This is a genomic window from Bradyrhizobium sp. 164 (assembly GCF_023073715.1).
Lineage (GTDB): Bacteria > Pseudomonadota > Alphaproteobacteria > Rhizobiales > Xanthobacteraceae > Bradyrhizobium.
Genome location: NZ_JADPKA010000110.1, coordinates 112,500 through 222,479, shown reverse-complemented (window position 1 = coordinate 222,479; position 109,980 = coordinate 112,500). Strand labels below are relative to the sequence as shown.

Sequence of the window (109,980 nt, the reverse complement as noted above, 5' to 3'; positions counted from 1 at the left end):
GCCGTGATGGTCCGGTTCACGGCGCCCGCCGAGGCGAACGGGCCGAAATAGCGCCCCGGCCGGGTCTGCGCGCCGCGGTGCTTCAGGATCTGCGGCGCCCAATGGTCGCCGGTGATCAGGATGTAGGGAAACGACTTGTCGTCGCGCAGCTGCACGTTGAAGCGCGGCCGCAGCTGCTTGATGAGGTTGGCTTCCAGCAGCAGTGCTTCCGTCTCGGTGGTGGTTGAGACGATCTCCACGGTCACCGTGGCCGCGATCATGCGCAGGATGCGCGCCGGCTGCGGCGCACTCTGGCGCGCGTAGTTGGACAGGCGCTTTTTGACGTTCTTGGCCTTGCCGACATAGAGCACGTCCGCGTTCGCATTGAGCATGCGATAGACCCCGGGCGAGGTGGGGGCGAGCCGGACCGCGCGCTCGATCGCCTCATGACCGGTCGCCAGCGGGCCCTCGCCGACCGCGCCGCTCTCTTCCAGGATATCCGGCAGCCGCGCATCGTCCTCGTCGTCGCCGCTCGCTGTTGCGGGATCGAGGTCCGGCGGCGCCATGTCCGTTTCCGGAGGCGGGGCGTCCGGTGCGGTGACGCGCACGGGTTTGCGCGTACGTGCATCGTCCGGATTGTCGGGGGAATCGTGAACCATGGTGCGAATTTAGGCGCTGGGGGTGCCGATTTGAAGTTCCGGCCGTGGCGCACGCACAGGATGGCGGGCGCAGTTCCCGGTAACGCTTGGTTAAGCCTGTCAATAGCGCGGTAACCCGGCTTAACAGCCCTTTAACTTAAAGCTCTCGATAAATCTTACGCGAAAAAGTGGTGGTTCCGTAACCATGCGGTCTGGCTTCGCGCGGCGGCGCAGGCATCGCGGGGGGCGGCAGTTGCGTTGGAGTGTGTGATGAAGGGGCTCGTTGTGGGCGCAGCCGCGTTGGTTGCTGCCGGCTGGACAGCTTCGGCAGGGGCCGCCGATCTCAGTTACGGGCAGCGTGCCCCCTATACCGTCAATCAGCCGCTCAATGCGTACAGCTGGGCCGGTCCTTATCTAGGCGGCAACGTCGGCTATGAATGGGGTTCGGTCGACAACAATCCCTCAAAGCCTTCCGGCTTCGTCGGCGGCGTGCAGGCCGGCTATAATTTCCAGAATGGCCCTTGGGTGTTTGGCGTCGAGGGCGACATTCAGGCCGCCGGTGCCGACGATACCTTCGCGCCGTGGAAGTTCTCCAATCCGTGGTTTGGCACCCTGCGCGGCCGCGCCGGCTATGCCTTCAGCAATGTGCTGTTCTACGGCACCGCTGGCCTCGCTTTCGGCGAACTGCGCGCGCAGACCTTCGGCTGGACGGAATCGCACACCACGGCCGGCTGGACCATCGGTGCCGGCGCGGAAGTCGGCCTTGCGCCGAACTGGAGTGCCAAGCTCGAATATCTCTACATCGATCTGTCGACGAGTCAGTTCGCAATTACGGGCGTGTCAAACGGCTATAGCGCCAGCGTTGTCCGCGCAGGCGTGAACTATCACTTCTGATAGCTGAAGAAGAAAATACCGGACCAACCTCCCGGCCGCTCGCGGCCGGGATTTTTTAAGCCAGGCTCGCTAGGAGAGGATGACCAAATTGACCGCCTTCGGTCCCTTCCCCTTCTTGTCCGGTTCGACTTCGAAAGTAATACGCTGTCCTTCGGCAAGGTCCTTCAGTCCCGCCCGCTCTACGGCGGTGATGTGAACGAAGACATCGCGGCCGCCGTCGTCCGGCTTGATGAAGCCGTAGCCGCGCTCGCCGTTGAAGAACTTGACCGTTCCCGTCATGGCCATCGGGAAACTCCCCCTCATTGCTCCTCCGCCGCGACGCAGACTCGCGTCACGACATGACCGGACCTTACGAAGCCCGGGAGCTGGCCATCCTTGGGCGGACCTCATAGGTCCGGCCGGATCTTTCTTGGGCCTTCACTCCGCCGCAACCATTCGCGGAAGCGGAACGTAAAGCCAGTCACGGAAACAGCATAATACGGTTCGTCGCAGATTGACTACCGTTCCTGCATATTTTTCCCAAGAATGCCGGAGTGTTACGGCCTCGGCACCTCCAATCGGAATCTGGCAGCGCCGCCCTGGCCGAGCGGCATTTCGAGCTCGGGCAGGATGGTCTTGAGCTCGCCGTGCAGCGTGTAGGGCGGGTTGACGATCAGAAGACCCGTGGAGGTGAGGGCCGCGCCATCGAGCTGCGGCGCCACACTGAATTCGAGGCGCAGGCATTTTCCTGATGGCTTTGCTGCGGCTGCGAGCCGCGCCACCGTTTGCGCCAGCGTGTCGGTGGCGCGCCGGTTCTTAGCCGGATACCAGACGACGTAGATACCGGTCGGCCATTTCGCGAACGCCGCCGAGAAGGCATCGCCAAGCCGCTCGAACTCATCCTTGGCCTCGAACGGCGGGTCGATCAGCACGAGGCCGCGCCGCTCCTTCGGCGGCACGAAGGCGGGCAGTGCCATCCAGCCGTCGAGATCGACCACGCGAGCCTGCTCGTCGCGGCGCAGCACGTCGATCAGCGCTTTCCGCGCCTTCGGCTCGAGCTCGCAGGCGATGAGGCGGTCCTGCGGCCTGAGCAGGCCGCGCGCGATCAGTGGCGAGCCCGGATAGGCCTTGAGCTCGCCCTTCGGATTGAAGGCGCGGACGATGTCGAGATACGGCTTGGTCAGCGCCGCGGTCTCGTTCGACAGCCGCGCCTGCATCAGCCGCGCAATGCCGGTCAGCCACTCGCCGCCACGGCGCGCCTCGTTGCTGTCGAGGTCGTAGAGGCCGGCGCCGGCATGGGTGTCGATGACGCGGAACGCCGCCGGCTTGTCCTGCAAATAAGTGAGGATGCGCGCCAGTACGATGTGCTTGATGACGTCGGCGAAGCTGCCGGCATGGAAGGCGTGACGGTAGTTCATGGCGGAGAGTTACGACATCGCGAGGCGAAAGTAACGGCCGTCATTTCGGGACGGTGCGCCAGCACCGAACCCGAAATCCATTTCTTTGAGAATGCGGACAGATGGATTCCAGCCCCGCGCTTCCGCCTTCGCTCTTCGGGCTGCGGCGGACAAGCCGCGCGCTCCGGAATGGCGATCCGAGGGCTCCCTCTACCCACCCCTGATCGGCGGCATCGTCACCTGCTCGCGGCGGCAGGTGCGGCGCTCGAGCTCGTCGCAGGCGCGGAATTGCAGATCCTTGCTGAGGCAGATGCGGACCTCAGACAGCCGTGTCCGGTTACAGGTGACCGAGATGGCGGCATTGCTGAGGCCGGGATTGGCCTTGATAAAGGCGTCCTCGACCTCCGCCGGCGCCACGGTCTTGGCCTGCGACAGATCGAGATATTCGGCCGGGATCTTGATCGCGGCGCGCGCTTTGCGGATCGTTTCGAAATAGCTGCGGCTCTCGAGCCCGGAGCAGGTGCCGTGCTTGTCCCATTCGTTGAAGATCAGGCCCGGCGCCGGCATCAAATCCAGCATCGAGGAGACGATGCCGCGGTTCAGCCGCGGTGCCGGCCGCTGGCAATATTCGGGGAAGCCGTTTTCATATTGCGGCCACAGCCCGTGCACCACGAAGGCGTAGGGCCGTCCGCTGCACTGCATGTGTGAGCGGCCGTTGCGCTCGGCCGCTTCCTCGCAGAAGGAGGGCGACCATGACAGCGACAGCACATAGAAATCGAACTCGCCCGGCGCGTTTTGCCGCTTGTCCTGGGCCTTTGCGCCGCCGGCGAACGAGGCCAGGCCTGCGGCAAGGATCAGGGGAAGGGTCAGCGAGATCACCAGGCGGGAAAACGAATGCAATCTGGAATGAAACATGGCGATGCCCCTCAACTAGACTGTGCAATGAAGCCTAGTAGGCGATAAGAACATTTCAAGAACAAAATGCAGCCACCGCCGCTCAGTCGCCAGATCGGCCCGACTCGGGACTCTTCAAATCAGGGCTTGGCGGCGCGGCAGGCTGGATTGTAGGCCCAGTTGCGGTCGACTCCGACGACGCACCATTCGACGCCATTGCCGTAGCCGGCGAAGCCGCCATCCTCGATAATCGAGAAATGCACCTTGCGCACCTTGCCGTCATTGAGCATGGCGTCGCCGGTGCAATACCGGCGCGGAATGTTGTCGGACTGCCAGGGCCGGAAAGCGGTCTCGCGAACGGCGGAGAAGCCGGTGATCTTCAACGAGGAATTCCAGAACGAGCTTTCCTTCTCCCAGAACTGGGTGGCGATCGTCGGCAGCGCCTTGTCGCAATCGGCGACGGCGCCATCGTAGCGCGGCCCGCTCAGCCAGAAATTCGTCTCGAGCGGATTGGCGGCCCTGGCCTCACCGAGCGATAGCGCCCCGAACATGAGGCCGAGCACGGCGGCAAAGCGGAGCGATTTCAGGGAGGGGGCGCGCATGGGCAATCCGGACTGCTGGGTCTTGCGAAGGTGGGACCGTGCCGCGAAGGCTGGGCGGGGTCAAGTGCAGCGCGGCAACACTTCGCCAGGAGTTGACCACAACGTCGCGCTCGGCATGGCTTCCGTTCTTTCCACTTCCATCCCGGCACCGTAAACTGGCGCCAACCAATTGGAGTGACGGGAATGCGAATCATTGCGGCCGCGGGTCTTCTCGCCAGCCTGGTTGTCTCGGGTATGATGGCGAGCCAGTCGGTGCGGGCCGATATTCTTCCAGTGCCGCCGTTCAAGGGCAACGACACCGGCGGCATCATCGCCTATTCGATGGCGACCCAGGTCGATGCGCGGCAGGTCGCGGTCGATCACTGCGCGCGCTACGGCAAAGTCGCCAAATTTCTCGCGGTGCAGGCCTACGAGGGCGGCTACATCTCGTTCTCCTGCCGCTGGGTGCCCTACGGCGCCGCCGAGCAGCCGATCCGCACGCTGTACTGAACCGCGGTCGTAACGCCGCAATCTCTCAGCCGGGAGCCCCCCCGATGACGCGCAAACTCGCTTTGCTCGGCTCGGCCGCCTGTCTCGTGTTGTTCGCAGGCAGCGCCAGCGCCGACGATCTGCCGCTGCGCAAGGCCGGCCTTTGGGAAATGAAGCTGGTCACGACCGGCTCGCCCGTGCCCGAGATGACCATGCAGCACTGCACTGACGAGACCGTCGACAAGGAGATGAGCAACAACGTCTCCCCGATGGCCAGGCAGATCTGCGCCAAGCAGGAGATCAAGAAGACCGCGACCGGCTATGTCAGCGATTCCGAGTGCAACGTCGCTGGCGTCAGCACGACCTCGCATGCCGAGATATCAGGCGATTTCAACTCGGCCTACACGGTGAGGACCTCCTCGCATGCGCAAGGCGGCGTCGCCGGCACGGCCGGGCGCGATAGCACCATGACGCTTGAAGCGAAATGGCTCGGGGCCTGCAAGCCGGACCAGAAGCCCGGCGACATCGTGATGCCAGGCGGCTTCAAGATGAACGTGCGCGACGTGGATAAGCTGAAGGGACTGCTGCCGAAGTAGCGAGATCGTAGCCGGAAAATCGGTGGGCTCCCTCGCCCCGTTCTAACGGGGAGAGGCAAGAGCAGTTACACGGGTATCCTCACGCTCGCCCTCAATCCTCCCATCGGGCTGTCGCCGAGCGTGATGTCGCCGCCGTGGGAGCGGGCGATGTCGCGGGCGATCGCGAGGCCAAGGCCCGTGCCGCCTTCGTCCTGGTTGCGGGCGTTGTCCAGCCGCAGGAACGGCTTGAACACCTCTTCGCGCAAATGCGCGGGAATGCCCGGCCCGTCGTCGTCGATCGTGACCGTGAGATAGCGGTGATCGCGCTGGCCGGTGATGGCGATGGCCTTGCCGTAGCGTGCGGCGTTGGTGACGAGGTTGGCAAGGCAGCGCTTGAACGAGGCCGGCTTCACCGTCACCACTGGCAGGCCGTGGAACGCCACGGTCGCGGTGTGGCCGTGCCGTTCGGCATCGCTGCGCAGCTCTTCCAGGGCCTGGGCCATATCGGTCGGCTGCGATTGCTCGCCGGAATCGCCGCGGGCAAAGGCGAGGTAATCCTCCAGCATCATCGACATCTCGTCGACGTCCTTGCGCATGCCCTCGAGCTCGGGACTATCGCCGATCAGCGCCAGCTCGAGCTTGAAGCGGGTCAGGATGGTGCGCAGGTCATGGCTGACGCCGGCCAGCATTGCGGTGCGCTGCTCCATCGTGCGCTCGATGCGCGATTTCATCTCGAGGAAGGCGACGGAGGCGCGCCGCACCTCGCGCGCGCCTCTGGGGCGGAAATTCGGCGCCTCGCGGCCTTTGCCGAAGCTCTCGGCGGCATCGGCGAGCCGCAGGATCGGCTTGATCTGGTTGCGCAGGAACAGCACCGCGACGATCAGCAGGATCGAGGACGTGCCGACCATCCAGAAAAGGAAGATTTCCGAGTTGGAGGCGTAGGCGGCGCTGCGCTGGGCGAACACGCGCATCACGGCATCGTCGAGCTGGATGCGGATCTCGACGAGGTTGGAGCGGCCGACCGTGTCGATCCAGAACGAACGCCCGATCTGGCGGCCGAGCTGCACCGACAGGGTCTGGTCGAGCAGCGAGAAGAACGGCTTTGGTCCCGGTGGCGGCATGTCACCGGCAGGCAGGAAATCGACGACGAGGCCGAGCCGCTGCTGGGCGATGCGGCGGATCTGGTCGCGATCCTTGTCCTGCGGATAGCCCTTGTAGACGTCGATCAGCGCGGCGATGTCCTGCACCACCGCGGCGGACAGGCGCCGAGTCACCGTGTTCCAGTGCCTTTCCATGAACACGAAGGCGACGACCGATTGCAGGATCACCATCGGCACGATCATGATCAGCAGCGCGCGCGCATAGAGGCCGGTCGGCATCCAGCCCTTGAATGCGTTGCCCATCCAGCCATTGGCGGCGGAGACGCGGCCAGCGGCGCTCTTCAGAAGCGTCAGGCCCGTATCGATCGTGCTCATCGGTGGCGCTTCACTGCTCTATGGGCTTTAAGGCGAGGCCACCAGCCGGTAGCCGATGCCGCGCACCGCCTGGAGGAATAGCGGATTGGCGGGATCGGTCTCGATCTTGCGCCTGAGGCGGTTGATCTGAACGTCCACGGCGCGCTCGTTGACGCTGCCGTTGCCGGTCAGCGCGCTGCGCGGCACGGTTTCGCCCGGCGTCTCCGAGAGGATGCGCAGCATCTCGCGCTCACGGTCAGTGAGGTGAATGACCTCATCGCCCTGGCGCAGCTCGCCGCGTTCGAGATGGTAGACGTAGGGTCCGAAAGCGATCTTCTCCACGGTCGCCGCCTGCGGCGGCGGCGCGGCGCGCTTGAGGATGTTGTTGATGCGCAGCGCGAGCTCGCGCGGCTCGAACGGTTTTGCGACATAGTCGTCGGCGCCGATCTGCAGGCCCTCGATGCGCGCTTCTGCCTCGTGCCGCGCCGTCAGCATCACGATCGGCACCGAGGACGAGGTGCGGATGAAACGGGCGAGGTCGAAGCCGGTCTCGCCGGGCATCATGACGTCGAGGATCAAGAGATCGAAATGCAAGCCCATGAGCTTGGCGCGCGCATCGCTGGCACTGGCGGCGGTCGAGACCCGATAGCCTTCGCTGGCGAGGAAGCGCGACAGCAGATCGCGAATGCGGCGGTCGTCGTCGACCAGCAGCAGATGCGGGGCATCGTCGGCGGGTTGCACCGGCGGGCGGGCGAGCGTGGCAGCGAGCGGCACGGTCACTCCTTGGCGTCGTGGTTGACGGAAGCGAAGATCGTCTCGAGCACCTTGTCCGGATCGTCGCGATCGATCATCGCGCGCAGGAAGCGCTTGACGGTCTCGGCATCCTGCGGACCTATCTCGGCAAGCGCCTTGGTGATCCGCGTGGTCTGGAGCCCGGCAAGCTTCTGCACCAGCGCTTCGCCTTTCGGCGTCGCATAGAGCAGGCGCTGACGACGGTCATTGTCGCCGGTCTTCTGCACGATATAGCCTTCGTCGAGAAGCTGCTTGAGCACGCGGCCGAGCGATTGTTTTGTGATGCGCAGGACGTCGAGGAGATCGGCGACCTTGAGGCCGGGATAGCGATAGACGAAGTGCATGACCCGGTGATGGGCCCGGCCGAAGCCGAAGGCCTCCAGCTCCTGGTCTGGATCGCCCACGAAATCGCGATAAGCGAAGAACAGCAGCTCGATGATATCCCAGCGCAAATTGCCTCCATCGCCTGCGGCCGGCCGAGGCTCGGCGGCGTCTTGAGACGGACTCGCGAAATTTATGTCAGGCATATTGACGTATCTTGGGTTCAATGTTACAAAACGATTGGCCCGTACGAAATTTTAGATCGTATCGCGACGGGCGGCGTCGAAGCAGGGACGGCGGAAACAGCCGGACAGGCGACGACGGCCGGAGCAGATCTACCGTGCGATTGTCGAGCGGCATTTCGACAAAACATACTGGACTTCCGCCTTCCGCAAAAGCATGTCCTCGGCGACATGCTGGCCACGGGAAACCGGCCGTAACAAGGCTGGCGGCGGTCCAGCCAGACACCTAATGAAGCCAGCCGGCCCCGAACAGGGGCGGGCCGGTGCCAGAACAGCGCCGATACCGGCAGCGGGAGCCAAGGACATGAGCATGACATTCGACATCCAGCCCGCATCCAATCCGACTCCTGAGAAGGACCGCGTCGCCAAGCTGGTGGACCCAGGGTTCGGGCGAGTTTTCACCGATCACATGGCGATCGTCCGCTACAATCAGGCCAAGGGCGGCTGGTACGAGGCCAAAATCGAGGCGCGCGCCAACTTTCAGCTCGATCCGGCCGGCGCGGTTCTCCATTACGCTCAGGAAATTTTCGAGGGCCTCAAGGCCTACAAGCGCGACGACGGCGGCGTGAACCTGTTTCGCCCCGACGCCAATGCGCGGCGATTCAAGGACTCGGCCGACCGCATGGCAATGGCGCAATTGCCCGAGGATGTCTTCATCGAGGCGGTCGAGCAGGTCGTGCGCATCGATCGCGCCTGGATGCCGGGCGGCGAGGGCAGTCTTTACCTACGGCCCTTCATGATCGCGAGCGAGACCTTCCTCGGCGTCAAGCCGTCATCCGAATACATCTTCGCGGTCATCGCCTCGCCGGTGGGCTCTTATTTCAAGGGCGGCCCTGCACCGGTGTCGATCTGGGTGTCCGAGAACTACACGCGCGCCGCGATCGGCGGCACCGGCGCCGTCAAATGCGGCGGCAATTATGCCGCGAGCCTGCGCGCCCAGGCGGAAGCGATCCAGCATGGCTGCGATCAGGTCGTGTTCCTCGATGCGCTCGAGCGCCGTTACATCGAGGAGCTCGGCGGCATGAATGTGTTCTTCGTGTTCGACGACGGCTCGCTGTCAACGCCGCCGCTCGGCACCATCCTGCCGGGCATCACACGCGACTCCATCATCACGCTCGCCCGCGATGCCGGAAAGACGGTGCGCGAGGAGCCCTACTCGCTCGACCAGTGGCGCAAGGACGCCGCCAGCGGCAGGCTGAAAGAAGCCTTCGCCTGCGGCACTGCCGCCGTGATCTCGCCGATCGGCAAGGTGCGCTCGGTGAGCGGCGATTTCGACATCAGTGGCGGCGCGGCCGGCCCGGTCGCCATGGGCCTGCGCAAGCAGCTCGTCGACATCCAGTACGGCCGCACCAACGATCCGCACAACTGGATCCGCAAAGTGTTTTGAGGCTTTTACCTATACCTTCTCCCCTTGTAGGAGAAGGTGGCGCGAAGCGCCGGCTGAGGGGTTGTCTTCGCGAGTTCAAGCGCGAGAGGTTTGTTCGCGGAGAGAAACCCCTCACCCGTCTCGCCGCTACCGCGAGCCACCCTCTCCCACAAGGGGAGAGGGCAAGAACGGTTGCCGCACCGCGCGTCGGCTGGTAAACGCCGCGCATGGCCGAGAAACCCAAAAAACCCCAGAAATTGAAGGCGCGCCTGCCGCGCGGGCTCGAGGATCGCGATCCCGCCGCGATCCGGGCGACGCGCGAGATGGTCGAGAAGATCCGCGCTGTTTACGAGCTCTATGGCTTCGAGCCGGTGGAGACGCCGGCGATGGAATTCACCGATGCGCTCGGCAAATTCCTGCCCGACCAGGACCGTCCGAACGAGGGCGTGTTCTCGTTCCAGGACGACGACGAGCAATGGATCAGCCTGCGTTACGATCTGACCGCGCCGCTCGCCCGCTACGTCGCTGAAAACTTCGACACGCTGCCAAAGCCCTATCGCAGCTACCGCGCCGGTTACGTGTTCCGCAACGAAAAGCCCGGTCCCGGACGCTTCCGCCAGTTCATGCAGTTCGATGCCGACACGGTCGGCTCGGCGACGCCGGCGGCGGATGCGGAGATCTGCATGATGGCGGCTGATACGATGGAGGCGCTCGGGATTGCACGCGGCTCTTACGTCGTGAAGGTGAACAATCGAAAAGTGCTCGACGGTGTTCTGGAAGCCATCGGGCTCGGCGGCGACGACAACGCGGCACGCAGGCTGACCGTGCTCCGCGCGATCGACAAGCTCGACAAGTTTTCCGCCGACGAAGTGCGCAAATTGCTCGGTCCCGGACGATGGGACGGCGGCGAAGAGGGCAAGGGCGACTTCACGAAAGGCGCCAATCTGAGTGCGGCGGAGGCTGACGTTGTTCTCGCCATCACCAAGCAGCGCGATGATTGGAAAGAAGCTATCGCCGCCGCAGAAACGTACCTCGCCAAGAGCGAAGTCGGTCAGGCCGGCGTGAGCGAGCTGGAAGAAATTGCCAAGCTGGTCATGGCTTCGGGTTACGGCGCGGACCGCATTCGCATCGATCCCTCCGTTGTGCGCGGCCTCGAATATTACACCGGCCCTGTCTACGAGCTCGAACTCCTGCTCGACACCAAGGACGAGAAGGGCCGCCCGGTGCGCTTCGGCTCGGTCGGCGGCGGCGGACGTTATGACGGCCTCGTCTCGCGCTTTCGCGGCGAGCCGGTGCCGGCGACTGGCTTCTCCATCGGCGTGTCTCGCTTGCAGGCCGCACTGACGCTGCTCGGCAAGCTCGACACGCGGCCGGAATTCGGGCCCGTCGTCGTCACCGTGTTCGACCGCGACCGCGTCGCCGACTATCAGAAGATGGTCGCTTCCTTGCGCACCGCCGGCATCCGCGCCGAGCTCTATCTCGGCAATCCCAAGAACATGGGCAATCAGCTCAAATATGCCGATCGCCGCAACGCGCCCTGCGTCGTCATCCAGGGCTCCGACGAGAAGGCGCGCGGCGAGGTTCAGATCAAGGATCTGATAGAAGGTGCCAAGGCCGCCGCTGCGATCGCCTCCAACCAGGAATGGCGCGAGAGCCGCCCGGCGCAATTCTCGTGCAGCGAGGCCGATCTCGTCGCCAAGGTGCGCGAGGTCCTGGCGCGCCATGACGTGAGCTGGGGCTAGCCATTCGCTCCATTCGTCATGCGCGGGCTTGACCCGCGCATCCATCTTCCAAATGATGGATTGCCGGATCGAGCCCGGCAATGACGAATAGATGATGAACGACGAGCAGGGAGAAGACGATGCCTGAGATCACAATCAGCATGGCCGAAGGCCGCACCGACGAGCAGAAGGCCGGCATGATGCGCGACATCACCCAGGCGCTCGTGAAGAATCTCGGCGTCGACGCCGATGCCGTCGTTATCCAGATCAACGAGGCCCCGCTGCGCCACAAGATGAAGGGCGGCAAGACCTTTGTTGAGCGCGCGGCGGCTGCGAAGAAGTGACGCGTTAGCATCATTCCGGGGCAGCCCGTCAGGGCTAATCTCTGGCTTCCGCGTTCGCGCTTTGCGCCTGGAATGACGAGAAAGAATATGGACGCACGCGACTTCATCACGATCGGCATGAGCGCAGAGCGCACGCTGGTGGTGCCGGTGGAGCGCACGGTCGGGCATTTCGTGCCCGGCATGCCGTTTGTTTATGCGACGCCGATGATGATCCTCGAGATGGAGATGACCGCAAGCGATGCGATCCGCTCCGCGCTTCAGCCCGGGTGGGTCACCGTCGGCACCGAGGTCGACATCCGCCATCTGGCGGCAGCTCGCGTCGGTGCGACGGTGCGGACCACAGCGAAAGTCGTCACGGTCGAGCGCCGCGTCATCCGGTTCGAGGTCGAGGCGTTCGAGAGCACCCGCAAACTCGGCGAGGGCCGCCACGCGCGCGGTCTCGTCAATGTCGAGATGTTCAACAAGCGACTAGGAGCGTAGTTGCGAGTCCGTTAGCTACTTCGCCAATTCCTTCGACCGCTTCGTCGCGGCCGCAATTGCGCGGATCATCAACTCGCGCAGTCCGGGCTCGCCCATCAGCACGTCGAGGGCGGCAGCGGTGGTGCCACCGGGAGAGGTGACGTTCTGGCGCAGCGTGCTTGAAGCAAGCTCGGACTGGTGCAGCAGCTCGCCGGAGCCGGCGACGGTCTCGCGCGCAAGCCTGGTCGCCAGCGCCTCGGGCAATCCCGCTTCCACACCGGCGCGCGCGAGCTCCTCGGCGAGCAGGAAGACATACGCGGGCCCTGAGCCGGAGACTGCGGTGACCGCGTCCATGAGGCCTTCATCCTCGACCCATTCCACCGAGCCGGTGGCGCGCAGCAGCGCATCGGCCACCGCGCGCTGAGCCGAGCTGACGTGTTGTGCGGCGACGGCGACGGTGATGCCGCGGCCGATCGCGGCCGGTGTGTTCGGCATCGCGCGCATCACGGCGCCGCCGCAGACCTCTTCAAGCGAGGCGATGGTGGTGCCTGCCATGATCGAGACCACCGACGTCTTGTCCGAAACGAATGGTTTCAGCTTGGCGCCGGCCTCGCGGAACATCTGAGGCTTCACCGCGACGACCAGCGTCTCGACCGTGCCCGCCGCTTTCATGTCAGGATTGAGCGCAACGCCCTTGGCGGCAAGCGCGGTGATCTCGGGCGAGAGGTGCGGATCGATCACCGCAACGCGGCGCGGATCGAGCCCGCCCGCCAGCCATCCGCTCAGCATCGCGCCGCCCATCTTGCCGGCGCCAGCGAGGAGGATGGTGCCGGTGATGTTTTGGAGGGTGTTGTTCGCCATCGCTGCTGCCAAATCCGTCGTCCAGGCCAAGCCAGGACCCATGACCCCAAGTGGTTCTAGTGGATGGAGGGCAGAGCAACAAGCATCGCGAGATACGGAGAGTCCCCGCGGTATGGATCCTGGATCTGCGCGACGACAGCGCTTCGCGCCGTCATCGCTTGTCCAGGACGACGAAGGATGGGCGATGCCCTCCTCACGCGCTGGGGAGCGAGGCGCCCTACGCCTCGCCCACCGTGTCGAACATCGCCGCGTCCATGGCTTGCGCGGTGGTCTTGCCGGCCCACACCACGAACTGGAACGCCGGAAAGTAGCGCTCGCAGGCGTGGATGGCGCCTGCGAGCATGGCTTCGCATTGCGCGGTGGAGGCAGTGAGGCCGCCCGGCAGCACCAGCGCTTGGCGGTGCATGATCATGCCGGTGTTGGTCCACAGGTCGAAATGGCCGACCCACAATTGCTCGTTGACCGCGGCGACGAGCCGCTGCACCTCGCCCCGGCGCTGCAGTGGGATCTTCATGTCGAAGGCGCAGGCCAGATGCAGCGCCTCGATTTCGCCCATCCAGGTGAAGGAGAGCTGGTAATCGGTCCATTGTCCCTTCGAGACAATCGTGAGTTCGTCTTCGCCGGAGCGTTCGAACGGCCAGTTGTTGCTGGCAGCGATATCCTCGACCACCGCGAGCGGATGGCTCTTGGAATCGATAGTGCCTTCGAGCAGGGACATGCCGTCTCGACCTCTTGCCTTCTTGTTGTTTTGATACGCACGCGGTTGGCCCGGCGCGCGCTCCCTAAACGTCGCTACGGCGATCCCTAGGGTCGCTCTTGCGATCCCTTCGGATCAGCGCGGGCCTGTCGCGGATCAAGTGATGTGATTTGCGGAATCTGCGCAACCGCGTCCCGAGTCCGTCCACAAGCCAGGACTCGTTCGTCCACAGCTCATCTCCGCCACAATTGTTAACGGGGAGAGGCAAAACCGGACGAGGGAGAACAAACCGGAATCGCATTCGGGCGGCCGGCGCCAATTGCTAATTCCGTCCCGCGAGGGCCGCTCCCACCGCGACGGCATGGGACCATGCGCTTTGCCCATGCGGAACGCGCTTGCCGCAACGGCTCGCCGGCGGCATATTTGCTGGCAGGCCGTTCATCCCGAACGGCCGATGTTCTCAGGGCGGGGTGAAAGTCCCCACCGGCGGTAAGGGCCGAAAGGCCCAAGCCCGCGAGCGCCTTCCCCGAGGTTCTTTCCTGAAAAGGATTTTGCCGAAGGGAAGGGTCAGCAGATTCGGTGCAACTCCGAAGCCGACGGTCAAAGTCCGGATGAAAGAGAACGGTCGGTGGCAGACGCATCGCAAGATGCGGCTGTTTGTCGTTCCGTGTGCCCTGATTCTGGTCCTTAAACCGAGGAAAGCCATGAATCAGATGTTGCAAGATCCCCAAGTCCAAACCTCCACAGTCGAAACTGAAGTCGCCGAACCGCCGGTTCCGCAAGGACCCGCGCCCGAACACCCGCGCTTCGCAAAGCCGCAGCGGGTGGCCTTCGTGCAGGCCTGCTGGCACCGCGACGTGGTCGAGGAGGCCCGCCTCGCCTTCCTGAAGGAGGCAGAAGCGCGGCACCTCACCCATGTCGACGTGTTCGAAGTGCCCGGCTCGTTCGAGATCCCGCTGCATGCGCAGGTCCTCGCCAAGACGCGCCGCTACACCGCGATCGTTGCGGCCGGACTCGTCGTCGATGGCGGCATCTACCGCCATGAATTCGTCGCCGACACCGTGATCAAGGCGCTAATGGACGTGCAGCTCCGCACCGAGGTGCCGGTGTTCTCGGCCGTGCTGACGCCGCAGCAATTCCACGAGACCGAGGTGCACTACGACTTCTTCCGCAAGCATTTTGCGATCAAGGGCACGGAGGTCGCGGCCGCCTGTGCGGAGACATTGCTCGGCCTGGAACGTCTGCGCGGCCAGGTCGCGGCGGGGATCGTGGGGTAGGCAGACTGCCGTAGGGTGGGCGAAGCGCAAGCGTGCCCACCAGCTTCATCGAAAGAGAAAGGTGGGCACGGCGCTTTGCGCCTTTGCCCACCCTACGAGACTGAAGTCATTCCGGGGGCTCGCGTAGCGAGAACTACGGTGCGCAGTTGCGCACCTAAGAATCTCGAGATTCCGGGTTCGGCGCTGACGCGCCGCCTCGGAATGACAATAAAGAAATCAGTCGAACAGGCTCGACACCGACTCTTCGGCGGCCGTGCGCGCGATCGCGTCGGAGATCAGGCTGGCGATCGGCAGCGTGCGGATGTTCGGCGCCTTGGTCACCGCCTCGGTCGGCAGGATCGAGTCGGTGATCACCAGCTCCTTCAGCCTGGAGCCGGAGATGCGGGCCGCCGCGCCGCCGGAGAGCACGCCGTGAGTGATGTAGGCGTAGACGTCCTTGGCGCCCTTGGCGATCAGCGCGTCGGCCGCGTTCACCAGGGTGCCGCCGGAATCGACGATGTCGTCGACCAAGATACAGGTGTAGCCGGCGACGTCGCCGATCACGTTCATGACCTCGGACTCGCCCGGACGCTCGCGGCGCTTGTCGACGATCGCGAGCGGGGTGTTGATGCGCTTGGCGAGGCCGCGCGCGCGGGCCACGCCGCCGACGTCGGGCGAGATCACCATCACCTTGGAGAGATCGAACTTCTCCTTGATGTCGCGCACCATCAGCGGCGCCGCGTAAAGGTTGTCTGTCGGGATGTCGAAGAAGCCCTGAATCTGGCCGGCATGCAGGTCGAGCGTCATGACGCGGTCGACGCCCGCCTGCGTGATCAGATTGGCCACGAGCTTGGCCGAGATCGGCGTGCGCGAACCCGATTTGCGGTCCTGCCGGGCGTAGCCGAAATAGGGCAGCACCGCGGTGATGCGGCGCGCCGAGGAGCGGCGCAGCGCGTCGGTGATGATCAGGAGCTCCATCAGATGGTCGTTCGCTGGGAACGAGGTCGACTGGATGACGAAGGCATCCGAGCCGCGGACGTTCTCCTGGATCTCGACGAAGATCTCCATGTCGGCGAAGCGCCGCACCACCGCCTTGGTCAGCGGCAGGTCGAGGCCCTGCGCAATGGCCTGCGCCAGAGCCGGATTGGAGTTGCCGGCGACGAGCTTGATGGAGCCGTTTTTGGCCGACATGGACGCTTCCTCCCGCGCTTTGCTGGATACGACCTTCAACATCCTACGAATACCCATTGGAAGCACGGTTACGACGGGCGAGGAAATATCAGGCCGGGGGCTCGAATGGCAACCCGGGACGCTACGTTTTCCCTTCGAAAATCCTGAGTCGGGCCAACGGTTTGGCCGTAACTTGGGCCCGTGGTTTAGCGGGGGTTATGGCTCGGCGTAGCCGAGCGCCGTGGCCGGCATGTCCGGCGCGGGCGCGACCGGAATGATGGTCGCCACGGCCGGTCCCCGCAGGCCTGGAGCTACGCCTGAGGCATCCGGCGTTCCGTTGATCATGTTGGAAAGTCCGCTGAATCCGGCCTGGGCGATCTTTCGCAGCACCAGGTCGTCGGCAGCGCCCCAGGGGTCGCGGCCGCCCTTGGCGGACGTGGGTTCCTCGCCGGAGAGGCGCAGCGCCCGCTGCTGGTTGGCGTCGTAGACGTCCCAGACCCATGCAATCATGGTCTTGCCGCGCACGATTTGAGCCGAGAGGTAGCTGCGCACGCGATAGGCCGCCGTGCCCTCGCGGGAGACGACGGACAGACTGCGCAGCTTGGATTCGCTGTCGAGCACACCGACCATGCGGTCGAACACCTGCGGCGGCGGGCCGTCGATCGATTCGAAGGCGACCGTTGCGCCCGAGCCACCGTTCGGCGCCATCGCATAGGAATTGCTCGGCGCGTTGCCGCCGGCGCAGCCGGCAAGCATGGTCGCAGCCGCCAGCAGCATGACCGCCAGCACGCGTGCGCCCGCGCGACGCGGAAAAGATGACGCTTCCCTCATTATGGAGGGCAGCGATATCGTTAAAATCGATTAAGGTCTAGGGCAGGCTAGCCACAAACAGCACCGTCATCCCGGGACAACAGCGTGTTGCTCTTGTGTTCACGCTTCGAGCGCGATGGCATGAATGTGGCGACCGTAGTCCGGCTCCTTGCGATGCACCGAGCGGCGATAGCTGAAGAAGCGCTCATCGGCATAGGTGTCGAGACCGAGATCGTCGACCATCAGGATGCCGGAGGCTTCCAGCCGCGTCCGGATGAAGCCGGCGAGATCGAACATCGCGTGGCTCTCGCGTACCGACGGGATGAAGAACATCGCGTTGTCCGCATCCGCCTCGATGAAACGCGCCACGAACTCGTTGCCGACTTCGTAGCTCTCCTGCCGGATCAAGGGGCCGATCGCCGCGATGATGCCGTCGCGCGTGGCGCCGAGCTTCTCCATCGCCGAGATCGTTGCTTCCAGCACGCCTGATAGCGCGCCCTTCCAGCCGGCATGCGCACCGCCGATCACGCGCGCATTGGGGTCGACGAATAGCACCGGCCCGCAATCGGCGGTGGAGATGCCGAGCGCAATCCCGGATGTCCTGGTGACAAGCGCATCGCCCTTCGGCCGCGGCCCGTTCGGCCACGCGCGATCTACGACGAGCACGTCGGGCGAATGGATCTGGTGCAGGCTGAGAAAACGCTCCGGTGCGACGCCGACATGCTCGGCCATGCGACGGCGGTTTTCGGCGACGTGGGCCTGATCGTCGTTGGAGCCGAGCCCGCCGTTCAGCGCGGAATAGATGCCGCTGGAGACGCCGCCCTCGCGGGTGAAGAAGGCATGACGCAGGCCGGGCACGGCCGACAGCAGCGACGAGGCAAGCGTCATGAGGCTTCTCCGGCGCGTTCGAGATCGCTGAGACCGGCAAGACCGGTCAAACCTGGCTCGGAGATGCCGAGCACCTTGAACATCGAGCCCATGCCGCCGCGCCCCGTATCGGTCAGGCGCTTGAGCGCCACCGAAATGTCGGTTGCGACTTCGGGCGTAGCCTTCTGCATCAGCGCCGCCGCGCGGGTCTCAATGCCGATGCGCTTGAGGAAGTCGCCCTGCGTCACCGGCCCGTGCACGCGGGCCCCGACATCCTCGGCCGCACGCGCCAGCGCCTGGAAGTCGACATGGGCGGTGACGTCGGCTTGGCCCGGGGCCTTCAGGGGATCGGTGAAGCTGTGGCGCGCGATCGCCTGAAACGTATCGCCGGCATCGCTGCGCAAATGGCCGTAGTCGATGATCAGCGCCGCGCCGTCCTGGTCGCGCACGCGCGTGGCGAGCTTCATGATCTCGCTGTCGGGCCGCCATTCGAACACGGCACCGACCGGCGCGGCGCGCACCAAGGGCGGCAGCAGCACGTCGAAGCGTGGCGTCGGCTCGGGCGCGGCGCCGAACTGAAGTTTTCCGTTGGGATCGATCTCGATCACGCGCTCGTGCCAGCCGTTCTCGTAGCGGATCATCTGATGGATCGGCAGCACGTCGAAATATTCGTTGGCGAGGATGATACTGGGACCTTCCGGCACCTCGTCGATGCTGTCGTGCCAGGCGATGTTGCGCACGTTCGCCAGCGTCGCACTCTGCCGCTCGCGCAACACCGGATTGACCTCGACCATGTGGATGTGGAGTGCCTGGTAGAGCGGCGGCAGCACGCGCAATGCGCGCAGCGCGTCCGCCATCATGGTGCCGCGGCCGGGGCCGAGCTCGATCAGCCGCAAAAAGTGCGGCGAGCCCATCTGCTTCCACACCGAGGCGGCCCACAGTCCCAAGAGCTCGCCGAACATCTGGCTGACCTCGGGCGCGGTGGTGAAATCGCCCTCACGCCCGAGCGGATCGCGCGAGACGTAATAGCCGTAGCGCGGGTGCATCAGGCACAATTCCATGTAGCGCCAGACCGGCATCGGGCCTGAGGATTTGATCAGCGCCTTGATCTCGTTGAGTAGCGGCGAGTCGGTCACGATCTATGTTCTCGGAATGAATTAACGAATGGCCTCGATGGGCTTCGGCGCGCCGCGCCTGACTGCCCATACAATAAGTATGGTGCCGACGATAAGCATCGGGATCGACAACAGCATGCCCATGGTTAACCCGCCCCACAGGAAGCCGAGCTGGGCGTCCGGCTCGCGAAAATGTTCGCCGGCGATCCGGGTCAGACCATAGATCAGGATGAAGGCGCCGAGGATCATGCCGGGCCGCTTCAGGGCACCGAAGCGGATCATGATCGCGAGCACCGCGAACAACAGGATGCCTTCCATGCCGGCCTCATAGAGCTGGCTCGGATGGCGCGGCAGCTGTGTGGGATCGTTCGGGAAGATCATCGCCCAAGGCAGGCTCGCATCGGTAGCGCGGCCCCACAATTCGCCATTGATGAAATTGGCGATGCGTCCGAGCAGCAGCCCGACCGGGGCGACCGCGGTGGTGATGTCGCCGAGCGACAGGATCGAGATGCCGTTGCGATGAGCAAACAACATTACCGCGACGACGCAGCCGAGGAAGCCGCCATGGAAGGACATGCCGCCCTCCCACAATTTGAAGATCGCGGCGGGATGGTCGATGAAGAACGGCAGATTGTAGAACAGCACGTAGCCGGTGCGGCCGCCCAGGATGATGCCGAGCGTGACCCAGAGGATGAAATCGTCGATCTGGAGCAGCGAGATCGGTGCGGGTCCGCCCCACAGACGCTGGTTCTTGAGGAGCGATCTCGCATAGAGCCAGCCGAACACGATGCCGCAGATATAGGCCAGCGCATACCAGCGGATCGCGAACGGACCGATCTCGAGGGCGATCGGCTTGAAGGCGGGAAAGTCGATGAGCAGAAAGGGCATCGCGCCTTCTATGGCTGAACGAGATTGCGGCGATCGAGCGCCAGCAGACGCCCAGTGATTCTTGTTATGCAGGGACGTTGAATACGATTGCAAGGAAACCGGGGCATGACAAGGATGCCCCCGCTCGGCCCTTGAACCGGCCCAGTCGGATTGCCATTGTGTTTCGGAGAATTCGCGCAAAGTTTATCGGAGGCAGCCATGACCCAGACCAGCAACCGGTTTTTCGACGAGATCGGCCGCCTGATGAATGACGCTGCCGGTGCCGCCCAGGGCGTCAAGCGCGAGTTCGACACGGTGATGCGCACCCAGGCGGAAAAATTCCTGCGCGACATGGATCTGGTCAAGCGCGAGGAGTTCGAGGCGGTCAAGGACATGGCCCGCCTCGCCCGCGAGGAGAACGAGGCGCTGAAGGCTAGGATCGCGGCGCTGGAGGCCAAGTTCGGCGGAACGCCGACGTAAGGCACGCGCTCTTACCTCCCTAGAGGGGGAGGGTCGCAGCGCATGCAGCGAAGCGGAATGCGGTGAGGGGTGGGGTGATCCCTCCCCACGGGCATCGCCTCGATGGCGAGACTGTCACCCCACCCCGGCGCTACGCGCCGACCCTCCTCCTCCAGGGGAGGATGGCACCCCATTCTCCTTGTCATTTCCGCATCTTCCGGGTAAAAGCCCGCCACGTCTGCAGCCCCCGCACCCCTGGAGGCTTGCTGCGGATGCTGCCATGGGCCGCGCTGCGGCCCATTAACTTTTGCAAAAACAAGGACTTAACGACATGGCGACGACCGTCAAGGAATTGAAGGCGACCGCACGTCCGAAGAGCGGCAAGGGGGCCGCCCGGGCTGAGCGTCGCGCCGGCAGAGTGCCCGGAGTGATCTACGGCAACAACCAGCCCCCGGTGACGATCTCGATTGAAGATCGCGAATTGCGTCAGCGCATCCTCGCGGGCCGGTTCCTGACCACGCTCGTCGACATCGACCTCGAGGGCAAGAAGCACCGCGTGATTCCGCGCGACTATCACCTCGACCCGGTCAAGGACTTCCCGATCCATGTCGATTTCATGCGGCTGGGCGAAGGCGCCACCATCCGCATCAGCGTTCCGCTGCACGTGGTGAAGGCGGAAGGCTCGCCCGGCGTGAAGCGCGGCGGCACCGTCAACATCGTCGCGCATGCGATCGAGCTGGAATGCGGTGTCGAGAGCATCCCGCAATACATCGAGGCTGACGTCGGTTCGCTTGAAATCGGTCACTCGCTGCATCTGTCCGACGTCAAGCTGCCGGCCGGCGTGAAGGCGCTGACCCGCGAGGACGCGACCCTCGTCACCATCGTGCCGCCGTCGGGCTACGCCGAAGAGCAGAAGGCGGCAGCTGCGGCTGCGGCGGGTGGTGCGGCTCCGGTCGCGGGTGCTGCTGCTCCGGCGGCGGCTGCGCCGGCTGCGGGTGCTGCTGCTCCGGCAGCGGCTGCCAAGGCTCCGGCCGGCGGCGACAAGAAGAAGTAATCTCTCAAAGCTGGCGCGCGGTCCCCAGGATCGCGCGCCGAGCGAGGGGCGCGCCGCGTCATGCGACTCTTTGTTGGGCTCGGCAATCCCGGCGCGAAATACGCACGTAACCGGCACAATATCGGCTTCATGGCCGTGGACGAGATCGCGCGGCGTCATGGCTTTGCGCCATGGCGCCGCCGCTTTCAGGGCGAGACCTCGGAAGGCATGCTCGGACCAGAGCGCGTGATCCTGCTCAAGCCCACGACCTACATGAACGATTCCGGTCGCAGCGTGCAGGAGGCGGCCGGCTTCTTCAAGATCGCGCTGGGCGACGTCAGCGTGTTCCATGACGAGCTCGAACTGCCGCCGGGCAAGGTGCGGGTGAAGATCGGGGGCGGCATTGCCGGGCACAACGGCCTGCGTTCGATCTCGGCCCATATCGGCAACGACTATCGCAGGGTGCGGCTCGGCATCGGACATCCCGGCGTCAAGGAGCTGGTGCACGGCCACGTGCTGTCGGACTTCGCCAAGAGCGACAACGAATGGGTGGCGACGCTCTGCGAAGCGGTCGCCGAGCACGCCCCGCTGCTTGCCAAGGGCACCGACGCGACCTTCGCCAACAGGGTGCACCTTGCTATGCAGGCAAAGGGATTTTTGATCAAGGACGACAACGGCAAGGAATAACGCTCGTGGGATTCAAATGCGGGATCGTCGGATTGCCGAATGTCGGCAAGTCGACCTTGTTCAATGCGCTGACCGAGACGGCCGCGGCGCAGGCTGCGAACTATCCGTTCTGCACCATCGAGCCGAATGTCGGCGAGGTTGCCGTGCCCGATCCGCGGCTTGAGAAGCTCGCCGCCATCGCCAAATCGGGTCAGATCATTCCGACCCGGCTGACCTTCGTCGACATCGCGGGCCTCGTGCGCGGCGCGTCCAAGGGCGAGGGCCTTGGCAACCAGTTCCTCGCCAACATCCGCGAGGTCGACGCCATCGCGCATGTGGTGCGCTGCTTTGAGGATTCCGACATCACCCACGTCGAGGGCAAGATCGCCCCGCTCGCCGACATCGAGACCATCGAGACCGAGCTGATGCTCGCCGACCTCGACAGCCTTGAGAAGCGTGTCGACAACCTCTCGAAGAAAGCCAAGGGCAACGACAAGGACGCCAAGGAGCAGCTCGACCTCGTCAACCGCACCCTGGTGCTGCTGCGCGACGGCAAGCCCGCCCGCCTCGTCGAGCGCAAGGCCGAGGAGGAGCGCGCCTTCTCCATGCTGGGGCTGCTCTCATCAAAGCCTGTGCTCTACGTTTGCAACGTCGAGGAAGGCTCGGCCGCAACGGGCAATTCGTTCTCCAAGGCAGTCGAGGAGCAGGCCGCCAAGGAGGGCGCCGTCGCCGTCGTCATTTCCGCCAAGATCGAGTCGGAGATCGCGACCATCTCGCGGGACGAACGCGCCGACTTCCTGGAGACATTGGGTCTCGAAGAAGCCGGTCTCGACCGTCTGATCCGCGCCGGCTACCGGCTTCTCGACCTCATCACCTATTTCACCGTGGGGCCGAAGGAAGCGCGCGCCTGGACCATCCATCGCGGCACCAAGGCGCCGGCGGCGGCCGGCGTGATCCACACCGATTTCGAAAAGGGTTTCATTCGCGCCGAAACCATCGCGTATGAGGATTACGTCGTCCTCGGCGGCGAAGCCGGCGCGCGCGATGCCGGCAAGCTTCGGCTCGAAGGCAAGGAATACGTCGTCGCCGACGGCGACGTGATGCATTTCAGGTTTAATACGTAATTTGAAGCGATCATTCCGGGCGCGCGTCTTGCGCGAGCCCGGAATGACAAGGCTCACCGCACCCCGCCGCCCTGGTCCCTGATCGCGCCGAGATGCTCGTTGATGCGGAAGACGATCAGGATCAGCTCGGCGAGGATGCGCGAGAACACCACGCCGACGACGACGCTCGCGATCGACGACAGCAGCACCAGGAAGCCGCCGAACGGACTGATCGCCATCGCAGCCAAGCCGGAGAAGACGCCGGAGAGGCCGAACAGGCAGATCAGCGCGATTACCAGCCAGTAGAAGGTCTTGATGATCGTCGGTGTGATGAAGCGGTCCCACTGAAACAGGTCGCTGAATGAAAACATCGTTCTCCCCAGGGCAAAGCGGCTTTTGCCAGATCCGGCTTTGCTAAATGATCCTGACTTTCGGCTGATCCGACTCAAGACCAACCCCGCTGCATCGAATGTAGCACGAGCCATGCGGGCCCGCGGGTTGAGATTGCCACAAAGTGCGGCCACAATCTGTCATTTCCGCGAACCAATCCCAAGATGACCCTGACCTTCGAAGATTTCCCGCCCGGGCGGTTCGGAACGTTCGGCCCGCGCCATGTCACTCGCGACGAGATTTTGGCCTTTGCTGCCGAGTTCGACCCGCAGCCGATGCACCTCGATGAGGAGGCGGCGGCTAGAAGCATGCTGCGCGGCCTGTCCGGTTCGGGGTGGCACCTCTGTTCGCTGATGACGCGGATGATGGCCGATGGTTTTATTACGCGCGCGGCTTCGCTCGGCTCGCCCGGCGTCGACGAGGTGCGCTGGTTGTCTCCGCTCCGGCCCGGCGACGACCTCATGCTCGACGTCGACGTCGTGGAGGCGCGCACTTCGAAAAGTCGCCCGGAGCTCGGCATCGTCAAGTTCAAATGCACCGTGCGCAACGCTGCGGGGCAGGCGCTCGCCGAGATGACCTCGCCGATCCTGATCAAGCGGCGCGAGGGGACGGCCTGATGCGGTTCTTCGAGGATATCGAGATCGGCCAGCGCCGCGAGATCGGCACCTATACGTTCACAGCGGAGTCCATCAAGAGCTTCGCCGCCAAGTTCGACCCGCAGCGCTTCCACCTCGACGAGGAGGAAGGCAAGAACTCGCTGTTCGGCGGGCTCGCCGCCTCCGGTTGGCATGTCGGCTCGGCCTGCATGAGCCTGCTTGTCGCCGACGGCCAGCGCTTGGCGCGGGAAGCCGCCTCGCGCGAGGAGGAAGTTGCGGTGTGGGGTCCGTCGCCGGGCTTTCGCGATCTGCGCTGGATCAGGCCGGTGCTTGCCGGCGACACGGTCGCCTACGTCAACGTCGTCATCGACAAGCGCACCTCCGCCTCGCGTCCCGGCTGGGGCATTCTGACGGCTCGCACCACCGGCACTAACCAGCGCGGCGAGGAGGTCTATTCCATCACCGCCTCAGCCTTTGTGCCGATGCGCACGAACGGTGGTTAGATCTGTTCCAGGATGAACGGTCCAATTGAGTGCGCGAGTGTTGCCCGCGCGCTATGGACGCGATTCGGCGTGGCTGTCATAAGCCTGCGCGATATGGTTACCGCGAAGCAGTTTGGCGGAACCAGTGAGGTGCTAACTAATTATGAACCTGTCGCTGTCTATTTGAAACGAATGGGCAGAGGACAGGGGACGAGGACCATGGCAGATCGCGGCGCACTCAAGTTTGTCGGATTCATCTTCGCGACCGCGACGCTGGCCGTGATGCTGGTTGCCGGCATGGTGGTGAAGGGCTATGCCGATGGCGCCTACACCCTGGAAGCCTCGACCGTGGAAGCCGCTCGGTAAGAGTTCGTTACTTGTCGGGGCCGCCGCGCGTCAGCGGCTGTAGACGAACGCCAGCACCGCGACCGCAACCACCAGCAATCCGACAAAGCGCAGCATGATCGTGCCGAGCTGATTCGGTGCCGGCCGCAGCGATATAGGGTCCGTGTTATCGGGCCGAATGCTTTCCATGACATGTCCCCCCGCCAGGCCGTAAGACGGCCATCGACGCTTGGCATTGGTCGCTGGGGAAGGATGGAGGGTTCAAACACCCTACGCTGTCACGCCCGTGCTGCCACATCCTCCGCTGTCGTGCCCCGCGAAGGCATCCAGTACGCCGCAGCCCCTCCGTATCCTGGCACTGTCTCGGAGTACTGGATCGCCCGCCTGCGCGGGCGACGACACCTATCATGTCGGCGCGTGTGCGCACCTATCACATGCCCCATGAATCAAAACCGCCGCGCTCCCCTTCCGGGAACGCGGCGGCCGATGATGCGGTGCTTCGCGGTCAGCTGTTGCGCAGGCCGTCGGCGGCGCGCTTCCACTGCGCGACGTTGTCGGCGATCATGCGGGTCGACTTCATCGCGGCCTGGCTGAGCTGGGCGTAGCCGGAGATCTCGCGCTGGACGCGCTGGCCTTCGGCATGGAGCAGGTCGCGCAGGCTCTCGAGCTCGGAGATCAAGTTCTCGATCTCGGCCAGCGAGGTGCCGGCGACGCGCTGGATCAGCGAGTTGACGTTGTTGACGGTGGCTTCGGCGCTCGGGTCGAGCGGCGGCGCGTCGGTGGTCGTCGATGCCGGACGGCGCAGATAGGCGATGTCGTTGCGGACGAAATCGCGGATGCCGGCCTCGACCTCGGTCACGGCGGCGAGGTTGGTGTCGACCGTCTCGGTCTCGGTGGTTTCGGTCTTTTCCGGACGCATGGCGTTCATCGTTATTCCCCTGTTCGCGTTGAGCGCGGCGCGAGTGTCCCCCGCACGACGACGTCTATTTTGGCGACTAGGGCGTCCGATTTTGACCGCAAATGGGCCGAGATGCGGCAAGGGCGGACCATTCGGGGGTTTTGCCGTGGCGTATGGTTAGGAGAATGTGAATAGGGAACCGCGACGGCAAGCCATCCCCTCATGGTGAGGAGCGCGCCCTTCGCGCGGGTCTCGAACCATGCAGGCCCCGCTGTAGCAGCGAGCCCTCGATCCTTCGAGACGCGCTCCTTCGGAGCGCCCTCAGGATGAGGGGAAGTGGCGGCTCGCCCTACCAGCTCTTCTTGAAACCGGCCGTCAGGCTCTTGTTGATCGCGCCTTGCGAGGTCTCGCCGACCGAGCCTGAGACGGTGACATTGTCGAACAGCTTTTGCTCGGCACCGAACTTGCGCAGCCATTTGTCGTCGGTGGTCGACAGCGTCTGGCCGGCGGTAATGCTGGTGCCGGTGTCGGTGAGGGTGATCTTGGCGGTCTGATCGGTCTCGTAATTTCGCATGACGTGGCCGCCGATGCCGGGGACGGCGGTCGTGCCCTGCTGGTTGACGCTGTAGCCGTTCTGGAGCGTCAGCGAGGTGTCGCCCGACAGCGGCACCGACTTGGTCAACGAGGCGCCGATCTTGCTGTGTTCGGTGCCGGGATCGACCCGGGCTTCCACCGCGGTCTTGTCCCAGATCGAGCCCGCGCCCGGCGCTGTCGCCGCCGCCCAGGCGCTGCCGGAGGATTGCGGTAGGCTGCCGCCATTGGCGGCCTTCTGCGCCAGCAACTCGGACATCGTCCGCGGCTCGCTCGTCACCGTCATGTCGGCGCCGATCCGCGTGTCCCAGAACGAGAACACCGATTGCTTCACCGTCACCGCCGAGGAGCCGTTTGCATTTGGATTCGACGACCAGGCCAGGCCGTCCTTGGCCGCGGTCTGGGCGCGCTTCTTGGCGGCCATGGGGTCAATGCCGGTGCCGGCATCGACCGCGAGCTGGCTCCAGTCGAGCTTGTCGACGTCGATGCCTTTGAGCACGTCGGGGTCATTGACGTCGGGGGCCTGCGCCGCCTCGGTCTCGGCCTCATCGTCAGGCGCGATCGTCGCGGATGGAATGATCTGTGCCGAGACCGTCAGCACGGAGCCCAGAATGAATGCGGCCGCCAGCAACGGCAGCCTGGTCCGGCCAAACCCTGTCGAGAATTCCATCGTCCTGCCCGCGAACCCCAGCGCACGCTTTCCAACAATATATATCGGCCTTCGGCCGTGCGCCATTCCGCGCGACAGATGCTGATCCATCGTCACGAAATTGTGGCGGCTCGCCTCGCATAACGAACCAACGGGCCGCGCGAAAGGCGCGCGCCCGACGACGAGCTGTGACACGACCGCATCCGGCGGGGCTGGAAGCCAGGGCGTCATGTGAGCGTCGTCATCGGTCCCGAACAGCGGGACCCGTTGGCGTCCCCCTCAGCCGGCGCGGCTCATCTTCGGCAGATGAATGGCGCGGCCGAGTGCCTGCTCGACCAGGTCGAACGTATCGATCAGTACCCGCATGCTGGTGAGCTTTCCCGCCCTGAACTGGGCGAACTGCTTGTTGGAATCGAGCGCCGTCAGCGAATAGCGCAGCATCGAGGCGGCTGAATCAACGCCGAGCATGATGCTCTCGCGGTCGAAGCGGCGAACGTGGAAATTGTCGGCGAGCTGGCGGATGACGTCGAGCACGGCGTCCTTGCCCTGGCGCGCGCCAAGGAACGGAAACATGTCGATCGGGCCGTACAGGGCCCACTCGACGTCCTCGTCGATCAGGGCCTCGATATCCCTGAACTGCCGGTCGTTGATCGCGCCATGCAACGCGCGCGAGAAACGCCAGAGGCTGTGCTCTGTCATTTGGGCTGTCCTGAAGCTGGCTGCAAAAAAAACGGAAAACAACCCCATGCACAGTAAGGTGCCGGGGCTCAGCTCGTTCGTGTACAAATAACTACGGGATTTCGGCCAAAACGCAATTCACGTTTTCGCAATGCACCATTGAATGCGATTTGTGAGATTTGCAATAGAGTCCCGCAATTTCCCGGTGCTTGCCGGTTAGATTCCTCGGATCGCGGACGCCCCCTTCAGCGGACAACAGCGGGGAAGGGCCGCGTGACCCGTCTCACATCACCTCTCCACCATCGCGCCTAACGTCATCCCATGTCATCAGGGAGACGTGTCATGGCCGCCATCGCCACCGTCAGAAAGTCCCGCCTGCACAACGCGGTCGAAGGGCTCGCGCTGACCGCGACGCTGCAGAGCTTCCCGACCTTCGCCGCCGCCGCTTTCCTGCTCAAACTCGTCGGCGACCACGACCTCGTCGGCGACCCCGGCGTCGCCATCTTCGTCGCTGTCGCCTCGCTCGCCCACGCGCTGCTCGCGGTGACCTTCGGCCCGAGCTTCCCGGCCTTTTTCAAGACCGTCTACGAGCCAAAATTCTTCGAGGCCCATCTGACGCTCGCCGGCAAGATCACGGCATGGCGCACCCAGCCGGTCGCCTCGCTCCAGCTCGTGACCATCGTGCTGCTGCTGTCGGTAATGGCGGTGGTGACGGCGAGCGTCGGGTGAGGAGCGGGCTATCCCTCTCGTCATTCCGGGGCCCGCAAACCGGCGAGCCCGGAATCCACTGCGATCAGCGGCGCGGATGCGCCGCCTACCTCTTCTTCCACCCGCCCCGTCGCCCCGGCATCCCGCCTGTCGATTTCGGCGCCGGCCCGAACTCCGGTCCCGACTGCCGCGAGTCGGTTGGCTGGATGATCCGGCTGGTGCTGCCGAACGGCTTTGACGGCAGGCTCGGGCTTTCGCGATAGGGCAGCGATTCCGGGCCGTGCATCTCGTCGAGATGCGGCTTGTGCACGCGGGAGCCTTTGCCGCTGCCGGCCTTGAGCGCCGTTACGGCGCTCTTGTTCTTCATGGCACTGACCGGCAAGTTCGCAGCATCGCCGTACTTCTTCGTGCCCGCATAAGCGCCGGCCTTGCCCTGCACGGTGCGCTGCTTCGCGGTAGGGTCGTCGACCACGGCGAGCTCGGTGGCGCGCAGGCGCTTGACTTCGTCGCGCAGACGCGCGGCTTCCTCGAAGTTCAAATCGGCGGCGGCCTCGCGCATCCTTGTTTCGAGATCGGCAAGCACGGCTTCGAAGTTGTGGCCGATCGAGATGACGTCATCGGTCATGTCGTGGCCGCCAACCTCGACCAGCACGTGGTCGCGCTCGTAGACGGAGTTGAGGATGTCGCCGATCTGCTTCTTCACGCTCTCCGGCGTGATGCCGTTGGCAGTATTGTACTCGACCTGTTTTTCGCGGCGGCGGTTGGTCTCGGCGATGGCACGCTCCATCGAACCGGTCATCTGGTCGGCGTAGAGGATCACCTTGCCGTCGACATTGCGCGCGGCGCGGCCGATGGTCTGGATCAGCGAGGTCTCGCTGCGCAGAAAACCTTCCTTGTCGGCGTCGAGAATCGCGACCAGCGCGCATTCGGGGATGTCGAGGCCTTCGCGCAAGAGGTTGATGCCGACCAGCGCGTCGAACGCACCGAGGCGGAGATCCCGGATGATCTCGATGCGCTCGATGGTGTCGATGTCGGAATGCATGTAGCGGACTCGGATGCCCTGCTCGTGCAGATATTCGGTGAGGTCCTCCGCCATGCGCTTGGTCAGCACGGTGATCAGCGAGCGATAGCCGGCCTGCGCGGTGGCGCGGACCTCGCCGACGAGATCGTCCACTTGCGTGCGGGCGGGGCGGATGTCGACGGGAGGATCGATCAGACCTGTGGGGCGGATCACCTGCTCGACGAACACGCCGCCGCTCTCGTTCAGCTCCCAGCCGCCCGGCGTCGCCGACACCGCGATGGTCTGCGGCCGCATCATGTCCCACTCCTCGAAGCGCAAGGGGCGGTTGTCCATGCAGGAGGGCAGGCGGAAGCCGTATTCGGCCAGCGTCGCCTTGCGACGGAAGTCGCCGCGGAACATGGCGCCGATCTGCGGGATGGTGACGTGGCTCTCGTCGGCGAAGATCAGCGCGTTGTCGGGCACGTATTCGAACAGCGTCGGCGGCGGCTCGCCGGGGCGGCGCCCAGTGAGATAGCGCGAATAGTTCTCGATGCCGGCGCAGCTTCCGGTCGCCTCCATCATCTCGAGGTCGAAGGTGGTGCGCTGCTCCAGCCGCTGCGCTTCGAGCAGGCGGCCCTGATCGTGGAGCTGGTCGAGCCGTTGCTTCAATTCTGATTTGATCGACTTGATCGCCTGCACCAGCGTCGGCCGCGGCGTCACATAGTGCGAGTTGGCATACATCTTGATGAACTCGAGCTCGTCCTGCTTGTGGCCGGTGAGCGGATCGAACTCCTCGATGCTCTCGATGGTGTCGCCGAACAGGTTCACGCGCCAGGCGCGGTCCTCATAGTGCGCGGGGAAGATGTCGATGACGTCGCCGCGGACACGGAAGGTGCCGCGGGTGAAATCGGCCTGGGTGCGCTTGTACTGGAGCGCGACGAGATCGGCGATGAGCTGGCGCTGGTCGATGCGCTCGCCCTTCTTCAGCGCGAAGGTCATCGCGGTGTAGGTCTCGACCGACCCGATACCGTAGATGCAGGACACCGAGGCGACGATGATGACGTCGTCGCGTTCGAGCAGCGCGCGCGTCGCTGAGTGGCGCATGCGGTCGATCTGCTCGTTGATCGAGGAATCCTTCTCGATATAGGTGTCGGTGCGTGGGACGTAGGCTTCCGGCTGGTAATAGTCGTAGTAGCTGACGAAGTACTCGACCGCGTTGTCAGGGAAGAAATTCTTGAACTCGCCATAGAGCTGGGCGGCGAGGGTCTTGTTCGGGGCCAGGATCAGGGCGGGGCGCTGCGTCGCCTCGATCACTTTGGCCATGGTGTAGGTCTTGCCCGAGCCGGTGACGCCCAGCAGCACCTGCGAACGGTCGTTGCGATTGATGCCCTCGACCAGCTCGGCGATCGCAGTCGGCTGGTCGCCCTTGGGCTCATAGGCCGACTTGATCTCGAAGCGCACGCCGCCCTCGGACTTTTCCGGGCGCGGTGGCCGGTGCGGCGTCCAAATCCGCATCGAGCCGTCGTCCTTGCGGAATTCCGGGCGGCCCTCGCGGATCAGCGATTCCAACGCATCCGCGGTGGCCTTGACGCCCAGCGCCTCCATTTTTGAGCGCGGCGGCCGCGCCAGCGCCTCGGCATCGTCTTCTTCTGTTGGCAGCCCGAGCTGCCGCGCCAGTTCCGGATCGAGTGTCGGGATCGTGGCCGAGGTTCCGTAATTGGCCTGCGGCGCCTCGTCGAAGCCTTCGGTGGGTGCGCGCGCTCCAGCCGGCTGCGGATTGGTACGCAGCGGCATCGGCTTTGTAATGTTCTTGGCCGTATCCTGCGGAAACTCCTTCGGCGTCGAGGCGCGCGCGCGATGCGCGGCGGCCTCGCCCCCGGCACGGCGATCGCGCGAATTGTCCGGCGGCGGCTGGAGCCCGGTGCCCGATCCCAGGCCCGCATCGCCGCGATTGATCGCAGGATTGAGCAGTTCGGCCAGCGCCGGCCCGATCGGCTGCACATCGGGGCGATGCGCCTTCGAGTTCGGAGCCTTGGTCTTCGGGGATTTGCCAGATTTTTCGGAGGATGCAGGTTTCTTCGCCATAGGGCGAATATGGGACGAGTCCGCCTCTCAGGAAAGAGCGAATGCCCGCCGCTATGCAGCCTGCTGACAGCAGGTTGGCAGCAGGCTTGGCGTCACCCCGCCGGCAGCGGCCCCTCGTCATCCTCAGCCGCGATATTCGGCTCAAGGATGTCTAGATGGATGCCGCCGCAATCGGTGCAGCGCATGGTCCAGTACTCGCATCCAGCGCGACCGCCGATCACACGGAGCACCATGAGATCGCCGTCGCATTCCGGGTAGTTGGACAGCACGGCGCGCGCATAGATCCGCGGCCGCACTGAGCCGATTTCGGTGATAGACATGACCGGTTCCCCCTTGCGGCGCCCCGCCGCTGGTCCGCCCGCGGACGCTATTCGTCGTCGCTGTCGGCCCGGCGGCGGAAGCGATCGATGTGTTGCTTGGCATCGGCAATCGCGGCGTCGCGGTCGGGCCAGGCGAGGCCGACTTCCATGGCGGGAAACAGCACGCCGTCGATTGCAAGCGGGCTGAAATCGGAGCGCCGGATGCGGGCGTGCCACAGTCCTTTTCCAGCTTCGAAGGATTCGATGTCAAAGCCGTCGTAGAGGGTCGTCATTCTTGTCGGTCCCACGTTTTTTTGTCAGAGGGTCAGGGGACCACATTTGCGAATCCCGGGATGTGAAGCCGTTCACAAGCCGCGAGGCTTTTTTGCCGAGCGCGTCAGTTCCGCGCCGCAGCACGACCGAGTCGCCGCGCCGGACGCGCCGGTTCCGACGCCGCGCGCATGATCCAGCGGCGAAACGCGGCGAAGTCGCGTTGCTCGGTCTGGAAGCTGCGATAGAGCAGGTACCAGCGCATGCCTTTGGGCACCGAGAGATCGAACGGCGCCACCAGCCGTCCGGCGGCGAGATCGTCGTCAATATAGGGTCGAATGCCCATGGCAACGCCGAGTCCGTCCGCGGCGGCCTGCAGCGCCTGACCGTAGAACTGGAACTCGGGCCCGCGCGCGTTGATGCGCGCCAGGTTCGCGGCCTTGAGCCAGAGCGGCCAGTCCTCCGGCGAATGCGCGACGCGGATCAGGCTCGGTCCCCTGAGATCCGCCGGCCGCTTCAGGCCGCTCGCAAGGCGCGGCACGCAGACCGGCGTGAGGTCGCCCGCGAACAGCGGCTCGGCGACGAGGCCGGGCCAGTCGCCGGTGCCGAGCTTGATGCCGCAGCTCCAGTCCTCGCCGAACGGCACCGAGGCGCCGCCGGTGGTGAAGCGCACCTCGATGTCGGGCTCCTCGCTGCGAAACTCCGACAGGCGCGGGATCAGCCAGCGCATCGCAAAGGTGTGGCCGACGCCGATGGTGAGCACGCGCACGCTGGAGGGCGCCGTCACCTGCGCGGTGAGGCGCGCCAGCGCATCGAAGATCGGCGTCAGCCCGCTTTGATAGGCGCGGCCGGCCTGCGTCAGCACGAGCTTGTTGGCCTTGCGCTCGAACAGCGCGAGGCCGAGGCGCTCCTCCAGCAGATGCACCATGCGGCTGACGGCAGCGGCCGACACGTTCAGCTCGAGCCCGGCCGCGGCAAAGCTGCCGGTCCGCGCCGCCGCCTCGAATGCCTTGATGCCGTTGAGAAACAGCAGCCGCCGCAAATGCCCGACCCTCAGGAAAGCTGATGCCAGGCCAAGATAACTCAGTTTGCACGTGGGGGGCAAGCGAGGCACAAGAACGAGTGTAATTCTAAGTTGATTTCGGGCAGCCGCAGCGCTCTTCGCTTCTCGCCGCAAGCGAGGCGAGGCAGCGCCAGCAGCCTGCGTCCCTTACCTATGTTGAGGAGAATCCTTTCGTGGCGCCCATCGTGATCGCTGCCCTTGGCATGCTGATGGTCGCCACCGCGTTCCTGTCCGGGCTGTTCGGCATGGCGGGCGGGCTGATCCTGATCGGCGTGTTGCTGGCATTGATGCCGCTGCCGGCGGCCATGGTGCTGCATGCGATCACGCAGATGGCCTCGAACGGCTGGCGTGCGTTTTTGTGGCGCGCGCATATCCGCTGGCGCCCGGTCGCGAACTATCTCGCCGGCTGCGCGGTCGCGCTCGCGGCCTGGTCGCTCACGCGCTACGTTCCGGACAAGCCGGTCGCGCTGCTGCTGCTCGGTATCACGCCGTTCATGGCGCGGCTGCTGCCGTCAAACATCAAGCCCAACCCCGACAGCGTCTGGCAGGGCTCGGTCTACGGCTCGATCTGCATGGGCTTGATGCTGATGACCGGCGTCTCCGGCCCGCTGCTCGACACCTTCTTCCTCGGCGGCGATTTCGGCCGGCGCGAGAAGGTGGCGACCAAGGCGATGTGCCAGCTGGTCAGCCATTTCACCAAGCTGGTCTATTTCGGCGGCATCATCGACCAGGCGGCGAGCCTCGATCCCGTCCTCGCCGGCGTCGCGATCGCAGCATCGATGCTCGGCACCACACTGGCGCGCCGCATCCTTGAAGCCATGACCGACCAGCAATTCGTAGCCTGGTCGAACAAGCTGATCACCACCATCGCCTGCTACTACATCGCCTATGGCGGCTGGCTCCTGCTGCGTACGGAGGTCGCGGTCGCCTTCGACAAGGGAGGTTTGCGATGAGCGAGACCGCCGATCCGCTGGTGCTGGATTTCGTCGAATGGGTCGCACGCGAGCCGCGCGCCTATGCCGAGGTGATCGCGACCTGGAAGACCTCGTGCCCGCGCCTTACCATCTGGGAAGACGCCACTGAGCGCGGCTATGTCGCGCGGAAGATGGTGCCGGGAATCGGGCTGATCATCGCAGTGACGGAAGGCGGCGAGAAGCTGCTGCGGACGAACCGGCGGTGATGCGCACTTCCGTCTCGACATCGCCATTGCGAGCGTAAGCGAAGCAATTCAGAATGTCTCTGCCGCGCAGCCTGGATTGCTTCGCGGAGCCTGTCATCGGGTCGCGCTTCGCGCGGCACCGTTGGCTCGCCATGACGGAGCAAGCGGAGGCCTCTCATGTCACTCAAACTCTACGAACTCGTCGGCACCGACGCAGCGCGCCCGTTCAGCCCGTATTGCTGGCGCACGCGGATGGCGCTCGCGCATAAGGAGCTGACGGCGGAATCGCTGCCCTGGCGCTTCACCGAGAAGAGCGCGCTTGCGCCGCATGGCTCCGAGAAAGTCCCGGTGCTGCTGCATCACGGCAAGCCCGTGGTCGATTCGTGGACCATCGCGAATTATCTCGAAGACAGTTTTCCGGATCGTGCATCGTTGTTCGGCGGCGAGGGCGGTCGCGCGATGGCGCGCATGATCAATACCTTCGGCGACATCGCCATCGTCGGCGGCATCTTTCCGTTGATCGTCGCCGACATCCCGAAGAACCTCGCCGAGGTCGACGCCGCCTATTTCCGCCAGTCGCGCGAGGCACGCTTCGGCGGCAAGTCGCTGGAACAGGTCATAGCCAGCCGCGACACCGGCGTGATCGCGTTCCGCAAGTCGCTGGAGGTGATGCGGCAGACATTGAAGAAGCAGCCCTATCTGGGCGGCGCCGCTCCCAACTACGCCGACTATATCGTGTTCGGCGGTTTTCAATGGGCGCGGGTGGTGAGCCCGTTCAAGCTTCTGGAAGCCGATGATCCGGTTTATGCGTGGCGGGAAAAATTGCTCGACGCGTTCGACGGCATGGCGCGCAGGTCGCCGGGATTCGCGGTGTAGGGTAGGCTCCCTCCATCGTCGTCCTGGCGACGCCAGGGCCCATCTCGCGTGATCTATCGATCGTTTGCGGTACGGTACCGAACGGGGAATTTTCGTGGCGTGCTCGCCGGGGTAATGGGTCCTCCCGGCTCACGACACGGAAAACGTGGTCGGCTCTCGTGCCTAACGAGCAGCACTCGCCGCCGCCTGCCGCAAACATGCCCGGCACAAACAATCCTCGCCCTCGACTGGCATTGGCAGTCTTGCCGTCTCCTCCGCGCACCAGCAGCTGCCCGAGAGGTCGCAGCCAAACTCGGCGCCGCAGCGGGAGCAGGCGAGGCGCCGGGATTCTGGCAACGCAGATTCTTGCTGATTTGTCATGATTTACGTCGAAGCTAGGCCGTCATTTTCATGTCGGGTTCATTGGCCGCTGCGGTATATTATGCCTTGCGCACGGACTCGGAAAGCGGCTCCCGGCGCGCGAAGGACAGACCGATGGCCCGTGATTCGCAAGCCGCCCTCGTTGCGCTCAACCGCTTCGGCTTCGGCGCCCGCGGCGGCGCGTCCGGCGATCTCATCGATGCCGCCTCCGACCCGCGCGGTTTCGTCAAGGCAGAGCTCGCGCGTCCCAATGGCGTGCTGCTGGAAGCGCCGGGTCTGCAATCGACGCCGCAGCTCGGGCAGGCGGTGTTCGCCTATCAGGACGAGGTCAAGCAGGCGCGCGAGGCCGCCAAGGCCACGGCGGCCGCTGAAACGCCGACACAAGCGTCTGCCGATCAGAAGCCCGCCCTGCGCCGCAATCTCTCGCTGAACGCAGCCGCAAGCGAGGTCGCCGGCCAGATGGCGGATGCGAGACCAGCGGACAACGCGGCGAAGCCGGAGGCCATGCAGCCCAGCCCCGGCGCGCCGCCCGCCGCAAAGCCCGCGCCGCAGCCGCTCAACGTCATCCAGAAGACATTTCGCGCCGAGGCGCTGGCGCGGTTGCAGCGGGCCACCCTCGTCGAGTGCGGCTTCACCGAGCGACTCGTCGTGTTCTGGTCCAACCATTTCTGCATCTCCGCGAGCAAGGGCGAGCTGGCGCGGATCTGGGCCGGCGCGTTCGAGCGCGAGGCGATCAGGCCGCACGTACTCGGGCGTTTCGCCGACATGCTCAAGGCGGTCGAGCAGCATCCGGCGATGCTGTTCTTTCTCGATAACCAGCAATCGCTCGGACCGGATTCGCGTGCGGGGCAAAACCGCAAGCGCGGGCTGAACGAGAATCTGGCGCGCGAGATCATGGAGCTGCATACGCTCAGCGTCGGCGGCGGCTACACGCAGGACGATGTCACCTCGCTCGCGCGCATCATCACGGGCTGGACCTTCGCCGGCCGCCAGGGGCAGCTGGGGGCGCCCGGCTCCTTCGTGTTCAACGTCAATGCGCATCAGCCGGGGCCGCAGATCCTGCTCGGCAAGACCTACGGCCAGGCGGGCCTCGCGCAAGGCGAGGCCGCGCTCGCCGACCTCGCGCGCCATCCCTCGACCGCGAATTTCATCGCCACCAAGTTCGTCCGCCACTTCGTTGCCGATGATCCGCCGCCGTCTCTCGTTGCGCGGTTGCGCGACATCTTCGTCAAGACCGATGGCGACCTCAAGGCGCTTGCCATGGCGCTGGTCGATTCCGACGAAGCGTGGAAAGCGCCGCTGACCAAGATGCGCTCGCCTTACGATTTCCTGGTCGCGAGCGGCCGGCTGCTCGCGCGCGTGCCGGAAGATCCGAGCCGTTATCTCAATGGCCTCAACCTGCTCGGGCAACCGCTATGGTCGCCGGCCGGGCCCAACGGCTTTCCCGACACCAATGCAGCCTGGGCCGCACCCGAGGGCATGAAGCTCAGGCTCGATATCGCGGCGCAAATCGGCTCGCGGCTCGGCAACACCATCGATCCGCTCGACCTGCTGGAATTCGCCGCAGCCGATGCGGCCTCCATCGAGACGCGACGAACCATCGAGCGCGCGGAGTCGCGGCAGCAGGCGCTGGCGCTGCTGCTGATGTCGCCGGAAATGCAGCGGAGATGACGATGATCGACTGCGTCGAGAACCGGCTCCTCGCCTCGCGCCGCGGGCTCCTGCTCGGCGGCGCCTCTTTCGCGGCCTGGGCCTACCTGCCGAAATTCGCACGCGGCGCCGACGGGCACGATCCGCGCCTGGTCGTGGTGATCCTGCGCGGCGCGCTCGACGGGCTTTCGACCGTTGCCCCGATCGGCGACCCCGATTACGCCGGCCTGCACGGCTCGATCGCGCTCACGGCTGACGGCGCACACCCCGCGACCATGCTCGATAGCTTCTTTGCGCTGCATCCCGCCATGCCGGAGTTCGCACGCATGTACCGCGACAAGCACGCCGCGGTGATCCACGCCGTTGCAACACCGTATCGCGATCGCTCGCATTTCGACGGCCAGGACGTGCTCGAAAGCGGCTATGCCGGCCCGGGCCGGGTGCAGTCCGGTTGGCTCAATCGCGCGCTGGAAGTGCTACCGCGCGGCGAGCGGGTATCGAGCGGCCTCGCTGTCGGCCCGACCACGCCGCTGGTGCTGCGCGGCAATGCGCCGACCGTCGGCTGGGCGCCGGTCGCGCTGCCGCAGGCCGACGACGACACTGCAATGCGCCTCGTCGAGCTCTACCGCCATCGCGATCCCGTGCTGGCGACGGCCTTGGCGCAAGGCCTTCAGCTCGACAAGGCCGCAAGCGGCGACGACATGAAGCCGAAGGGCGGCAACGCAGCCGCGCAGATGCGCCAGGTGGCGCACGGCGCGGCAAGATTGATGGCGGCCGACGATGGTCCGCGCATCGCGGCGCTCGCCTTCGACGGCTGGGACACACACGCCAATGAAGGCGGGCCTGTGGGGCGTCTCGCCTTCCTGCTCGGCGGCCTCGACGGCGCGCTCGCCGAATTCGAAAGCGGGCTCGGCGAACGCTGGCGCGACGCGGTGGTCGTCGTCGCCACCGAGTTCGGCCGCACCGCGCGCATCAACGGCACTGACGGCACCGATCACGGCACGGGAACGATGGCGCTGCTCGCCGGCGGCGCGGTGAAGGCCGGCCGCGTCATCGCCGATTGGCCCGGCCTCAAGCTTGCCAACCTCCACGAAGGGCGCGACCTCAAGCCGACTACCGATCTGCGCTCCGTGATCAAGGGCGTGCTGCAAGGACAATTTGGCCTGTCCGATCGCGTGCTGGCGGAGACGGTGTTTCCAGACAGCGCCGCCGCAAAGCCGATGAAGGGGCTGGTGGCGTAATAACAGCCCGTCATTTCCGGGGCGCGTAGCGCGAACCCGGAATCGCAAAATGGATACCGGGCCCGCGCCTTGCCGCGCGCCCCGCAATGACGCGATAATGATGCGACATCAGGAGATCACCGCAATGTACATCGCCATGAACCGGTTCCGCGTCGCCAAGGGCTCCGAGGCCGCTTTCGAGCAGGTCTGGCTCACGCGCGACACTCATCTGGACACGGTGCCGGGCTTCGTCGAATTCCATCTGTTGAAGGGCCCCGAGCTCGAAGACCATACGCTCTACGCCTCGCACACGGTGTGGGCGAATTACGCGGCGTTCGAGGCGTGGACCAAGTCGGAGGCATTTCGCGCGGCGCATCACCGGGCTGGCGACAACAAGCCGCTCTATCTCGGCCATCCCCAGTTCGAAGGTTTTGAGGTGATGCAGACGGTCGGGCGCGGCGCGAAGTGACTGCCATAAAAAATGCGGCCCCTGTCAGACGCGGCGACTGACGGGGACCGCTTGGGGCGCTTGATCGGTGACGGGGGGCCTGACCAGACGCAGGTGCAGCGTAGTTCCGCTGTGTTACGCGCGGGTGACAGGCAGGAATTATCCACAGGCGCTGCCTGCGAAGATTAGAATATCTTGCGATAGACGATGAAGCCGGACCGCTCCGCGACCTTGTCGTACAGTCGCTGCGCGGTGACATTGGTCTCGTGCGTTTGCCAATAGACGCGCGGCGACCTCGCCAGTTTCGCCCGCTCATACACACCATAGATCAGCGCCGAGGCAACCCCCTTGCCGCGCGCGGCCTCGCGCGTGAACAAATCCTGCAAATAGCAGGACGGCTCGATCGCGGTGGTGCTGCGATGGAAGAGATAATGCGTCAGTCCGAGCAATTGGCCGTCGCTCTCGGCGACCAGCGCATGCACCGGCTCATAGGCGTCGAAGAAACGTTGCCACGTCATGCGCGTGATCTCTGGCGCGAGCGCGGTCGGGCCCGAACGGCCGTAGAAGGTGTTGTAGCCGTCCCACAGCGGCAGCCATTGTTCGTAATCCTGCTTCGTGACGGAGCGAATGGTGAGGGACATCTGAAATTCCTGGGCTCGGAGGATGCCAACGGCCGGTGAGGCATCCTTGATACGAGATTATCGCGCTGCCGATCAATCCTGCTGTCGCATCACTCTGCAAGGCGCAAAGAGCGGATCAGCCTTCGGTTCGCCGGATCGCGCAGCGAGCGGTAGTAGTCGGCACGCGCGGGCGCGTCGGTGTGGCGCACGAGATCGGTCACCGGCGTGTAGCTCAGCATGCGGCCGCCGTCGGGCAGCGCGGTGCAGACGAAACGCAGCACCTCGCCATTGCGCAAGGCGATGTTGATCGGCCTGGCATCGCCGATCCGCACCATCTCCATGCGCTGCGCGATGAAGGTGCCGAGCTCGTCCTCGGGCAGCTCGAACGCGCCGGTATCGCGGCCGTGATACATCAGCGCGATGAAGGGCGGCTTGCGGTCGGCGATCTGGTCGGGCACCGCAAAATAATCGCGGAACGCGCGGTTGATGAATTCGGCTCGGGTCTCGGCATCGAGCAGCACGACGCCGATATCGATCTGGTCGAGCGCGGCCGACAAGCGCGCGGCGGTAGCGTGGCTCTGGCGCTCGCCCGCGAACGTGCCGAGCAGCCGCTCGCGCATCAGGCCGGTGACGGCTGCGGTGCCGGCGGCCATGATTGCCAGCAGGCCGAGCCGGACCAGGTCTGCGATGCCGTATCCGGAGACGCCATGCTGGTTAAGGAAGAGCAGCGCAGCGCCGGCGACCGCGATGGCTGCGCTGGTCATGGCGGAGGCGAGACCCGACAGCGCACCGGCCAGCGCCACGATGCAGACCAACAGCGGCGCAGGGGAGGGAGTGGGGATGAAGTGATCGAACAGCATCGCCAGCAGCAGCGTCGCTGCCGTCAGCACCGGACCGGAGATCGCACGCCACCCGAGCCGCATGGGCCAGTCTCGCTCCTCCTGAACGAGGCAACGCAGCAACACTGGCTCATCGTTGCGCTGATGCGATGCGATTTCGCGCGGCGCGCTTAAGAGACCCTTGCCGCGGAGCGCAAATCTTTCGGATGATTTTAGACCAAGTGCGAGTGCCTGAGGCGCTGTTGCAGCGACGGTGCATTCAGCGTCGAGGTGCCCGAGCTCTTGCGCATGCCGGTGAAAATCAACAGCGACGCCGCGACCAGGATGGCCGCAGTCAGCGTGATTGCAACGACTACCACAGGTGACTTCATCGAGGTCCTGTCGCAATGCCGGTCGGCAAGGGCCACACGGCGGCTTGAAGGCTGGTCCAGGATGAAACGGGAATCAGATCGGCAGGCCCATTGCCATGGTCGCCTTGGTCGACATGACCGTCAGCGTGACGATCAGGCACAGCGAGAGCGCGGCGACGGCGAGCGAGGCCGCGACCGCATTGGTCAGCCGGGAAGACGCGACGGTGGCGGATCGGCCCTGGAAGCCTGCCGTGCCGGACGCCCGAGTCATGGGTCTAAATCCTTCAACACGCGAGCGAATCACCCGCGACGCGGGACAATTTCACCGTTTCAACGGGCAACATTGCGGCGGCCGTCGCGCCGAAAACGGCGAGATTGCGGCAAAGACGACCCTTGTGCCCGCTATTCGCCAGCGGGGACTAGCCTGTCAGGCGCCCACGGCGATGCTGGCGGGGTCGTCGACGTCGGCCGGGCGCCAGTCCATCGTGACGAAGCCGGGCGCAGATTCGACGCGCTTCAGCCAGTCCCGGATCGCCGGGAAGGTCGAAAGGTCGAAATCGCAGCGGTCGGCGAGGTGGGTGTAGCCGTAGAGCGCGATGTCGGCGACCGTCAGCTGGCGCGCGGCGAAATAGGCGTTGGTCTTGAGATGGTTCTCCATGACCTGGAGCGCGCCATAGCCGCGCTCCATCCAGTCCTCGAGCGAATGGGTCTGGAGATCGCGGCCGCCCTTGACCAGCGACAGCCAGAAATAGGCCGCGCCGATGTTGGGCTCGAGCGCGTGCTGCTCGAAGAACATCCATTGCAGCGCCTCGGCGCGGTCGATGCGGTTCTCTGGCGCGAGCGGCGTGCCGACGGCGACGTACCAGAGGATGGCGTTGGACTCGGCGAGATAGCGGTCGCCGCCGACCTCGAGCAGCGGCACCTGGCCCGACGGGTTCTTCGCCAGAAAGTCCGGCGTGCGGCTCTCGCCGCGCAGAATGTCGACCTCGATGGCTTCGTAAGGCACGTTGAGCAGCGCCAGCGCAAGGCGGACCTTGTAGCTGTTGCCGGAGCGCTGCATCGAATAGAGTTTGTACATTCTGGGAGTTCGTTTCCGAGGACGGGAAGGCGCGGCGCTGGCTGCCCTGCAGCGCGGCTAAACAATGATGCCGATGCGAATCCGCTGCAAGAGCCAGCCAATAGAAAAACTCGAAATCCCTACCGCACTGCAACGCCACGAAAGATCATTTCCGCGCGACCGCGCAAACGAGATCACGCTTGCGTTAGAGCACGGGCGCGTTGCGTCGGGCATTCGTGAGGTCGGCGACGATCGCATGCGATTTGGATGCAGCGCGCCGTCATGCCCGGGCTTGTCCGAGGCATCCACGTTCTTCGTGCGCGCGGCCAGGTGTAGATGGCTGGGACGCGGCTACGCCAAGGCTTCGCCATTTGGGCCGGCGAAACTTCAGACGACGGCAAGCGCGCCATGAGAAAACTTCGGCCGGAAGCGACAAATTGCTCCGAGGACAAGCCTTGCCGGATATGAGGGATTTGGCTGGCAAAGTTGCGGAACATTGCGGTAATCGCGCCTCGAAGCGCGGGAAATCCGTAAACTTCTTCGAGATCGGGCCGAAGTTTCTTGCGGTGCAGCGGCTCCCGTTTTAGGGTGGCTCATTCCCACAATCGGAGTCGTGAGGCGAAGGGCTTCACGACGCTTGTCAGGAGATGACGATGTCCTTCCTTGCCGCTGCGCTCGACCGTGTGAAGCCGTCCGCGACCATCGCGGTCACGGATAAAGCACGCGCGCTGAAAGCGGCGGGCCGCAACGTCATCGGCCTCGGCGCCGGCGAGCCCGATTTCGACACGCCCGCCAACATCAAACTGGCGGCGATCCGCGCTATCGAAGCCGGCAAGACCAAGTACACTGCGGTCGACGGCATTCCCGAGTTGAAGGAAGCCATCATCGCCAAGTTTCAGCGCGAGAACGGCGTCGTCTACAAGCCGAACCAGATCATCGTCGGCACAGGCGGCAAGCAGGTGCTCTACAACGCGCTGATGGCGACCATCAATCCGGGCGACGAGGTGATCATTCCCGCGCCCTATTGGGTCAGCTATCCCGAGATGGTGGCGCTCGCCGGTGGCGAGCCGGTACCGGTGGTCTGCACCGCTGCGACAGGCTTCAAGCTTCAGGCGGAGGCGCTGGAGCGCGCGATCACGCCGAAGACCAAATGGGTGATCCTGTGCTCGCCGTCGAACCCGACGGGAGCTGCCTACACCAAGTCCGAGCTGAAGGCGCTCACCGACGTGCTGCTCAGGCATCCCCACGTCTGGGTGATGACCGACGACATGTACGAGCATCTCGTCTATGACGACTTCCAGTTCACCACGGTCGCGCAGGTCGAGCCGAAACTCTACGACCGCACACTCACCGTGAACGGCGTGTCGAAGGCCTATTGCATGACCGGCTGGCGCATCGGCTATGCCGGCGGCCCGGCGCAGCTGATCAAGGCGATGTCGACGATCCAGTCGCAGTCGACCTCGAACCCGTCGTCCATTGCGCAATGGGCTGCGGTCGAAGCGCTGAACGGTCCGCAGGACTTCATCCCAGCCAACAACAAGGTGTTCAAGGAGCGCCGCGATCTCGTCGTCTCCATGCTCAATCAGGCCAAAGGCATCGAGTGCCCGCGGCCGGAAGGGGCGTTCTACGTCTATCCGTCCTGCGCCGGCACGATCGGCAAGACCGCGCCGTCGGGCAAGGTGATCGACAATGACGAGACGTTCGTCACCGAGCTGCTGGAAACCGAAGGCGTCGCCGTGGTGCAGGGGTCGGCTTTCGGCCTGGGACCGGCGTTCCGCATCTCCTATGCGACCAAGACTTCGGACCTCGAAGACGCCTGCAAGCGCATCCAGCGCTTCTGCGGCAATCTGCGGTAAGCGCGCAGCAACGACGTGAAATCAAAGGGCCCGCGGTTAGTGGGCCCTTTTTCTGTCGCGTCCGCGCGAGCTGGCCCCACCACAACTATTGTGGCATAGACCATCATGCGGCGTGTGCCGCGCCTTCCTGCTCGCACCCCATCATCGCCGGAGACGTTTCATGCGCCGTTCGTTCCTCCTCTCCGGGCTCGCAGCGGCAAGCCTCGTTGTCTCCGTCGCTGCCGCCGGCGCGCAGCAGCGGATGGCACGGGTCGGCGTGCTCGAGTGCCGCGGCGGCGCCAGCGTCGGCTTCATCGTGGGATCGGTGACCCATCTCGGCTGCGTGCTGCGCGCCGATGGTCTACCCGACGACCGCTACGTCGCGACCATCCGCAAAGTTGGTCTCGACATCGGCATCACCCAGGAGACGGCGCTCGCCTGGGGCGTGTTCGCGCCGGTCGACCGGCTCGGCCCCGGCGATCTCTCCGGCAATTACGCCGGCGCGCAGGGCAGCGCCTCGGTCGGCGTCGGCCTTGGGGGCAACGTGCTGGTCGGCGGCTCCAACAATTCGATCGCCCTTCAGCCGCTCAGCGTGCAGGGCCAGGTCGGCCTCAACGTCGCCGCCGGTCTGGAGAGTCTGGAACTCCGTCCGGGCCGCTGATTGCCGTCAATTCTAACTGCACCGGCGGCGGCTCGCCTCCCCCGTCGCGGAGAGGTGGAACGCTCGGGCCGATAGTCGTACCAATCGTCAAGAGTTGAAGTCTTGATCGAGCCGACGACGCACCGCAGCGACGTTTGATGCTTGCCAAATCTCGGGGACGGGCAGAGCATCTGCGCTTGCCGACCCAATCATGGGCCGAGCTCCACAAAAAAGGAGGCGGCGAATGGGACAGGACGTCAGAAGTCCCCGAGGTCCACGGTGCATTGCGCTAGTGGGCCCATTCCAAAGCGGTAAAACCACGCTTCTCGAAGCAATCCTAGCGCGAACGGGCGCAATCCCCCGCGCCGGCAGCGTCGATGCCGGAACTTCTGTCGGTGACGCCACGCCCGAGGCCCGTCATCACAAGATGACCGTCGGCCTGACTGCCGCCACCACGACCTTCATGGGCGACAGCTACACCTTCCTCGACTGTCCCGGTTCCGTTGAATTCGCCTATGACATGCGCGCCGTGCTGCCTGCGGTCGACGCCGCGGTCGTGGTTTGCGAGGCCGACGAGAAGAAGCTGCCGCAGCTTCAGATCATCCTGCGCGAACTGGAAGAGCTGAAGATCCCGCGTTTCCTGTTCCTCAACAAGATCGATCGCGCCACCGAGCGCGTCCGCGAGAGCCTCGCAACGCTACAGCCCGCCTCACGCGTGCCGCTGGTACTGCGCCAGATCCCGATCTGGAAAAGCGAGCTGATCGAGGGCTTCGTCGATCTCGCGCTCGAGCGCGCCTTCATCTATCGCGAACACAAGGCCTCCGAGGTGATCGCGCTCGAAGGCGGCAATCTCGACCGCGAGAAAGAGGCCCGCTTCTCGATGCTGGAGAAGCTCGCCGATCACGACGATGCGCTGATGGAGCAGCTTCTCGAGGACATCCAGCCGCCGCGCGATGCCGTGTTCGACGATCTCGCCCGTGAATTGCGCGAAGGGCTGATCTGTCCGGTACTGCTGGGCGCCGCCGCGCGCGAAAACGGCGTGCTGCGCCTGATGAAGGCGCTGCGCCATGAGGCGCCGGGCGTCGCGGAGACCGCAAAACGTCTCGGCGTTCCCGAGACCAAGGATGCGCTCGGCTACGTCTTCAAGACGTTGCATTCGCAGCATGGCGGAAAATTGTCGCTGACGCGGCTGCTCGCCGGCCATCTCGACGACGGCGCCACGCTGCAATCCTCTTCCGGCGGCGCGGGGCGCATCTCCGGCATCCTCGCCGTCAATGGCGCCTACGACACCAAGCGTGCCTCGGCCGAAGCCGGCGACACCGTCGCGCTCGCCAAGCTCGATCCCGTGAAGACCGGCGACACTGTCTCGAGCGGCAAGACCCCGCCGGCTGCGCTCGTCACCGTGGAGCCGACGCCGCCGGTGCTCGCGATCTCGATCGCGGCGACCGATCGCAAGGACGACGTGAAGCTCGGCCAGGCGATGGCCCGCCTGCACGAGGAGGATCCATCGCTGGTGGTCGTGCAGAACGCCCGGACCCACGACACCGTGCTGTGGGGCCAGGGCGAAATGCATCTGCGGGTCGCCGGCGAGCGGCTGCGCGACCGCTTCGGCGTCAAGGTCACCTCGCACCCGCCCGCGATCGGTTATCAGGAGACCATCCGCAAGCCGATCGTCCAGCGTGGCCGCCACAAGAAGCAGTCCGGCGGTCACGGCCAGTTCGGCGACGTCGTGCTCGAAATCAGGCCGCTGCCGCGCGGCGATGGCTTCAAGTTCGCCGAAAAAGTGGTGGGCGGCGCGGTGCCGCGCAATTACATCCCCGCGGTGGAGGAAGGCGTCGTCGACGGATTGGCGCGCGGCCCGCTCGGCTTCCCTGTCACCGACGTGCAGGTGACGCTGACCGACGGCTCCTATCACAGCGTCGATTCCTCCGACCTCGCCTTCCGCACGGCGGCACGGATCGGGCTCAACGAGGGCCTGCCGCAATGCCAGCCGGTCTTGCTCGAGCCGATCCACATGGTCGAGATCGTCTGCCCGACCGATGCCACCGCCAAGATCAACGCGATCCTGTCGGCGCGGCGTGGCCAGATCCTCGGCTTCGACACCCGAGACGGCTGGAGCGGCTGGGACTGCGTCCGCGCCATGATGCCGGAAGCCGAGATCGGTGAGCTGATCGTCGAGCTGCGCTCGGCCACCGCCGGCGCCGGCAGCTTCACCCGCCAGTTCGACCACATGGCCGAAGTGACCGGCCGCGCCGCCGACCAGATCATCGCCGCTCATCAGCACGCGGCGTGATCTATTGGGGAAGCACAGTCCCCTTACCCTCTCCCCGCCCTTGCGCGGAGAGGGCGAGGGGAGACGCTGGCTTGTCAACCTTTATTGATTGCAGAGAGACAGACATGGGCAGCCCATGAAACCCTTGCGGTTGGCCCCGAATGATGTATTTTGCATCATTGTATATGCTCCAGATATCATTTATAGATTCTGATACGTGAGGCCACGGTGATCACGTCGTTCCAGATGCGGGCAGCGCGCGCGCTGCTCGGCATTGACCAGAAAACCCTGGCCGAACTCGCCGGCGTTTCGCTGCCGACCATTCAGCGGATGGAAGCCAGCACCGGCAATGTTCGCGGCGTGGTCGAGACCCTGATCAAGGTGGTCGAGGCGTTCGATCGGGCGGGCGTCGAGCTGATCGGCGAGCAGGCCCGCAGCGACAGCGGCGGGCGCGGCGTTCGCCTCAAGCAGCCGGGGCCGCCGCGGCGGGTGGGGGCATGATCGGGCGTTGATCATGCTCGGGATCAGGATGGGCTAGCGCATCGTCGCACCTCGGCAACACGGGACGCACGATGCTTCGGAGCATCGTGGGGCATGAGCATCACAAGCGATCACGCGGGCAGACTGCATCAGCTTCGCCGGCCGACTTTTGCCGAATTATACTTGCCAAAGCTCGTCACCGTCTGGCGTGAGGGATACGGCGCCGCGGACTTTCGCGCCGACGTCTTCGCCGGCCTCACGGTCGCGATCGTGGCGTTGCCGCTGTCGATGGCGATCGCGATCGCATCGGGCGTGACACCGGATCGCGGCCTCTACACCGCCGTTATCGGCGGCTTCATCGTGTCGCTGCTCGGCGGCAGCCGTTTCCAGATCGGCGGACCCGCGGGCGCTTTCATCGTCCTGGTTGCGGTGACGGCCGAGCGGCACGGCGTCGAGGGCGTCATCCTCGCCACCCTGATGGCGGGGCTGTTCCTGGTCACGGCGGGCCTGTTGCGGGTCGGCACCTACATCAAGTTCATTCCCTATCCCGTAACCGTCGGCTTCACTGCCGGCATCGCCGTCATCATCTTTGCGAGCCAGCTCCGCGATCTCGGCGGCATCACGCTTGCGGGAAAAGAGCCCAGCGAATTCGTCCCGAAACTCGTTGCGCTCGCCGGCGGCCTCAACACCGTCAATCCAGCCGCCGTCGCGGTCGCGATCGTCAGCATCGTCATCATTGGCGTGTTGCGTCGCTGGCGGCCGTCCTGGCCCGGCATCCTGATCGCGGTCGTGTTTGCGGCGGTCGCAACTGCCGTATTGTCGCTGCCGGTCGAGACCATCGGCTCGCGCTTCGGCGGCATTCCGCGCGAGCTGCCGTCGCCAGCGCTGCCCGCCTTCTCGCTTGAGAAGGCAAGGGCCGTGCTGCCGGATGCGATTGCGTTCGCGCTGCTGGCGGCGATCGAATCGCTGCTATCGGCAGTGGTGGCCGACGGCATGACCGGACGCCGCCACCGTTCCAATTGCGAGCTGGTGGCGCAAGGCGCCGCCAATATCGGCTCGGCGCTGTTCGGCGGCATCTGCGTCACCGGCCTGATCGCGCGCACCGCGACCAATATCCGCGCTGGCGCGCGCGGGCCGCTCGCGGGGATGCTGCACGCGTTCTTCCTGCTGTTGTTCATGCTGATCGCGGCGCCGCTCGCAAGCTACATTCCGCTGGCTGCGCTCGCCTCCGTGCTCGTGGTCGTGGCCTGGACCATGGCGGAGAAGCACGAATTCGCGACGCTGCTGCGCTCGTCATGGGGCGATGCCGTCGTGCTGCTCGCGACCTTCCTGCTCACGATCTTTCGCGATCTCACCGAAGGCATTCTGGTCGGCTTCGCGCTCGGCGCGGTGCTGTTCATCCACCGCATGGCGGAGACGACGGGCATCGAGGAGCGCACGCCGCTCGTGGCCGCCGATCGTCCCGACGACGGCAACGGTTCGCGCATTCCCTACGACCCCGCGCTTGCGGTGGACCGCGACGTGCTGGTCTATCGCATCACCGGCGCGTTCTTCTTCGGCGCCGCCTCTGCGATCGGAAGCGTGCTCGACGGCATCGCCGACCGGCGCAAGGCCTTCGTGGTCGATTTCGCCGCGGTGCCGTTCCTGGACTCCACCGCGGCGAACGTGCTCGGGCGCGTCGCCGCGAGGGCTCATCGCCAGGGCATCAGGCTGTTCATCACGGGCGCCTCGCCAGCGGTTCGCCGCGCGCTGCTCACCCATGGCGTGACGCCGCCCCGCGCGCGCTATCGCCAGAGCCTCGAGCGCGCCATTGCTGACATCAAGAGCTCTGCAGCCGATGAGGCTGCTGCGAGCTGACGGCGCCGTGGCGATGCGGCGCTCGTGCGCTTGACAGAGCCGTCGGGACGCGAAATGGATCGCCTTCCATATCGCTTGAGGGAAGGACGACCGTGACCAGGGCTCCCGCCGCTTGTCTGATCGGATGGCCGGCGGCGCATTCGCGATCGCCGCTGATTCATCATTACTGGCTGCGCACGCTCGGGATCGAGGGCGGCTACGTCATCGAGGCTGTCCCGCCCGAGGATTTGCGTGACTTCGTGCTGCGGCTGTCGCTGCGCGGCTTCGTTGGCGCCAACGTCACCATCCCGCACAAGGAGGACGTGCTGGCGCTGTCGAAACCCGATGCGCGCGCAACGGCTGTGGGTGCCGCCAATACGCTGTGGTTCGAAGACGGCGAGCTGCACGCGACCAATACCGACGTCGAAGGCTTCATCGGCAATCTCGACGCCAGCGCGCCCGGCTGGAATGCGGCTGAGGAGGCGCTGGTCCTCGGGGCTGGCGGCTCCTCGCGCGCGGTCGTGTTCGGCCTGCGTGAGCAAGGCATCAAGCGCATCCATCTCGCCAATCGCACCATCGCGCGGGCGGAGACGCTGGCAAGTCTCTTTGGGCCAAAGGTGCATCCTGTGACATGGGACAGCATCAACGACGTGCTGCCGCGTGCAAAACTTCTCGTGAACACGACCTCGCTCGGCATGCACGGCCAGCCTCCGCTCGATATCGATGTGGCGCGCCTGCCGGAGGCGGCGGTGGTCGCCGATCTCGTTTATGTCCCGCTGGTGACGCCGCTGCTTGCGGCAGCCAAAGCGCACGGGCTGAAGACCGCCGACGGGCTCGGCATGTTGCTGCACCAGGCGGTGCGCGGCTTCGAGCTGTGGTTCGGCCGGCGTCCTGAAGTCACCACCGAGCTGCGCGCGCTGGTCGAGGCCGATCTCACAAAGACTTGAGAGAATGGCGCGGCTGTTCCGGAGTTCTATCTCCGTGGGGACAACCGGAGACCGCCATGTCTGTTCAACGCGCAACTTTCACACGTCCACTTCTCGCCATCGCGATGGTGACCCTCTCGACCTACTGCGCCACCGCCCAAAAAGCGCCGGTGCCGACGCGTGTGCGCGGCACGATCGAGAACGTCAATGGCGACACCATGCAGGTCAAGTCGCGCAGCGGCGAAGATTTCAAGCTTCACATCGCCGCTGATGTGAACGTCTCGGGCATCACCAAGATCTCACTCGCCGACATCAAGCCCGGTTCGTTCATCGGCGCCACCACCGTGCCGGGGCCGGATGGCGGCCAGAACGCGGTCGAGGTCCACGTGTTTCCGGAGAGCATGCGCGGCACCGGCGAGGGCTCGCGGCCCTGGGACCTCAAGCCCAACTCCAGCATGACCAATGCGACGGTCGCCGAGAGCGTGGTCGGCAATGACGGCCACACGCTGCTGGTCAAGTACAAGGACGGCGAGAAGAAGGTGTTCGTTCCCGACAACACCCCGGTGGTGACCTTGGTGCCCGGCGACAAATCCGATCTGAAGACCGGTGCCAAGGTCATCGCCTTCATGAAGCAATTGCCGGACGGCTCTTTCGAGACCAACCGCGTCAGCGTCGGCCGCGACGGCCTCACGCCGCCAATGTGAGGGGAGAGCGGTCGCCTCCGCCGGGACGAGGCTGTTAGTGTTGCTGCATCTCGCCGAGCAAGGGGCAAAGGCGCGCTCGCGCCGTGCCCACGTCTTCTCTCAACTTGGAACGAAGGTCGCCACGCTTCCGCCTTCGCTCGTCGAGCTACGGTGGACAAGCGCCCTGCCCACCCAAGACGCTACGGTGCTGCCGCAATGATATGATCGTCGATCTCGTCGATCCGGTTGACGCCGCACAGGCCCATGGTGGTGAGCAGCTCCTTCTGGATGATGTCGATCGCCTTGGCGACGCCGGCCTGGCCGCCAGCCCCCAGGCCATAGGCATAGGCGCGGCCGATCATGCAGGACTTGGCGCCGAGCGCGAGCGCGCGCATCACGTCCTGGCCGGAGCGGATGCCGCCGTCGAACATGATCTCCATCTTCTCGCCGACCGCGTCCGCAATCTCGGGCAGCACCTCGATCGATGACGGCGCGCCGTCGAGCTGCCGGCCGCCATGGTTGGAGACGACCAGGGCCTGCGCGCCGGTCTTGGCGGCTTCCTCGGCATCCTCGACGTCCAAAATGCCCTTAAGGATGAGCTTGCCAGGCCAGATGCTGCGGACCCACTCGACGTCCTTCCAGTTCAGCGAGGTGTCGAACTGCGACGCGGTCCATTCGGCGAGGCGGTTGAGATCCTCGGTGTTCTTCACGTGGCCGGCGATGTTGCCGAACGTGCGGCGCTTGCCTTGCAGCACGCCGGAAACCCAGGCCGGCTTGCTGGCGAAATCCAGCAATTTCGATAGCGACCATTCCGGCGGTACCGTCATGCCGTTCTTGATGTCGGCGTGGCGCTGGCCGATCACCTGAAGATCGACGGTCAGCACCAGCGCGCTGCACTTCGCTGCGATGGCGCGCTGGATCAAGTCCTTGATGAAGCCGCGGTCCTTCATGACATAGAGCTGGAACCAGAACGGCTTCTCGACATTGGCGGCGATGTCCTCGATCGAGCAGATCGACATCGTCGATTGCGTGAACGGGATACCGGCGGCCTGCGCGGCGCGGCAGGCATGGATCTCGCCGTCGCCATGCTGCATGCCGAGCAGGCCGACGGGCGCGAGGATCAGCGGCATGGTCGAGGGCTCGCCGAGGATTGTGGTCGAGGTGTCGCGTTTGGAGACGTCGACCAGGATGCGCTGGCGGAACTTGATCGCCTGCATGTCCTCGCGGTTGGCGCGCAGCGTCTCCTCGGCATAGGAGCCGCGGTCGCAATAATCGAAGAACGCCTTCGGCACGCGGCGCTTATGCAGCGCACGGAGATCGTCGATACAGGTGATGTGCTTCATGATCGTTTCCCCGGCCCGTCTTGCATCGGATGATTTCGGGGTCATCTAGCATGGTTGGATGCACAGCCAAATCGTTTGCCAGACCGTTTTGCAGGAGGGCGCCATGACGAGGCCGCACGCCGGACCTTCGCCGGAAGAGACCAAGGAGAAGCGCGCCCTCGAGGAAGCGCTGGAAGAAGGTCTGGAAGAGACCTTTCCCGCCTCCGATCCCGTCAATGTCACCCAGCCGCCGCCGAGCCGCGGGGACGGGCATGTGAAGCGCACCGGCTAGGGACAGGTTCCGTTCCCGTTCCGGCTTCCCAGTTCGGAAATATAATGTTAACAATACGTTATCAGGGCAGCGGCGTGCCCGGTTCCGTAATGATTTATCATATTTTTTGAAGCCAACTTAGCCGCGATGGCTTTATAAGTGCTCGGCAAATCAGGGATGCGGGGCCCTTTCGGGCAGCCCGTGGTTGTAGAGGGGTCCCTGGTTGTTGCCTGGGGGACGATATGAGCCGCAAATATTTCGGGACGGACGGGATTCGGGGCCGCGCCAACGGACTGATCACGCCGGAGCTCGCGCTCAAGGTCGGCCAAGCCGCAGGGCTTGCGTTTCAGCGCGGTGACCATCGCCATCGAGTCGTGATCGGCAAGGACACCCGCCTGTCCGGCTACATGATCGAATACGCGATGGTCGCGGGCTTCACTTCGGTCGGCATGGACGTGCTGCTAGTCGGCCCGATGCCGACACCGGCGGTCGCGATGCTGACCAAATCCATGCGGGCCGATCTCGGCGTCATGATTTCGGCTTCGCACAATCTGTTCGAGGACAACGGCATCAAGCTGTTCGGCCCGCAGGGCTTCAAGCTCTCCGACGACGTCGAGAGGCAGATCGAGCAGCTGCTCGATGAATCCCTCGACAAGCGTCTCGCACAGAGCGCGAGCCTGGGGCGCGCCCGCCGCATCGACGGCGTGCATGACCGCTACATCGAATTCGCCAAGCGCACGCTGCCGCGCGATCTGTCGCTCGACGGCCTGCGCGTTGTGATCGATTGCGCCAATGGCGCCGCCTACAAGGTGGTGCCGGAAGCGCTATGGGAATTGGGTGCGGATGTGGTGCCGATCGGCGTCGAGCCCGACGGCTTCAACATCAACAAGGAATGCGGCTCCACCTCGCCGGAAGCCTTGTCGAAGAAAGTGCGCGAGATGCGCGCCGACATCGGCATTGCGCTCGACGGTGACGCCGATCGCGTCATCCTGGTCGACGAGCGCGGCCATCTGGTCGACGGCGACCAGCTGCTCGCGGTGATCGCGCAAAGCTGGAAGGAGGACGGCCGGCTGTCGCGGCCGGGCATCGTCGCCACCGTGATGTCCAATCTCGGCCTCGAGCGCTTCCTCAACGGGCAGGGGCTCGATCTCGTCCGCACGCCGGTCGGCGACCGCTACGTGCTCGAGCAGATGCTGAACGGCGGCTACAATCTCGGCGGGGAGCAGTCCGGCCACATCATCCTGTCCGACTACGCGACCACCGGCGACGGCTTCGTTGCGGCCCTGCAGGTGCTGGCGGTGGTGCAGAAGCTGCGCCGCCCCGTCTCCGAAGTCTGCCACCGCTTCGATCCGCTGCCGCAGATCCTGAAGAACGTCCGCCACAAGGGCGGCAAGCCGCTCGACGATTCCGACGTCAAGTCGGCGATCTCCGACGGCGAGAAGCGCCTCAACGGCCACGGCCGCCTCCTGATCCGCTCCTCCGGCACCGAGCCCGTGATCCGCGTCATGGGCGAGGGCGAGGACCGCATCCTGGTCGAGGACGTCGTCGACACTATCGTCTCCGCGCTGGGCCAGGCGGCGGCGTAAGGGCTCTTCCTTCTCCCCTTGTGGGAGAAGGTGGCGCGAAGCGCCGGATGATGGGTTCTATCCTCGCCCCCAACTGCTAGAGAGACTCGCGGAGGCAGACCCCTCACCCGTCTCGCCGCTGACGCGGCGATCCACCCTCTCCCACAAGGGGAGAGGGTAAGACCCGCGCATCCCAGCTATTTGCCGTTGACGCTGGTTCTACTGCCGCTTGCATCGTACCTAAGAGGTCGCGGCAATCTGCCGCGCCGGGATTGCTGCATTGAACAAGCCTGTCGTCGTCTCAGAGGAAACACTGACCGAGCCCGTCGTCGTCAACGACGTGGCGCCCGCCAAAGCGCCAGGGCCGGTCTACGTGGTGCTCGCCGGCATCAGCGTCTCGCACTTCCTCAACGACACCATGCAGTCGCTGATCGCCTCGGTGTATCCGATCCTGAAGGACACCTATGCGCTCGATTTCGCGCAGATCGGCATGATCACGCTGGCCTTCCAGTTCACGGCCTCGCTGCTCCAGCCGGTGGTCGGGCACTACACCGACAAGAAGGCGCAGCCCTATTCGCTGGCGATCGGCATGGCCTCGACCTTCTTCGGCCTCTTGCTGCTCAGCGCCGCGCATCAATACCTCGTCATTCTCGTCGCCGCCGCGCTGGTCGGTCTCGGCTCGGCGGTGTTTCACCCGGAGTCGGCGCGCATCGCGCGGCTCGCCTCCGGCGGCCGCTACGGCTTTGCGCAATCCGTGTTCCAGCTCGGCGGCAGTTTCGGCACCTCGATGGGACCGGTGCTGGCCGCGCTCATCGTCGTGCCGTTCGGGCAGGGCAGCATCGCCTGGTTCTCTTCGATCGCCTTCCTCGCGATCCTCATCCTGTGGCGCATCGGCCGCTGGTACGCGCCGCAGATCACGGCGAAGAAGGCAGCCCCCGTTCACAGCCAGCCGGGTGGTCCGAGCTCGCGCCGCGTCGCGGTCGCGCTGCTCGTGCTGGTCGCGCTCTTGTTCTCCAAGCAGCTCTACGTATCGAGCCTGTCGAGCTATTACATCTTCTACCTGATCGACCGCTTCGGCGTGTCGACGCAGGCTGCGCAGATCTATCTCTTCATCTTCCTGGCGGCGAACGCCGTGGGTGCGTTTCTCGGCGGTCCCTTGGGCGACCGCTTCGGCCGCAAGATCGTGATCTGGATCTCGATCCTCGGCGCGCTGCCGTTCACGCTGGCGCTGCCCTATGCCGGCCTCTATGCGAGCGCGGTGCTCAGCGTCGTCATCGGCCTGATCATCTCCTCGACGACGTCATCGATCATCGTGTTCGCGCAGGAACTGGTGCCGCATCGCTTCGGCATGATCTCCGGCGTGTTCTTCGGTGTCGCCTTCGGCATCGGTGGGCTGGGCGCGGCCGTGCTCGGCAAGCTCGCCGACCACACCTCGATCGCTTTCGTCTATCAGGTCTGCGCTTTTCTGCCGGCGATCGGCCTGCTTGCAGTGTTCCTACCCAGGCTGCCGCGGCACGCGCGTTAACACATCCTCTCTTGCCGCCTTGCGGTTTCACACATCGTTAGGGAATGCGGCGAAGGAAGTCGCATTTGGCGCTGCTTTTTTGCAACGCTGGCGCGGCGCGCGCGTGTACTGTCAGAAAAAATCAACCTTAAAAATTAGGGTTAAGCGGCGCTTAAACATTTGGTGCCATCGTCCTCCCGTGAGTTTCCAGAACGTGGGGCGGCTGCATTTTGCCTCACCGGCCATAAGGACGAAGCCAATGCGTAGCGTTAAGTCTCTCCTCGCCGCGGGTGCGGCAACCCTGATCTCGTCGATGGCATTCGCCGCCGATATGCCGATCGCGGCGCCCCCTCCGATGTACGCGCCGCCGGCCCCGCCCGCCGATTTCGGCGGCTGGTATCTGCGCGGTGATATTGGCATGACCAACCAGAGTGCCAAGCGCATCGATAGCGCGCTGCCGGCTGGGTATCAGAAGTCGACTGAGGGACTCGGCTTCGACTCTTCGCCACTGTTCGATCTCGGCGTCGGCTATCGCTTCAACAATTGGTTCCGTGCGGACGTGATCGGCCAGTACCGGGGCAAGGCTAACCTGCACGGTGCGGACAACGTCATTGGACCCGGCTTCGTCGGCACAAACAATTACAGCGGGAGCAAGTCCGAGTGGGTCGTCATGGCGAATGCCTATGTCGATCTCGGCACCTGGTGGTGCATCACCCCGTTCATTGGCGCCGGTGTTGGCGGCTCCTACAACAAGATCAGTGGCTTCCGTGACGACGGCGTTTCTTATAGCGCCGCGCTGACCCCGACTCCGAGCAACAGCGTCGCCTACTTCGCAGACAGCGGAAAGTGGAACTTCGCCTGGGCCGCTCACGCCGGTCTCGCCTACAAGGTCAATCCCGGGTTCACCGTCGAACTGGCCTACAGCTACATGAACCTCGGCGACGCGGCGCCTGGCAACTACCGCTTGTTCGACAACAGTGCCTCCGGTCCGACCTCTATCAAGATCAGGGAGCTCACCTCGCACGACGTCAAGCTCGGCGTGCGCTGGGATCTCAACAGCCCGCCGGTCTACGCGCCGCCGCTGGTCACCAAGGGCTGATCGGCAGCCTCATCGGTTAAAGTCTCTTAACGGCGCGGGGTCAGCCCGCGCCGTTTTGCTTTGCGGATTTTTCATGGCGCAGCAGCGACGAACGTGGCGGACGCAACCATTGGTTAAGGTTAACAGGGGATGATCATCGCAACTGTTCGAGTCCATGGAGCGTTGCGATGCGTAGGCTGATGGTGGCGGCGGCGATGTTGGGGACGGTGTCCGCCGCAAATGCGGCCGACATGCCGGACCTGCCGATCCTGCGCGGCAGCTTCACCGACGGCCTGACGAGATCCGGCGTCAACTGGCAGGGCTTCTATGTCGGAGGCCAGGGCGGCTATGGCTCGTCCGACGAAAATTTCAACGGGTCGACCAGCAATATGATGGCCGCGCTGCTCGCGGACACCCTGATCGAACAGGAGATGCAGGTCTCGCAATGGAATCTCGGCCTCGGAAAGGCCTCTCAGCGCAGCAGTGGATACGGTGCTTTCGCGGGCTACAATGGGCAGTGGGACGATGTCGTGATCGGCCTGGAAGCCAGTTACCTGCACGGTAAGTTCGGAGGATCGACCACCGCCAGCGAAGCACGTAGCCTCCAGCTGTCCGACGGCAACGTGCACAGCGTGACTGCGAGTTCGACGGCCTCGATCGCGATCAAGGACATGGCAACGTTTCGCGGCAGGGCCGGTTACGCGTGGGGCTGCTTCCTGCCCTACGTGTTCGGCGGGCTCGCGCTCGGCAACGCGGATATCGTTCGCACGGTGAGTGCTCAGGATTACGTGACGCCCGCCGGCGTTCTGCTGGGGCCGGTCTCCGCGAGCGAAGCGCAGCACAATCATCTGATCTACGGCTACAGCGGCGGCCTCGGTGTAGACGTCAACCTCGTCGGCGGTCTCTTCATGCGCGCCGAGTGGGAATACATTCGCTTCACGTCCCAGGTCGACACCAGCATCAACACCGTCCGCGCCGGCCTCGGCTACAAGTTCTGACGCGGCGACACGCCGCGGTTGACAGCCTCCTTCCGTCCTGATGCTCTGTCGCCCAAAAGCGGGACGGCGGCGATGCAGATCTACGGCGATAGCAATTCCGGCAATTGTCTGAAGGTGAAGTGGGTCTGCGACAAGCTCGCATTGCCCTATCAGTGGGTTGAGATCGACACGAGCAAGGGCGAGACGCGCACGCCGCAATTCCTGAAGATGAACGGCGCCGGCCAAGTGCCGACCGTCGCGTTCGACGACGGCCGCACGCTGGCGCAATCCAATGCCATCATCCGCTATCTCGCACGCGACAGCGCCCTCGTTCCGCGCGACGCCTTCATCGCTGCCAAGATGGACGAATGGCTGTTCTGGGAGCAGTACAGCCACGAGCCCTATATCGCGGTGTGCCGCTTCCTCCTGGTCTATCTCGGCAAGCAGGCCTCCGAGCTCGATCCTGAGAAGGTCAAGCGCGGTTATGCGGCGCTCGAGCGCATGGAGCAGCATCTTGCGGCCAGCCGCTTCCTCGCCGGTGAGGCGGTTTCGCTCGCGGATGTCTCGCTGCTCGCCTATACCCGCGTTGCGCATGAGGGCGGCTTCGATCTCGGCCGCTTTGCGGCCATCCGCCGCTGGATCGACCAGACCGAGGCCTTTCTCGGCCTTGCGCCGGCGCGCTGAGTCTGGAGCATCGCGCATGAACGCCGAAGCCGTCTCCATTCGCCGCGCGCGCCGCGACGACATCGCCGCGATCGTTGCAATGCTCGCCGATGATCATCTCGGACGCGCACGCGAGCGCGTGGAGGATCCGCTGCCCGCCGCCTATTACGAGGCATTTGCGCGGGTCGAGCGCGATCCGAATCTGACGCTTGTGGTCGCCGAGAGCGAGGGCAGGGTGGTCGGCTGCCTGCAACTCGCGATCCTGCCCGGCATCAGCTCGCAAGGCGGCGTGCGCGGTTTGCTCGAAGACGTCCGCGTTGCTTCCGATTGTCGCAGCCGCGGCATCGGCGAGCGGTTGGTGCAATGGGCGGTTGCGGAAGCGAAAGCACGCGGCTGCAATCTCGTCGAACTGCTGACGCATCAGACGCGTGTCGATGCGCAGCGCTTCTACAAGCGGCTCGGCTTCACGGCGAGTCATGTCGGTATGACTGTCCGCTTTTGACGCAGCGTGACGCAGGCGTTGCGCGATCAGCGGAATCGGATCGCGCATTCGTTCGTGTTAAGAGCCGGTAAACTACCCGTCCGTCGTTCACATTGATGAAGGAACGAACGGTGCTACGGCAGCGTCAGACACCGAGCTCGGTCGGTTCGGGGATTTCGATGACAAGCTATTCGATGATCAAGGTCGGCAACGACTACGTCGTGCAGGCCAATGACAAATGCATTTTGAAGGTCGGCAGCCGCCGCAGAGCCGCGCAATTGATCAGCGAAGCCACGGACTTGCTGAATGCGCTCGCTGCCGTCGACTCGCCTGATCTCGCGCCGGAGGCGCCTTCACTCCGCCGTGAGACGCCGGAACTTCCTTGACTGGTCTGCCCGATTCCCGTATCAGCCGCGGCGGGACACCTCCCCCCAACGGGAGGCTTACTATCTGGAAGGGTAGATCATGACTGTAGCGAAGCCCGCTTCGCGGCCGAACGTGCCGCATTTCTCCTCCGGCCCCTGCGCCAAGCGCCCCGGATGGAACGCCCAAAATCTCAAGGACGCAGCCCTCGGCCGCTCGCATCGCGCGAAGGTGGGCAAGGCCAAGCTCAAGCTCGCGATCGATCTGACGCGCGAAGTGCTCGAGGTCCCCGCCGATTACCGCATCGGCATCGTGCCGGCCTCGGATACCGGCGCGGTCGAGATGGCGCTGTGGTCGCTGCTTGGTGCGCGGCCCGTCACCACGCTTGCCTGGGAATCCTTCGGCGAAGGCTGGGTCAGCGATATCGTCAAGGAATTGAAGCTCAAGGACGTCACCAAGCTGAACGCAGCCTATGGTGAGATCCCCGATCTCTCCAAGGTGGATCCCAAGAGCGACGTCGTCTTCACCTGGAATGGGACCACGTCTGGCGTGCGCGTGCCGAACGCGAACTGGATCAGCGCGACCCGCGAAGGACTCACGATCTGCGACGCGACCTCGGCCGCATTCGCGCAGCCGCTCGATTTCGCAAAACTCGACGTCGTCACCTTCTCCTGGCAGAAGGCGCTCGGCGGCGAAGCCGCCCACGGCATGCTGATCCTGTCGCCGCGTGCGGTGGAGCGGCTCGAAACCTACAAGCCGGCCTGGCCGCTGCCGAAGATCTTTCGCATGACCAAGGGCGGCAAGATCAACGAAGGTATTTTCGTCGGCGAGACCATCAACACGCCCTCGATGCTCTGCGTCGAGGATTATCTCGACGCGCTGAACTGGGCCAAGTCGATCGGCGGCCTCAAGGCGCTGATCGCGCGTGCCGACGCCAATACCAAGGTGCTCGCCGACTGGAAGGCGAAGACGCCCTGGATCGACTTCCTGGCGAAGGATCCTTCGATCCGCTCCAACACTTCGGTGTGCATGAAGTTCACCGATCCCGCGATCACCTCGCTCTCCGAGGATGCGCAGGCCGAGTTCTCCAAGAAGCTGGTCGCGCTGGTCGAGAAGGAAGGCGCAGGCTACGACTTCGCCTATTACCGCGATGCGCCGGCCGGCCTGCGAATCTGGTGCGGCGCCACCGTCGAGGCTAGAGACGTCGAGCTGCTGACGCAGTGGATCGACTGGGCCTTTGCCGAGACCAAGGCCGCTCTGCCCAAGGCGGCGTGAGCAGGTTTCACTCGTCGCGTTATCTCAACTCGTCATGGCCGGGCTTGACCCGGCCATCCATCAATCAAGAGAGATGGTTCCGCGGGTCAAGCCCGCGGATGACGTTCCGTAAATGCAGCCCGCACCCACGGATCACACCCATGACCAAACCCAAAGTTCTCATTTCCGACGCGCTCTCGCCCGCCGCCGTGCAGATCTTCAAGGACCGCGGCGTCGAAGTCGACTTCCAGCCCAATCTCGGCAAGGACAAGGACAAGCTCGCCGAGATCATCGGCAATTACGACGGCCTTGCGATCCGCTCCGCGACCAAGGCGACCGCCAAGATCATCGAGAAGGCGACGAGGCTGAAAGTGATCGGCCGCGCCGGCATCGGCGTCGACAATGTCGAGATTCCCGCCGCCACGGCCAAGGGCATCATCGTGATGAACACGCCGTTCGGCAATTCGATCACGACCGCCGAGCACGCCATCACCCTGATGCTGGCGCTCGCTCGCGAGATCCCGCAGGCCGACGCCTCGACCCAGGCCGGCAAGTGGGAGAAGAACCGCTTCATGGGCGTCGAGATCACCGGCAAGGTGTTAGGCGTCGTCGGCTGTGGCAATATCGGCTCGATCGTGGCCGATCGCGCGCTCGGCCTGCGCATGAAGGTGATCGCCTTCGATCCGTTCCTGTCGCCGGAGCGCGCCAAGGACATCGGCGTCGAGAAGGTCGAGCTCGACGATCTCCTCAAGCGCGCCGACTTCATCACCTTGCACACCCCCCTCACCGAGAAGACCAGGAACATCATCGACGCGGCCGCGATCGCCAAGATGAAGAAGGGCGTGCGCCTGATCAACTGCGCCCGCGGCGGCCTCGTCGACGAGCAGGCGGTGGTCGATGCGCTCAATTCCAAGCACATCGCCGGCGCCGCCTTCGATGTCTTCGTCGAGGAGCCCGCAACCAAGAACGTGCTGTTCGGCCATCCTAACGTGATCTGCACGCCGCATCTCGGCGCCTCCACCACGGAAGCGCAGGAGAACGTCGCGCTCCAGGTCGCCGAGCAGATGTCGGACTATCTGCTCACCGGTGCGATCTCGAACGCGGTCAACTTCCCCTCGATCACCGCGGAAGAGGCGCCGAAGCTGAAGCCGTTCATCGCGCTCGCCGAGAAGCTCGGCTCGTTCGCGGGCCAGCTCACCGAGAGTGGCATCCTCAAGGTCGAGATCACCTATGAAGGCCACGTCGCCGAGATGAAGATCAAGGCGATCACCTCCGCGGTGCTGTCGGGTCTGCTGCGCCCGATGCTGGGCGAGGTCAACGTGGTGTCCGCGCCGGTCGTCGCCAAGGAGCGCGGCATGGTGGTGGACGAGATCGTGCGCGCGGCGCAGAGCGACTATGAGAGCCTGATCACCGTCACCGTCATCACCGAGCGGCAGGAGCGGTCGGTTTCGGGCACCGTCTATGCCGACGGCAAGCCGCGCCTCGTCGACATCAAGGGCATCCGCGTCGATGCCGAGTTCGGCAAGTCGATGATCTACGTCACCAACGAGGACAAGCCGGGCTTCATCGGCAAATTCGCGAGCCTGCTCGGCGACGCCAAGATCAACATCGCCACCTTCCATCTCGGCCGCGTCGCGCCCGGCAGCGATGCCATTGCCCTGGTCGAGGTCGACGGCGCCGTGCCGGCCGATTTGCTCGCCAAGGTGCAGGCGCTGCCGCAGGTAAAGCAGGCCAAGGCGCTGACGTTCTGATCCTTCACCTCTCCCGTAGGGAGAGGTCGGATCGCATCGCAAGATGCGATCCGGGTGAGGGGTTAGGCTCTCACCGAATGCTGCGGCCCCTCACCCGGATGGCTCAGGCGCGCAATTGCGCGCCATGGCAATCCGACCTCTCCCCGCTGGGGAGAGGTGACTCGCACCAGCCATTTGAGTCTGATGAGTCTGATCCTTCGTCCCGGCGCAGATATATTCCGACCCGCGGAACAACGCCGCCTCCGTCACCGGAGGCGGCGTTTTTATTTCTCCCGCCTCGGCCAAACTTTGTGTACCAATGGCGGTAAGGACGCTCCGTTCAAAATCGTTCGACAAGGGAGAAACACATGCGTGAAGCCGTCATCGTTTCCTATGCGCGCACGGGCCTGGCCAAGTCCGGCCGCGGCGGGTTCAACATCACGCCGCCGATGTCGCTCGCCGCCCACGCCATCCAGCACGCGGTGAAGCGCGCCGGCGTCGACAAGGACTATGTCGAGGACTGTTATCTCGGCAACTGCGCTCATGGCGCGCCGAACATCGGCCGTCAGGCCGCGCTGCTCGCAGGCCTGCCGAAGTCTACCGCCGGCGTTTCTGTGAACCGCTTCTGCTCCTCGGGGCTTCAGACCATCGCGATGGCTGCCAACTCGATCCGCTCCGACGGCGCCGACTGCATCGTCGCCGGCGGCGTCGAGAGCATCTCGATTCCCGGCGGCGGCTCGCCGAAGGAATCGATCGATCCGGAACTGCTCAAGGTCGCCCCTGACATCTTCATGGCGATGATCGACACCGCCGATATCGTCGCCGAACGCTACAAGCTCAGCCGCGAATACCAGGACGAGTTCTCGCTGGAATCGCAGCGCCGCATGGCCGCGGCGCAGCAGGCCGGCAAGTTCAAGGACGAGATCGTCCCGATGAAGACCAAGATGAAGGTCGTCGACAAGCAGACCAAGGCGGAGTCGATCGTCGATTACGTCGTCGATCGCGACGAGTGCAACCGGCCCGATACCACGATGGAGGGCCTTGCCAAGCTCGAGCCGGTGAAGGGCCCCGGCAAATACGTCACCGCCGGCAATGCCAGCCAGCTCTCCGACGGCGCCGCCGCCGTGGTGCTGATGGAAGCCAGGGACGCCGAGAAGCGCGGCCTCAAGCCGCTCGGGCGCTTCGTCGCCTGGGCGACCGCGGGCTGCGAGCCCGACGAGATGGGCATCGGCCCCGTGTTCGCGATTCCGAAGCTCTTGAAGCGCACCGGGCTCAAGATCGACGACATCGATCTATGGGAGCTCAACGAGGCCTTCGCCAGCCAGTGCCTGTATTGCCGCGACAAGCTCGGCATCGATCCCGCCAAGTACAACGTCAACGGCGGCTCGATCGCGATCGGGCATCCCTTTGGCATGACCGGCGCGCGGCTCACCGGCCATCTGCTCCAGGAAGGCGCACGCCGCAAGGCCAAGTGGGGCGTGGTGACGATGTGCATCGGCGGCGGCCAGGGCGGCGCCGGCCTGTTCGAGATCTATCACTGAGACCACCGCAAGGATTGTGTAGGGCACGGCGCGACAAGCGCCGTGCCCTTTCGTTTGAGCGACAGCACGGCAGACCTGGTTCCTGCAACCGAAGGCTTTATTCCGGCTGGTTTGGAAATCTTCGCGGTGTCGGGCGTTTACGCGCGAAGGGGCAAGCGGAGGAGAAACGCTCATGCGAACGACAATGGCAGCCATCCTTATCGCGGCCCCGCTGATGGCGGGGCCCGCAATCGCGCAGCAGGCAACACCTAACCAGAACGTGCAGAGCGAAGCGGACAAAGGCCTCAAGACGCAGAATTCCGGCGCCTCGGGCTACGTTGGAGCGCAGGACAAGCCGGGCTCGGCCGCGACCGCGCCGGGAGATCACACGCGCACGGACAGCAGCAGCGGTGTCGCCAACGTCCCCAGCGCGCAGAACTCGGGGACGGGTATCGCTGGGGCTCCCGGCAACAAGAACGGTCCTCCCGCTCGCACCGGAACGGTTGGCTCGAACTCGCAAAACCCGACCGTCCAGCAGCAGGATACCTCGAACATTAAGGGCTTGCCGGGCAACAAGAGCGGCCCGCCGGCCAAGCGTTGAGAGCGGCGTGAAGGAGGGCCGGTCCGTTGGGACCGACCCTCCGCAAAATGCTCACTCACGCCTTCGCCAGCGCCGGTGCGAACACCACCTCGATCAGCGTGCCGGAATTGCCCGCGTTCTTGATGTTGAACTGGGCGCGGTTGGCTTCGACCAGCGCCTTGGTCAGCGATAGGCTGAGCGCGGAGCTGTCCGCGGCGTCGCCTGGCGGCGGGGTGCGGAACGGCTCCATCGCGGCGGCGACTTCGCGTTCGCTGAGGCCATGGCCGGTGTCGCGGATGCGCAGCGCGATCTCGCCGCGATCGGTCAGCGCGGTCGAGACGATGACCTGGCCGCCGGCGCTCGCAAGCCGGATCGAGTTCGAGATCAGGTTTACGGTGATCTGCCGCATCGCGCGCGCATCCACCGTGACCTGCGGCAGCGCATGCGCCAGCGAGGTGCGGATGATGATGCGCTCGCGATTGGCCTGCGGCTGCATCACCACGACGCAGGCCTCGACGAGGTCGTTGAGATTGAGGTTGGCGAAGTTGAGGTCGAGCTTGCCGGTCTCGATCCGCGACAGCTCCAAGAGATCGTCGATGATCGCGATGACGCGCTCGCCGGAGGCGCGGATGTCCTTCATGTATTCGCCGTAGCGCTCGTTGCCGAGTGCGCCGAAACGCTCGGAGATCATCACCTCGGCGAAGCCGATGATGGCGTTGAGCGGGGTGCGGATCTCGTGGCTGATCCGCGCCAGCATGTCGGCTTTGGCCGTCGCTGCGCCGTCGGCGAGACGGCGGGCCCGCGTCAGCTCGCTCTCGCCCTTCTTGCTCTGGGAGAGATCGCGGAACACGGCGAAGAAGTTCGGGCCGTCCGGCCGTGTGCGGCCCATGATCATCGCGAGCGGAATGACGCCGCCCTTCTTCTCGCGGCCCAGCACCTCGCGGCCGTGGTCGAGCAGGCTCGCAATGTTCTGGCTCTTCAGGCTTTCGAGATAGTCGGCGACGATCTGCTGGCTCTCAGGGGCGAACAGCGTCGCCAGATTCTGCTCGAGCAGGGCTTCGCCGTCATAGCCGAACAGCGCCTCGGCGCTGCGGTTGCAGGCGTGGATGTTGCCCTCGGCATCGAACATCACGATGCCCTCGGCCGTGGTGTCCAGGATCGCGGCGAGATCCTCGGCGTCGGCATCGCCGGCCGCGGGCTCGAGCTCGGGCGCAAAGGGCAAGGATTCGGAGACAATCGTCTCGGCGATATCGGGCGCGGCGACCATTGGCGCGGCCTGCGGCAGCGCGCAGATCAGCGCATGCGCGCTCTCGCCGTCCCAGTCGATCGTGTGCAGATGCGCTTCCGTGGTCGCAAGCGGCTCTTCGCCGTTCGCGATGGCCGCGCTGATCGTCACCGGCGTGCCTGCTTGCGACGTGCTGCTGGCCGTGGAGACGCCCGGCTCGACATAGAGCGCGTCCAGCCCGCCGGCATCCTCCAGCGCGCTCAGGTTTGCGTAGCCCATGCGCGCGAGGAAGGCGGGGTTGGCGTAGAGCAGGCGGTCGAGGCGATAGATCAGGATGCCGGTCGGCAATAGGTCGAGCAGCGCGCGGTCGCGCACGGGCTCGCCGCGTGCCGGCGGCGCCGGCTCGGTCAGCCATTCGGCCGCAGCCTGCGGCGCCTCGGGCTCCGGCGCGGGTGGTTCGGGCGCGAATTCGGCGGCCGGCGGCTCAGACGTGTCGGCGGCAATCGTCTCGCGGTCGCGCTCGAGCCGCTCGGACAATTGCCGGGCGAGCTCGTTGAACGCGCTGTTCTCGACCGGCGTCAGCGTCGGCGAGCGTGCATCGCCATGCGGGCGGAACGGCACGACGTTTGGAGGCGGCGTTTCCACTGGCGTTTCCGGATCGGTTGGATGTGAATTCGCGTCGGGTGTGGGGTCCGGCAGTTCGGCTTCAGGCTCGGGCGCAGGCGGCGCGATCGGCGGAGGCGGCGTCGCTGCCTCGGCCTCCGGCTCGACGCTTTCGGCGGACAGGCCGTGCTGCGCCGGCGCTTCGGCCAGCAGCTCGAAGCGGCGGAGCGCCTCGAGCCGGTTGAGGCCATCGAGATCGCGGCAGACGCCAAAGCCCTTGAAGCCGGCGAAGTTGCGCTCCCGATCGTAGATCGGCAGGCCCGCGAGCTCGACCGGAAGATGCTCGCCGCCATCGGCGGGCCAGTTCACGGTGATGCCGGCCCAGGTGTCGTGGCTCTCGAGCGCCTCTGCGATGCGCCCGTCGGGATCGAGCGCAAATTCCGCGGCGATCTCGCGCCAGCGGCGGCCGAAGCGGGCGGCGGTGTGCGGACCGATGAGACGGATGAATTCGTCGGAGCGAAGCACAAAGCGTCCCTCGGCATCCATCTGCCAGAGGAAGCGCAGCGGATGCTGACGCGGTGCGGGCGTCTTCTCGTGGCCCGGCGGCGGCTCGACCATGCCGATAGTGATCGGCGCCGGCCGCGGCGACACAATGGCCTGGGCGCAGTTTTCAACCGGAGTTTTGGCCGCGGCCTCCGCGGTCTGCTCGGGCGCCGGTTCTTGCACGGCGTCCACGGCCGCTTCGCTCACGGCCGGTTCGGGCGCGGGCGTCGTCGTCGCGGCTATGTCGGATGTTTCGATCGGCTCAGCGAAGGCGTCGAACAATGCGATCCCGGCCTCCGCATCCAGCGATGACGGCTCGTTCGTCATCTCGGCGTCCTGCTGCGCCGCTTCGACCGGGGCTTCGGCTGTGGCTTCCGTCGTATTCTCCGGCGCCCATGCTGCGGGCGCCTGTTGCGCGGCGGTGGGCTCGATCAGCGCGATAAGGCCGATATCGGCGCCCGTGCCGACCCGTTGCAGCACCATCTGGCCGATTCCGATCGGCGTCGCGGCGCGGCCGCAGGTCAGCGCTTCGCTGCGGGCCCGGTCGAGGCCCGCTTCGCCGAGATCGCGAAAGCCGAGCAGAGAACGGGCGGCCTCGCTGGCGCCGACGAACAGGCCGTCAGGCGCGAACGCGGCCATCGGCACCTTGGCGCCGTCGACGAGACGAAGCAGCCGCTCGAGCAGCGGCATGCTGCTCAGCGACGGGTCCATCGCGGCGACAAGCACGCCATGGCTGCCATCGGCGAAGTGGAGGCGGGCGCAGGCGCAGGTCATCAGCATGCCGAGCCGGGCGCCGAAGCCGCGCAGCCGTTCGAGCCGCACAGTGCCGGTCGGCGGCAGGCTGCGGGCGAGCCGGGCGACCTGGCGGCGGTGGCTGTCCGCCGGGCCGAACGTCCTGTCCGCGAGGGCTGTGGCATGGGCCGCGCCGAACAGTTTTGCGCCGACCGGATTGGCCCAGAGCACGCGCGTGCCGTCGATCGACCAGAGCCAGGCGGGCAGCGGAGAGGTCGCGTGCACGGCCAGCCGGGGATCGCCCACGCCTCGCAACTGGAAATCCGAACTCTTCATCCGACCGGCTTTAAGTCTCGCTTGTCAGCATCGCGTTAAGGCGGCTGCCGCGAATGACAGCCTTAAGAAGGGGTTAGTATCGCCTGCGCCCGCGGGCAGGTCCACGGCTGCGGCCCTTCGCACACGGCCCAAAGCCGCGATAACCTTAATCCAGCCGACCCCGCAAGCCGCAACGCCGTTGCATCCAAGGGATTCGCGGCACGACCCTCATCATCCCGGTTGGCGGAAGAGACTCCTCGTTGCTACGACGAAGTCCCGTTCCCTCCCCCCTTGTGGGGAGGGCTAGGGAGGGGGGTAGCCCAGGAAAAGGTGCCAACTGTTGATGCTGCACCCAAGCCGATGCCCTCCGGAAAAGTCCCCGAATGGGACTCCTCCTGCCCCTCCAGGGCGAGGGAACGAGAGAGTGGATCTCTCTGGCTAACCAACAACGCACCCAGCTACTCAACCACCGGTTTCCCAATCGGGAACTTCATCCTGCGGGATTAAATTCTCGCAACGCACCCTCCTGGCACAGTGCAATGCACAATGTTGACACGATGGGCTGCCATAGTCCTAGGCGCTGGGCGAGCCATCTCATTTGTTTCGCGTTTCCAGTCTTCGTACCCGCTGAATGCGAGGGCCCAAATTGGGGCCGGCGGGCGCGCCAGAAGGCTCACTCCATTTTTTCATTTAGCGTGAGGGACAACATGACAGGTGCGACTGATCCGTTTTCTGCCTCGATCATTCCGTTCGAGGTTCCCGAGCAGATGCGTGCGTTCGCCGAAAAGGGCGTGTCGCAGGTCCGCGAGAACTACGCCAAGTTCAAGGACGCCGCCGAAACCCACAACGGCACCGTGGAAGCCGTGTTCACCTCCGCCAGCAAGGGCGCGAGCGAGTACACCGCCAAGCTGGTGGAGTTCATGAAGGCCAACACCAGCGCCCAGCTGGACTTTGCCCAGCAGCTGTTCGGCCTCAAGTCGCCGGCCGAAGTGCTGGAGCTGTGGACCGGCCATACCCGCAAGCAGTTCGAGACCTTGCAGTCGCAGGCCAAGGAGTTGATCGAGCTCAGCCAGCGCGTCGCCGCCGAGACCGCCGAGCCGATCAAGGCCAGCGCCGAGAAGTTCTACAAGCCCGCCGCCTGAGGCGGACCGGACTTGAAGTGATTGAGAAACCCGGGCCGAAAGTCCCGGGTTTTTCTTTGGAAACGACGCTGCGGGTGATGCGGCCTGGGTTTAATCGACCTGCGCCAAGAATTCGGACCACCTCTCCCAAAGGGAGAGGTCGGATCGCATCGAAGTTGCGATCCGGGCGAGGGGATCAGGTCTCACTGCGGGACGCGGCCCCTCACCCGGATTGCTCAGGGCGCGCACTTGCGCGCCAAAGCAATCCGACCTCTCCCCGCTGGGGAGCGGTGAGGGACGCCCAGCCGATCTCGCCTCGGAGAGGGCCAAATATCGGGTTTTGCGGCCTTGCCAAAAACGCCGGTTGCACCTAGTTTCCGCCCCGTCCAGCCCCCCTCGGCACCGGCCCTTACCTGAGGGCGTCCCAAGGCGCGGCTCGCCAGGATGCAGTTGTAGCTCAGTTGGTTAGAGCGCCTGTCTGTGGAACAGGAGGTCGGTGGTTCGAGCCCACCCAACTGTACCAATGATCTCAAAGAGTCGAGCCCCTGCGCCCACGGTCTATTCGCTTGGTCTATTAAAGGCGCTGAGCGGAACGTGCGCACGACCAGCATGCTGCCGGCCTTTGGACCCGAAGCCGTCATTCCAAAAGTGGTTCGATGACTCTCTTTACTCGCCTCTCTCACGATCCAGGAGAAGTCAGACCGCGCCGTAGAAGTGCCTGTATTGCCATGCGGCTTGCTCCTCCAATTGAGCTTCAGACCACAATTGGTCTTTGAAGCGCATGACAGACATAGGCGATAGATCGATGGGAGGCCTGCCATCGACAATCCAAGTTGCAAGTGCCTCTCCGACGGCTGGCGAGATTGAAAGCCCGGCGACATTGCATCCGCTTGCAAAATAGAAGCCCGCCGCTCCAGGAGCCGGGCCAAGGATATGATGGCCGTCAGCGGTCATGGTCGGAATGCCACCGCGAAATTCCCGCACCTTGGCAGTATGCAGGATCGGGAGTTGATCCTTCACTTCAATAGCGGCTGAACAAAGCACCTCAATGTCGAGGGGCATGTCCTTGATGTCGAAATTGGCCCCGAGCGATTGCATATCGAAAAAACGCGGCGTTTCCTCGTAGACACCCCAAAGGAAGCCGCCCTGGTAGGGACGCGTATACACGGCGGCATCCATGATCCGAACCATCGGCAGGTCGGCGCGCGCGCCATCCAGAGGTTCCGTGACGATCAGTTGCTGCCGGGTGGGTTTCAACGGTACACGAATTCCGCTTGCCTCCGCTACCTGTCGCGTCCATGCACCGGCTGCATCGACGACGACCAGGCCTTCAATGATGCCTTTCGCGGTCGTTACGCCCGTCACCTTGCCAGCGCTGATGTTTACGGTGAGCACGTCCGTCTTCGGCAGCACGGTTGCACCCACAGCCGCTGCTGCTCTGGCGAAGCCGACTGCAACCTGCGCTGGGTCGAAATACCTGTCGTCAGCGATCCTCATCGCCGCTACGACGCCTGTTGGCTTCAAAAATGGATTGAGGCCGCTTGCCTGCTCCGGAGAGATCAGCTCGACATCAAGGCCCATACGGCGCCCGCGTTCAAAATCGGTCTTGAGAACCTCCGCGTCTTGCGGCCGACGCGCGATCTTCAGGCTGCCCGAATGCACCCAATCGAGAGGCTGCCCGGTTTCTTCCGTGAACGCTTCAATCTTGCGGCAAGCGTCCTTGATGAGGCTAATCATCAATTCGCTTTTGCGAACGCAGCTCACCATGCCTGCAGCGCGCGGCGAGGTCTGCGATCCAATGTCATGCTTGTCGACAAGCGCGACCCTGAGACCTTTTTGCTTGCTTAGGTAATATGCTGTGGCAGCGCCGAGGCCGCCGGAACCAATGACGATAACATCGGCCTTGCTTATCATGACAATGCCTCCTGAAATCCATCAGCAGCGGAACCTACCACGCGGTGGAGGTCGGTGACCATTCCCCGCTCTCGACGATAGCGCAGCAAGGGCTGCTTATAGCCCGCGACTGACATGCATTGACGGTGCCGGCACGCCTGCTTGCGAAGCCGGAGCGGACTCGATGCAAGCGCCAAGGAAGGGCGAGCCGCCACCGCCGATGCGGACGAAGCAGCGGTGGCTCGCTGGCGCGGAGCGTGTCGGTGCGCTCCGAGCAATACCCTCCCGAGACCACCGCAACCGGGAGGGCCGCGCGCTAAGCCGCTCTGATCCGCTCCGGCTTCTTGACGCGCGCTATGACGATGCCGAGTACGGCGCGCCGGTCCGCGTCCAGCCTGCGAAAGGCTGCGCCTCGCTCTTCGCTGAGTTCGATCAGCGCTTCCTCGTCGCGCTCGCGAGCCAGTAGCTCCGCTTCCAGCTCCAGCAGCTTGGCCGCGCGCTCATCTGACGACATCATGAGCGCCAGGTGCGCTATCCTGTCGATCTCTTCGTGCGGCCGCTTCTCGAAAGAGATGGTCAAGCCAAACGAGCGCGGCGCCGATGTCCAGCTTTGCCGCCGAAGCGCCCTCTACGGACCTGTCGAATTGGGCTTGGAAAGGCCGTCCATGATCGAAGGTGAGCTTCGGCCGTCCGCGCTCGCGCTGAGCGCAACATAAGCTGATGCCTGCTTCTTGAGATCGACGACGATCAATGCGGTGGCCATGCGCCTATGACCCGAGCTCGATGATCCTGCGTGCCATGCGCACATTGGCATAGTCGATCATCTTGCCATCCAGCGTCACCGCGCCCTGGCCTTGCGCCTCGGCGCTCTCCATGGCCTCGACGATCCGCCGCGCCTGGGCCAGCTCCTCGTCCGATGGCATGAACGCACGCAACGTCGGTTCGATTTGGTCGGGATGGATGATTTGCTTGCCGTCAAAGCCCATGGCGGCAGCCTTTTGCGCGCTGCTCTCGGTGAGCTTGGCATCGCGAAAGGCGCCGCACGGGCCGTCAATGGCGCGCAGGCCGAAGGCACGTGCCGCCACCAACAGGCGCATCATCGGGTAGGCGAACAGATCGAGCGGCGCGGACGCGTAGCCGCTTTGCGCCGATCCTACATGCCGGTAGCCGTCCGGCGAAATTCCGATGTCGGAGGTGCGGGCCCCGAGCGAGGCCGCGAAGTCGCCGACGCCGAGATGAAGCGCGGCGACGCTGTCGTGGCACGCGGCGAGCGCGTCGACATTGACGAGACCCAGCGCCGTCTCGATCAGCAATTCGAGCGCCACCGGCGCGGGGCGATCCGGCGCAGCCCCGCGCAACTGGTCGGCAATGGCAACGATGTCGCTGGCGCGCTCCGCCTTCGGCACGATCACCGCATCCAGCCGGGGATGCGCCGCCAGCGCGCGGATTTCCTCTCCGATGAACGGGCTGTCGACAGCGTTGAGCCTGATCGCAACGCGTTTGTTGCCCCAGTCGAGCGATGACAGCGACCGGACAGCTTCCTCCAGCGCAACACCCTTCTCGGACGGCGGCACCGCGTCCTCGAGGTCCATGAACACCGCATCGGCAGCCGAGGCGGCGGCCTTGGCGACAAGGCGGGAGCGATGCGCGGGAACGGCGAGATACGCCCGCGTCGGCCGCAGAGAGACCATCGTCACGTCTCTCTGGCGAGGCCGAGTTCGCCGAGGATGGAATCGTTGTGCTCGCCGATATCAGGCACCGGATCCATCCGCGGCGACAGGCCGGGGATGGTGAGCGCCGGCAGGAAGCTCATCACCGGCCCGCTGGGGGAGCCGACCGTCTGCACCCGCGAGCGCGCGTGGAGTTGCTCATGCTGCAGGAAGGCGTCGACCGAGTTCAGATGGGCGTTGGCGATCGAGGCTTCGTCGAGCAGCCGCAGCACCTCTTCGCTGGTCATGGATGCAAAGCGCTGCTCGATATGCGCTTGCAGATCGTCGCGGTTCTGCATGCGCAGCGGATTGGTGCGGAAGCTCGGATGGTCGGCGAAGCCGGCATCGCCCAGGACGATGCGGCACAGCGACCGCCATTCGCGATCGTTCTGGATGCCGAAGAAGATGGTGTTGCCGTCTCCGACCCGGAACGGGCCGTACGGCGCAATCGTCGCGTGCCTCGCGCCGGTTCGCGGCAGCGGCCGGCCCGTACTGTGCGTGTAGAAGGCGGGATAGCTCATCCAGTCCGTGATGGAATCGAATAACGAGGCCTGGAAGGCGGTGCCCTTGCCGGTCCGCTCGCGGCGATACAGCGCCATCAGCACGCCATTGAGGATGTACATGCCGGTGGCGATATCGACCACGGAAAGCCCGACCTTTGCCGGCTCCGCCTCGGTGCCGTTGACGGCGAGCACGCCGGCCTCGCACTGGACCAGCAGATCGTAGGCCTTCTTGTTGCTGAAGGGGCCGCCGGCCCCATAGCCTGAAACGTCGCAGGCGATGATCCGCGGGAATTTCCGCAAGAGAGATGCGGCATCGAGGCCGAGCCGCTCCGCCGCGCCGGGCGCGAGATTTTGGATGAAGACGTCGGCCCGCGGCAGCAGGGCGTCGAGCACCTTGCGGCCATCGGGACTCTTGATGTCGATCGCGAGGCTTTCCTTCGAACGATTGGTCCAGACGAACTGGCTCGACATGCCGTTCATCACGTGATCGTAGTCCCGGCAGAAATCGCCGTCGCCCGGCCGCTCGATCTTGATGATCCGCGCGCCCCAGTCCGCCAGGTGCCGGCTCGCAAGCGGCGCCGCAATCGCCTGCTCGAGCGAGACCACCGTCACGCCCGACAGCGGCAGCTCCGTCTCATTCCCATCCATGCGATCGCTCCACTCCCGTGCGCTTTTGATCAGCGCAGGAGACTGGCCGATCCATCCCACGCGCATCCTTTTGATGATGACATGATGCCCCTGTTTTGCCCGACGAGTCAAATTCGAATTCGTGAAATCCTAATACTGGAAATGCTGAGGGATTGCCGTGGCTTGGCTACTGTGCATGGGGTTGTTTTCGCGGTTTTTGTTTGAGGCCTGCCGAAGCGGGACGCTGTACGCCGCTTCGGCTTGGGGAACTGCAGGCCTTCACCGCCTGTTGCCGAGACCGCACACGTTGCGCCTTTCGCATCCCCCTCCGGTTGCCAATCAACCGCCGTTCACCCACTATCTCACCTGTTCGACATGTGGGGGGATCGATGCCGGCGTTTCGCTCGAAGAAGTCCTTTGCAAAACCGTTGGCCGTTGCCGGCCTCGGGATTGCCCTGGCCGTCCTGGCCCTGCCGCGTGCCGGCTTCGCCTATACCCAGGAAGAGCAGCAGGCCTGCTCGCCCGACGCGATGCGGCTGTGCGGCGAGTTCGTTCCGAACGTCGATGCCATCACCGCCTGCATGATCGCGAAGAAGTCGCAGCTCTCGCCGCAATGCCGGGTGTTCTTCCGGCCAGGACCCGAGCCGGGCGAGGTCCGTGCCGGCAAGCCGACCAACATCGCGCCCAAGGCCGCGAGGAAGAGCACCAAGCCGGCGCCGAAAGCCAAGAAGAAGAAATCCGAGCAGGGCTGAGCGCGACAGCGCGCTTTCTTCCTCGAAGTTCGGCAGCCGCGTTTCCTCCGTTGGACTCGTTTTGTTCGCGCGACCGGCGCGCCGGCTTGCGGCAATTGCAAGCGCGCACGACAAAAAAGAGTCGCAAAGCGGTTTGCGCGGCAAGGTTGCATTTCGCTTTGTCCGGCTTCGCTGCTCAAAAAGCGCATGATCGCTCGCGCAGGCCGCATTTCATTGCGATTGTATCGGGCGTCGCACCAGGCAGTGTGACTCAAAAGCCAACACGCCTTGTTATTTCGTGGCGGCAACGCAACTCCCGATAAATTTTTCTTTCACGAATCAGCGCGCTGATTCATTTTCGAGCCACGGGGTCAATCTGGAGGCCGAAGGTATGAACGTTATTGTTTTTGCATCACGTAAAGGCGGTTCGGGCAAGAGTACCCTCGCTGCCCATCTCGCCGCGCAGATCAAGGCGAGCAAGCAGGTCATGCTGGTGGACGCCGATCCGCAAGGCTCGCTCACGCTCTGGCACAAGCTGCGCGGCACCAACGAGCCGTCGATCAAGGCGGCCGTGAACTCCGTCAGCGGCATCGTCTCCGCGGCCAGGCGCGACGGTTATGAATGGGTGTTGATCGATACGCCGCCCAACCTGTCGGCGGTCGTCGACGACGCGATCAGGAACGCGACGATGGTGATCATTCCGGCGCGTCCCGGCGTGTTCGACGTCAACGCGGTGCAGGAAACCATTCAGATGTGCCGCGCCGCGCGCAAGCCCTACGCGGTCGTGCTCAACGGTGCGCCGGCGCGCCGCGACGAGACCGAAAGCCCGATCGTCACCATCGCCCGCGAGGCGCTGGCGAAATTCCGCGCTCCGGTGTGGGGCGGCCAGATCACCAACCGTTCGGATCTCCTGATGGCGCTCAGCCACGGCGAAGGCGCGCGCGAGTATCAGGCCGAGAGCCGCGCGGCTCAGGAAATTGCACGGCTGTGGGCGGCGATCGAGCGTTCAGTGAAGGCTATTCGCGGCACGGCTTCGGCTTCCGGCGCAATGCACAAGCAGGCGGCATAATTTCATTATTCATTTTCCCCGACGAAAAACGCGCGGACGAGCCGCGCGTTTTGCGTTTCTGCTTCACCTGTCTTTCCGGGATGGCGCGCAAGCGCGCCAGGCCCGGAATCTCGAGATTCCGGATTCGCCCTTCGGTCGATCCGGAATGACGAGCTGAGCTACGCGACCATCAGCATGTAGAACACGATGACCGGCGACAGGGTGAGGATCACCGACCAGATGCCGACGGCCCAGAGAATGTCCTCGGTGGTAAAGCTCTGCCCGGCGTCGTAATGCGACGCCATTTCATGCTGACTATTCACAAACGCCCCCGCGATTTCTTCGCTTATGGGCGCCAGTGATACGCGGGATGTTTTAAAATTCCGGGTCGCAGCTGGCCGTGCATTTTGAACACAGGTGCTACCACGGGTTAACCATCCGCGTGGCGCTGTCAGCCTGCCAGCCAGACGCGAAACAGCAGCACCGGCATCAGGCCGAGCATCACCGCCCAGAACCCGAATGACGACACCACCAGAATTCCCTGCACGAGATCGGCCGGCGCGAATTGGCTCGCGGCCATCGGCCGGGTGCGATGTCCCATGGTCATTCCCCCGTTTGAAAGTCTTGGCGGAAACGATAGGCGCGATTGCGTAAACGAGGCGTGGATGCACCATGCGGCAGACGCGAAGGCGGTTGGCGCGCGGTTAACTATGGAGGCGTTCTTACCCTCCCCCTCCAGGGGAGGGTAAGCGCTAGGCCGCGGCTTTCATCCGTCGCTCGATCTCGCGATCGATCGTGGCGGCGAACTCGCTGCTCACTTCCACCATCGGCAGGCGCACTTCTGGGCTGTCGATGAGGCCGCTGCGCCACAGCCAGTACTTCGCCGGCGCAGGGCTCGGCTCGGCGAACAGCAGCCGTGTCAGCTCGGCGACCTCCTGCCAGCGCGCCCTCGCGGCATCGTGATTGCCGCGCTTGAGTTCCGCATACACCGCCGCAAATGTCGCGGTCTCGACATGGGCTGACAGCACGATGCCGCCGTCGGCGCCGTCGGTGAGCGCCTCGAAATAATTCGCGTCCTCGCCGGTGAGCACGCGAAAATCCTTCGGCCTGTCGCGCAGCAGCGCGATCGATTGTTCGCGGCTCGCACCGCAATCCTTCAGGCCGACGATGTTCCTGTGTTCGGCGAGCCGCAGCATGGTCTGGTTGGTGACATTGACCGCGCAGCGGTAGGGAATGTTGTAGAGCGCAATCGGCCAGGCGGCGTGATCGGCGAGCGCCTCGAAATGCGCCAGCAGCCCGCGCTGCGACGGCCGCACATAGTATGGGCTTGCGATCAGATAACCGTCGATCGGCCAGTCCGCGGTCTCGTCGAGGCGATCCTTCAGCCGCGAGGTGTCCGCGCCCGACAGCCCGAGGCAGATCGGCAAGGTGCGGCGGCCCGCCGCCATCTCGTCGCGGACGACGGCGACGAGGCGCTCGAGTTCAGTGTCGCGCAGCGTCATGCCTTCACCCGAAGTCGCCCCCAGGATGAAGCCGTCGATGGCCTGTGCGCCGTAGTGCCGCGCCAGCCGCCGCAATGACGTCTCGTCGAGACGGCCGTCGCGAAACGGCGTCACCAGCGGCAGCCACAGCCCGTGCAATTGGTCTCGTAGTCCGGTCATGTTTCCATCTCCTTCTCGGGAAAAAGGCCTGAGACGGAGGGCACATGAAAAAACCCCGTCCAGGCGGCGGGGTTTTCGGGATTTGCTGCGATGACGAAGCCGGTATTAGCGCACGCAAAAATCCGAGGTCCCCGGATGGGGACCTTTTTTCGAGATGACTGCGCACGACTTCGTGATCATCGACAAATGATGCGGGGTATACCCAAGCCTGTCAATACACGCGGAAGGCGAAAGGCAATTTTGACGAAAAAAAGCCGGACCCGAAGGCCCGGCTTAGGTATTGGCCACGTGAGGCCGACACAATCACCTTCCAAGAGGGATTACTGAACTCCCGCGCCACTGGAGGAGGGGGACAAATGCGCAACGCGAAGGCTCAGCGTGCAAACAGTATGGGCTTGACGAGCGCCGTCCAGCAACAGCCGAGGCCGCATGTCAGTCATGCGGAAATCAGGACGGCCAGCGCTGCGCCTTGCTGACCACGAAGTCGCGGAACACCTGCACGCGTGCGACCGTCTTCAACTCCTCGGGATAGACGAAATAGGTGTCGAGCTGGATCGAATCCGATTCACCGAACAGCTGCACGAGTTTGTTCTGTTCCTCGACGAGGTAGTCGGGCAGGGCGGCGATTCCGAGGCCCTGCTGACAGGCGCGCACGAGGCCGAGGATGTTGTTGACCTTGAAATAGGCTTCGCGCGGACCCGAGCCGTTGCGACCAGCCTCGATCAGCCAGTTGCGGTTCTGAAGATGCGGGGCGAAGTTGCCGTCCGACAGCGTGATGATGCGGTGAGAGTCGAGCTCCTCCAGCGTGCGTGGCGTGCCGAAGCGCTTGATGTATTCCGGCGAGCAATATGCGTGGAAGCCCATCGCGAACAGCTTGCGCTGGATGAGATCCGGCTGGGTCGGCTTGCGGGTCCGGATCGCGACGTCCGCCTCGCGCATGGACAGGTCGAGCTCCTCGTCGGTGACGATCAAGGAGATCCGGATCTCCGGATAGAGCGCGGTGAACTCGCCGAGCCGCGGGATCAGCCAGTTGATGCCGACGCCAGGCGTGGTGGTGATCTTGAGGTCGCCGCTCGGCCGCTCGCGGCTGTCGGTCAGCTTGGCACGCGCGGCCTGGAGCTGCATGAACACGTCATGCGCGGTGCGGAACAGCAGGTCGCCCTGCTCGGTCAGGATCAGGCCGCGGGCGTGGCGGTGGAACAGCGAGACCGAGAGCTCCTGCTCCAGCGCCGAGACCTGGCGCGACACCGCCGATTGCGACAGGCCGAGCTGCTCGCCCGCATGCGTGAAGCTGCCCGCTTCCGCCGCCGCGTGAAACACCTTCAGCTTGTCCCAGTCCATATCCGTAAATCCGTCGCGTGTTCGGGGCATGATTCTATTCCGCTGCCGCGCGCTCGCTGGCGCGAAGGGCCAAGAAACGTTCGGCCTCGAGTGCGGCCATGCAGCCGAGGCCGGCGGCCGTCACGGCCTGGCGATAAGTCTCGTCGGCCACGTCGCCGGCGGCGAACAGGCCGGGCACCGAGGTGGCGGTCGAGTTCGGGGCGACCTCGACGTAGCCCGACGGCTTGAGCTTGACCTGGCCTTTGACGAGCTCGGTCGCCGGGGCGTGGCCGATGGCGATGAAGATGCCGTCGGTCTTCACGTTCGTGAGCGCGCCGGTCTTGACGTTCTTGAGGCGCACATGGGTGACCTTGTTCGGGTTCTCGGTGCCGCAGATCTCGTCGACGGCTGAGTCCCAGATCACCTTGATTTTGGGGTGCTTGAACAGACGCTCCTGCAGGATGCGCTCGGCACGGAAGTGATCGCGACGATGCACGATGGTGACCTGAGAGGCATGGTTGGTGAGGTACAGGGCTTCCTCGACCGCGGTATTGCCGCCGCCGACCACCACGACCTCCTTGTTGCGGTAGAAGAAGCCGTCGCACGTGGCACAGGCCGACACGCCGCCGCCCTGGAATTTTGTTTCCGACGGCAGCCCGAGCCAGCGCGCCTGCGCGCCTGTGGCGAGGATGACGCTGTCGGCAAGATAGACGTCACCGCTGTCGCAGGTGAGGCGGAACGGCCGCTGCGCAGTTTCCAGCTTGGTGACCAGGTCAGAGACGATCTTGGTGCCGACGTGGACCGCCTGCTTCTCCATCTGCTCCATCAGCCAGGGGCCCTGGATCACGTCGGCGAAGCCCGGATAGTTCTCGACGTCGGTGGTGATGGTGAGCTGACCGCCCGGCTGGATGCCCTGAATCAGGATCGGCTCGAGCATCGCACGCGCGGCGTAGATCGCCGCCGTGTAACCGGCGGGGCCGGAGCCGATGATGACGACCTTTGCATGAACAGGAGCGGACATTTCGGTGGACGCCTTTCACGGGGGATTTGCAGCGCGCGCGCGGAACGTGCCGGGAGGCCTCGCGGAGGCGCTGAAATATCAGAGCTAATCTAAGCCTTCTGGTGAGCTATGCAAGAATTGCATTCCCTATCGGCGGATTTTTCCAACAAGGAACAAAAGTCAATTGCGCTGCACGCGCAATAAAATTGCGCTGGGCGTATGGACTGGGTATGAGGATTGCGACAAGCCACCCAATACCGCCGCCGAGGCCAGGAGTTCCAATCACGTGTCGCGGAGCCTAGACGAGATCGACCTGAAAATTCTCACCGAGATTCAGGCCGACGGTCGAATCACGAATGTCGAGCTGGCCAAGCGCGTCGGCATCTCGCCGCCGCCCTGCCTGCGCCGCGTCCGGGCGCTGGAGGAGGAGGGCTATATCCATGGCTATCGCGGCCTGCTGGACGCCCGCAAGCTCGGCTTCGACGTCACCGTATTCGCCGCCGTGCACCTGTCCAGCCAGGCCGAAGCGGATTTGCGCGCCTTCGAGGAATTCGTCCGCGCCGAGCCCTTGGTGCGGGAATGCTGGATGCTGTCGGGCGAGGTCGATTTCATCCTGAAATGCGTCGCCCCCGACATGGCGACCTTCCAGGATTTCGTCACGCACCTGACCGCCGCGCCCCATGTGCGCAACGTGCGGACCTCGCTGGTGCTGCACAATTCGAAATATGAGGCGGCGGTGCCGCTCGACGTGAAGGGACGAAGGTAGCTCGGGTGATCGCCTGCCCCGGCCGGAGCGCAGCGCATCTTCAGCGATGCGCTGCAGAGCCGCGCCGCGCATTGCGCCGCCTTTTCGGAACGGCGTCACGGGCAGCGGCAAATCTCTACCGCCACTCCACCTTGGTGATCTCATACGCCTTGGCGCCGCCCGGCGTGTTGACCTCGACGGAGGCGCCCTTCTTCTTGCCGATCAGGGCGCGGGCGAGCGGCGAGGTGATGGAGATGCGGCCCTTCTTGGCGTCGGCCTCGACCTCGCCGACGATCTGCCACACCGTCTTCTTGTCGGTGTCCTCGTCGACCAGCGTCACGGTGGCGCCGAACTTGATGGTGTCGCCGGAGAGCTTCGAGATGTCGATGATGTCGGCGCGCGCGAGCTTGTCCTCGAGTTCGGCGATGCGGCCCTCATTGTGGGACTGCTCTTCCTTCGCGGCATGATATTCCGCGTTCTCCGACAGGTCTCCGTGCGAGCGCGCCTCCGCGATATGCTCGATGATCCGCGGACGGTCTACAGACTGGCGCTGCTTCAATTCTTCCCCGAGCGCGACAAAGCCGGCCTGGGTCATCGGAACCTTTTCCATCTCTTCTCTCGTCCTTCAGCTGCGCGCCCATATAAAGGGTGGCGCGGCAACCTTGATGCGTCGGTGTTCCCGGGGCTCAAAATGCGCCCACCGGGATTATTATTCGGGTCTGGCGCCGGAACAGAACACTCACATGGCCGGACAGTTCCTCCCGCCATTGTGGCTTCCTTGCCAATCACTTAGCGAAAGGCTGAGCCCAAGACCCACCCCCGCTAGCAATCAGGTTTCCGAAAAGTAGCTCTGCAGGGTCCGAACCTCAAGGTCCCCGCCCAGATAGGCGCGGATGCCCTGCGCGGCCGCCACGGCCCCGGAAAGAGTGGTGTAATACGGCACTTTATGCAAGAGGGCCGCGCGCCGCAGCGAACGGCTGTCGGCGAGCGCCTGCGGGCCTTCGGTGGTGTTGAAGACGAGCTGGACGTCGCCATTGGTGATGGCGTCGACGATGTGCGGCCGGCCCTCCAGCACCTTGTTCACCTTCTCGGTCGGGATGCCCTGATCGGTCAGGAAGCGCTGGGTGCCCGAGGTCGCCAGCACCTTGAAGCCGAGCGAATGCAGTTCGCGCACAGCCTCGGCGATGCGCGTCTTGTCGCTCTCGCGCACCGAGACGAACACCGTGCCCTTGCGCGGCACCCGCGTGCCGCCGCCGAGCTGGCTCTTGGCGAACGCCACCGCAAACGAGCGGTCGATGCCCATGACCTCGCCCGTCGAGCGCATCTCCGGGCCGAGCACCGTGTCGACGCCGGGGAAGCGCGCGAACGGGAATACCGATTCCTTGACGCCAACGTGCTTGAGCTCCGCCTTCTTTAGCTTGAAATCGGCGAGCTTCTCGCCGGCCATGATGCGCGCGGCGATCTTCGCGACCGGCGTGCCGATCACCTTGGCGACGAACGGCACTGTGCGCGAAGCGCGCGGATTGACTTCGAGCACGTAGATCTCGCTGTCCTTGATGGCGTATTGCACGTTCATCAGGCCGACCACGTCGAGGCCGAGCGCGAGCTCGCGGGTCTGCCGCTCCAGCTCCTCGATCATCCCGGCATCGAGCGAATGCGGCGGCAGCGAGCAGGCGCTATCGCCGGAATGGATGCCGGCTTCCTCGATGTGCTCCATGATGCCGACGATGAAAGTGTCCTTGCCGTCGCAGAGGCAGTCGACGTCGATTTCGGTCGCGTCCGAGAGATAGCGGTCGAACAGCAGCGGGTTCTTGCCGAGCACGGTGTTGATCTGCCCGGTCTTGTCGTTGGGATAGCGCGCCTTGACGTCGGCCGGCACCAGCTCCGGCAGCGTGCCGAGCAGATAGTCGTTGAGCTGGTTCTCCTCGCGGATGATCTGCATGGCGCGGCCGCCGAGCACATAGGACGGACGCACCACCAGCGGCAGGCCGAGATCGGCGGAGACGAGCCTCGCCTGCTCGACCGAATAAGCGATACCGTTCTTCGGCTGCTTGAGCCGCAGCTTGTCGAGCACGCGCTTGAAGCGGTCGCGATCCTCGGCAAGATCGATGGCATCGGGCGAGGTGCCGAGGATCGGCACTTCGGCTGCTTCCAGCGCGCGCGCCAGCTTCAGCGGGGTCTGGCCGCCGAACTGCACGATCACGCCGTGCAGCGTGCCTTTGCTGCGCTCCTTGGCGATGATCTCCAGCACGTCCTCGGCGGTGAGCGGCTCGAAATAGAGCCGGTCGGCAGTGTCGTAATCGGTCGACACGGTCTCCGGATTGCAGTTGACCATGATGGATTCGTAGCCGGCATCGTGCAGCGCGAAGCAGGCGTGACAGCAGCAATAGTCGAACTCGATGCCCTGGCCGATGCGGTTCGGTCCGCCGCCGAGGATGATGACCTTCTTCTTGTCGGACGGAGTGCTCTCGTCCGCAGGCGCACCCGCAAACGGCGCCTCATAGGTCGAATACATATAGGCGGTGGGAGAGGCGAACTCGGCCGCACAGGTGTCGATGCGCTTGTAGACGGGACGGACGCCGAGCGCGTGGCGCTTCGCCGTGACGTCGGCTTCCGTCGTCCCGGCGAGCACTGCGAGGCGCGCATCGGAGAAGCCCATGGACTTGAGCGTGCGCATGCCGAAGGCATTGCCCGGCAGGCCGTTCTTGCGAACCTTCTCCTCCATGTCCACGATGCCGCGCATCTCGCCGAGGAACCACGGATCGATCTTGCAGGAGTTGAAGATGTCCTCGTTGGACCAGCCGAGCCGCATCGCCTGGGCGACCTGGAGCAGCCGGTTCGGCGTCGGCGTGCCGAGCGCGGCGCGGATCGCATTCTTGTCGTCGTCGCGGCCGAGTCCCTCGATCTCGATCTCGTCGAGGCCGGTCAATCCGGTCTCGAGCCCGCGCAAGGCCTTCTGAAGACTTTCCTGGAAGGTGCGGCCGATCGCCATGACTTCGCCGACCGACTTCATCGAGGTCGTCAGCGTGGTCGAGGCACCCGGAAATTTCTCGAAGGCGAAGCGCGGCACCTTGGTGACGACGTAATCGATCGTCGGCTCGAACGAGGCCGGCGTGGCGCCGCCGGTGATGTCGTTGGCGATCTCGTCGAGGGTGTAGCCGACCGCGAGCTTGGCAGCGACCTTGGCGATCGGAAAGCCGGTGGCCTTGGAGGCCAGTGCGGACGAGCGCGACACGCGCGGATTCATCTCGATGACGACCATGCGGCCGTCTTCGGGATTGACGCCGAACTGCACGTTGGAGCCGCCGGTCTCGACCCCGATCTCGCGCAGCACCGCCAGCGAGGCGTCGCGCATGATCTGGTATTCCTTGTCGGTCAACGTCAGGGCGGGCGCCACGGTGATGGAATCGCCGGTATGCACGCCCATCGGATCGAGGTTCTCGATCGAGCAGACGATGATGCAATTGTCCTTCTTGTCGCGCACGACCTCCATCTCGTACTCTTTCCAGCCGAGCACGGATTCTTCGATCAGCACTTCGTTGGTGGGCGATGCATCAAGGCCGCGCTCGATGATGTCGAGGAACTCTTCCTTGTTGTAGGCGATGCCGCCGCCGGTGCCGCCCATCGTGAAGGAGGGCCGGATGATTGCGGGCAGGCCGATCTCGGAGAGCGCCATCATCGCCTGGCCCAGCGCATATTCCTGATAGCGCTTGCGGCGGTCGCCTTCGCCGAGCGTCCATTGCCGGTCGAGCTCTTCGAGGGCCGCGCCCGACAGCTTCTCGCGTTCGGCATGGTATTTGTCGCGGAACGACTTCTTCAGCTCGGACGCGTTGGCGAGCCGCGACTTCGGCGTCTGCAGACCGATCTTCTCCATGGCGTTGCGGAACAACTGGCGGTCCTCGGCCTTGTCGATCGCATCCGCGGTCGCGCCGATCATCTCGACGTCGAACTTTTCCAGCGTGCCCTGCCGGCGCAGCGACAGCGCGCAGTTCAGGGCTGTTTGACCGCCCATGGTCGGCAGCAGCGCGAAGCCGCCGGGAATGACGTGGCGCTCCTTCTCGATGATCTTGGCGACGATCTCGGGCGTGATCGGCTCGATATAGGTCGCATCGGCCAATTCCGGATCGGTCATGATGGTGGCCGGGTTGGAATTGACGAGGACGATGCGATAGCCCTCTTCCTTCAGCGTCTTCACCGCCTGCGTGCCCGAATAGTCGAACTCGCAGGCCTGGCCGATCACGATGGGACCGGCGCCGATGATCAGGATGGTGGTGATGTCTGTACGTTTGGGCATCAACTCTCGCCGGACTGGGATTTGGGCAAAAAAAAGGGCGCGCTACCGCGCGTCCCTGTGGCCGAGAGCGCGGTGGTCTCCCTCGCGCGCGGGTGGGTCTTAGACCAGTTTTCAGGGCGGCGAAACCCCGAAAAACGCCCATCAACCGGCAATTTTGACCGGTTTTGGCCGCGCCTGCCAGCCGCGGGCGAGATGCACCAGAAGCGAGGCGGCAACGCTCGTTCCGCCGATCCAGCCGAGGTCATTGGGCGAGAGTGTGGCCAGCACCGCGCCGCCCAGGGCGCCGCCGATGGCGAAGCCGAGATACATCGCCGAGGCGTTGAGCGAGAGCGCGATCATCGAGGCCTGCGGCTCGATCCGGATGATGCTGGCGATCTGGGCCGGATAAAACGCCCAGCCCGAGACGCCCCAGAGGAAGATCGCGCCCAGCACCGTATAATGCGCCTGTCCGGGCATCAGCTTCAGCACCAGCGAATGCAGGATCAGCGCACTCGCCATGCCGGCGAGCCCGAGCGCGGCGGTGGCGAGCGTGCCGAGCCGGTCGGCCAGGACGCCGCCGAGCATGTTGCCGATCGCGGCGGCGCCGCCGAACACCAGCAGTGCCAGACTGATCTGCGAGGCGTCAAAGCCGAGGCTGCGCAGAGGAACGGCGAAATAGGTGAACACGGTGAAGCCGCCGAGCGCCCATAAAATTGTGATCACAAGCGCGATCAAGACATTGCTGTGACGCGCCACCGCCAGCCGCTCGCTCAGCGAGGCGGTGTTGCGCGGCAGGCCTTTGGGTAGCCCAAGCAGAAGGCCGGCGAGTGCCACCGTGCCGATCAGGGCGACCATGGCAAACGTGGCGCGCCAGCCGAGCAGGCTGCCGACGAGATTGCCAAGGGGGACGCCGATGACGGTTGCGACCGTAAGGCCCGAGGTGACGAGGGCCACCGCACGTCCGCGCCGTTCGGGCGAGGCGACCGCCACGGACACTGCCAGTGCCGTCGGCATGCACAGTCCCGAGCCCAGCGCCATCAGCATACGCGAGGCCAGCAGCAGGGCGTAGCTTGAGGCCGCCATTGCGGCGAGGTTGCCGGCGACGAAGGTCGTCAACGCCAGAGCCAACACGGTGCGGCGGTCGATGTTGTTGAGCGTGACCGCCAGGATCGGCGAGCCCACGGCATAGGTGAGGGCGTAAGCGGTGACCAGCTGGCCGGCGGCCGAGACCGAAATCGAGAGGTCAGTGGCGATCGCCGGTAAAAGTCCTGCAATGACAAATCCTTCAGTGCCGATCGCGAAGGCCGCCAGGGCCAGCCAGAACACGCTCATGGGAGAAATCCTTATGTTCAACGTTTATTGAACTATTGGTTGAACCGGCCTAGAAGTCAATTGGTTCAAGAACTGTTGAACATTTCGGTCTCGTCGCTATGATGGACCCATGAGCCGAATGCCATTTCACCCGACCCGCGAGCAGATCGAGCTGCCGATGGTCCTGGATTGCCTGAGCGATCCGATCCGGTTGGCGATCGTCTACCAGCTCGCGCAGCAAGAACGTGTCAGCAGCGAGCTCTGCTGTGGCGATTTCAGCGGCCTCGGCGGCAAGTCCAACCTCGCCTATCACTTTGCCAAACTGCGCGAATGCGGCCTGATGCAGACCCGCGTGGCCGGCACCAACCGCTTCATGCGGCTGCGCCGCGAGGATCTGGATGCGCGCTTCCCGGGCGTGCTCGATGCCGTGATCAAGTCAGCGGCCAAGGACGCCGACCGGCTTCAGCTGCTGTCCGAGTGCGAGATGGTCGACGCCGACCGAAAATGAGACGATTGCGCGCGAGCAGTCCGTCTTCGCTTTCGCTTCGCTGAAGCTACGCCGGACACGCTTCGCCCCTGCCGGTCTAGCATGGCTGCGCCACGCGTAGCCCCGCAGGGGCGAAGCGTGGAGACCCGGCCTGGATTTGAACCAGGATGAAGAGCGTTGCACCGCCCTCGCGTAGACGCTTCCGCCACCGGGCCGCATCGATCATTACCGATCGGAGGCGCGGCAGGCCACCTCGGCTGGTTGTTATACTTAACGGATCAGAGGTGGCCGCGCGATGAAGGTCATGCGCCAGTGATTGTGGCCGATATTGGTGTGCGCGCGCTGGACGACGAACCCGGCCGCCGTCAGCTTCGCGGTGATCTCCGCCTCGCTGTAGCGCTGGAGCCCGATGCGTGAGCGCAGCTGGCGATAGTCCGAGAGCGCGGTGCTGATCAGCCCGACCAGCGCGTCCTTCAGGAAGCCGTGCCGCACGCCGAAGCTGAGCAGCGCCATCACGTCCCTGACCATGCCGACATTGGGCTGGAGGATATCCCCGAGCACCAGCTTGCCGGAGGGTTTTAGGATCCGGCGGATGTTGAGGAGAGCGCCATCCAGCTCCTCCGGCGTCATGTATTGCGCGACCGAGTTCATCACGACGAGATCGATCGACCGGTCCTGCATCTCGCGGACGTCATCGAGCGAACGGACGCGGATCTTGGTGTTCGGAGCGAACCGCGCGATCAGCCGGCCGCGCACTCCCGGCGCGGGCTCGGCCAGGATCAGCTTGCCACACGCGGCGGCCACCTGGTTCGCCGACAGCGCCTCGCCGCAGGCATAGTCCAGCACCACGGCGTCGGACGAGGGGATATAGCCGATGATGTCCCGCGCAATGATCTGGAAGTGCAAGTCGCGATGCAGCTTGCTGACATAGATCGTATGCGTGGAGTCGTAATAATCGATCCAATCGTCCATGGTATTTGAACATCCCGGCCAAACGGTTCCGCCAACGGAACCGGCGCTGCCCGCCTTGCGTTAGGGGTGCGACGGCGCGCCGTCAATGTCCGCGTCCTAACAGGAAGGTCTCCCGTGAGCAAAACCAACAACAAGGTCTCGCCCGATCTCGACACCCCCACCGATCTGCCGCCCGATGGGGTCAAGAAGGTCTCGCAGGCGCTCAACGTGCTTCTGGCCGACGCATTCGCGCTGTATCTGAAAACCAAGAATTTCCACTGGCACATCAGCGGCCGGCATTTCCGCGATTATCATTTGCTGCTCGACGAGCAGTCCGACCAGATCTTCGCCACCACCGACCAGCTCGCCGAGCGCGTCCGCAAGATCGGCGGCACCACGCTGAGGTCGATCGGCCAGGTTGCAAAACTCCAGACCATCAAGGACAACAACGAGGACTACGTTCCGCCGCGCGAGATGCTGCGCGAGCTGATGCAGGACAACAAGCACGTCGCGGCTGCGATGCGTAAGGCGCATGAGGTCTGCGACGAAGCCGGCGATGTCGCCAGCGCCAGCATCCTCGAAAACTTCATCGATGAGACCGAGCGCCGCACCTGGTTCCTGTTCGAAGCCACAAGGCAGGAGGGCAGCAACGCGGGGTAGGGCGCTAATTCTTCCGCAACGTCGTCCCGGACAAGCGCGCCCCAAGCGCGCGCAGATCCGGGACCCGTCGCCACAGGCTTGAGTTTGGCGAAGACTCGCGGCCGCCATTTCCCGCCAAAACGTCTTCCTGAGGGTATGGGTGCGGCCGGCGCCGGGACGACGACCGCGTGTTTGGCCGGCGTTCTCGACTCACGACCGCCACAACCTCATCAGCGCGCCTTCCTTGCCCGTCACCGGATCGGCCGGCGGCATCGCGACTTGCGGAATCGTCTTCAGCGCCTTGGCGTGATTTTCAGCCGTCGCCCGCGTGATCTCCATCTTGGCGCCTGGCGGATAAGCGCCGATCACGCAGAAATCGTCGCTCGCCTTGATGCATTGGTGGCCGGTACCGGCCGGCAGGATCGCAACGTCGCCCGCCTTGATCTGAAGCTCCTGGCCATGGTCGCCGCCGAAGCGGACGCGAGCGCTGCCGCGCGCAACGCCGAGCACCTCATGCACGGTCGAATGATAGTGCAGATAATCGTAGACGCCGTTGCGCCACGTGCCGCCCCAGCCGTTCGCTTCGAACAGCTCTTCGATAGTCTCTTCCGGCTGCTCCGGATCGAGCTTCACCGCGCCCTGGTAAACCAGGAACGGGAGGATGTTGTTTGGCACGAGCCCGTCATCTTCGAACACGATGGCGAGCGGCTCGGCCTTGTCGCGGACGACGGACATGGCGGGGCTCCTGCTACACGAGAGTGCCCGGACAACATTTCATCCTGTGCAGGCGTTCCTGGACAGGTGTCGTGTCCCGGACGCGAAGCCGCGCGAAGCGATGCGTCGCTGAGCCCGGACCCGGAACGCCGTGTCTATGGCCCCCGGTTCAGCAGTGCATCACGCCGCAAAGGCGATAGCGCCCTTACGCGCTCTTCTTCTGCCGCATCAGATCGGCAAAGCGCTGGAACAGATAGTGCGAGTCGCGCGGGCCGGGCGAAGCCTCGGGGTGGTACTGCACCGAGAACACCGGCTTGCCGTCGAGCTGGATGCCGCAATTGGAGCCGTCGAACAGCGAGATGTGGGTCTGCGTCGCACCCTTCGGCAAAGTCGTCTCGTCCACGGCAAAGCCGTGGTTCATCGAGGTGATCTCGACCTTGCCGGTGGTCTCGTCCTTGACGGGATGGTTGGCGCCGTGATGGCCCTGGTGCATCTTCTTGGTCTTGGCGCCGACGGCGAGACCGAGCATCTGGTGACCGAGGCAAATGCCGAAGGTCGGCGTGCCCGACTTGATCACGTCCCGGATCACAGGTACGGCATATTTGCCGGTCGCCGCCGGATCGCCCGGGCCGTTCGACAGAAACACGCCGTCCGGCTTCATCGCAAGGATATCCTCAGATGAAGTCGTTGCCGGCACCACCGTCACCTTGCAGCCGACGCCGGCGAGCAGGCGCAAGATGTTGCGCTTGATGCCGTAATCGATCGCCACCACGTTGAACTCGGGCTTGTCCTGGCGGCCGAAACCCTTGTCCCACAGCCAGGGAGTCTCGTCCCAGGTGAAGCGCTGGCCGGACGTGACCATCGGCACGAGGTCCATGCCTTCGAGGCCCGGCCACTCGCGCGCCTCTTCCTTGAGACCGTGCAGATCGAACTCACCCTTCTTGGAATGCGCGATCACGGCGTTGGGCATGCCGTTGGAGCGGATCAGCGCGGTCAGCGCGCGGGTGTCGATGCCGGAGAGGCCGATGATGCCGCGAGCCCTCAGCCACTGGTCGAGGTGCTTGGTGGCGCGGTAGTTCGAGGGATCGGTGATCGCGGTGCGCAGGATCACGCCGCGCGCCCCGGGCGTTGCCGCCATGTTCACCGTCTCGATATCTTCCTCGTTGGTTCCGACATTGCCGATATGCGGGAACGTGAAGGTGATGAGCTGGCCGGCATAGGAGGGATCGGTCAGGATCTCCTCATAGCCGGTCATCGCGGTGTTGAAGCAGACCTCGCCGACGGCGTGGCCTTCGGCGCCGAGACCGAAGCCTTCGAGCACCGTGCCGTCGGCAAGCACGAGGAGCGCGGTCGGTTTGTGGTCCGGCCAAGCGGGATCGTTGTCATGTTGTGTCATGAGCGCGTTTCATAGTCTGCGCTGGCCCCGCCGTCAAAGCGGGACAGGCCGGATTCACATGCGTTTTTGCATATTTGACGGGCGGCTTCGGGCACTTAAGCCGGAACTGGCAACTTTGAGCCATTTCGAGCCCCGGCAAGGAAACAATGCACCGGCGGGCCGGTCCGGTATGGCCTCTTGCCCGCGAACGGCTTAGATCAGGCGCGACAGATTGAGAGGACCCGACCATGCTGCGCGACAACATCAACAATGCGGTCAAGGAGGCCATGAAGGCCAAGGACGAGCGCAAGCTGTCCACGCTACGCATGGTCAATTCGACCATCAAGAATGCCGACATCGACGCTCGCGGCAGTGGCAAGCCGCCGCTGTCGGACGCCGACATCCTCGCGGTGCTGCAGAAAATGATCAAGCAGCGCCAGGAGGCGGTTGAGCTCTACGACAAGGGCGGTCGCGCCGAGCTCGCCACCCAGGAGCGCGAGGAGATCGTGGTGATCTCGGCGTATTTGCCGAAGCAGATGTCGGACGACGAGGTGAAGAAAGCGATCTCGGATGCGGTCACTGAAACCGGCGCGGCCGGCATGAAAGACATGGGCAAGGTGATCGCAGCGTTGCGGGCGAAGTACGCGGGACAGATGGACTTCGGTAAAGCCAGCGGCTTGGTGAAGGCCGCACTGTCGGGCTAGGCTTTTCCTCTCTCCCCTTGCGGGTGAGGGTGGCTCGCTTTGATGCCGCGTCAGTTCGGTCTATTCTCTCTTTAAGGAAAATGGGGAGGCATGATGACCGGCGCCATCAAACCGTTCCGCATCGCCATCAGCGACGACGTCCTCGCCGACCTCAAGTCGCGCCTCGCCCGCACCCGCTGGCCGGAGGCGGAGCTGGTCGATGATTGGAGCCAGGGCGCGCCGCTGCAATGGATCCGGGAGATCTGCACCTATTGGGCTGATGGCTATGACTGGCGCGCCCGCGAAGCAGAGCTGAACCGCTTCGAGCAGTTCACCACCGAGATCGACGGGCTCGACCTCCATTTCCTGCATGTGCGGTCGACGCAGCCGTCCGCGCTGCCGCTGATCATCACCCATGGCTGGCCCGGCTCGATCGTCGAATTCCAGAAAGTGATCGCGCCGCTGGTCGATCCTGCCGCGCATGGCGGCAATCCGGCTGATGCGTTTCATGTCGTCTGTCCCTCGCTGCCGGGCTTCGGCTTCTCGGCCAAGCCGAAGACCACGGGCTGGGGCGTCGACCGCATCGCGGCGACCTGGGCGAAGCTGATGGACCGGCTGGGCTACGCGCGATACGGCGCGCAGGGCGGCGACTGGGGCTCGGCGGTGACGAGCTCGCTCGGCGCGCAGGACGCCGAGCATTGCGCTGGCATCCACATCACGTTGTCCTTCAATTCGCCGCCACGGATCGAGGGCGAGCCGACGGCGGAAGAGAAGCGCGCGCTCGCCGGGCTCAAGCATTATGTCGATCTCGATTCCGGCTATTCCAAGCAGCAATCGACGCGGCCGCAGACGCTCGGCTATGGCCTGACGGATTCGCCGAGCGGGCAGGCGGCCTGGATCTTGGAAAAATTCTGGGCCTGGACCGATTGCAACGGCCATCCCGAGAACATCTTCACCAAGGACGAGCTGCTTGACAACGTCATGCTGTACTGGGCGACGGAGACCGCGACCTCCTCTGCGCGGCTCTATTGGGAAAGTTTCGGCAAGCGCCGCACCACGCCTGTCGTGAAGGTGCCGACGGGCGTCGCGGTGTTTCCCAAGGAGATCATCACGCCGGTGCGACGCTGGATGGAGCCCAACTTCCCCAACATCACGCATTGGAGCGAGATGGAGAAGGGCGGCCATTTCGCCGCTTTCGAGCAGCCGGAGCTGTTCGTGCGCGATGTCCGGACGTTTTTTGCGACGGTGCGCTAACTCTCACCGTCATGCCGGGGCGCCCCGGCTTGTTCGCCGAAGCTTGATGAGCGAAGGCAGAAGGGCGAGCCCGGAATCTATCGCGCCACGGGAAATGCCGCATGATGGATTCCGGGTTCGAAGCTGGTGCGTCGGCCGCAATGACCGCGGCGGGGCTTGTCCCGAGCATCCACGGCTCTAAACTGGGCGACAACTACTCTGGAAACGTGCTGCCATGCTGACCGAAGCCGCAACTTACGACGAGCTCTATCGCAATTTCCGCTGGGACATTCCGGCGCGATTCAACATCGCGGAGGCGTGCTGCGATCGCCATGCCGACGGCAGCGGCCGGCTCGCGCTGATCTATGTCGACGAGAACCGCGTGACCACGCGCACGTCCTTTGACGAGGTCGCCGAGATGTCGCGCCGCTTCGCCAACGTGCTGAAGGCGGATGGGCTGTCGCGCGGTGACCGCGTCGCGGTGTTCCTGTCGCAGTCATTGGAGCTGCCGATCGTACACATGGCTGCGTTCCGGACAGGCCTGATCTCGATTCCGCTATTCGCGCTGTTCGGCGAGGACGCGCTGGAATTCCGCCTGTCGAATTCCGAGGCCAAGGCGATCGTGACTGACGAAGGAGGCTGGGAGAAGCTGTCGAGGATCCGCGATCGCCTGCCGGAGCTGACGAACGTCTATGTTGTCGGCGAGCGCGTTCCGGCAGGCGCGAAATCGTTCTGGGATTCGGTGAAAGCGGCCTCACCCGATTTCGTGCGGGTCGACACCTCCGCCGATGATCCCGCACTGATCATCTATACCTCTGGCACGACCGGCAATCCCAAAGGCGCCCTGCATGCGCACCGCGTCGTGCTCGGCCATCTGCCGAATGTGGAGATGTGCCACAACTTCCTGCCGCGCGCCGGCGATCTTATGTGGACGCCGGCGGACTGGGCCTGGATCGGCGGCCTCGTCAACGGCCTCTTGGCGTTCTGGTATCACGGCATTCCCCTGGTCGGTCATCGCGCGCGCAAATTCGAGCCGCAGGCAGCGATGCAGATGATGGCCGATCTCGGCGTGCGCAATGTCTTTCTGCCGCCGACGGCACTGAAGCTGATGCGACAGGCCGGTGTGAAGCACCCCGGCGTCAAGCTGCGCAGCATTTTTACCGGGGGTGAATCTCTGGGTGGCGAATTGCTCGGCTGGGTGCGCGAGACCTTCGGCATCGATGCGCACGAAGTGTTCGGCCAGACCGAATGCAACCTGGTGATTGGCAGCAATTCCAACCTGTTTCCGATCCGCCCCGGCGCGATGGGCAAGGCGACGCCAGGCTTCGACGTTCGCATCGTCAACGACAAGGGCGAGGAATTGGCGCGCGGTCAGCGCGGCATCATCGGCGTGCGCCAGCCATGTCCCGTCACCATGCTCGAATATTGGCGCAATCCGGAGGCGACGGCGAAGAAATATGCCGGCGAATTCCTGCTCACCGGCGATCTCGGCGTGCAGGATGAGGACGGCTATTTCTGGTATGTCAGCCGCGAGGACGACGTCATCACCACCGCCGGCTATCGCGTCGGCCCGTCCGAGATCGAGCACACGCTGATGAAGCATCCGTCCGTGGCGATGGCCGCGGTGGTCGGCATTCCCGATCCGATCCGGACCGAATCGATCAAGGCTTGGATCGTGCTGCGCCCCGGCTTCACCGGCAGCGACGCACTCGCGCACGAGATCCAGGAGTTCGTCAAGGTGCAGCTCGCCGCGCACGAATATCCGCGCTTCGTCGCCTTCGCGGAGACGCTGCCGATGACCGCCACCGGCAAGGTGCTGCGGCGCGAGCTGCGGGCGAAAGGTTAGCCTCTGACAATGGCAAAGACGCCTCAAGCCGCGGGCCCATAGCCGTATGGGATGTTGTTGGCGCGAAGCCGTAACCACGAGTCTTCGCCAAAAACTTCACCCTTTCGCTATGGCGCCCGGATCGGCGCGCGCTTGAGGCGCGCTTTGTCCGGGACGACGACACGGAGGCCGTCGCCCTACGGCGTCTTGATCCCCATCGCCTTCAGCGCATCGAGCATCCGCTGCGGCGGGCCCGGCTTGACGACCAGCGGCTTGCCGGTCTCGAGCAGGCTCTTGAGGCTCGACAGGATCGCCGGCCAGCCGGAGCGCCCGCCTGCAAGAATGTCATCGCTGAGCGGGCGGTCGTGGCCTTCGCTCATGGTGAGCCGGACGGCATCGCCGGCCTGTGCGATCTCGTAGGTGACGAGGGTCGGGCCGAGCTTCTCGATCAGATCGGGCCAGTTCACGTTGAACGTGACCGCGAGCTTTCGCGGCGGATCGTAGGCGAGGACCTCGCCGCTGATGTGCACGGCGCCGTCGGGCGTGCGCACGATGAAGGCGCCGCCGAGCCGTGGCTCGACCTCGACGGCATTGCCGAAGAAATACTGTCGGCTGAACTCTGCCGAAGTCAGCGCCTCCCACACCTTCTCGGGCGTGGAGGCGATGTAGATGGTGTAGACAGTCAGCGGCGTGAACTGCTCGAGCTTCATTTTGCGTCGAATCCCTTGTTGAGCGCCGTGCGCGGGATGGCGAGTACTTTGCCTCTCTCCAGCAGGCTCTTGAGCCCGGACAGGATCGCCGGCCAGCCATTGGAGACGGCGCCGAGATACTTGCCGCCCTCGACAAAACCGTCATGCAGCACGGTCAAACGCACCAGCGAGCCGAACGGTTCGATGGTGAAGACGACACGCGATATCGGCTCGCCGCGCAGCTCCTCGTATTTCTGGTGCTTGAAACTGTAGGACAATCGCCGCGGCGGATCGGCCTCGAGGATTTCGCCGGAATCGGTGATCTCGCCGTCGAGCGTGAGGGCGAAGGAAGAGCCTACCTTCCAGTCGGATCTGACCTCGGCGCCGAACCAGTACTGCCGCGTAAACGCGCTGTTGGTTAGCGCCTCCCAAGCCTTTTCCGGTGTGGTCTCGATGTAGGTGACGTAGACGAATTCCGGCTTACTCATCGCGTTTCTCCAGCTGACGTTTCAACTCGCTAAGTGCGGCGAGCTTGCCGCGCTCGAATTTCCTGATCCAGCGTTCGCCGATCTGATGGATCGGCACGGGGTTGAGATAGTGCAGCTTCTCGCGGCCATGCCTGATGGTGGTGACGAGATTGGCCTCCTCCAGAATGCCAAGGTGCTTGGTCACCGCCTGACGCGTCATGGCAAGGCCTTCGCAGAGCTCGTTCAGGGTCTGGCCGTTCCGGGTGTGAAGCCTGTCCAGCAGCGACCGTCGTGACGCATCGGCGAGCGCTTTGAAGACCTCATCCATGGTTATGATGATAGGCAACCAAATGGTTGCATGTCAAGCGGCGCTTGAGAAATCATGTTTTTGGTCGCGTGCAATCTCTCCGCTGCGGGACGAGGCGAAGAGCTCCCCGCAAGCGGGAACACGAGATCTGCGAGCTTCCGTTCCGGCCTCCGCCATGCATTAATGCGTACAAACCGCAGCGAGTCCTCCCCATGATGTCCATGCAAGCCTATCTCGCCTTCGTCGCTGCCTGCATCGCGCTGGCGTTGCTGCCGGGGCCGATCGTCACGCTCGTCATTGCCAACGGCCTGCGGCACGGCACCCGCGCGGCGCTCACCAACGTTGCCGGCGCGCAAGCGGGTCTTGCCATCGTGATTGGCATCGTCGCGGTCGGTCTGACCTCGCTGATGGCGACCATGGGGTACTGGTTTGACTGGGTACGCTTTGCTGGCGCCGCCTATCTGGTGTGGCTCGGCATCAAGTTGATCTGGACGCCGGTCGACGGCGTTGACGTCGACGCGCCGCCTCCGCCGCCGCGCGGCGGCTTCTTCCTGCAAGGATTCCTGGTGCTGCTGTCGAACCCTAAAGTGCTGGTGTTCTTCGGCGCCTTCATTCCGCAGTTCATGGACATGAACCACCCGCACTTTCCGCAAGTCGCGCTGCTTGGTGCCACCTTCATGGTCACGGCGGTCATGACCGACGCGCTCTACGCCATCGCCGCCGGCCGCGCCCGAAAATTCTTCTCGGCCCGCCGCACGCGGATGATGTCGCGCATTTCCGGCGGCTTCATGATCGGCGGCGGCATCTGGCTGGCGCTGACCAGGGCGAAGTGAGGCTTACACCAACAGCTCCGCCTTCAGCTCAACCTCGATCTCGGCAAGGATCCGCGCCAGCCGTTCCGCCCATTGCTGCTGGCCGGACTGGTCGGCGATCAGATCCTGGCGGATCTCGATGCCGGTGTTGACGAGGCCCCGCGCCTCGCCGTGCACGGGGATGGTGTAGTCGGTGAGGTCGTTCACCGCATAGGGCTCGTTGTCGCCGACGACGAGATCGCTTTCAGCGCGGAGATGTTTCAAGAGAAGCTGCGGCAGCACGGTGTCGCGGTTATACAGGGCGCCGACGTGCCAGGGCCGCGCGACGCCGGCATAGACCGGCGTAAAGCTGTGCAGCGACACCAGTGCTGTCGGCCGCTTGTCGCGCAGGCGGCGGTTGAGGGCGGCGTCGATGCGATGATGATAGGGCGCGAAAATCTCGCGCCGCCGCGCCTCGCGCTCCCACTCCGAAATACCCTCGTTGCGCGGAATCGCGGTGGCTTCAGAGATCACGGGGATCGAGCTCACAGCGGCGGGCGGGCGGTTGCAGTCGATCACGAGCCGCGAATAGCGCTGCGCGATCAGATGCGCGTCGAGCATTTTTGCGAGCCGCTCGGCGACGCCGGCGATGCCGATGTCCCAGGCGATGTGCCTCACAAGCTCGCTTTCCGCGACACCGAGATTGCCGAGCGCGCGCGGCAGCACCCGCCCGTAATGATCCGCGGTGAGCAGGAAGGGCGATTGGCCTGCCGTATTCACCTCATGCACTGGCGCAATGTCGCCCTCGCCGAGGAGTTGATCGGTCGCGTCGGCCGTATCTAGAGCCATCCTGATTGCCTATGGAAAAACTGCCGCCCTGAAGTTCGAAGAAAATCGGTATAGATCGGTTCGCTTCAAATCACCATGCTCGACCGAGGATGCCGCTGAGAGCGTCATTGCCTGTACATCGTGGTCCTGGCTTTCGCCAGGACGACAGCGAATATGCGGCGTTGTCGTTCCGCGCCATTGCCAGCTATACACACCGGATGACCTGCGATCGTCTCTTCGTCTACGGCACCCTGATGCGCGGCTTCGATCATCCGATGGCGCGGCTGCTCGCGGCTCATGCGGATTTCCTTGCCGATGCGACCTGCCGCGGTCGGCTCGTCCTGGTGAAGCATTATCCGGGGCTATTGCTGTCGGACGCGCCGTCCGACATCGTCCATGGTGAGCTCTTTCACTTGCGCGCGGGCGACGAGCTGCTGCGCGAGCTCGACATGTACGAGGCCTGCGGCGAAGGCTTTCCGGAGCCGACCGAATATCTGCGCCAGCTGATCGACGTGTCGCTGCCGGACGGCACCAGCAGCAAGGCCTGGACCTATGTCTACAACTGGCCCGTCACCGATCTTCCGCGCATCGTGTCCGGCCGCTTCCTGAAGCATTAGGCCGACAGCACCTCCTTCACCATGCGCACGTCGACCTCGCGCTCGACATAGGTCCACTCCTCGGTCTGCCGCAGCATCGCCACCAGCTCTTCGAACAGCGCAGCATCAACCGGTGCGAATTCGAACCAGGTCAGAAAGTCGAAGGGGCTGCCGAGGTCGCGGCAATGATAGAGCTGGCGCGCGATGGCGGGCAGGTAGCGCAGGCTGCTCGCGATGTGGTGCGATCTGTCCTCGAAGATCTTGCGGCGCTCTTCCTGCGTCAGCTCCCACCAGGCCTGCGACTTGCGGATCGGGATCAGCGCTGCGCTGGTCGCCTCTAACCGGCCGAGGCCGGCCTGCACGGCGACGAGCTGCTGCTTCTCAGGCCGCTCGGTGTAACGCAAGCTGCTCGCGACGCCGACCAGCCGCCAGGCGTTGCGCGAGGGCACCAGCGGCAACGAGACGGCCTCGCTGTCGGTCACCGACAGCGCCGGCACGAAGGGCAGGGGCTCGCCCCTCACGGGCGAGATTGACGTCACGCGCCAGCCCCCGCTCTGGCCGCCTCGAAAGGTCCTGAACATGGGGGTATGGAAGCGTGGAACCGGGCGCGGTTCAAGGCCTCTCTCCACCGTCATTTGCGGGGCGCCCGAAGCGCGAGCCCGGAAATCCATTTCTGCCAGCGGTCCGGTGGCGCCATTGATTCCAGGCTCGTGCTCTGCGCGCCCCGGAATAACGCGGGGCTGTGAACAGCGCGTATAATCCCGACAAACCTGACTTTTGCGCAGGCGGCACCTATATGCCTGATCTTGGCCCGGCTCATCTCGCTCGGGCAAGACTGGATCTCATGCGCTTCACGCCCCAATTCCTCGACGAGCTTCGTGCCCGGCTTTCGGTCTCCGAAGTCGTCGGCAAGCGCGTCAAGCTGAAGAAGGCGGGGCGGGAGTGGAAGGGGTTATCGCCGTTCCAGCAGGAGAAGACGCCGTCCTTCTACGTCAACGACCAGAAGGGCTTTTACCACGATTTCTCCTCCGGCAAGCACGGCGACATCATCAACTTCGTGATGGAGACCGACGGCGTGCCGTTCGCCGAGGCCGTCGAGCGGCTCGCCAATATGGCGGGACTGCCGCTGCCGGCGGTGACGCCGGATGCGGCCCGGCATGAGCAGCGGCGCAAATCGCTGCATGACGTCATGGATCTTGCAGCAAAATTCTTCGCCGAGACGCTGGCGTCGCGCTTAGGTGCCAAAGCGCGCGGCTATCTGGCCGATCGCGCCATCTCGCCGGCGACGCAATTGCAGTTCCGCCTCGGCTATGCGCCGCCCGACCGCTTCGCGCTGAAGGAGCATCTTGGCAAGCTTGGCGTGTCCGTTGACGACATGGTCGAGACCGGCCTGCTCGTCGCCGGCGACGACATTCCGGTGCCGTACGACCGCTTCCGCGACCGCGTGATGTTTCCGATCACGGATTTGCGCGGCCGCGTCATCGCCTTCGGCGGGCGCGCGCTGGAGAAGGACGTTCCGGCCAAATATCTGAACTCGCCGGAGACGCCGCTCTTCCACAAGGGCGACAATCTCTACAACCACCAGACCGCGCGCAAAGCCACCCATGACGGCGGCGCCCTGATCGTGGTCGAAGGCTATGTCGACGTCATCGCCATGGTCACCGCGGGCTTCGCAGGCACCGTCGCGCCGCTCGGCACTGCGCTCACCGAAAGCCAGCTCGCGCTGCTGTGGAAGATGGCGGACGAGCCGATCCTCTGCTTCGACGGCGACCGCGCCGGCCAGAAGGCGGCTTACCGCGCCGCGGACCTTGCCTTGCCGTTCCTCGCGCCGGGCAAGAGCCTGCGCTTTGCGCTGCTGCCGGAGGGGCAGGACCCCGACGATCTCGTTCGCTCGGGTGGCCGCGGCGCGATCGAGGACGTGATCGCGGCGGCGCGACCGCTCGCGGAGATGATCTGGTCGCGCGAGCTCGAAGGCGGCAATTTTGCCACGCCCGAGCGCCGCGCCGCTCTGGAGGCGCGCATCAAGGAGCTCTCCAACGGCATCCGCGACGAGGTGGTGCGGCGCTATTACCGCGACGACTTTGCCAATCGGCTCCAGCGCGCCTTTGCCCCCGAAGGCGGGCGCGGCGGCTTTGGCGGCCGGGGCAGTTTCCGCCAAGGTGGCGGCGGCCGGCCGTTCCAGCCCAGGGGTGGGGGAGGCGCGAATCGATTCGGTGGCCAGGGATTTGGTGGCGCCCGCCGCGGCCCGCCCGGTCCCGTCCCGCTGCCGTCCGGTCCATACCAGGCGGCGAGCCCTCAGCTGGCGGCAAGCCCGATCATGCGCGGCCAGCGCAGTGCCATCTCCCGCCGGGAGGCCCTGATCCTGCAATGCCTGATCAACCACCCCTGGCTGCTGCATGAGCACTTGGAGGAGGTGGCCGCCCTGGAGCTGGCCCATCCCGAAGCCCATAAACTCAGGGCCGGCATCATCGCCGCCTTCGCCAACGATCATCACCACTCACCGGACCCGGGCGAGCAGGCCGAGAAGATGCGGGGCGACCTCGAGAAGGGCGGATTTTCGCAAGTTCTTCAAAGGGTTGAGAACGGCATCACGACCGCGGCGGTGTGGGGCGCCCGGGAGGGCGCGGCGCGGGATGACGTTCTTGCCACCTGGCATCAGCTGGTTGCCTTGCATCGGCAATGGCATTCACTACTTAGAGAGCTGAAGGACGCTGAGCTGGCCCTGGGGGAGGACCCCAGCGAGGCCAATTTGGCGTGGCTGCGTGACGTCAAGGCTCGGATGGGCGAAGTCGACGGTACCGAGGCCCTGATCGAGGGTTTTGGCGAACTGTCGGGTCGGCTCCAGAAGAGCATGTAATGAAAGAATCATGCGGACGGCCGGGGTCGGAACCGCTAAAAGACTCGCCAAATCCTTGGTTTGGCGGCAGAAACAGGGTTAATCGAGGCTTAACGGTCTTGTAGCACTTTGGCCCGAAGGCGGCCGCAGGCAGAACAGACGCGTCAGGAATGAATCCGCGCAACCGCTGTTGGCACTACACCTGCATCCGCTGCGACAAAGAGGCTCACGAAGCGTTAGGCAAATCCGGCGAGAGAAAGTTGGGGGTGGCGAGAAGTTTGTGCGCCGCCCTTTCCGTGTCGAGAGCTGCCGAAGCGAGAGCGTCGAGCAACAGGTTCATGTGAATTCAGGCAGGCGGGGCGCGCCGTCTGCATTGAAGCGCGTTGAGGAGCAATGGATGGCCACCAAGGCAAAGACGCTGCAGGCGAAGGACAAGGAAAAGGACGACAAGGCAGCGGATGCGCCGGAGAAGGACTCCCAGGACGCGCCCTCGCCCTTGCTCGACCTGTCCGACGCCGCCGTGAAGAAGATGATCAAGCAGGCCAAGAAGCGCGGCTTCGTGACCTTTGATCAGCTCAACGAAGTCTTGCCGTCCGACCAGACCTCGCCCGAACAGATCGAGGACATCATGTCGATGCTCTCGGACATGGGCATCAACGTCACCGAAGCCGACGACACCGAAGGCGAGGAAGACAAGGACGAGGGCGAGGACGAGACCGACAACGAGCTCGTCGAGGTCACCCAGAAGGCCGTCACCGAGGTCAAGAAGAGCGAGCCGGGCGAGCGCACCGACGATCCGGTGCGCATGTATCTGCGCGAGATGGGCACGGTCGAGCTGCTGTCCCGCGAGGGCGAAATCGCCATTGCAAAGCGCATCGAGGCCGGCCGCGAGGCGATGATCGCGGGTCTGTGCGAAAGCCCGCTGACGTTCCAGGCCATCATCATCTGGCGGGACGAGCTCAACGAAGGCAAGATCTTCCTCCGCGACATCATCGATCTCGAAGCGACCTATGCCGGCCCTGACGCCAAGGGCGGCATGAACACCGCGATGATCGCCGGCCCGAACGGCGAAGCGCCGGCCGAGGGTGGCGAAGCCACCGCGTCCGCCGCTGCCCCCGCGCATGTCGCGCCGCCCGCCGCGCCGCCGTCGCCCACCCCGTTCCGCGCCGCGCCTGCGCCCGGTGGCACTGAAGCCGGCGAAGACAAGGATCCAGCCGAGTCCGCCGCCGAGTCCGACATGGACGACGACGAGTTCGAGAACCAGATGTCGCTCGCGGCAATCGAGGCCGAGCTCAAGCCGAAGGTGGTCGAGATCTTCGACAAGATCGCCGACAGCTATAAGAAGCTGCGCAAGCTTCAGGAGCAGGACATCCAGAACCAGCTCCAGAACGAGTCGCTCTCGCCGCACCAGGAGCGCAAGTACAAGAAGCTGAAGGACGAGATCATCGTCGAGGTGAAGTCGCTCCGCCTCAACCAAGCCCGTATCGACTCGCTGGTCGAGCAGCTCTACGACATCAACAAGCGCCTCGTCTCCTACGAGGGCCGCTTGATGCGTCTTGCCGACAGCCACGGCGTCGCGCGCGAGGACTTTTTGCGCAACTACACCGGCTCGGAGCTCGATCCGCGTTGGCTCAACCGCGTCTCGAAACTCTCGGCCAAGGGCTGGAAGAATTTCGTTCATCACGAGAAGGACCGCATCAAGGACCTTCGTCACGAAGTGCATCAGCTCGCCGCCCTGACCGGCCTCGAGATCGTCGAGTTCCGCAAGATCGTGCACTCCGTACAGAAGGGCGAGCGCGAGGCACGCCAGGCCAAGAAGGAGATGGTGGAAGCCAACCTCCGTCTGGTGATCTCGATCGCCAAAAAGTACACCAACCGCGGCCTGCAATTCCTCGACCTGATCCAGGAAGGCAACATCGGCCTGATGAAGGCGGTCGACAAGTTCGAGTATCGCCGCGGCTACAAGTTCTCGACCTACGCCACGTGGTGGATTCGGCAGGCGATCACCCGCTCGATCGCCGACCAGGCGCGCACCATCCGCATCCCCGTGCACATGATCGAGACGATCAACAAGATCGTGCGCACCTCGCGCCAGATGCTCAATGAGATCGGCCGCGAGCCGACTCCGGAAGAGCTCGCCGAGAAGCTCGGCATGCCGCTCGAAAAGGTCCGCAAGGTCCTCAAGATCGCCAAGGAGCCGCTGTCGCTGGAGACGCCGGTCGGTGACGAAGAGGATTCGCACCTCGGCGATTTCATCGAGGACAAGAACGCGATCCTCCCCATCGACGCCGCGATCCAGTCCAACCTGCGCGAGACCACGACGCGCGTGCTGGCATCTCTGACGCCGCGCGAAGAGCGTGTCCTGCGCATGCGCTTCGGCATCGGCATGAATACCGACCACACGTTGGAAGAAGTCGGCCAGCAGTTCAGCGTGACGCGCGAACGCATTCGCCAGATCGAAGCCAAGGCGCTGCGCAAGCTGAAGCATCCGTCAAGGTCGCGGAAGCTGCGCAGCTTCTTGGATAATTAATTCCGATCGTCAGGCCCCGGCCTGACCCGGGCATCCATCCGGACGAAACGGCAGGCGCAAGCCCGCCGTTTTTGTTCGTGCCTGTCTACCAGTAGCGTTCAGCCAAGAAGCTTCATCTGCTTTCTATCGGCTGCTTGTCTGCAATATGCGGCGCTGGTGAGCGCTGCCGATGTCTGCCTACTTCTTCTTCACCCCGACCCGCTCAATCCGCTTGATCTCGAGCGGCGGCCGACCGCTCTTTTCGGCGATCTCGCGGTCCTGCTCCATGATGAAGCCGCGGGCGGGCTCGTCGCCGTCGAGGCCGCCGAGCAGCTCGGTGGGCACGCGGCGGTTGGAGCGCTGGGTATCGTCCTCATAGACGACGTTGAAGAAGGCGAACTCGCCTTTGGGATTGGTTCCGGGTTTCTTGGCCATGGCGGCTTGTCGTCGATCAGGGCGCCGCAGTCAAATGACTTCGGCGGTTATCGACGTCGGCAATGCATTGAAGGCAAGGATGCCCGGCGCGGCTGCCGGATCAGATGTCGTTGCCTCGGAGTGACAGGCGTCGATGTGAACCCCAGTAGGCGGCGGGCCGCGAAGCCCGCCGTTTATCTTTGGCCGTCAGTTATCTTTGGTCTTCAGTGTCGCCCGGGGCTGGCGGGGGTGACAACCTAAAATAGAAGACTATCGAAGGCGCCGTGCGATGGCAAGGCAAATCGTGGCGGCGTTGATGTCGCAGCGGGCGGATCAGATATGCGTTGGCCGCGGCATGCCGACTTGATGCGCGTCGCAACAATAGTTTGGATCACCAAATCACTTTGTTCATTGTTCGGGCCGTCGCAATGCAGCGCAACTGAATCGAGGTCCACTATCGCGGTGCATGTCCCAAGGGCTGCGCCCTGCGCATCTGAGAATCCATGGAGCTGCGACGTTGTTGCGTCATGCATGATTCGGGCTTGCGGCCACCGGGCCGCTGCGCGCGACTCGTTAAACGCCGCCCGGAACGACGAGAGGAGAGTGTCGGACAATCGTCCATCTCGCGTCGCTTGGATACGATGTCGACGCGGATCAAGCTCGCGCGCCTTCACGGCGAGGCTTTGCTGCTTTGACGCCAATTCGGTTCCCGGGCATGATCGCGCGCTACTTTGCGCGCTCATTCTTCAGAGGATTTTCCGGCATGTTGAGACACGCTTTGGCCATCGCCTCCATCGTCTGTCTGGCCGGTGGGTCGGCGCAGGCCGCGCGCTGCGGCGGCGACTTCAACGCTTTCGTCGCCAGCATGGCCGCGGAGGCGCAAGCCGCCGGCGTTTCGGCGAGCGTGACCAATGCGGCGCTCAGTGGTGTGACCCAGGATGGCGCCGTGCTCGCCTTCGATCGGCGCCAGCGCCACACCTTCAATAAGAGCTTCGAACAGTACGTCTCGACCCGCGTCGGCCCCGGCCGCATCAATGGCGGGCGGGCGCTGCTCCAGCGCCATGCCGCGCTGCTCTCGCGGATCGAGCAGAAGTTCGGCGTGCCCCGCTACATCCTGGTCGCGATCTGGGGGCTGGAGAGCGATTTCGGCAAGGGCGATACCGGCAAGCTGCCGGTGATCCGCACGCTGGCAACCCTGGCGCATGACTGCCGCCGTACCGATCTGTTCCAGGGCGAACTGCTCGCCGCGCTCAAGATCGTGCAGCGCGGCGACCTGCCGCTGCGCGATCTCATCGGCGCCTATGCCGGCGAGATCGGCCAGACCCAGTTCCTGCCGTCGTCCTACATCAAATACGGCGTCGATTTCGACGGCGACGGCCATGTCGACCTCCGCCACAGCGTTCCCGACGTGCTCGCCTCGACTGCGAACCTGCTCCACACCAGCGGCTTCAAGATGGGCCAGCCTTACGGCGAAGGCACGCCGAATTTCGAAGCAATGCGCGAGTGGAACAGGGCGGTGGTCTATCGCAAGACGATCGGGTATTTCGCGGATCGGCTGATGGAGCAGTGAGGGGGCCATGGCTAACTAGGCTCGCAAATGACGGGGCGTCGCGCTGCTGTCGCGCCGCGCCCAGGCGCAAGCGCTGGAGCAGATCCATGAAACGGGCGTCGTTGCCGATCAGGATGCGAGGCTCGTTCCTCTCGATGCCTCTGATGATGCGCAGGGCGGCATCCTTCGGCGTGGTCTTCGCCGCGTTCTCCGGTCATGGCGGCGGCGCCGCGAATCGCAGTCATGGATCTCCTCGCCAAGTCCGGAAAGCGGGAACTATGATTTACATTTTTTCAGAATGGAACTGAACCACGACCGATTTGGGCCTTTAACATACGATACGAAGCAAGCATTGGGAGCCGCTCATGGGACAGGCACAGCCTTTTCGTGCAACAGCGCTGATCGTCGAAGACGACCACATGCAGCGGGAGATGCTTTGCGTTCTCCTCGAGGAAAGTGGGTACGACGTGATCCAGTGCGAGAGCGCGGAGGCGGCCGAACGCGTGCTGGAGAAGAATGCGGGCGCACTCTGCCTGATGCTGACTGACGTTCAGCTCGCTGGCCGCATGAACGGGGTCGAACTCGCTCATCTCGCCAAGGACCGTAATCCGAAGCTCGACGTCGTCGTCACCTCCGGGCGGCCTCTGATGCAGGCGCTGCCTGACGGTGCCAAGTTCTGGGCCAAGCCGTGGGCGCCGCTCGATGTGTTGCGCGAGGCCGAGATCGCGCAGCTGTCCTGAGGGCCGTTGCCGACCATCGCTTTTCCGACGCAAGGCGCGGTGATAACGTCCAATCATGACCTGGTCGTTCCTGCTCACCTCGCTCATCGTGGTCGCCTCGCCCGGCACCGGCGTGCTCTACACGCTGGCGGCGGCGCTCACCCGAGGCTCGCGCGCCAGCATCGCGGCGGCCTTGGGCTGCACGCTGGGGATTGTGCCGCACATGATGGCGGCGATGCTCGGCCTTGCCGCGGTGCTCCACACCAGCGCGCTCGCCTTCGCCGCGCTGAAATGGTGCGGCGTCGCCTATCTGCTCTACATGTCCTGGCAGGCGCTGCGCGAGCGAGGTGCGCTCGCGGTCGAGGGCAAGATCAAGGAGCGGTCGAGCGGCCGCGTCATCGTCACCGGCTTCCTGATCAACATCCTCAATCCCAAACTGTCGATCTTCTTCCTCGCCTTCCTGCCGCAGTTCATCGCGCTCGACGAGGCCCATGTGCTGGCGCGGATGCTGGAATTGAGCGGCGCCTTCATGGCGATGACCTTTGCGGTGTTCGTCGTCTATGGCCTCTGCGCTGCCTCGGTGCGCGAGCGCGTCATCTCCCGGCCCCGCGTCATGGCCTGGCTGCGCCGCAGCTTCGCCGCCGGCTTTGCCGCACTCGGCGCCAAGCTGGCGTTCGCGGAGCGGTAGTCTTTCTTTCTCCCAATAAAAAAGCGGGCCTTGCGCCCGCCACCCTTCAAACTCTCGATCTTGCCCGACGCCCGGGCGGAGCGAGGCTCCACCCGGGCAAAGAAAAAGAAGCCGCGTTACTTCTTCTTCGCCTTCTTGGCCTTCTTCGCCTTCTTCTTCGCCGCCTTCTTCGCTTTCTTAGCCATAGTATCCTCTTAGGGTTTAATGGTGGGAACGCGACACGAGGGATGCTCGGCGGAGGGCCAGCCTCGCAACATCCTCGACGACAAACTCAGCAGATTCGCGCTCCTCTGCCCCGCGTCGTCATATCTGTGTCATCGTGTTATCCACAGCTCAGATGCATTTTCAGGTGATTTTGCTGCGCGAATCCGCATCGCCGCGTCGGCGCACCGTCGCTTGCGACAGGCTTAACGATCGACAACAGCCAGGCGCCGTTCATGAATCCAAAACCAAAGGCGCGTTTTCAAGAGTCGCAGTGAGACTCCATTAAGCGCAACTCGCGCATTGTCGCCGGAAGAAAACGGGGATGGGTGATGGACGGACGGCTGCCAGGGACGGGGGGCGCGACGCTGCGCGTGCTGCACGCGCCATGCTGAACGTACCGACATTGTGGACGGTCTTCGTCGTCAACTTCCTGGCGCTCGGTGTGATCTGGGCCTACGTGACGCGCTCCTATCCGAAATTCGCAGCCGCGCGATTGTGGATGGCCTCGTCCTTCGTCGGCGCGGCCGGCGCCATGACGGCCCTGATCCGTCTGTTCGTCGCCTCGCCCCTGCCGCTTCTGCTCGGCGCAGCCGGCGTCATTGCCGCGAGCTGCCTCGCCGCCATGGGCATTCAGCGCTTCTATGACCGGCCGGTCTCGTGGCGTCTCATGACCGCAACGGGAGGCTTGAGCCTCACCGGCGTCGTGGTCTTTACGGTCGGCTTCGAGCACATGCAGCTGCGCATGCTCAGCTACACGCTCGGCCAAGCCTTGCCGTTGGCGCTGGCGCTGCGCCTCCTGCTGTCGCCGGAGGGGCGTGTCAGCCCCGGCGCGCGGCTGTCCGGCATCGTCATCCTCAGCATCATCGCGATCCTGTCCGCCCGTATGGTGGGCAATCTGCTTGGCCACGATCTCTCGGCGCGGGCCGGCGGCCAGACCCATGCCATCATGGTGCTGGGGCTGCTGTTCCTGTCGATGACGCTGAATTTCGGTTTCCTGCTGCTGGCAATGGACAGCTTGCGCAACGAGGTTGCCGACCTCGCGCTGCTCGACGATCTCACCGGCGTCGCCAACAGGCGGCATCTGCTGCAGCGCCTGACCGAGGAATGCGCGCGCTCGGAGCGCGGCGGCGCGCCGTTCTCGCTGCTGGTGATCGATCTCGACGGCTTCAAGACCATCAACGATACCCATGGCCATGCCGCGGGCGACGCCTGCCTGAAGCACTTCACGCTGATGGCGCAGACGCGCCTAAGGCCCGGCGACATGCTGGCTCGTACCGGCGGCGACGAGTTCTGCATCGTGCTGCCGTCGTCGTCGCTGCGCGAGGCTGCCGCGATCGCCCGCCGCGTGCTCGAGGTCTGCCGTCAGGACGCCGCGGCCTGCACCGGCCGCGACATTCCGATCGCGATCTCGATTGGGGTTGCGCAGTGGGACCGCGGCATCGGTCAATTCCCGGACCGCCTGATCGCGCGTGCCGACCACGCCCTCTACGCTGCCAAGAAGAACGGCAAGAACGATCTTGCCGTCTACGATCCGGCCCCGCCGCTCTCGCCCGAGCCGATCGGTCGAGGTGAGGCCGCGCACAACTTCGCGTAAGGGCGTGCTACATCAGGGGTCGCATTGGACCCGCATCACGATGTCCCGCCTGCTCGCGGCCGTTCTCGCCGCTCTGTATCTGACCATCCCCGCCGCCGCTGAGGATGCCGAGCTCGAAAAACTCGCGCGCGCCTCCGGCACGCCCGAGATTCCCGGCCTGAAGATCGTGTGGCTGGCACCATGGCGCGACGTCGACAGCGCAAACCGTTGGCGCAACATCATCGTGCACCAGACCGAGGGGCCGGCCGGTTCGGCGCGGGGCGGCGCGCTGGCGCAGGCGAAGAACCCGACCCGGCGCGGGGTCACGGTGTGGGTCGAGACCGACGGCACGGTCTATTGGGCGGCGGCGGAGAATTTGGTGCCGACCCATGGCGACGGCGCCAACCGCAACGACAACAAATACATCGACAACAGGTCGACCTATCGCCAGGTCGTGCGCGACAATTCGATCGGCGTCGAGTTCGCCGGAAATTATCCTGACGTCGCGGCCGGGCCGACCGAGGCGCAGGTCGCGGCCTGGAAGATCCTCGTTAAGGTGCTGCGCATGCGCTACGGCATCCCGGCCGATCGCGTCTACGCGCACAATTGGATCGACTACAAGGATGCCCGCTATTGCGAAGGCTGCTGGCTCGCGACGCTGGCGAGGGTTTGGGGGGAGTAGCAAGTGCGCTCCTCGCCCCGCTTGCGGAAGGTGAATGACCAGCGGCCGGGACGAGCTAAACCGCCGGCGACATCCAGCCGAAAAGCCGCTGGATCAATCCCGGCCGCCGCGGCACCACCGGCGGGCCGTCTGCGGCCAGCACGCGTTTGAAGAAATAATCCAGGAACACCACGTCGTTCGGTTCGGTGACGGTGAATTGCTCCTCGCCGAAGAACACGCTGTAGCTGTAGAAGAACGGGCCCATCAGCGGGATCGTCGCCGTGCCGGCATAATCCTTCGAGATCACGAATTCCGACGGCTCGAGCCCGTGCTCGCGCATCGCCTGCTCGACCAGCGGCAGCTTGCGCAGGAACTGGGCTTCGAAGCCGCCGACGGTGGATTGCAGGATGATCGACACGGTGCGTCCATTGGCTTGATTGTTGTCGCCCGGTCATTTTGGGTCGGTTGACCGGACGCGCGGGTTCAAGGCAAGCTCGGTTTCGACCCACGTTGGGTGAGGTTGATCACTCAATCCAGCATAGGCATCAGGCATGGGAATACTGACGTTCGAAGAACGCGCTGTGGAATATCAGTGGGCCAGCGACATTTCTTTCGACGGTGTCCGACTGGAAGTCCTTTCGAGCGGAGGGAATGTGATCTTCGAGGTCAGCGAGCCGGACGAAGGTCCGATCACGGGTCAACACTTTCGGCAAAGACGTCGCCGCAAACCTGTTAATGGCAGCGATAGAGGTTGCACAGCGTCCGCGATAGTCAACCCGCCGCTCAAAAGGGCAGGCCACTAACACCACATCCGGCGATCCCGCAGTACTGCGCTTCACCACCCAAACAAAAAAGCCGGCGTTGCCGCCGGCTTTTCGTCTCTTTCGATCCGCCAATCCTTTAGCGCGCAAGCCCGCTTAATGCGCAGCTTCCAGCGCAGCCTGTTCCTGTCTTGCGATCGTGCCCTTGACCGCGGACTGCACCTTCTCGAAGGCGCGGACCTCGATCTGGCGGACGCGCTCGCGCGACACGCCGAACTCGGCAGCAAGGTCTTCCAGCGTCATCGGCTCATCGGCGAGGCGGCGGGCCTCGAAGATGCGGCGTTCGCGCGGGTTGAGCACGCCCATGGCGCCGTTCAGCGCGTCACGGCGGTGATCATACTCCTCGTGCTCCGCCATCATGGCTTCCTGGTTGGGCGTATTGTCGACCAGCCAGTCCTGCCATTCGCCGGCTTCGCCGTCGTCGCGGATCGGCGCGTTGAGCGAGGCGTCGCCGCCGAGACGGCGGTTCATGTCGATCACGTCCTGATCCGTCACGCCCAGCCGCTTGGCAATGGTCGCGACCTGGTCGGGGCGGAGATCGCCTTCGTCCAGCGCGTTGATCTTGCTCTTCGCCTTGCGCAGGTTGAAGAACAGCTTCTTCTGGTTCGCGGTGGTGCCCATCTTCACGAGCGACCAGGAACGCAGGATGTACTCTTGAATCGACGCCTTGATCCACCACATCGCGTAGGTGGCGAGACGGAACCCCTTCTCGGGTTCGAATCGCTTCACCGCCTGCATCAGGCCGACATTGCCTTCCGAGACGACCTCGGAGATCGGCAGGCCGTAGCCGCGATAGCCCATGGCAATCTTGGCCACGAGGCGGAGATGGCTGGTGACGAGTTGGTGCGCCGCGTCGCGATCGTCATGCTCGCGCCAACGCTTGGCGAGCATGTATTCCTGCTGGGGTTCGAGCATCGGAAACTTGCGGATCTCGGCGAGGTAGCGAGAAAGGCCGGATTCTCCATTGAGGACCGGCAAAGCAGCGGTACGGGCCATAGTGCGCCCTCCAAAAGGTTCAGGCCCCCGATAGCGGCGGGCCAGGCAGACGACCGCTGTGTCAAAGCCGGTCGGGCTGCGATGTTCCGCGTTGGTCAATTTCAACGCAGGCGCAATATATCCTATCGGGGGTCGAAAAGGGAAGGATTGCTGACGTCACGTCCCCGTGTGGCAGCTATAACTTTTTGTAATGTAAAGGCTTTCTGAAAGGGGCTGCGTCATAGCGCCGCTTTGAGGCAGCTTCGAAGGAGAAGCAAATCCTCCGGCAGCGGCACCTCCCAGTGCAGTAATTCTCCGGTTCTTGGGTGCTCAAATACGAGCAGGTAAGCATGTAAGGCCTGTCGCCCCAGCGCCGTCAGGGCTGCCTGCGACCCAGGCCCGAGCTGGTTCGCCTTGGTCTTGAAATGCGGGCCATAGACCGCG

The 109,980-nt window shown here is 64.5% G+C and carries 115 protein-coding genes, 2 tRNA genes, 2 pseudogenes and 1 riboswitch (2 of these 120 running past the window's edge); of the genes and pseudogenes, 60 read left to right on the top strand and 59 right to left on the bottom strand.

Annotated elements, in window-relative coordinates:
• A protein-coding gene (gene uvrC, locus IVB01_RS33950) for an excinuclease ABC subunit UvrC (protein ID WP_247277560.1) crosses the window boundary here: on the bottom strand, positions 1–638 show its start. The gene continues 1,432 nt to the left of window position 1, outside the view; only the first 638 of its 2,070 coding nucleotides appear in the window; the start codon lies at positions 636–638; its stop codon lies beyond the left edge, outside the window.
• 249 nt (positions 639–887) lie between these two features.
• On the opposite strand from uvrC, the gene IVB01_RS33945 reads away from it, so the two are divergent.
• Positions 888–1,511, top strand: a complete 624-nt coding sequence (locus IVB01_RS33945; protein WP_247277559.1) for an outer membrane protein — start codon at positions 888–890, stop codon at positions 1,509–1,511.
• Between the two features lie 69 nt (positions 1,512–1,580).
• On the opposite strand, the gene IVB01_RS33940 is transcribed toward IVB01_RS33945, so the two are convergent.
• From IVB01_RS33940 to IVB01_RS33925, 4 genes are all read right to left on the bottom strand, one after another.
• A complete protein-coding gene (locus IVB01_RS33940; protein ID WP_008544396.1) occupies positions 1,581–1,796 on the bottom strand; it encodes a cold-shock protein in 216 nt (71 codons plus the stop codon).
• Positions 1,797–2,047: 251 nt separating this feature from the next.
• Positions 2,048–2,908: a 23S rRNA (adenine(2030)-N(6))-methyltransferase RlmJ gene (rlmJ, locus tag IVB01_RS33935; protein ID WP_247495207.1), complete on the bottom strand. Its 861-nt coding sequence runs from the start codon at positions 2,906–2,908 to the stop codon at positions 2,048–2,050.
• 189 nt (positions 2,909–3,097) lie between these two features.
• A complete protein-coding gene (locus tag IVB01_RS33930) occupies positions 3,098–3,802 on the bottom strand; it encodes a ribonuclease T2 (RefSeq protein WP_247277557.1) in 705 nt (234 codons plus the stop codon).
• A gap of 119 nt (positions 3,803–3,921) precedes the next feature.
• Positions 3,922–4,383, bottom strand: a complete 462-nt coding sequence (locus tag IVB01_RS33925; protein WP_247277556.1) for a hypothetical protein — start codon at positions 4,381–4,383, stop codon at positions 3,922–3,924.
• Between the two features lie 183 nt (positions 4,384–4,566).
• Here IVB01_RS33925 and IVB01_RS33920 point away from each other — a divergent pair, with 183 nt between their 5' ends.
• Entirely contained in the window at positions 4,567–4,872 is a 306-nt protein-coding gene (locus IVB01_RS33920) for a hypothetical protein (RefSeq protein ID WP_247277555.1), read from the top strand.
• A 44-nt stretch (positions 4,873–4,916) separates the two neighbouring features.
• On the top strand, positions 4,917–5,447 hold the full coding sequence (locus IVB01_RS33915) for a DUF3617 family protein (RefSeq protein WP_247277554.1): 531 nt from the start codon (positions 4,917–4,919) through the stop codon (positions 5,445–5,447).
• 65 nt (positions 5,448–5,512) lie between these two features.
• On the opposite strand, the gene IVB01_RS33910 is transcribed toward IVB01_RS33915, so the two are convergent.
• The 3 genes from IVB01_RS33910 to IVB01_RS33900 are packed head-to-tail and all read right to left on the bottom strand — an operon-like array spanning position 5,513 to position 8,199.
• Entirely contained in the window at positions 5,513–6,901 is a 1,389-nt protein-coding gene (locus IVB01_RS33910) for an ATP-binding protein (RefSeq protein ID WP_128946364.1), read from the bottom strand.
• Between the two features lie 27 nt (positions 6,902–6,928).
• Positions 6,929–7,660 (bottom strand): response regulator transcription factor, encoded by a 732-nt coding sequence (locus IVB01_RS33905; protein WP_247495206.1) that lies wholly within the window; start codon positions 7,658–7,660, stop codon positions 6,929–6,931.
• Positions 7,657–8,199: a MarR family transcriptional regulator gene (locus IVB01_RS33900; RefSeq protein WP_247277552.1), complete on the bottom strand. Its 543-nt coding sequence runs from the start codon at positions 8,197–8,199 to the stop codon at positions 7,657–7,659. Before IVB01_RS33900 ends, IVB01_RS33905 begins: the two co-directional genes overlap by 4 nt.
• A gap of 340 nt (positions 8,200–8,539) precedes the next feature.
• Between IVB01_RS33900 and IVB01_RS33895 the strand changes: the two genes are divergently transcribed.
• The 4 genes from IVB01_RS33895 to IVB01_RS33880 all read left to right on the top strand — a co-directional run bounded on the left by IVB01_RS33895 (position 8,540) and on the right by IVB01_RS33880 (position 12,146).
• A complete protein-coding gene (locus IVB01_RS33895; protein ID WP_247277551.1) occupies positions 8,540–9,622 on the top strand; it encodes a branched-chain amino acid aminotransferase in 1,083 nt (360 codons plus the stop codon).
• Positions 9,623–9,828: 206 nt separating this feature from the next.
• Positions 9,829–11,343: a histidine--tRNA ligase gene (gene hisS, locus IVB01_RS33890; protein ID WP_247277550.1), complete on the top strand. Its 1,515-nt coding sequence runs from the start codon at positions 9,829–9,831 to the stop codon at positions 11,341–11,343.
• 119 nt (positions 11,344–11,462) lie between these two features.
• On the top strand, positions 11,463–11,666 hold the full coding sequence (locus IVB01_RS33885; RefSeq protein WP_025033847.1) for a tautomerase family protein: 204 nt from the start codon (positions 11,463–11,465) through the stop codon (positions 11,664–11,666).
• 87 nt (positions 11,667–11,753) lie between these two features.
• Positions 11,754–12,146, top strand: coding sequence for a hotdog domain-containing protein (locus IVB01_RS33880; protein WP_247277549.1), 393 nt, complete (start codon positions 11,754–11,756; stop codon positions 12,144–12,146).
• Between the two features lie 15 nt (positions 12,147–12,161).
• Here the strand turns inward: IVB01_RS33880 and proC are convergent, their stop codons facing one another.
• Together proC and IVB01_RS33870 are read right to left on the bottom strand one after the other, a co-directional pair.
• Positions 12,162–12,986 carry a pyrroline-5-carboxylate reductase gene (proC, locus tag IVB01_RS33875; protein ID WP_247277548.1) on the bottom strand — a complete coding sequence of 275 codons (825 nt, stop codon included), beginning with the start codon at positions 12,984–12,986 and terminating at the stop codon, positions 12,162–12,164.
• Between the two features lie 217 nt (positions 12,987–13,203).
• The gene (locus tag IVB01_RS33870) at positions 13,204–13,704 is read right to left on the bottom strand and encodes a YbjN domain-containing protein (protein WP_247277547.1); all 501 of its coding nucleotides are present in this window, start codon (positions 13,702–13,704) and stop codon (positions 13,204–13,206) included.
• A gap of 431 nt (positions 13,705–14,135) precedes the next feature.
• A riboswitch (FMN riboswitch) is annotated at positions 14,136–14,310 on the top strand.
• Positions 14,311–14,387: 77 nt separating this feature from the next.
• Here IVB01_RS33870 and IVB01_RS33865 point away from each other — a divergent pair.
• The gene (locus IVB01_RS33865; RefSeq protein ID WP_247277546.1) at positions 14,388–14,960 is read left to right on the top strand and encodes a 6,7-dimethyl-8-ribityllumazine synthase; all 573 of its coding nucleotides are present in this window, start codon (positions 14,388–14,390) and stop codon (positions 14,958–14,960) included.
• Positions 14,961–15,176: 216 nt separating this feature from the next.
• On the opposite strand, the gene IVB01_RS33860 is transcribed toward IVB01_RS33865, so the two are convergent.
• From IVB01_RS33860 to lgt, 5 genes are all read right to left on the bottom strand, one after another.
• Positions 15,177–16,130, bottom strand: coding sequence for a ribose-phosphate pyrophosphokinase (locus IVB01_RS33860; RefSeq protein ID WP_247277545.1), 954 nt, complete (start codon positions 16,128–16,130; stop codon positions 15,177–15,179).
• 195 nt (positions 16,131–16,325) lie between these two features.
• The gene (locus tag IVB01_RS33855; RefSeq protein WP_247277544.1) at positions 16,326–16,940 is read right to left on the bottom strand and encodes a hypothetical protein; all 615 of its coding nucleotides are present in this window, start codon (positions 16,938–16,940) and stop codon (positions 16,326–16,328) included.
• Positions 16,941–17,039: 99 nt separating this feature from the next.
• The gene (gene pgeF, locus IVB01_RS33850; protein ID WP_247277543.1) at positions 17,040–17,807 is read right to left on the bottom strand and encodes a peptidoglycan editing factor PgeF; all 768 of its coding nucleotides are present in this window, start codon (positions 17,805–17,807) and stop codon (positions 17,040–17,042) included.
• A complete protein-coding gene (locus IVB01_RS33845; protein ID WP_247277542.1) occupies positions 17,804–18,922 on the bottom strand; it encodes an SAM-dependent methyltransferase in 1,119 nt (372 codons plus the stop codon). The genes pgeF and IVB01_RS33845 overlap by 4 nt, the downstream gene beginning before the upstream one ends.
• Before the next feature lie 21 nt (positions 18,923–18,943).
• Positions 18,944–19,789, bottom strand: coding sequence for a prolipoprotein diacylglyceryl transferase (lgt, locus tag IVB01_RS33840; RefSeq protein WP_247277541.1), 846 nt, complete (start codon positions 19,787–19,789; stop codon positions 18,944–18,946).
• Between the two features lie 198 nt (positions 19,790–19,987).
• On the opposite strand from lgt, the gene IVB01_RS33835 reads away from it, so the two are divergent.
• From IVB01_RS33835 to ychF, 4 genes are all read left to right on the top strand, one after another.
• Positions 19,988–20,248, top strand: coding sequence for an accessory factor UbiK family protein (locus IVB01_RS33835; RefSeq protein ID WP_247277540.1), 261 nt, complete (start codon positions 19,988–19,990; stop codon positions 20,246–20,248).
• Between the two features lie 310 nt (positions 20,249–20,558).
• The gene (locus IVB01_RS33830; RefSeq protein WP_247277539.1) at positions 20,559–21,281 is read left to right on the top strand and encodes a 50S ribosomal protein L25/general stress protein Ctc; all 723 of its coding nucleotides are present in this window, start codon (positions 20,559–20,561) and stop codon (positions 21,279–21,281) included.
• Positions 21,282–21,341: 60 nt separating this feature from the next.
• The gene (gene pth / locus IVB01_RS33825; protein ID WP_247277538.1) at positions 21,342–21,947 is read left to right on the top strand and encodes an aminoacyl-tRNA hydrolase; all 606 of its coding nucleotides are present in this window, start codon (positions 21,342–21,344) and stop codon (positions 21,945–21,947) included.
• 5 nt (positions 21,948–21,952) lie between these two features.
• Positions 21,953–23,050, top strand: coding sequence for a redox-regulated ATPase YchF (ychF, locus tag IVB01_RS33820; RefSeq protein WP_247277537.1), 1,098 nt, complete (start codon positions 21,953–21,955; stop codon positions 23,048–23,050).
• A gap of 53 nt (positions 23,051–23,103) precedes the next feature.
• Here ychF and IVB01_RS33815 read toward each other — a convergent pair whose 3' ends face one another.
• A complete protein-coding gene (locus IVB01_RS33815) occupies positions 23,104–23,400 on the bottom strand; it encodes a DUF4282 domain-containing protein (protein ID WP_247277536.1) in 297 nt (98 codons plus the stop codon).
• A 183-nt stretch (positions 23,401–23,583) separates the two neighbouring features.
• Here IVB01_RS33815 and IVB01_RS33810 point away from each other — a divergent pair, with 183 nt between their 5' ends.
• The 3 genes from IVB01_RS33810 to IVB01_RS33800 all read left to right on the top strand — a co-directional run bounded on the left by IVB01_RS33810 (position 23,584) and on the right by IVB01_RS33800 (position 24,863).
• Positions 23,584–24,036 carry a MaoC family dehydratase gene (locus IVB01_RS33810; protein ID WP_247495205.1) on the top strand — a complete coding sequence of 151 codons (453 nt, stop codon included), beginning with the start codon at positions 23,584–23,586 and terminating at the stop codon, positions 24,034–24,036.
• Positions 24,036–24,518 carry a MaoC family dehydratase gene (locus tag IVB01_RS33805; RefSeq protein ID WP_247277534.1) on the top strand — a complete coding sequence of 161 codons (483 nt, stop codon included), beginning with the start codon at positions 24,036–24,038 and terminating at the stop codon, positions 24,516–24,518. The genes IVB01_RS33810 and IVB01_RS33805 overlap by 1 nt, the downstream gene beginning before the upstream one ends.
• 198 nt (positions 24,519–24,716) lie before the next feature.
• Positions 24,717–24,863, top strand: coding sequence for a hypothetical protein (locus IVB01_RS33800; RefSeq protein ID WP_027545961.1), 147 nt, complete (start codon positions 24,717–24,719; stop codon positions 24,861–24,863).
• 30 nt (positions 24,864–24,893) lie between these two features.
• Here IVB01_RS33800 and IVB01_RS33795 read toward each other — a convergent pair whose 3' ends face one another.
• The 4 genes from IVB01_RS33795 to IVB01_RS33780 form a co-directional block, all read right to left on the bottom strand.
• Positions 24,894–25,031, bottom strand: coding sequence for a hypothetical protein (locus IVB01_RS33795; protein WP_247277533.1), 138 nt, complete (start codon positions 25,029–25,031; stop codon positions 24,894–24,896).
• Between the two features lie 316 nt (positions 25,032–25,347).
• A complete protein-coding gene (locus IVB01_RS33790) occupies positions 25,348–25,770 on the bottom strand; it encodes a hypothetical protein (RefSeq protein ID WP_247277532.1) in 423 nt (140 codons plus the stop codon).
• Between the two features lie 319 nt (positions 25,771–26,089).
• Positions 26,090–27,001 (bottom strand): hypothetical protein, encoded by a 912-nt coding sequence (locus tag IVB01_RS33785; protein ID WP_247277531.1) that lies wholly within the window; start codon positions 26,999–27,001, stop codon positions 26,090–26,092.
• Between the two features lie 258 nt (positions 27,002–27,259).
• Positions 27,260–27,679 carry a nuclear transport factor 2 family protein gene (locus tag IVB01_RS33780; protein ID WP_247277530.1) on the bottom strand — a complete coding sequence of 140 codons (420 nt, stop codon included), beginning with the start codon at positions 27,677–27,679 and terminating at the stop codon, positions 27,260–27,262.
• A gap of 321 nt (positions 27,680–28,000) precedes the next feature.
• Here IVB01_RS33780 and IVB01_RS33775 point away from each other — a divergent pair, with 321 nt between their 5' ends.
• Entirely contained in the window at positions 28,001–28,387 is a 387-nt protein-coding gene (locus IVB01_RS33775; protein ID WP_247277529.1) for a hypothetical protein, read from the top strand.
• An 85-nt stretch (positions 28,388–28,472) separates the two neighbouring features.
• On the opposite strand, the gene uvrB is transcribed toward IVB01_RS33775, so the two are convergent.
• The 4 genes from uvrB to IVB01_RS33755 form a co-directional block, all read right to left on the bottom strand.
• Positions 28,473–31,451, bottom strand: coding sequence for an excinuclease ABC subunit UvrB (gene uvrB, locus IVB01_RS33770; RefSeq protein WP_247277528.1), 2,979 nt, complete (start codon positions 31,449–31,451; stop codon positions 28,473–28,475).
• Positions 31,452–31,543: 92 nt separating this feature from the next.
• Positions 31,544–31,771 (bottom strand): hypothetical protein, encoded by a 228-nt coding sequence (locus IVB01_RS33765; RefSeq protein ID WP_247277527.1) that lies wholly within the window; start codon positions 31,769–31,771, stop codon positions 31,544–31,546.
• Positions 31,772–31,818: 47 nt separating this feature from the next.
• Complete coding sequence (locus IVB01_RS33760; RefSeq protein ID WP_247277526.1) at positions 31,819–32,043, bottom strand: hypothetical protein; 225 nt, start codon at positions 32,041–32,043, stop codon at positions 31,819–31,821.
• A 104-nt stretch (positions 32,044–32,147) separates the two neighbouring features.
• Positions 32,148–33,062 carry a LysR substrate-binding domain-containing protein gene (locus IVB01_RS33755; RefSeq protein ID WP_247277525.1) on the bottom strand — a complete coding sequence of 305 codons (915 nt, stop codon included), beginning with the start codon at positions 33,060–33,062 and terminating at the stop codon, positions 32,148–32,150.
• Between the two features lie 194 nt (positions 33,063–33,256).
• Here IVB01_RS33755 and IVB01_RS33750 point away from each other — a divergent pair, with 194 nt between their 5' ends.
• The 3 genes from IVB01_RS33750 (at position 33,257) to IVB01_RS33740 (ending at position 35,118) form a co-directional block, all read left to right on the top strand.
• Entirely contained in the window at positions 33,257–34,036 is a 780-nt protein-coding gene (locus IVB01_RS33750) for a sulfite exporter TauE/SafE family protein (RefSeq protein WP_247448716.1), read from the top strand.
• A complete protein-coding gene (locus IVB01_RS33745; protein ID WP_247277523.1) occupies positions 34,033–34,263 on the top strand; it encodes a hypothetical protein in 231 nt (76 codons plus the stop codon). Before IVB01_RS33750 ends, IVB01_RS33745 begins: the two co-directional genes overlap by 4 nt.
• A gap of 156 nt (positions 34,264–34,419) precedes the next feature.
• On the top strand, positions 34,420–35,118 hold the full coding sequence (locus IVB01_RS33740) for a glutathione S-transferase family protein (protein ID WP_247495204.1): 699 nt from the start codon (positions 34,420–34,422) through the stop codon (positions 35,116–35,118).
• Positions 35,119–35,280: 162 nt separating this feature from the next.
• Here IVB01_RS33740 and IVB01_RS33735 read toward each other — a convergent pair whose 3' ends face one another.
• Positions 35,281–35,478, bottom strand: a complete 198-nt coding sequence (locus IVB01_RS33735; RefSeq protein ID WP_247277521.1) for a cysteine-rich CWC family protein — start codon at positions 35,476–35,478, stop codon at positions 35,281–35,283.
• A 114-nt stretch (positions 35,479–35,592) separates the two neighbouring features.
• Between IVB01_RS33735 and IVB01_RS33730 the strand changes: the two genes are divergently transcribed.
• From IVB01_RS33730 to IVB01_RS33720, 3 genes are all read left to right on the top strand, one after another.
• Positions 35,593–37,149, top strand: a complete 1,557-nt coding sequence (locus IVB01_RS33730) for a DUF1800 family protein (protein WP_247277520.1) — start codon at positions 35,593–35,595, stop codon at positions 37,147–37,149.
• Positions 37,146–38,369 (top strand): DUF1501 domain-containing protein, encoded by a 1,224-nt coding sequence (locus IVB01_RS33725; RefSeq protein ID WP_247277519.1) that lies wholly within the window; start codon positions 37,146–37,148, stop codon positions 38,367–38,369. The genes IVB01_RS33730 and IVB01_RS33725 overlap by 4 nt, the downstream gene beginning before the upstream one ends.
• Before the next feature lie 124 nt (positions 38,370–38,493).
• The gene (locus IVB01_RS33720; protein ID WP_247277752.1) at positions 38,494–38,817 is read left to right on the top strand and encodes an antibiotic biosynthesis monooxygenase; all 324 of its coding nucleotides are present in this window, start codon (positions 38,494–38,496) and stop codon (positions 38,815–38,817) included.
• 164 nt (positions 38,818–38,981) lie between these two features.
• On the opposite strand, the gene IVB01_RS33715 is transcribed toward IVB01_RS33720, so the two are convergent.
• The 5 genes from IVB01_RS33715 to IVB01_RS33695 all read right to left on the bottom strand — a co-directional run bounded on the left by IVB01_RS33715 (position 38,982) and on the right by IVB01_RS33695 (position 41,683).
• The gene (locus IVB01_RS33715) at positions 38,982–39,437 is read right to left on the bottom strand and encodes a GNAT family N-acetyltransferase (protein WP_247277518.1); all 456 of its coding nucleotides are present in this window, start codon (positions 39,435–39,437) and stop codon (positions 38,982–38,984) included.
• An 89-nt stretch (positions 39,438–39,526) separates the two neighbouring features.
• Complete coding sequence (locus tag IVB01_RS33710) at positions 39,527–40,339, bottom strand: PAS-domain containing protein (protein ID WP_247415006.1); 813 nt, start codon at positions 40,337–40,339, stop codon at positions 39,527–39,529.
• A gap of 128 nt (positions 40,340–40,467) precedes the next feature.
• Positions 40,468–40,626 carry a hypothetical protein gene (locus IVB01_RS33705; protein WP_247277516.1) on the bottom strand — a complete coding sequence of 53 codons (159 nt, stop codon included), beginning with the start codon at positions 40,624–40,626 and terminating at the stop codon, positions 40,468–40,470.
• A 73-nt stretch (positions 40,627–40,699) separates the two neighbouring features.
• Positions 40,700–40,876 (bottom strand): hypothetical protein, encoded by a 177-nt coding sequence (locus tag IVB01_RS33700; RefSeq protein WP_247277515.1) that lies wholly within the window; start codon positions 40,874–40,876, stop codon positions 40,700–40,702.
• A gap of 156 nt (positions 40,877–41,032) precedes the next feature.
• The gene (locus IVB01_RS33695; protein ID WP_247277514.1) at positions 41,033–41,683 is read right to left on the bottom strand and encodes a glutathione S-transferase family protein; all 651 of its coding nucleotides are present in this window, start codon (positions 41,681–41,683) and stop codon (positions 41,033–41,035) included.
• Between the two features lie 632 nt (positions 41,684–42,315).
• On the opposite strand from IVB01_RS33695, the gene IVB01_RS33690 reads away from it, so the two are divergent.
• The 7 genes from IVB01_RS33690 to IVB01_RS33660 all read left to right on the top strand — a co-directional run bounded on the left by IVB01_RS33690 (position 42,316) and on the right by IVB01_RS33660 (position 50,355).
• A complete protein-coding gene (locus IVB01_RS33690) occupies positions 42,316–43,518 on the top strand; it encodes a pyridoxal phosphate-dependent aminotransferase (protein ID WP_247277513.1) in 1,203 nt (400 codons plus the stop codon).
• A gap of 160 nt (positions 43,519–43,678) precedes the next feature.
• Positions 43,679–44,158, top strand: coding sequence for a DUF992 domain-containing protein (locus IVB01_RS33685; protein WP_247277512.1), 480 nt, complete (start codon positions 43,679–43,681; stop codon positions 44,156–44,158).
• A 223-nt stretch (positions 44,159–44,381) separates the two neighbouring features.
• Positions 44,382–46,430, top strand: coding sequence for an elongation factor G (locus tag IVB01_RS33680; RefSeq protein ID WP_247277511.1), 2,049 nt, complete (start codon positions 44,382–44,384; stop codon positions 46,428–46,430).
• Between the two features lie 207 nt (positions 46,431–46,637).
• Positions 46,638–46,910 carry a helix-turn-helix transcriptional regulator gene (locus IVB01_RS33675; RefSeq protein ID WP_247277510.1) on the top strand — a complete coding sequence of 91 codons (273 nt, stop codon included), beginning with the start codon at positions 46,638–46,640 and terminating at the stop codon, positions 46,908–46,910.
• A 93-nt stretch (positions 46,911–47,003) separates the two neighbouring features.
• Positions 47,004–48,746 (top strand): SulP family inorganic anion transporter, encoded by a 1,743-nt coding sequence (locus IVB01_RS33670; RefSeq protein WP_247277509.1) that lies wholly within the window; start codon positions 47,004–47,006, stop codon positions 48,744–48,746.
• 92 nt (positions 48,747–48,838) lie between these two features.
• Entirely contained in the window at positions 48,839–49,672 is an 834-nt protein-coding gene (locus IVB01_RS33665) for a shikimate dehydrogenase (RefSeq protein WP_247277508.1), read from the top strand.
• A gap of 56 nt (positions 49,673–49,728) precedes the next feature.
• Complete coding sequence (locus tag IVB01_RS33660) at positions 49,729–50,355, top strand: hypothetical protein (RefSeq protein WP_247277507.1); 627 nt, start codon at positions 49,729–49,731, stop codon at positions 50,353–50,355.
• 179 nt (positions 50,356–50,534) lie between these two features.
• Here IVB01_RS33660 and IVB01_RS33655 read toward each other — a convergent pair whose 3' ends face one another.
• Positions 50,535–51,677, bottom strand: a complete 1,143-nt coding sequence (locus tag IVB01_RS33655; RefSeq protein WP_247277506.1) for an alpha-hydroxy acid oxidase — start codon at positions 51,675–51,677, stop codon at positions 50,535–50,537.
• A 103-nt stretch (positions 51,678–51,780) separates the two neighbouring features.
• Between IVB01_RS33655 and IVB01_RS33650 the strand changes: the two genes are divergently transcribed.
• The 12 genes and pseudogenes from IVB01_RS33650 to IVB01_RS33595 form a co-directional block, all read left to right on the top strand.
• Entirely contained in the window at positions 51,781–51,948 is a 168-nt protein-coding gene (locus tag IVB01_RS33650) for a hypothetical protein (protein WP_247277505.1), read from the top strand.
• Positions 51,949–52,169: 221 nt separating this feature from the next.
• Positions 52,170–53,513, top strand: a complete 1,344-nt coding sequence (glmM, locus tag IVB01_RS33645; protein ID WP_247277504.1) for a phosphoglucosamine mutase — start codon at positions 52,170–52,172, stop codon at positions 53,511–53,513.
• 259 nt (positions 53,514–53,772) lie between these two features.
• Positions 53,773–55,017, top strand: a complete 1,245-nt coding sequence (locus IVB01_RS33640; RefSeq protein WP_247277503.1) for an MFS transporter — start codon at positions 53,773–53,775, stop codon at positions 55,015–55,017.
• 238 nt (positions 55,018–55,255) lie between these two features.
• Positions 55,256–56,095 (top strand): outer membrane beta-barrel protein, encoded by an 840-nt coding sequence (locus IVB01_RS33635; protein WP_247277502.1) that lies wholly within the window; start codon positions 55,256–55,258, stop codon positions 56,093–56,095.
• A 167-nt stretch (positions 56,096–56,262) separates the two neighbouring features.
• A complete protein-coding gene (locus IVB01_RS33630) occupies positions 56,263–57,072 on the top strand; it encodes an outer membrane beta-barrel protein (RefSeq protein WP_247277501.1) in 810 nt (269 codons plus the stop codon).
• 72 nt (positions 57,073–57,144) lie between these two features.
• Positions 57,145–57,735, top strand: coding sequence for a glutathione S-transferase family protein (locus IVB01_RS33625; protein ID WP_247277500.1), 591 nt, complete (start codon positions 57,145–57,147; stop codon positions 57,733–57,735).
• Between the two features lie 16 nt (positions 57,736–57,751).
• Positions 57,752–58,216, top strand: a complete 465-nt coding sequence (locus IVB01_RS33620; protein ID WP_247277499.1) for a GNAT family N-acetyltransferase — start codon at positions 57,752–57,754, stop codon at positions 58,214–58,216.
• Positions 58,217–58,374: 158 nt separating this feature from the next.
• Entirely contained in the window at positions 58,375–58,581 is a 207-nt protein-coding gene (locus IVB01_RS33615; protein WP_247277498.1) for a hypothetical protein, read from the top strand.
• Positions 58,582–58,660: 79 nt separating this feature from the next.
• Positions 58,661–59,833, top strand: coding sequence for a phosphoserine transaminase (locus IVB01_RS33610; protein ID WP_247277497.1), 1,173 nt, complete (start codon positions 58,661–58,663; stop codon positions 59,831–59,833).
• A 140-nt stretch (positions 59,834–59,973) separates the two neighbouring features.
• Complete coding sequence (serA, locus tag IVB01_RS33605; RefSeq protein ID WP_247277496.1) at positions 59,974–61,563, top strand: phosphoglycerate dehydrogenase; 1,590 nt, start codon at positions 59,974–59,976, stop codon at positions 61,561–61,563.
• Positions 61,564–61,910: 347 nt separating this feature from the next.
• The gene (locus IVB01_RS33600) at positions 61,911–63,083 is read left to right on the top strand and encodes a thiolase family protein (RefSeq protein ID WP_247277495.1); all 1,173 of its coding nucleotides are present in this window, start codon (positions 61,911–61,913) and stop codon (positions 63,081–63,083) included.
• 397 nt (positions 63,084–63,480) lie between these two features.
• A pseudogene (locus tag IVB01_RS33595) lies at positions 63,481–63,663 on the top strand (hypothetical protein); the annotation flags it as partial.
• Between the two features lie 55 nt (positions 63,664–63,718).
• Here IVB01_RS33595 and IVB01_RS33590 read toward each other — a convergent pair.
• Positions 63,719–67,081 carry a PAS domain S-box protein gene (locus IVB01_RS33590; RefSeq protein WP_247277494.1) on the bottom strand — a complete coding sequence of 1,121 codons (3,363 nt, stop codon included), beginning with the start codon at positions 67,079–67,081 and terminating at the stop codon, positions 63,719–63,721.
• A 686-nt stretch (positions 67,082–67,767) separates the two neighbouring features.
• Here IVB01_RS33590 and IVB01_RS33585 point away from each other — a divergent pair.
• Together IVB01_RS33585 and IVB01_RS33580 are read left to right on the top strand one after the other, a co-directional pair.
• Entirely contained in the window at positions 67,768–68,202 is a 435-nt protein-coding gene (locus tag IVB01_RS33585; protein ID WP_247277493.1) for a phasin, read from the top strand.
• A gap of 425 nt (positions 68,203–68,627) precedes the next feature.
• Positions 68,628–68,704: transfer RNA gene (locus IVB01_RS33580), tRNA-His, on the top strand.
• A 173-nt stretch (positions 68,705–68,877) separates the two neighbouring features.
• Here the strand turns inward: IVB01_RS33580 and IVB01_RS33575 are convergent.
• The 4 genes from IVB01_RS33575 to IVB01_RS33560 form a co-directional block, all read right to left on the bottom strand.
• Complete coding sequence (locus IVB01_RS33575; RefSeq protein ID WP_247277492.1) at positions 68,878–70,095, bottom strand: FAD-binding oxidoreductase; 1,218 nt, start codon at positions 70,093–70,095, stop codon at positions 68,878–68,880.
• A 295-nt stretch (positions 70,096–70,390) separates the two neighbouring features.
• A complete protein-coding gene (locus tag IVB01_RS33570; RefSeq protein ID WP_247277491.1) occupies positions 70,391–70,654 on the bottom strand; it encodes a hypothetical protein in 264 nt (87 codons plus the stop codon).
• Between the two features lie 187 nt (positions 70,655–70,841).
• Positions 70,842–71,765: a CoA ester lyase gene (locus IVB01_RS33565; protein ID WP_247277490.1), complete on the bottom strand. Its 924-nt coding sequence runs from the start codon at positions 71,763–71,765 to the stop codon at positions 70,842–70,844.
• Between the two features lie 2 nt (positions 71,766–71,767).
• A complete protein-coding gene (locus IVB01_RS33560; protein ID WP_247277489.1) occupies positions 71,768–72,934 on the bottom strand; it encodes a CaiB/BaiF CoA-transferase family protein in 1,167 nt (388 codons plus the stop codon).
• Between the two features lie 368 nt (positions 72,935–73,302).
• Between IVB01_RS33560 and IVB01_RS33555 the strand changes: the two genes are divergently transcribed.
• Both IVB01_RS33555 and IVB01_RS33550 read left to right on the top strand, forming a co-directional pair.
• The gene (locus tag IVB01_RS33555) at positions 73,303–73,665 is read left to right on the top strand and encodes a hypothetical protein (RefSeq protein WP_247277488.1); all 363 of its coding nucleotides are present in this window, start codon (positions 73,303–73,305) and stop codon (positions 73,663–73,665) included.
• A 370-nt stretch (positions 73,666–74,035) separates the two neighbouring features.
• Positions 74,036–74,713 (top strand): ParA family protein, encoded by a 678-nt coding sequence (locus IVB01_RS33550; RefSeq protein ID WP_247277487.1) that lies wholly within the window; start codon positions 74,036–74,038, stop codon positions 74,711–74,713.
• 158 nt (positions 74,714–74,871) lie between these two features.
• On the opposite strand, the gene IVB01_RS35550 is transcribed toward IVB01_RS33550, so the two are convergent.
• The 5 genes from IVB01_RS35550 to trxB form a co-directional block, all read right to left on the bottom strand.
• Positions 74,872–74,997 (bottom strand): hypothetical protein, encoded by a 126-nt coding sequence (locus IVB01_RS35550; RefSeq protein ID WP_256464544.1) that lies wholly within the window; start codon positions 74,995–74,997, stop codon positions 74,872–74,874.
• A 146-nt stretch (positions 74,998–75,143) separates the two neighbouring features.
• Positions 75,144–75,293, bottom strand: a complete 150-nt coding sequence (locus tag IVB01_RS33545) for a hypothetical protein (protein WP_247277486.1) — start codon at positions 75,291–75,293, stop codon at positions 75,144–75,146.
• Between the two features lie 151 nt (positions 75,294–75,444).
• On the bottom strand, positions 75,445–76,353 hold the full coding sequence (locus IVB01_RS33540; RefSeq protein ID WP_247277485.1) for a 4-hydroxy-tetrahydrodipicolinate synthase: 909 nt from the start codon (positions 76,351–76,353) through the stop codon (positions 75,445–75,447).
• A gap of 447 nt (positions 76,354–76,800) precedes the next feature.
• Complete coding sequence (locus IVB01_RS33535; RefSeq protein WP_247277484.1) at positions 76,801–77,724, bottom strand: LysR family transcriptional regulator; 924 nt, start codon at positions 77,722–77,724, stop codon at positions 76,801–76,803.
• A 4-nt stretch (positions 77,725–77,728) separates the two neighbouring features.
• Positions 77,729–78,694, bottom strand: coding sequence for a thioredoxin-disulfide reductase (trxB, locus tag IVB01_RS33530; RefSeq protein ID WP_247277483.1), 966 nt, complete (start codon positions 78,692–78,694; stop codon positions 77,729–77,731).
• Between the two features lie 265 nt (positions 78,695–78,959).
• On the opposite strand from trxB, the gene IVB01_RS33525 reads away from it, so the two are divergent.
• Complete coding sequence (locus tag IVB01_RS33525) at positions 78,960–79,439, top strand: Lrp/AsnC family transcriptional regulator (RefSeq protein WP_183246374.1); 480 nt, start codon at positions 78,960–78,962, stop codon at positions 79,437–79,439.
• A 115-nt stretch (positions 79,440–79,554) separates the two neighbouring features.
• Here the strand turns inward: IVB01_RS33525 and greA are convergent, their stop codons facing one another.
• The 3 genes from greA to IVB01_RS33510 all read right to left on the bottom strand — a co-directional run bounded on the left by greA (position 79,555) and on the right by IVB01_RS33510 (position 85,023).
• Positions 79,555–80,028, bottom strand: coding sequence for a transcription elongation factor GreA (gene greA, locus IVB01_RS33520; RefSeq protein ID WP_247277482.1), 474 nt, complete (start codon positions 80,026–80,028; stop codon positions 79,555–79,557).
• A 219-nt stretch (positions 80,029–80,247) separates the two neighbouring features.
• Entirely contained in the window at positions 80,248–83,712 is a 3,465-nt protein-coding gene (carB, locus tag IVB01_RS33515; protein WP_247277481.1) for a carbamoyl-phosphate synthase large subunit, read from the bottom strand.
• A 141-nt stretch (positions 83,713–83,853) separates the two neighbouring features.
• The gene (locus tag IVB01_RS33510; RefSeq protein WP_247448709.1) at positions 83,854–85,023 is read right to left on the bottom strand and encodes an MFS transporter; all 1,170 of its coding nucleotides are present in this window, start codon (positions 85,021–85,023) and stop codon (positions 83,854–83,856) included.
• Between the two features lie 109 nt (positions 85,024–85,132).
• Between IVB01_RS33510 and IVB01_RS33505 the strand changes: the two genes are divergently transcribed.
• Positions 85,133–85,510 (top strand): transcriptional regulator, encoded by a 378-nt coding sequence (locus IVB01_RS33505; RefSeq protein WP_247277479.1) that lies wholly within the window; start codon positions 85,133–85,135, stop codon positions 85,508–85,510.
• A gap of 118 nt (positions 85,511–85,628) precedes the next feature.
• On the opposite strand, the gene IVB01_RS33500 is transcribed toward IVB01_RS33505, so the two are convergent.
• Together IVB01_RS33500 and IVB01_RS33495 are read right to left on the bottom strand one after the other, a co-directional pair.
• Positions 85,629–85,704, bottom strand: a tRNA-OTHER gene (locus IVB01_RS33500).
• Positions 85,705–85,759: 55 nt separating this feature from the next.
• Positions 85,760–86,461: a class I SAM-dependent methyltransferase gene (locus IVB01_RS33495; RefSeq protein WP_247495203.1), complete on the bottom strand. Its 702-nt coding sequence runs from the start codon at positions 86,459–86,461 to the stop codon at positions 85,760–85,762.
• Between the two features lie 114 nt (positions 86,462–86,575).
• Here IVB01_RS33495 and IVB01_RS33490 point away from each other — a divergent pair, with 114 nt between their 5' ends.
• A complete protein-coding gene (locus IVB01_RS33490; protein ID WP_247495202.1) occupies positions 86,576–87,100 on the top strand; it encodes a DNA starvation/stationary phase protection protein in 525 nt (174 codons plus the stop codon).
• Between the two features lie 189 nt (positions 87,101–87,289).
• Here the strand turns inward: IVB01_RS33490 and IVB01_RS33485 are convergent, their stop codons facing one another.
• Positions 87,290–87,814, bottom strand: coding sequence for a cupin domain-containing protein (locus tag IVB01_RS33485; RefSeq protein WP_247448708.1), 525 nt, complete (start codon positions 87,812–87,814; stop codon positions 87,290–87,292).
• 184 nt (positions 87,815–87,998) lie between these two features.
• Complete coding sequence (carA, locus tag IVB01_RS33480; protein ID WP_247277475.1) at positions 87,999–89,189, bottom strand: glutamine-hydrolyzing carbamoyl-phosphate synthase small subunit; 1,191 nt, start codon at positions 89,187–89,189, stop codon at positions 87,999–88,001.
• A gap of 227 nt (positions 89,190–89,416) precedes the next feature.
• On the opposite strand from carA, the gene IVB01_RS33475 reads away from it, so the two are divergent.
• The 3 genes from IVB01_RS33475 (at position 89,417) to IVB01_RS33465 (ending at position 92,930) form a co-directional block, all read left to right on the top strand.
• Positions 89,417–89,872, top strand: a complete 456-nt coding sequence (locus IVB01_RS33475) for a GatB/YqeY domain-containing protein (RefSeq protein WP_247277474.1) — start codon at positions 89,417–89,419, stop codon at positions 89,870–89,872.
• 93 nt (positions 89,873–89,965) lie between these two features.
• A complete protein-coding gene (locus IVB01_RS33470; RefSeq protein WP_247277751.1) occupies positions 89,966–91,105 on the top strand; it encodes an epoxide hydrolase family protein in 1,140 nt (379 codons plus the stop codon).
• 214 nt (positions 91,106–91,319) lie between these two features.
• Entirely contained in the window at positions 91,320–92,930 is a 1,611-nt protein-coding gene (locus IVB01_RS33465) for an acyl-CoA synthetase (RefSeq protein WP_247277473.1), read from the top strand.
• A gap of 176 nt (positions 92,931–93,106) precedes the next feature.
• On the opposite strand, the gene IVB01_RS33460 is transcribed toward IVB01_RS33465, so the two are convergent.
• The 3 genes from IVB01_RS33460 to IVB01_RS33450 are packed head-to-tail and all read right to left on the bottom strand — an operon-like array spanning position 93,107 to position 94,393.
• Positions 93,107–93,619, bottom strand: coding sequence for an SRPBCC family protein (locus tag IVB01_RS33460; protein WP_247277472.1), 513 nt, complete (start codon positions 93,617–93,619; stop codon positions 93,107–93,109).
• Positions 93,616–94,086 carry an SRPBCC family protein gene (locus IVB01_RS33455; protein WP_247277471.1) on the bottom strand — a complete coding sequence of 157 codons (471 nt, stop codon included), beginning with the start codon at positions 94,084–94,086 and terminating at the stop codon, positions 93,616–93,618. Before IVB01_RS33455 ends, IVB01_RS33460 begins: the two co-directional genes overlap by 4 nt.
• Positions 94,079–94,393, bottom strand: a complete 315-nt coding sequence (locus IVB01_RS33450; protein ID WP_247277470.1) for a helix-turn-helix domain-containing protein — start codon at positions 94,391–94,393, stop codon at positions 94,079–94,081. Before IVB01_RS33450 ends, IVB01_RS33455 begins: the two co-directional genes overlap by 8 nt.
• Positions 94,394–94,584: 191 nt before the next feature.
• On the opposite strand from IVB01_RS33450, the gene IVB01_RS33445 reads away from it, so the two are divergent.
• On the top strand, positions 94,585–95,205 hold the full coding sequence (locus tag IVB01_RS33445) for a LysE family translocator (RefSeq protein WP_247277469.1): 621 nt from the start codon (positions 94,585–94,587) through the stop codon (positions 95,203–95,205).
• Positions 95,206–95,208: 3 nt separating this feature from the next.
• Here IVB01_RS33445 and IVB01_RS33440 read toward each other — a convergent pair whose 3' ends face one another.
• Positions 95,209–96,012: an N-formylglutamate amidohydrolase gene (locus IVB01_RS33440; protein WP_247414967.1), complete on the bottom strand. Its 804-nt coding sequence runs from the start codon at positions 96,010–96,012 to the stop codon at positions 95,209–95,211.
• 197 nt (positions 96,013–96,209) lie between these two features.
• On the opposite strand from IVB01_RS33440, the gene IVB01_RS33435 reads away from it, so the two are divergent.
• Positions 96,210–96,608, top strand: coding sequence for a gamma-glutamylcyclotransferase family protein (locus IVB01_RS33435; RefSeq protein ID WP_247277750.1), 399 nt, complete (start codon positions 96,210–96,212; stop codon positions 96,606–96,608).
• Here IVB01_RS33435 and IVB01_RS33430 read toward each other — a convergent pair.
• Positions 96,605–97,168: a chlorite dismutase family protein gene (locus IVB01_RS33430; RefSeq protein WP_247277468.1), complete on the bottom strand. Its 564-nt coding sequence runs from the start codon at positions 97,166–97,168 to the stop codon at positions 96,605–96,607. The genes IVB01_RS33435 and IVB01_RS33430 overlap by 4 nt on opposite strands.
• Before the next feature lie 263 nt (positions 97,169–97,431).
• On the opposite strand from IVB01_RS33430, the gene dnaG reads away from it, so the two are divergent.
• Both dnaG and rpoD read left to right on the top strand, forming a co-directional pair.
• Positions 97,432–99,444: a DNA primase gene (dnaG, locus tag IVB01_RS33425; RefSeq protein ID WP_247277467.1), complete on the top strand. Its 2,013-nt coding sequence runs from the start codon at positions 97,432–97,434 to the stop codon at positions 99,442–99,444.
• A gap of 376 nt (positions 99,445–99,820) precedes the next feature.
• Positions 99,821–101,953 carry an RNA polymerase sigma factor RpoD gene (rpoD, locus tag IVB01_RS33420; protein ID WP_247277466.1) on the top strand — a complete coding sequence of 711 codons (2,133 nt, stop codon included), beginning with the start codon at positions 99,821–99,823 and terminating at the stop codon, positions 101,951–101,953.
• Positions 101,954–102,130: 177 nt separating this feature from the next.
• Here the strand turns inward: rpoD and IVB01_RS33415 are convergent, their stop codons facing one another.
• A complete protein-coding gene (locus IVB01_RS33415) occupies positions 102,131–102,367 on the bottom strand; it encodes a hypothetical protein (RefSeq protein WP_247277465.1) in 237 nt (78 codons plus the stop codon).
• A gap of 742 nt (positions 102,368–103,109) precedes the next feature.
• Here IVB01_RS33415 and IVB01_RS33410 point away from each other — a divergent pair.
• A complete protein-coding gene (locus IVB01_RS33410; RefSeq protein ID WP_247277464.1) occupies positions 103,110–103,916 on the top strand; it encodes a lytic murein transglycosylase in 807 nt (268 codons plus the stop codon).
• Positions 103,917–103,980: 64 nt separating this feature from the next.
• Here the strand turns inward: IVB01_RS33410 and IVB01_RS33405 are convergent.
• Positions 103,981–104,106 (bottom strand): annotated as a pseudogene (locus tag IVB01_RS33405) (acetoin dehydrogenase); the annotation flags it as partial.
• Positions 104,107–104,260: 154 nt separating this feature from the next.
• Here IVB01_RS33405 and IVB01_RS33400 point away from each other — a divergent pair.
• The 4 genes from IVB01_RS33400 to IVB01_RS33385 all read left to right on the top strand — a co-directional run bounded on the left by IVB01_RS33400 (position 104,261) and on the right by IVB01_RS33385 (position 107,761).
• Complete coding sequence (locus IVB01_RS33400; protein WP_247277463.1) at positions 104,261–104,635, top strand: response regulator; 375 nt, start codon at positions 104,261–104,263, stop codon at positions 104,633–104,635.
• A gap of 55 nt (positions 104,636–104,690) precedes the next feature.
• On the top strand, positions 104,691–105,302 hold the full coding sequence (locus IVB01_RS33395; protein WP_247277462.1) for a LysE family translocator: 612 nt from the start codon (positions 104,691–104,693) through the stop codon (positions 105,300–105,302).
• 589 nt (positions 105,303–105,891) lie between these two features.
• Positions 105,892–107,100 carry a GGDEF domain-containing protein gene (locus tag IVB01_RS33390; protein ID WP_247277749.1) on the top strand — a complete coding sequence of 403 codons (1,209 nt, stop codon included), beginning with the start codon at positions 105,892–105,894 and terminating at the stop codon, positions 107,098–107,100.
• A 34-nt stretch (positions 107,101–107,134) separates the two neighbouring features.
• The gene (locus tag IVB01_RS33385) at positions 107,135–107,761 is read left to right on the top strand and encodes a peptidoglycan recognition family protein (RefSeq protein ID WP_247277748.1); all 627 of its coding nucleotides are present in this window, start codon (positions 107,135–107,137) and stop codon (positions 107,759–107,761) included.
• A gap of 55 nt (positions 107,762–107,816) precedes the next feature.
• Here IVB01_RS33385 and IVB01_RS33380 read toward each other — a convergent pair whose 3' ends face one another.
• From IVB01_RS33380 to IVB01_RS33365, 4 genes are all read right to left on the bottom strand, one after another.
• Positions 107,817–108,158 (bottom strand): hypothetical protein, encoded by a 342-nt coding sequence (locus IVB01_RS33380; RefSeq protein WP_247277461.1) that lies wholly within the window; start codon positions 108,156–108,158, stop codon positions 107,817–107,819.
• A gap of 127 nt (positions 108,159–108,285) precedes the next feature.
• Positions 108,286–108,636, bottom strand: coding sequence for a hypothetical protein (locus IVB01_RS33375; RefSeq protein ID WP_247277460.1), 351 nt, complete (start codon positions 108,634–108,636; stop codon positions 108,286–108,288).
• 21 nt (positions 108,637–108,657) lie between these two features.
• Positions 108,658–109,557, bottom strand: a complete 900-nt coding sequence (gene rpoH / locus IVB01_RS33370) for an RNA polymerase sigma factor RpoH (protein WP_157328162.1) — start codon at positions 109,555–109,557, stop codon at positions 108,658–108,660.
• A 218-nt stretch (positions 109,558–109,775) separates the two neighbouring features.
• Positions 109,776–109,980, bottom strand: partial view of an RluA family pseudouridine synthase gene (locus IVB01_RS33365; RefSeq protein ID WP_247277459.1) — the final stretch only. The gene runs 803 nt beyond the window's last position; only the last 205 of its 1,008 coding nucleotides appear in the window; the start codon falls outside the window, past its right edge; the stop codon is at positions 109,776–109,778.

Coding starts and splice junctions, on each gene's coding strand:
- IVB01_RS33945 (WP_247277559.1), top strand. CDS start 888: ATGAAGGGGCTCGTTGTGGGCGCAGCCGCGTTGGTTGCTGCCGGCTGG.
- IVB01_RS33940 (WP_008544396.1), bottom strand. CDS start 1,796: ATGGCCATGACGGGAACGGTCAAGTTCTTCAACGGCGAGCGCGGCTAC.
- rlmJ (WP_247495207.1), bottom strand. CDS start 2,908: ATGAACTACCGTCACGCCTTCCATGCCGGCAGCTTCGCCGACGTCATC.
- IVB01_RS33930 (WP_247277557.1), bottom strand. CDS start 3,802: ATGTTTCATTCCAGATTGCATTCGTTTTCCCGCCTGGTGATCTCGCTG.
- IVB01_RS33925 (WP_247277556.1), bottom strand. CDS start 4,383: ATGCGCGCCCCCTCCCTGAAATCGCTCCGCTTTGCCGCCGTGCTCGGC.
- IVB01_RS33920 (WP_247277555.1), top strand. CDS start 4,567: ATGCGAATCATTGCGGCCGCGGGTCTTCTCGCCAGCCTGGTTGTCTCG.
- IVB01_RS33915 (WP_247277554.1), top strand. CDS start 4,917: ATGACGCGCAAACTCGCTTTGCTCGGCTCGGCCGCCTGTCTCGTGTTG.
- IVB01_RS33910 (WP_128946364.1), bottom strand. CDS start 6,901: ATGAGCACGATCGATACGGGCCTGACGCTTCTGAAGAGCGCCGCTGGC.
- IVB01_RS33900 (WP_247277552.1), bottom strand. CDS start 8,199: ATGCCTGACATAAATTTCGCGAGTCCGTCTCAAGACGCCGCCGAGCCT.
- IVB01_RS33895 (WP_247277551.1), top strand. CDS start 8,540: ATGAGCATGACATTCGACATCCAGCCCGCATCCAATCCGACTCCTGAG.
- hisS (WP_247277550.1), top strand. CDS start 9,829: ATGGCCGAGAAACCCAAAAAACCCCAGAAATTGAAGGCGCGCCTGCCG.
- IVB01_RS33885 (WP_025033847.1), top strand. CDS start 11,463: ATGCCTGAGATCACAATCAGCATGGCCGAAGGCCGCACCGACGAGCAG.
- IVB01_RS33880 (WP_247277549.1), top strand. CDS start 11,754: ATGGACGCACGCGACTTCATCACGATCGGCATGAGCGCAGAGCGCACG.
- proC (WP_247277548.1), bottom strand. CDS start 12,986: ATGGCGAACAACACCCTCCAAAACATCACCGGCACCATCCTCCTCGCT.
- IVB01_RS33870 (WP_247277547.1), bottom strand. CDS start 13,704: ATGTCCCTGCTCGAAGGCACTATCGATTCCAAGAGCCATCCGCTCGCG.
- IVB01_RS33865 (WP_247277546.1), top strand. CDS start 14,388: ATGAATCAGATGTTGCAAGATCCCCAAGTCCAAACCTCCACAGTCGAA.
- IVB01_RS33860 (WP_247277545.1), bottom strand. CDS start 16,130: ATGTCGGCCAAAAACGGCTCCATCAAGCTCGTCGCCGGCAACTCCAAT.
- IVB01_RS33855 (WP_247277544.1), bottom strand. CDS start 16,940: ATGAGGGAAGCGTCATCTTTTCCGCGTCGCGCGGGCGCACGCGTGCTG.
- pgeF (WP_247277543.1), bottom strand. CDS start 17,807: ATGACGCTTGCCTCGTCGCTGCTGTCGGCCGTGCCCGGCCTGCGTCAT.
- lgt (WP_247277541.1), bottom strand. CDS start 19,789: ATGCCCTTTCTGCTCATCGACTTTCCCGCCTTCAAGCCGATCGCCCTC.
- IVB01_RS33835 (WP_247277540.1), top strand. CDS start 19,988: ATGACCCAGACCAGCAACCGGTTTTTCGACGAGATCGGCCGCCTGATG.
- IVB01_RS33830 (WP_247277539.1), top strand. CDS start 20,559: ATGGCGACGACCGTCAAGGAATTGAAGGCGACCGCACGTCCGAAGAGC.
- pth (WP_247277538.1), top strand. CDS start 21,342: ATGCGACTCTTTGTTGGGCTCGGCAATCCCGGCGCGAAATACGCACGT.
- IVB01_RS33815 (WP_247277536.1), bottom strand. CDS start 23,400: ATGTTTTCATTCAGCGACCTGTTTCAGTGGGACCGCTTCATCACACCG.
- IVB01_RS33810 (WP_247495205.1), top strand. CDS start 23,584: ATGACCCTGACCTTCGAAGATTTCCCGCCCGGGCGGTTCGGAACGTTC.
- IVB01_RS33805 (WP_247277534.1), top strand. CDS start 24,036: ATGCGGTTCTTCGAGGATATCGAGATCGGCCAGCGCCGCGAGATCGGC.
- IVB01_RS33800 (WP_027545961.1), top strand. CDS start 24,717: ATGGCAGATCGCGGCGCACTCAAGTTTGTCGGATTCATCTTCGCGACC.
- IVB01_RS33795 (WP_247277533.1), bottom strand. CDS start 25,031: ATGGAAAGCATTCGGCCCGATAACACGGACCCTATATCGCTGCGGCCG.
- IVB01_RS33790 (WP_247277532.1), bottom strand. CDS start 25,770: ATGAACGCCATGCGTCCGGAAAAGACCGAAACCACCGAGACCGAGACG.
- IVB01_RS33785 (WP_247277531.1), bottom strand. CDS start 27,001: ATGGAATTCTCGACAGGGTTTGGCCGGACCAGGCTGCCGTTGCTGGCG.
- IVB01_RS33780 (WP_247277530.1), bottom strand. CDS start 27,679: ATGACAGAGCACAGCCTCTGGCGTTTCTCGCGCGCGTTGCATGGCGCG.
- IVB01_RS33775 (WP_247277529.1), top strand. CDS start 28,001: ATGGCCGCCATCGCCACCGTCAGAAAGTCCCGCCTGCACAACGCGGTC.
- uvrB (WP_247277528.1), bottom strand. CDS start 31,451: ATGGCGAAGAAACCTGCATCCTCCGAAAAATCTGGCAAATCCCCGAAG.
- IVB01_RS33765 (WP_247277527.1), bottom strand. CDS start 31,771: ATGTCTATCACCGAAATCGGCTCAGTGCGGCCGCGGATCTATGCGCGC.
- IVB01_RS33760 (WP_247277526.1), bottom strand. CDS start 32,043: ATGACGACCCTCTACGACGGCTTTGACATCGAATCCTTCGAAGCTGGA.
- IVB01_RS33745 (WP_247277523.1), top strand. CDS start 34,033: ATGAGCGAGACCGCCGATCCGCTGGTGCTGGATTTCGTCGAATGGGTC.
- IVB01_RS33740 (WP_247495204.1), top strand. CDS start 34,420: ATGTCACTCAAACTCTACGAACTCGTCGGCACCGACGCAGCGCGCCCG.
- IVB01_RS33735 (WP_247277521.1), bottom strand. CDS start 35,478: ATGACAAATCAGCAAGAATCTGCGTTGCCAGAATCCCGGCGCCTCGCC.
- IVB01_RS33730 (WP_247277520.1), top strand. CDS start 35,593: ATGGCCCGTGATTCGCAAGCCGCCCTCGTTGCGCTCAACCGCTTCGGC.
- IVB01_RS33725 (WP_247277519.1), top strand. CDS start 37,146: ATGACGATGATCGACTGCGTCGAGAACCGGCTCCTCGCCTCGCGCCGC.
- IVB01_RS33720 (WP_247277752.1), top strand. CDS start 38,494: ATGTACATCGCCATGAACCGGTTCCGCGTCGCCAAGGGCTCCGAGGCC.
- IVB01_RS33715 (WP_247277518.1), bottom strand. CDS start 39,437: ATGTCCCTCACCATTCGCTCCGTCACGAAGCAGGATTACGAACAATGG.
- IVB01_RS33710 (WP_247415006.1), bottom strand. CDS start 40,339: ATGCGGCTCGGGTGGCGTGCGATCTCCGGTCCGGTGCTGACGGCAGCG.
- IVB01_RS33705 (WP_247277516.1), bottom strand. CDS start 40,626: ATGAAGTCACCTGTGGTAGTCGTTGCAATCACGCTGACTGCGGCCATC.
- IVB01_RS33700 (WP_247277515.1), bottom strand. CDS start 40,876: ATGACTCGGGCGTCCGGCACGGCAGGCTTCCAGGGCCGATCCGCCACC.
- IVB01_RS33695 (WP_247277514.1), bottom strand. CDS start 41,683: ATGTACAAACTCTATTCGATGCAGCGCTCCGGCAACAGCTACAAGGTC.
- IVB01_RS33690 (WP_247277513.1), top strand. CDS start 42,316: ATGTCCTTCCTTGCCGCTGCGCTCGACCGTGTGAAGCCGTCCGCGACC.
- IVB01_RS33685 (WP_247277512.1), top strand. CDS start 43,679: ATGCGCCGTTCGTTCCTCCTCTCCGGGCTCGCAGCGGCAAGCCTCGTT.
- IVB01_RS33680 (WP_247277511.1), top strand. CDS start 44,382: ATGGGACAGGACGTCAGAAGTCCCCGAGGTCCACGGTGCATTGCGCTA.
- IVB01_RS33670 (WP_247277509.1), top strand. CDS start 47,004: ATGAGCATCACAAGCGATCACGCGGGCAGACTGCATCAGCTTCGCCGG.
- IVB01_RS33660 (WP_247277507.1), top strand. CDS start 49,729: ATGTCTGTTCAACGCGCAACTTTCACACGTCCACTTCTCGCCATCGCG.
- IVB01_RS33655 (WP_247277506.1), bottom strand. CDS start 51,677: ATGAAGCACATCACCTGTATCGACGATCTCCGTGCGCTGCATAAGCGC.
- IVB01_RS33650 (WP_247277505.1), top strand. CDS start 51,781: ATGACGAGGCCGCACGCCGGACCTTCGCCGGAAGAGACCAAGGAGAAG.
- glmM (WP_247277504.1), top strand. CDS start 52,170: ATGAGCCGCAAATATTTCGGGACGGACGGGATTCGGGGCCGCGCCAAC.
- IVB01_RS33635 (WP_247277502.1), top strand. CDS start 55,256: ATGCGTAGCGTTAAGTCTCTCCTCGCCGCGGGTGCGGCAACCCTGATC.
- IVB01_RS33630 (WP_247277501.1), top strand. CDS start 56,263: ATGCGTAGGCTGATGGTGGCGGCGGCGATGTTGGGGACGGTGTCCGCC.
- IVB01_RS33625 (WP_247277500.1), top strand. CDS start 57,145: ATGCAGATCTACGGCGATAGCAATTCCGGCAATTGTCTGAAGGTGAAG.
- IVB01_RS33620 (WP_247277499.1), top strand. CDS start 57,752: ATGAACGCCGAAGCCGTCTCCATTCGCCGCGCGCGCCGCGACGACATC.
- IVB01_RS33615 (WP_247277498.1), top strand. CDS start 58,375: ATGACAAGCTATTCGATGATCAAGGTCGGCAACGACTACGTCGTGCAG.
- IVB01_RS33610 (WP_247277497.1), top strand. CDS start 58,661: ATGACTGTAGCGAAGCCCGCTTCGCGGCCGAACGTGCCGCATTTCTCC.
- serA (WP_247277496.1), top strand. CDS start 59,974: ATGACCAAACCCAAAGTTCTCATTTCCGACGCGCTCTCGCCCGCCGCC.
- IVB01_RS33600 (WP_247277495.1), top strand. CDS start 61,911: ATGCGTGAAGCCGTCATCGTTTCCTATGCGCGCACGGGCCTGGCCAAG.
- IVB01_RS33590 (WP_247277494.1), bottom strand. CDS start 67,081: ATGAAGAGTTCGGATTTCCAGTTGCGAGGCGTGGGCGATCCCCGGCTG.
- IVB01_RS33585 (WP_247277493.1), top strand. CDS start 67,768: ATGACAGGTGCGACTGATCCGTTTTCTGCCTCGATCATTCCGTTCGAG.
- IVB01_RS33575 (WP_247277492.1), bottom strand. CDS start 70,095: ATGATAAGCAAGGCCGATGTTATCGTCATTGGTTCCGGCGGCCTCGGC.
- IVB01_RS33565 (WP_247277490.1), bottom strand. CDS start 71,765: ATGGTCTCTCTGCGGCCGACGCGGGCGTATCTCGCCGTTCCCGCGCAT.
- IVB01_RS33560 (WP_247277489.1), bottom strand. CDS start 72,934: ATGGATGGGAATGAGACGGAGCTGCCGCTGTCGGGCGTGACGGTGGTC.
- IVB01_RS33555 (WP_247277488.1), top strand. CDS start 73,303: ATGCCGGCGTTTCGCTCGAAGAAGTCCTTTGCAAAACCGTTGGCCGTT.
- IVB01_RS33550 (WP_247277487.1), top strand. CDS start 74,036: ATGAACGTTATTGTTTTTGCATCACGTAAAGGCGGTTCGGGCAAGAGT.
- IVB01_RS35550 (WP_256464544.1), bottom strand. CDS start 74,997: ATGGCGTCGCATTACGACGCCGGGCAGAGCTTTACCACCGAGGACATT.
- IVB01_RS33545 (WP_247277486.1), bottom strand. CDS start 75,293: ATGGGACATCGCACCCGGCCGATGGCCGCGAGCCAATTCGCGCCGGCC.
- IVB01_RS33540 (WP_247277485.1), bottom strand. CDS start 76,353: ATGACCGGACTACGAGACCAATTGCACGGGCTGTGGCTGCCGCTGGTG.
- IVB01_RS33535 (WP_247277484.1), bottom strand. CDS start 77,724: ATGCCCCGAACACGCGACGGATTTACGGATATGGACTGGGACAAGCTG.
- trxB (WP_247277483.1), bottom strand. CDS start 78,694: ATGTCCGCTCCTGTTCATGCAAAGGTCGTCATCATCGGCTCCGGCCCC.
- greA (WP_247277482.1), bottom strand. CDS start 80,028: ATGGAAAAGGTTCCGATGACCCAGGCCGGCTTTGTCGCGCTCGGGGAA.
- carB (WP_247277481.1), bottom strand. CDS start 83,712: ATGCCCAAACGTACAGACATCACCACCATCCTGATCATCGGCGCCGGT.
- IVB01_RS33510 (WP_247448709.1), bottom strand. CDS start 85,023: ATGAGCGTGTTCTGGCTGGCCCTGGCGGCCTTCGCGATCGGCACTGAA.
- IVB01_RS33505 (WP_247277479.1), top strand. CDS start 85,133: ATGAGCCGAATGCCATTTCACCCGACCCGCGAGCAGATCGAGCTGCCG.
- IVB01_RS33495 (WP_247495203.1), bottom strand. CDS start 86,461: ATGGACGATTGGATCGATTATTACGACTCCACGCATACGATCTATGTC.
- IVB01_RS33485 (WP_247448708.1), bottom strand. CDS start 87,814: ATGTCCGTCGTCCGCGACAAGGCCGAGCCGCTCGCCATCGTGTTCGAA.
- carA (WP_247277475.1), bottom strand. CDS start 89,189: ATGACACAACATGACAACGATCCCGCTTGGCCGGACCACAAACCGACC.
- IVB01_RS33475 (WP_247277474.1), top strand. CDS start 89,417: ATGCTGCGCGACAACATCAACAATGCGGTCAAGGAGGCCATGAAGGCC.
- IVB01_RS33470 (WP_247277751.1), top strand. CDS start 89,966: ATGACCGGCGCCATCAAACCGTTCCGCATCGCCATCAGCGACGACGTC.
- IVB01_RS33465 (WP_247277473.1), top strand. CDS start 91,320: ATGCTGACCGAAGCCGCAACTTACGACGAGCTCTATCGCAATTTCCGC.
- IVB01_RS33460 (WP_247277472.1), bottom strand. CDS start 93,619: ATGAAGCTCGAGCAGTTCACGCCGCTGACTGTCTACACCATCTACATC.
- IVB01_RS33455 (WP_247277471.1), bottom strand. CDS start 94,086: ATGAGTAAGCCGGAATTCGTCTACGTCACCTACATCGAGACCACACCG.
- IVB01_RS33450 (WP_247277470.1), bottom strand. CDS start 94,393: ATGGATGAGGTCTTCAAAGCGCTCGCCGATGCGTCACGACGGTCGCTG.
- IVB01_RS33445 (WP_247277469.1), top strand. CDS start 94,585: ATGATGTCCATGCAAGCCTATCTCGCCTTCGTCGCTGCCTGCATCGCG.
- IVB01_RS33440 (WP_247414967.1), bottom strand. CDS start 96,012: ATGGCTCTAGATACGGCCGACGCGACCGATCAACTCCTCGGCGAGGGC.
- IVB01_RS33435 (WP_247277750.1), top strand. CDS start 96,210: ATGACCTGCGATCGTCTCTTCGTCTACGGCACCCTGATGCGCGGCTTC.
- IVB01_RS33430 (WP_247277468.1), bottom strand. CDS start 97,168: ATGTTCAGGACCTTTCGAGGCGGCCAGAGCGGGGGCTGGCGCGTGACG.
- dnaG (WP_247277467.1), top strand. CDS start 97,432: ATGCGCTTCACGCCCCAATTCCTCGACGAGCTTCGTGCCCGGCTTTCG.
- rpoD (WP_247277466.1), top strand. CDS start 99,821: ATGGCCACCAAGGCAAAGACGCTGCAGGCGAAGGACAAGGAAAAGGAC.
- IVB01_RS33415 (WP_247277465.1), bottom strand. CDS start 102,367: ATGGCCAAGAAACCCGGAACCAATCCCAAAGGCGAGTTCGCCTTCTTC.
- IVB01_RS33410 (WP_247277464.1), top strand. CDS start 103,110: ATGTTGAGACACGCTTTGGCCATCGCCTCCATCGTCTGTCTGGCCGGT.
- IVB01_RS33400 (WP_247277463.1), top strand. CDS start 104,261: ATGGGACAGGCACAGCCTTTTCGTGCAACAGCGCTGATCGTCGAAGAC.
- IVB01_RS33395 (WP_247277462.1), top strand. CDS start 104,691: ATGACCTGGTCGTTCCTGCTCACCTCGCTCATCGTGGTCGCCTCGCCC.
- IVB01_RS33390 (WP_247277749.1), top strand. CDS start 105,892: ATGCTGAACGTACCGACATTGTGGACGGTCTTCGTCGTCAACTTCCTG.
- rpoH (WP_157328162.1), bottom strand. CDS start 109,557: ATGGCCCGTACCGCTGCTTTGCCGGTCCTCAATGGAGAATCCGGCCTT.